General features: G+C 59.7%; 94 protein-coding genes and 3 pseudogenes (1 of these 97 running past the window's edge). 36 read left to right on the top strand and 61 right to left on the bottom strand.

Translation table 11 applies throughout. The annotated features are described in order from the left end of the window. The 4 genes from L904_RS06700 to L904_RS06685 form a co-directional block, all read right to left on the bottom strand. On the bottom strand, positions 1–227 hold the 5' end (the start) of the coding sequence (locus L904_RS06700; RefSeq protein WP_031233968.1) for a formate dehydrogenase subunit gamma. It extends 253 nt beyond the left edge of the window; the window shows 227 of its 480 coding nt (coding positions 1–227); the start codon lies at positions 225–227; its stop codon lies off the left edge, out of view. A gap of 104 nt (positions 228–331) precedes the next feature. Further along, a complete protein-coding gene (locus tag L904_RS06695; RefSeq protein WP_020810591.1) occupies positions 332–1,267 on the bottom strand; it encodes a LysR family transcriptional regulator in 936 nt (311 codons plus the stop codon). Between the two features lie 347 nt (positions 1,268–1,614). After that, a complete protein-coding gene (locus L904_RS06690; RefSeq protein ID WP_020810590.1) occupies positions 1,615–2,244 on the bottom strand; it encodes a flavin reductase family protein in 630 nt (209 codons plus the stop codon). Between the two features lie 325 nt (positions 2,245–2,569). Next, the gene (locus L904_RS06685) at positions 2,570–3,613 is read right to left on the bottom strand and encodes a porin (protein WP_020810589.1); all 1,044 of its coding nucleotides are present in this window, start codon (positions 3,611–3,613) and stop codon (positions 2,570–2,572) included. Between the two features lie 92 nt (positions 3,614–3,705). Between L904_RS06685 and L904_RS27610 the strand changes: the two genes are divergently transcribed. Further along, positions 3,706–4,092, top strand: a complete 387-nt coding sequence (locus L904_RS27610; protein WP_155246275.1) for a hypothetical protein — start codon at positions 3,706–3,708, stop codon at positions 4,090–4,092. Here the strand turns inward: L904_RS27610 and L904_RS06680 are convergent. The 6 genes from L904_RS06680 to L904_RS06655 all read right to left on the bottom strand — a co-directional run bounded on the left by L904_RS06680 (position 4,072) and on the right by L904_RS06655 (position 10,362). After that, the gene (locus tag L904_RS06680; protein WP_020810588.1) at positions 4,072–6,246 is read right to left on the bottom strand and encodes a bifunctional diguanylate cyclase/phosphodiesterase; all 2,175 of its coding nucleotides are present in this window, start codon (positions 6,244–6,246) and stop codon (positions 4,072–4,074) included. The two genes, L904_RS27610 and L904_RS06680, sit on opposite strands and share 21 nt — an antisense overlap. A 213-nt stretch (positions 6,247–6,459) precedes the next feature. Further along, positions 6,460–7,395 (bottom strand): 2-hydroxyacid dehydrogenase, encoded by a 936-nt coding sequence (locus tag L904_RS06675; RefSeq protein WP_020810587.1) that lies wholly within the window; start codon positions 7,393–7,395, stop codon positions 6,460–6,462. 23 nt (positions 7,396–7,418) lie between these two features. Continuing rightward, positions 7,419–8,150: an amino acid ABC transporter ATP-binding protein gene (locus tag L904_RS06670; RefSeq protein ID WP_003521699.1), complete on the bottom strand. Its 732-nt coding sequence runs from the start codon at positions 8,148–8,150 to the stop codon at positions 7,419–7,421. Next, the gene (locus tag L904_RS06665; RefSeq protein ID WP_003521700.1) at positions 8,131–8,790 is read right to left on the bottom strand and encodes an amino acid ABC transporter permease; all 660 of its coding nucleotides are present in this window, start codon (positions 8,788–8,790) and stop codon (positions 8,131–8,133) included. The genes L904_RS06670 and L904_RS06665 overlap by 20 nt, the downstream gene beginning before the upstream one ends. Beyond that, the gene (locus tag L904_RS06660) at positions 8,787–9,491 is read right to left on the bottom strand and encodes an amino acid ABC transporter permease (protein ID WP_003505665.1); all 705 of its coding nucleotides are present in this window, start codon (positions 9,489–9,491) and stop codon (positions 8,787–8,789) included. The genes L904_RS06665 and L904_RS06660 overlap by 4 nt, the downstream gene beginning before the upstream one ends. 67 nt (positions 9,492–9,558) lie before the next feature. After that, positions 9,559–10,362: a transporter substrate-binding domain-containing protein gene (locus tag L904_RS06655; protein ID WP_020811663.1), complete on the bottom strand. Its 804-nt coding sequence runs from the start codon at positions 10,360–10,362 to the stop codon at positions 9,559–9,561. A 294-nt stretch (positions 10,363–10,656) separates the two neighbouring features. Here L904_RS06655 and L904_RS06650 point away from each other — a divergent pair, with 294 nt between their 5' ends. After that, a complete protein-coding gene (locus L904_RS06650; RefSeq protein ID WP_003505663.1) occupies positions 10,657–10,977 on the top strand; it encodes a hypothetical protein in 321 nt (106 codons plus the stop codon). Positions 10,978–11,134: 157 nt separating this feature from the next. Then, positions 11,135–12,157 carry a LacI family DNA-binding transcriptional regulator gene (locus L904_RS06645; RefSeq protein ID WP_031234149.1) on the top strand — a complete coding sequence of 341 codons (1,023 nt, stop codon included), beginning with the start codon at positions 11,135–11,137 and terminating at the stop codon, positions 12,155–12,157. 203 nt (positions 12,158–12,360) lie between these two features. Here the strand turns inward: L904_RS06645 and L904_RS06640 are convergent, their stop codons facing one another. The 7 genes and pseudogenes from L904_RS06640 to L904_RS06610 form a co-directional block, all read right to left on the bottom strand. Beyond that, entirely contained in the window at positions 12,361–13,389 is a 1,029-nt protein-coding gene (locus L904_RS06640; RefSeq protein WP_020811661.1) for a proline racemase family protein, read from the bottom strand. Between the two features lie 10 nt (positions 13,390–13,399). Then, on the bottom strand, positions 13,400–15,109 hold the full coding sequence (locus tag L904_RS06635) for an aconitase X (RefSeq protein ID WP_059762578.1): 1,710 nt from the start codon (positions 15,107–15,109) through the stop codon (positions 13,400–13,402). A 12-nt stretch (positions 15,110–15,121) separates the two neighbouring features. Next, positions 15,122–16,363 (bottom strand): FAD-binding oxidoreductase, encoded by a 1,242-nt coding sequence (locus L904_RS06630; RefSeq protein ID WP_020811660.1) that lies wholly within the window; start codon positions 16,361–16,363, stop codon positions 15,122–15,124. Beyond that, a pseudogene (locus L904_RS06625) lies at positions 16,363–17,084 on the bottom strand (amino acid ABC transporter ATP-binding protein). Before L904_RS06625 ends, L904_RS06630 begins: the two are co-directional and overlap by 1 nt. After that, entirely contained in the window at positions 17,077–17,730 is a 654-nt protein-coding gene (locus L904_RS06620) for an amino acid ABC transporter permease (RefSeq protein ID WP_020811658.1), read from the bottom strand. Before L904_RS06620 ends, L904_RS06625 begins: the two are co-directional and overlap by 8 nt. Before the next feature lie 12 nt (positions 17,731–17,742). Then, a complete protein-coding gene (locus L904_RS06615; RefSeq protein WP_003521708.1) occupies positions 17,743–18,408 on the bottom strand; it encodes an amino acid ABC transporter permease in 666 nt (221 codons plus the stop codon). Between the two features lie 72 nt (positions 18,409–18,480). Beyond that, on the bottom strand, positions 18,481–19,287 hold the full coding sequence (locus L904_RS06610) for a transporter substrate-binding domain-containing protein (protein ID WP_020811657.1): 807 nt from the start codon (positions 19,285–19,287) through the stop codon (positions 18,481–18,483). A 438-nt stretch (positions 19,288–19,725) separates the two neighbouring features. Here L904_RS06610 and L904_RS06605 point away from each other — a divergent pair, with 438 nt between their 5' ends. After that, positions 19,726–20,763, top strand: coding sequence for an Ldh family oxidoreductase (locus L904_RS06605; RefSeq protein WP_020811656.1), 1,038 nt, complete (start codon positions 19,726–19,728; stop codon positions 20,761–20,763). A 289-nt stretch (positions 20,764–21,052) separates the two neighbouring features. Here L904_RS06605 and L904_RS06600 read toward each other — a convergent pair whose 3' ends face one another. The 3 genes from L904_RS06600 to ftsZ all read right to left on the bottom strand — a co-directional run bounded on the left by L904_RS06600 (position 21,053) and on the right by ftsZ (position 24,034). Beyond that, on the bottom strand, positions 21,053–22,018 hold the full coding sequence (locus tag L904_RS06600) for a dihydrodipicolinate synthase family protein (RefSeq protein ID WP_020811655.1): 966 nt from the start codon (positions 22,016–22,018) through the stop codon (positions 21,053–21,055). A 109-nt stretch (positions 22,019–22,127) separates the two neighbouring features. After that, complete coding sequence (locus L904_RS06595; RefSeq protein ID WP_031234148.1) at positions 22,128–22,826, bottom strand: GntR family transcriptional regulator; 699 nt, start codon at positions 22,824–22,826, stop codon at positions 22,128–22,130. 245 nt (positions 22,827–23,071) lie between these two features. Further along, positions 23,072–24,034: a cell division protein FtsZ gene (gene ftsZ, locus L904_RS06590; protein ID WP_003521714.1), complete on the bottom strand. Its 963-nt coding sequence runs from the start codon at positions 24,032–24,034 to the stop codon at positions 23,072–23,074. 476 nt (positions 24,035–24,510) lie between these two features. Between ftsZ and L904_RS06585 the strand changes: the two genes are divergently transcribed. Further along, complete coding sequence (locus tag L904_RS06585) at positions 24,511–24,954, top strand: response regulator (RefSeq protein WP_020811653.1); 444 nt, start codon at positions 24,511–24,513, stop codon at positions 24,952–24,954. A gap of 432 nt (positions 24,955–25,386) precedes the next feature. Here the strand turns inward: L904_RS06585 and L904_RS26780 are convergent, their stop codons facing one another. From L904_RS26780 to L904_RS06535, 11 genes are all read right to left on the bottom strand, one after another. Further along, complete coding sequence (locus tag L904_RS26780) at positions 25,387–25,533, bottom strand: DUF1127 domain-containing protein (RefSeq protein ID WP_003521716.1); 147 nt, start codon at positions 25,531–25,533, stop codon at positions 25,387–25,389. A gap of 218 nt (positions 25,534–25,751) precedes the next feature. Then, complete coding sequence (locus L904_RS06580; protein ID WP_020811652.1) at positions 25,752–26,354, bottom strand: hypothetical protein; 603 nt, start codon at positions 26,352–26,354, stop codon at positions 25,752–25,754. A 115-nt stretch (positions 26,355–26,469) separates the two neighbouring features. After that, positions 26,470–27,588, bottom strand: a complete 1,119-nt coding sequence (locus L904_RS06575) for an ABC transporter permease (protein ID WP_020811651.1) — start codon at positions 27,586–27,588, stop codon at positions 26,470–26,472. Then, positions 27,585–30,362 (bottom strand): ribosome-associated ATPase/putative transporter RbbA, encoded by a 2,778-nt coding sequence (rbbA, locus tag L904_RS06570; protein ID WP_031234147.1) that lies wholly within the window; start codon positions 30,360–30,362, stop codon positions 27,585–27,587. The genes L904_RS06575 and rbbA overlap by 4 nt, the downstream gene beginning before the upstream one ends. An 11-nt stretch (positions 30,363–30,373) precedes the next feature. After that, positions 30,374–31,438 (bottom strand): HlyD family secretion protein, encoded by a 1,065-nt coding sequence (locus L904_RS06565; RefSeq protein WP_020811649.1) that lies wholly within the window; start codon positions 31,436–31,438, stop codon positions 30,374–30,376. Positions 31,439–31,879: 441 nt separating this feature from the next. Beyond that, a complete protein-coding gene (locus tag L904_RS06560; RefSeq protein WP_020811647.1) occupies positions 31,880–33,253 on the bottom strand; it encodes an alpha-glucosidase/alpha-galactosidase in 1,374 nt (457 codons plus the stop codon). A 22-nt stretch (positions 33,254–33,275) separates the two neighbouring features. Next, positions 33,276–34,946, bottom strand: coding sequence for an ABC transporter ATP-binding protein (locus tag L904_RS06555; protein WP_020811646.1), 1,671 nt, complete (start codon positions 34,944–34,946; stop codon positions 33,276–33,278). 12 nt (positions 34,947–34,958) lie between these two features. Next, positions 34,959–36,095 carry an ABC transporter permease gene (locus tag L904_RS06550; protein WP_020811645.1) on the bottom strand — a complete coding sequence of 379 codons (1,137 nt, stop codon included), beginning with the start codon at positions 36,093–36,095 and terminating at the stop codon, positions 34,959–34,961. A 1-nt stretch (position 36,096) separates the two neighbouring features. Beyond that, positions 36,097–37,104 (bottom strand): ABC transporter permease, encoded by a 1,008-nt coding sequence (locus tag L904_RS06545; RefSeq protein WP_020811644.1) that lies wholly within the window; start codon positions 37,102–37,104, stop codon positions 36,097–36,099. Positions 37,105–37,191: 87 nt separating this feature from the next. After that, positions 37,192–39,279 carry an ABC transporter substrate-binding protein gene (locus tag L904_RS06540; protein ID WP_020811643.1) on the bottom strand — a complete coding sequence of 696 codons (2,088 nt, stop codon included), beginning with the start codon at positions 39,277–39,279 and terminating at the stop codon, positions 37,192–37,194. 108 nt (positions 39,280–39,387) lie between these two features. Beyond that, positions 39,388–40,854, bottom strand: a complete 1,467-nt coding sequence (locus L904_RS06535) for an alpha-glucosidase/alpha-galactosidase (protein ID WP_020811642.1) — start codon at positions 40,852–40,854, stop codon at positions 39,388–39,390. Positions 40,855–41,051: 197 nt separating this feature from the next. On the opposite strand from L904_RS06535, the gene L904_RS06530 reads away from it, so the two are divergent. After that, complete coding sequence (locus tag L904_RS06530) at positions 41,052–41,939, top strand: AraC family transcriptional regulator (RefSeq protein ID WP_020811641.1); 888 nt, start codon at positions 41,052–41,054, stop codon at positions 41,937–41,939. A 77-nt stretch (positions 41,940–42,016) separates the two neighbouring features. Then, complete coding sequence (locus L904_RS06525; RefSeq protein ID WP_020811640.1) at positions 42,017–42,484, top strand: hypothetical protein; 468 nt, start codon at positions 42,017–42,019, stop codon at positions 42,482–42,484. A 61-nt stretch (positions 42,485–42,545) separates the two neighbouring features. Here L904_RS06525 and betC read toward each other — a convergent pair whose 3' ends face one another. Together betC and L904_RS06515 are read right to left on the bottom strand one after the other, a co-directional pair. Continuing rightward, the gene (betC, locus tag L904_RS06520) at positions 42,546–44,060 is read right to left on the bottom strand and encodes a choline-sulfatase (RefSeq protein ID WP_020811639.1); all 1,515 of its coding nucleotides are present in this window, start codon (positions 44,058–44,060) and stop codon (positions 42,546–42,548) included. A 14-nt stretch (positions 44,061–44,074) separates the two neighbouring features. Then, positions 44,075–45,028 carry a choline ABC transporter substrate-binding protein gene (locus L904_RS06515; protein WP_020811638.1) on the bottom strand — a complete coding sequence of 318 codons (954 nt, stop codon included), beginning with the start codon at positions 45,026–45,028 and terminating at the stop codon, positions 44,075–44,077. A 94-nt stretch (positions 45,029–45,122) separates the two neighbouring features. On the opposite strand from L904_RS06515, the gene L904_RS06510 reads away from it, so the two are divergent. Then, complete coding sequence (locus L904_RS06510) at positions 45,123–46,019, top strand: LysR family transcriptional regulator (protein ID WP_020811637.1); 897 nt, start codon at positions 45,123–45,125, stop codon at positions 46,017–46,019. A 23-nt stretch (positions 46,020–46,042) separates the two neighbouring features. Here the strand turns inward: L904_RS06510 and L904_RS06505 are convergent, their stop codons facing one another. The 6 genes and pseudogenes from L904_RS06505 to L904_RS06480 form a co-directional block, all read right to left on the bottom strand. After that, positions 46,043–47,494, bottom strand: coding sequence for an aldehyde dehydrogenase (locus tag L904_RS06505; protein WP_035264280.1), 1,452 nt, complete (start codon positions 47,492–47,494; stop codon positions 46,043–46,045). Between the two features lie 16 nt (positions 47,495–47,510). Beyond that, the gene (locus L904_RS06500) at positions 47,511–48,233 is read right to left on the bottom strand and encodes an ABC transporter ATP-binding protein (protein ID WP_035264277.1); all 723 of its coding nucleotides are present in this window, start codon (positions 48,231–48,233) and stop codon (positions 47,511–47,513) included. Then, positions 48,226–48,954 (bottom strand): ABC transporter ATP-binding protein, encoded by a 729-nt coding sequence (locus L904_RS06495; RefSeq protein WP_020811622.1) that lies wholly within the window; start codon positions 48,952–48,954, stop codon positions 48,226–48,228. Before L904_RS06495 ends, L904_RS06500 begins: the two co-directional genes overlap by 8 nt. After that, a pseudogene (locus tag L904_RS06490) lies at positions 48,951–49,858 on the bottom strand (branched-chain amino acid ABC transporter permease). The gene L904_RS06495 and the pseudogene L904_RS06490 overlap by 4 nt, the downstream one beginning before the upstream one ends. Beyond that, positions 49,855–50,727, bottom strand: coding sequence for a branched-chain amino acid ABC transporter permease (locus L904_RS06485; protein WP_020811624.1), 873 nt, complete (start codon positions 50,725–50,727; stop codon positions 49,855–49,857). The pseudogene L904_RS06490 and the gene L904_RS06485 overlap by 4 nt, the downstream one beginning before the upstream one ends. A 70-nt stretch (positions 50,728–50,797) precedes the next feature. Then, positions 50,798–52,012: an amino acid ABC transporter substrate-binding protein gene (locus L904_RS06480; protein ID WP_035264274.1), complete on the bottom strand. Its 1,215-nt coding sequence runs from the start codon at positions 52,010–52,012 to the stop codon at positions 50,798–50,800. 134 nt (positions 52,013–52,146) lie between these two features. Here L904_RS06480 and L904_RS06475 point away from each other — a divergent pair, with 134 nt between their 5' ends. After that, positions 52,147–53,019, top strand: coding sequence for a helix-turn-helix transcriptional regulator (locus L904_RS06475; protein WP_035264272.1), 873 nt, complete (start codon positions 52,147–52,149; stop codon positions 53,017–53,019). A 19-nt stretch (positions 53,020–53,038) separates the two neighbouring features. On the opposite strand, the gene L904_RS06470 is transcribed toward L904_RS06475, so the two are convergent. The 6 genes from L904_RS06470 to L904_RS06445 all read right to left on the bottom strand — a co-directional run bounded on the left by L904_RS06470 (position 53,039) and on the right by L904_RS06445 (position 57,645). Then, complete coding sequence (locus tag L904_RS06470) at positions 53,039–53,338, bottom strand: HigA family addiction module antitoxin (protein WP_035264270.1); 300 nt, start codon at positions 53,336–53,338, stop codon at positions 53,039–53,041. 55 nt (positions 53,339–53,393) lie between these two features. After that, a complete protein-coding gene (locus L904_RS06465) occupies positions 53,394–53,675 on the bottom strand; it encodes a type II toxin-antitoxin system RelE/ParE family toxin (protein ID WP_035264269.1) in 282 nt (93 codons plus the stop codon). 61 nt (positions 53,676–53,736) lie between these two features. Then, positions 53,737–54,561 (bottom strand): ABC transporter ATP-binding protein, encoded by an 825-nt coding sequence (locus L904_RS06460; RefSeq protein WP_020809321.1) that lies wholly within the window; start codon positions 54,559–54,561, stop codon positions 53,737–53,739. Next, positions 54,558–55,598 carry an iron chelate uptake ABC transporter family permease subunit gene (locus tag L904_RS06455; RefSeq protein WP_020809320.1) on the bottom strand — a complete coding sequence of 347 codons (1,041 nt, stop codon included), beginning with the start codon at positions 55,596–55,598 and terminating at the stop codon, positions 54,558–54,560. The genes L904_RS06460 and L904_RS06455 overlap by 4 nt, the downstream gene beginning before the upstream one ends. Next, positions 55,595–56,632, bottom strand: coding sequence for a FecCD family ABC transporter permease (locus tag L904_RS06450; protein WP_371259434.1), 1,038 nt, complete (start codon positions 56,630–56,632; stop codon positions 55,595–55,597). Before L904_RS06450 ends, L904_RS06455 begins: the two co-directional genes overlap by 4 nt. Before the next feature lie 2 nt (positions 56,633–56,634). Continuing rightward, positions 56,635–57,645 (bottom strand): iron-siderophore ABC transporter substrate-binding protein, encoded by a 1,011-nt coding sequence (locus L904_RS06445; protein ID WP_020809318.1) that lies wholly within the window; start codon positions 57,643–57,645, stop codon positions 56,635–56,637. 221 nt (positions 57,646–57,866) lie between these two features. Here L904_RS06445 and L904_RS06440 point away from each other — a divergent pair, with 221 nt between their 5' ends. Then, positions 57,867–59,987, top strand: coding sequence for a TonB-dependent siderophore receptor (locus tag L904_RS06440; protein ID WP_020809317.1), 2,121 nt, complete (start codon positions 57,867–57,869; stop codon positions 59,985–59,987). Between the two features lie 194 nt (positions 59,988–60,181). On the opposite strand, the gene L904_RS06435 is transcribed toward L904_RS06440, so the two are convergent. Further along, positions 60,182–61,075, bottom strand: a complete 894-nt coding sequence (locus tag L904_RS06435; RefSeq protein WP_020809316.1) for an AraC family transcriptional regulator — start codon at positions 61,073–61,075, stop codon at positions 60,182–60,184. Positions 61,076–61,293: 218 nt separating this feature from the next. Between L904_RS06435 and L904_RS28060 the strand changes: the two genes are divergently transcribed. After that, a complete protein-coding gene (locus L904_RS28060) occupies positions 61,294–61,470 on the top strand; it encodes a hypothetical protein (protein WP_003521762.1) in 177 nt (58 codons plus the stop codon). Between the two features lie 106 nt (positions 61,471–61,576). Here the strand turns inward: L904_RS28060 and katG are convergent, their stop codons facing one another. Continuing rightward, the gene (gene katG, locus L904_RS06430) at positions 61,577–63,748 is read right to left on the bottom strand and encodes a catalase/peroxidase HPI (RefSeq protein WP_020809315.1); all 2,172 of its coding nucleotides are present in this window, start codon (positions 63,746–63,748) and stop codon (positions 61,577–61,579) included. 211 nt (positions 63,749–63,959) lie between these two features. Here katG and L904_RS06425 point away from each other — a divergent pair, with 211 nt between their 5' ends. The 7 genes from L904_RS06425 (at position 63,960) to L904_RS06395 (ending at position 70,570) form a co-directional block, all read left to right on the top strand. Beyond that, a complete protein-coding gene (locus L904_RS06425; RefSeq protein ID WP_020809314.1) occupies positions 63,960–64,865 on the top strand; it encodes a hydrogen peroxide-inducible genes activator in 906 nt (301 codons plus the stop codon). A 34-nt stretch (positions 64,866–64,899) separates the two neighbouring features. Next, on the top strand, positions 64,900–65,901 hold the full coding sequence (locus tag L904_RS06420; protein WP_020809313.1) for a LacI family DNA-binding transcriptional regulator: 1,002 nt from the start codon (positions 64,900–64,902) through the stop codon (positions 65,899–65,901). A gap of 171 nt (positions 65,902–66,072) precedes the next feature. Then, the gene (locus L904_RS06415) at positions 66,073–67,107 is read left to right on the top strand and encodes a sterol desaturase family protein (RefSeq protein WP_035264263.1); all 1,035 of its coding nucleotides are present in this window, start codon (positions 66,073–66,075) and stop codon (positions 67,105–67,107) included. Beyond that, positions 67,104–67,415 carry a MocE family 2Fe-2S type ferredoxin gene (locus L904_RS06410; RefSeq protein ID WP_020809312.1) on the top strand — a complete coding sequence of 104 codons (312 nt, stop codon included), beginning with the start codon at positions 67,104–67,106 and terminating at the stop codon, positions 67,413–67,415. The genes L904_RS06415 and L904_RS06410 overlap by 4 nt, the downstream gene beginning before the upstream one ends. Before the next feature lie 75 nt (positions 67,416–67,490). Beyond that, the gene (locus L904_RS06405; RefSeq protein WP_020809311.1) at positions 67,491–68,435 is read left to right on the top strand and encodes a substrate-binding domain-containing protein; all 945 of its coding nucleotides are present in this window, start codon (positions 67,491–67,493) and stop codon (positions 68,433–68,435) included. A 57-nt stretch (positions 68,436–68,492) separates the two neighbouring features. Continuing rightward, positions 68,493–69,698 (top strand): NAD(P)/FAD-dependent oxidoreductase, encoded by a 1,206-nt coding sequence (locus tag L904_RS06400; RefSeq protein ID WP_020809310.1) that lies wholly within the window; start codon positions 68,493–68,495, stop codon positions 69,696–69,698. Next, positions 69,698–70,570 (top strand): sugar phosphate isomerase/epimerase, encoded by an 873-nt coding sequence (locus tag L904_RS06395; RefSeq protein WP_020809309.1) that lies wholly within the window; start codon positions 69,698–69,700, stop codon positions 70,568–70,570. Before L904_RS06400 ends, L904_RS06395 begins: the two co-directional genes overlap by 1 nt. A 2-nt stretch (positions 70,571–70,572) precedes the next feature. Here L904_RS06395 and L904_RS06390 read toward each other — a convergent pair whose 3' ends face one another. The 3 genes from L904_RS06390 to L904_RS06380 form a co-directional block, all read right to left on the bottom strand. Further along, positions 70,573–71,451, bottom strand: a complete 879-nt coding sequence (locus L904_RS06390; protein WP_020809308.1) for a DUF3313 domain-containing protein — start codon at positions 71,449–71,451, stop codon at positions 70,573–70,575. A gap of 108 nt (positions 71,452–71,559) precedes the next feature. Beyond that, complete coding sequence (locus tag L904_RS06385) at positions 71,560–72,894, bottom strand: HAMP domain-containing sensor histidine kinase (RefSeq protein WP_020809307.1); 1,335 nt, start codon at positions 72,892–72,894, stop codon at positions 71,560–71,562. Then, entirely contained in the window at positions 72,891–73,565 is a 675-nt protein-coding gene (locus L904_RS06380; RefSeq protein WP_020809306.1) for a response regulator transcription factor, read from the bottom strand. The genes L904_RS06385 and L904_RS06380 overlap by 4 nt, the downstream gene beginning before the upstream one ends. A gap of 276 nt (positions 73,566–73,841) precedes the next feature. On the opposite strand from L904_RS06380, the gene L904_RS06375 reads away from it, so the two are divergent. After that, the gene (locus L904_RS06375) at positions 73,842–75,002 is read left to right on the top strand and encodes an efflux RND transporter periplasmic adaptor subunit (RefSeq protein ID WP_020809305.1); all 1,161 of its coding nucleotides are present in this window, start codon (positions 73,842–73,844) and stop codon (positions 75,000–75,002) included. 1 nt (position 75,003) lies between these two features. Beyond that, positions 75,004–78,150: an efflux RND transporter permease subunit gene (locus tag L904_RS06370; protein ID WP_020809304.1), complete on the top strand. Its 3,147-nt coding sequence runs from the start codon at positions 75,004–75,006 to the stop codon at positions 78,148–78,150. Between the two features lie 384 nt (positions 78,151–78,534). Here the strand turns inward: L904_RS06370 and L904_RS06365 are convergent, their stop codons facing one another. Beyond that, positions 78,535–79,059: an NUDIX hydrolase gene (locus L904_RS06365; protein WP_035261948.1), complete on the bottom strand. Its 525-nt coding sequence runs from the start codon at positions 79,057–79,059 to the stop codon at positions 78,535–78,537. 113 nt (positions 79,060–79,172) lie between these two features. On the opposite strand from L904_RS06365, the gene L904_RS06360 reads away from it, so the two are divergent. The 3 genes from L904_RS06360 (at position 79,173) to L904_RS06350 (ending at position 81,703) form a co-directional block, all read left to right on the top strand. Further along, complete coding sequence (locus L904_RS06360; protein WP_003521774.1) at positions 79,173–79,817, top strand: DUF47 domain-containing protein; 645 nt, start codon at positions 79,173–79,175, stop codon at positions 79,815–79,817. Further along, positions 79,817–80,821, top strand: a complete 1,005-nt coding sequence (locus L904_RS06355; RefSeq protein WP_020809302.1) for an inorganic phosphate transporter — start codon at positions 79,817–79,819, stop codon at positions 80,819–80,821. Before L904_RS06360 ends, L904_RS06355 begins: the two co-directional genes overlap by 1 nt. Positions 80,822–80,911: 90 nt before the next feature. Then, entirely contained in the window at positions 80,912–81,703 is a 792-nt protein-coding gene (locus L904_RS06350) for a Ku protein (RefSeq protein WP_031233565.1), read from the top strand. A 12-nt stretch (positions 81,704–81,715) separates the two neighbouring features. Here L904_RS06350 and ligD read toward each other — a convergent pair. From ligD to L904_RS06305, 9 genes and pseudogenes are all read right to left on the bottom strand, one after another. Then, positions 81,716–84,207: pseudogene (ligD, locus tag L904_RS06345) on the bottom strand (DNA ligase D). Positions 84,208–84,210: 3 nt separating this feature from the next. Beyond that, a complete protein-coding gene (locus tag L904_RS06340) occupies positions 84,211–85,044 on the bottom strand; it encodes a Ku protein (protein WP_020809299.1) in 834 nt (277 codons plus the stop codon). Continuing rightward, the gene (locus L904_RS06335; RefSeq protein WP_031233563.1) at positions 85,041–85,328 is read right to left on the bottom strand and encodes a hypothetical protein; all 288 of its coding nucleotides are present in this window, start codon (positions 85,326–85,328) and stop codon (positions 85,041–85,043) included. Before L904_RS06335 ends, L904_RS06340 begins: the two co-directional genes overlap by 4 nt. Before the next feature lie 43 nt (positions 85,329–85,371). Next, on the bottom strand, positions 85,372–86,265 hold the full coding sequence (locus tag L904_RS06330) for an SDR family oxidoreductase (protein ID WP_020809297.1): 894 nt from the start codon (positions 86,263–86,265) through the stop codon (positions 85,372–85,374). A gap of 184 nt (positions 86,266–86,449) precedes the next feature. Continuing rightward, positions 86,450–88,789, bottom strand: a complete 2,340-nt coding sequence (locus L904_RS06325) for an EAL domain-containing protein (protein ID WP_020809296.1) — start codon at positions 88,787–88,789, stop codon at positions 86,450–86,452. Between the two features lie 189 nt (positions 88,790–88,978). After that, positions 88,979–90,082, bottom strand: coding sequence for a hypothetical protein (locus L904_RS06320; protein WP_031233561.1), 1,104 nt, complete (start codon positions 90,080–90,082; stop codon positions 88,979–88,981). A 279-nt stretch (positions 90,083–90,361) separates the two neighbouring features. Beyond that, positions 90,362–91,900, bottom strand: a complete 1,539-nt coding sequence (locus L904_RS06315; protein WP_223215586.1) for an ABC transporter substrate-binding protein — start codon at positions 91,898–91,900, stop codon at positions 90,362–90,364. A gap of 127 nt (positions 91,901–92,027) precedes the next feature. After that, complete coding sequence (locus L904_RS06310) at positions 92,028–93,008, bottom strand: mannonate dehydratase (RefSeq protein WP_003521785.1); 981 nt, start codon at positions 93,006–93,008, stop codon at positions 92,028–92,030. 67 nt (positions 93,009–93,075) lie between these two features. Then, positions 93,076–93,789 (bottom strand): FadR/GntR family transcriptional regulator, encoded by a 714-nt coding sequence (locus L904_RS06305; RefSeq protein WP_003521787.1) that lies wholly within the window; start codon positions 93,787–93,789, stop codon positions 93,076–93,078. Positions 93,790–93,995: 206 nt separating this feature from the next. On the opposite strand from L904_RS06305, the gene L904_RS06300 reads away from it, so the two are divergent. From L904_RS06300 to L904_RS06280, 5 genes are all read left to right on the top strand, one after another. Further along, entirely contained in the window at positions 93,996–95,024 is a 1,029-nt protein-coding gene (locus tag L904_RS06300; protein WP_020809293.1) for an ABC transporter permease, read from the top strand. After that, the gene (locus L904_RS06295; RefSeq protein ID WP_020809292.1) at positions 95,021–95,920 is read left to right on the top strand and encodes an ABC transporter permease; all 900 of its coding nucleotides are present in this window, start codon (positions 95,021–95,023) and stop codon (positions 95,918–95,920) included. The genes L904_RS06300 and L904_RS06295 overlap by 4 nt, the downstream gene beginning before the upstream one ends. Further along, entirely contained in the window at positions 95,907–96,752 is an 846-nt protein-coding gene (locus L904_RS06290) for an ABC transporter ATP-binding protein (protein ID WP_020809291.1), read from the top strand. The genes L904_RS06295 and L904_RS06290 overlap by 14 nt, the downstream gene beginning before the upstream one ends. After that, the gene (locus L904_RS06285; RefSeq protein ID WP_020809290.1) at positions 96,749–97,486 is read left to right on the top strand and encodes an ABC transporter ATP-binding protein; all 738 of its coding nucleotides are present in this window, start codon (positions 96,749–96,751) and stop codon (positions 97,484–97,486) included. Before L904_RS06290 ends, L904_RS06285 begins: the two co-directional genes overlap by 4 nt. 325 nt (positions 97,487–97,811) lie before the next feature. Beyond that, a complete protein-coding gene (locus tag L904_RS06280) occupies positions 97,812–99,878 on the top strand; it encodes an ATP-dependent helicase (protein WP_035260468.1) in 2,067 nt (688 codons plus the stop codon). Between the two features lie 56 nt (positions 99,879–99,934). Here the strand turns inward: L904_RS06280 and L904_RS06275 are convergent, their stop codons facing one another. Continuing rightward, on the bottom strand, positions 99,935–102,106 hold the full coding sequence (locus L904_RS06275; RefSeq protein ID WP_020809162.1) for a TonB-dependent siderophore receptor: 2,172 nt from the start codon (positions 102,104–102,106) through the stop codon (positions 99,935–99,937). Between the two features lie 282 nt (positions 102,107–102,388). Here L904_RS06275 and L904_RS06270 point away from each other — a divergent pair, with 282 nt between their 5' ends. The 8 genes from L904_RS06270 to L904_RS06235 all read left to right on the top strand — a co-directional run bounded on the left by L904_RS06270 (position 102,389) and on the right by L904_RS06235 (position 114,790). Then, positions 102,389–103,201: an ABC transporter ATP-binding protein gene (locus tag L904_RS06270; protein ID WP_031233506.1), complete on the top strand. Its 813-nt coding sequence runs from the start codon at positions 102,389–102,391 to the stop codon at positions 103,199–103,201. Continuing rightward, positions 103,198–104,244 (top strand): iron ABC transporter permease, encoded by a 1,047-nt coding sequence (locus tag L904_RS06265; protein WP_020809160.1) that lies wholly within the window; start codon positions 103,198–103,200, stop codon positions 104,242–104,244. The genes L904_RS06270 and L904_RS06265 overlap by 4 nt, the downstream gene beginning before the upstream one ends. Further along, positions 104,241–105,281 (top strand): iron ABC transporter permease, encoded by a 1,041-nt coding sequence (locus L904_RS06260; protein ID WP_020809159.1) that lies wholly within the window; start codon positions 104,241–104,243, stop codon positions 105,279–105,281. The genes L904_RS06265 and L904_RS06260 overlap by 4 nt, the downstream gene beginning before the upstream one ends. Before the next feature lie 7 nt (positions 105,282–105,288). Further along, positions 105,289–106,251, top strand: a complete 963-nt coding sequence (locus L904_RS06255; protein ID WP_031233504.1) for an ABC transporter substrate-binding protein — start codon at positions 105,289–105,291, stop codon at positions 106,249–106,251. Between the two features lie 97 nt (positions 106,252–106,348). Continuing rightward, on the top strand, positions 106,349–107,245 hold the full coding sequence (locus tag L904_RS06250; protein ID WP_020809157.1) for a MurR/RpiR family transcriptional regulator: 897 nt from the start codon (positions 106,349–106,351) through the stop codon (positions 107,243–107,245). A gap of 165 nt (positions 107,246–107,410) precedes the next feature. Then, positions 107,411–108,481 carry a mannose-1-phosphate guanylyltransferase/mannose-6-phosphate isomerase gene (locus tag L904_RS06245; protein ID WP_020809156.1) on the top strand — a complete coding sequence of 357 codons (1,071 nt, stop codon included), beginning with the start codon at positions 107,411–107,413 and terminating at the stop codon, positions 108,479–108,481. A 190-nt stretch (positions 108,482–108,671) separates the two neighbouring features. Continuing rightward, positions 108,672–113,540: an FkbM family methyltransferase gene (locus L904_RS06240; protein WP_080657461.1), complete on the top strand. Its 4,869-nt coding sequence runs from the start codon at positions 108,672–108,674 to the stop codon at positions 113,538–113,540. An 11-nt stretch (positions 113,541–113,551) separates the two neighbouring features. Beyond that, complete coding sequence (locus tag L904_RS06235) at positions 113,552–114,790, top strand: class I SAM-dependent methyltransferase (RefSeq protein ID WP_031233500.1); 1,239 nt, start codon at positions 113,552–113,554, stop codon at positions 114,788–114,790. Positions 114,791–115,343: the final 553 nt, after the last annotated feature.

The raw sequence follows: 115,343 nt of genomic DNA, 5'->3' as shown, positions 1-115,343 counted from the left end.
GACGGATGATCGCGAAAATCAGGATAGAAGGTCACGACGCCATGAACCTCGGCGCGCGATATATTCAGCGCGGATGCAACGATCTGCTTGGCGCTTTCCGGTATGTAGCCGAATTCTTCCTGCACCGCGTGCAGAATGGGCAGCAATGGCCCCTCCAGGTGGAGAAGTTCGTCAATGATAGCGGAAACACGGGCCGCCTCATCTGCGGCAACCGCACGGATATTCATAAGCCAGTCCTCCCAAACCGACAGGGGCAGGTATGGCGAGCGGCACATGTTTCAGTGCCAGCGCAGCCCCTGCATGGTTCGGGAGAATGGCGAGGTCGGCCGGATCAGGTCAATAATGTGTTTTCGTCAACCGATAGGAAATTCCTATCAAAAACCATCGCCGCTGCGCGCTGGCGCGCCTCATGAAGAAGCGCGGAAACGAGCGGCGTGTGTGGTTCGCGATAGGTCGCGATCAACCCCACCAGATGCTCCGCATCCGGCTCGGTAATCGGTATCATTCTGATCTGTTTTGGAAAACCGAATGATTCCGCTATGTTGCGCGGCATTATTGAAGCCCATTGTCCGGTTCGGATATGCGAAAACAGCACAATCATGGAGTTGGACTCCAATGTCGGTTTTACCTCTACGCCCGCTTCGGCCATATGCTTGTTGATGATGCGGCGGTTCTGCATATCCGAAGTCAATAGGCATAACCTAAGACCTGAAACCTGCTTCCAGGTAACGCTTTCCTGATCGGCGAGCGGCGTTCCGGCTGCTGCAATCAGGTGATATCGCTCCGAATAAAGCGGCACCGTGGTCACTCGGCCAAGAGGTTCATTGTCGAGATAGCTGATTCCCGCATCGATCTCGAGGTTTTCGATCTGGCTCAGGACCTGAAGCGAGGTGCGTGACGTCACGGAAAAGGTCACGTCGGGATGCCGCGCCTGAAAGGATTCCGTCAATCGCGGCACCATCGCAAGCGCCGTCGGAATGACCGCAAGCCGGATGTGGCCCGCCAGACCCTTGCGCGCCGCCCGCATTTCCTCACGCATGGTGCGCGTATCGGCGACGATGCGACGCGCCCATTCGAGAACACGCTGGCCTTCCGGTGTCAGCCCCTGATAACGCGCCGCACGCACCACAAGAACGACACCAAGCTGGTCCTCCAGCTGCCGGATCGCGGCCGAGAGACTGGGTTGAGAAACGCCGCACTCCTCCGCCGCGCGGCCAAAATGCCCTGCGCGCGCCAATGCAATGAAAAATTCCAGCTTGTCGATCATGCGTCCTCCCGCGTCGCTCGCGACCCAGCGGATGGTGCGAGCAGGAGAACACTAGAACGAGGCGGGGAAGCCCGCAAATGGATGCCGTTGTTTTCCTGAAAACCGTGCGGGGTGGCAAGACTGGATTCCGTCAGGCACGGGCAGTCATGGCGTCGACGTTCGGTCATCCACTCCAACCGCACTGGACGCAGCTTTATCGCGGCATTGACCCACCCGTCGTTTCGCCTCCTGCCGCACAGTGCCGGGAAACGAAACCAATCGTCATCGCCGCCCCGATGCCCTGCCCTCTCATTCTCTCGAGTTTGCGGCGGCAGGCAAAAGGTATTCGGCGCTTCAGCCGAGAACCTTCACTCGCCATCCGGCTTGATGAAGTCGGTCATCGCGGGCGCCTTGAGGACGAACTGACGATCCGAGCTGATGTAATTATCGGCATGCAGGCGCGCGATCGGCTGATATCGGTCCGGATCGACATAACGCCCCTCCGCATCGAGGCAATCCTTGTGGACATGCATGTGCACCACTTCCCCCAGGACAAGGGTACGGCGCGGATAATCGATCAGGCGCTCCACACGGCATTCGAAGGCGCAGGGCGATTCCGCCGCAAAGCTCGCATCGATCTTGCTGCAGGGCGTGGCCGTCAATCCGGCAATCGAAAGTTCATCCACTTCGCTGTCGAAACCGAGGCCGCAGACGAGCATTTGTTCGGACAGAGCCATATCGACCATGTTGATGACGAATTCGCCGGTGCGACGAATATTGGCCATCGTATCCTTCTCCTCGCCCGTCACACGCGGCTGGATGCCGAGAACAACGATCGGCGGATCATGGGAGAAAACATTGAAAAAGCTCATCGGCGCGGCATTGTTGTGGCCAGCGGCCGAGCGCGTCGTGACAAGCGCTATCGGCCGTGGACCGATAAAATTGGTCAGCAAACGATAACGGCTCTGCGGCTCAAGCGCGGTAAAATCGAATTCCATGGGAGCACCCGGTTTATTGTATACAATAATATTTCATATTGCAGACAATTACTCAATCGCCCTGATCACGGGATAGCCGATTTTGCTGCATCACATTTGGGGAGCAAAGGAGGAGTAACAAGCCCGCACGCATTCTCCAACCAAATAGACGGAGCCGCCATCCACGCATCGACTATAAGCGCAAAAACTCCCCGGCCTGGAGGGGTCCGGGGAGTAAACCTGACATCATGTCAGAAACTTTGACTGGAGCTAGTTACTCACCCGTTCGGAAACGGGGTGGATCTGAGTTGTCTAACCCTACTATGCTTTTTGTTTTTAGGTTCTATTAGAACGAGCGCTGCAGGCGGAGGAAGCCGGTCCACTGCTCAGGACGATTGTCGATGTCCAGATAGTTCGCGGTGAGCTTCGTGGTGAGACCATCGGTGATCTTGTAGTCAACCGTCAGACCAGCCTTCCAGGCGTCGTTGTCGGAGAAGTTGTCCCAAGAAGTGAGACCATAGCCGCCATAGTACTGGAAGCCGGGGGTGATCTTCAGCTTGTCGGTTGCCTTGATAGCATATTCAGCAGCGACTGCCCACTCGGAGGCGTTGTAGTAAGCGTTTGCGCCAGAAGCCCAAACACCGGAGAGACCAAGCGTGCCGGGACCAACGCCAGCCGTTGCGATCAGACGAACCGAGCCATTTTCACGATCGGTGTCATAACCGCCGATAAGCTGAAGGGTAACGCTGTCGAACTTTGCACCGACGCCAGCAACGACACCGATGTTGTTGTCACGCTCGTTATACGAACCAACGGTGATGCCTTCGAGTTCGTCAACCGAGACACCTGCCCAGAAGGAGCCAGCGTCATAGGTGTAACGAATGGAGTTGAACAGGGCATTAGAGGAAAGATCATCCGTTTCGCCAGAGAGGCTATCGTCCCACCAGCTCAGGAACTTACCGACCTTCAGGCCGCCGAGTTCGATGAAAGCCTGATCGACGAAAACGCCGGAACCGAGGTTGCCACTCGTGCCGACAGTCGAGCTGCCAACGCCGGAGTCAGCGTTGCCACGCAGGCCGATGAAGCCGCGCAGAGCGCCGAGCTCGGTGTCGGTGCGGGTGTCGACTTCGAACTGAGCGCGCGTGAACGAATCCCAGTCAGAAGTGCCAGACGAATCACGGCCGAAATTGGTCTGGAAACGGACGTAACCCTGGAACTTCAGGCAGGTTTCGGTGCCGGGGATGTAGAAGAAGCCGGTGCCGAAAGCGTCGCAGACGCGAACATATTCCATGGGCTCGGGCTCGGCAGCGACGATAGCGTCAGCGGCCTGTGCGCCGGATACTGCTGCGAGAGCCGCAGCGGAGCCGATGAGAAGGCTCTTGATGTTCATTTGTAATCTCCAGTCAAAAATTTTTCAACGAATGCGCAAATTTGAGGGCTGGTCTTTTCCCTGCCGCCCGCCTCCCTGCGCTGATTCAGCAAATGACAGAAGTTGCCGCAGACTCGCAATTTAAATCGACGAAATACAAATACAGACAAAGTACACAATTTAATTTCGTAGTAAAATTACAACAATTTAATAGTTTAAAATATAATATTTCTTATTATTATTTCAAAATAATAGAATTTATTACTTTTAAATATTGTCTTCAATTACTAAATTATAAGACACCAAAACAACAAACGCTCCCGTCCCGTCCGGATCGGGAGGCGTCAGCACTCGCGGGCATGGGGAAGCAAAGTGGTTTTCGTCGAGAAAAAGGAAAGGACGCAGGCGGCAAAACGTCCGCCCGGCCTCTCAGGAAAGCCATATCTGGCAGCTCTGAAACAACCGGTCGTCCGGGCAGCCTATGGGCTGTTTTCGGGTAAACCAGTCGCGAATATCGTCGTCTTCGCCAGCATGTCTTCGATCGCCTCTGCCGGCACCGGGCGGCTGAAGTAGTAACCCTGACCGTAGGGGCAGCCGGCATCACGCAGAAATGTCGCCTGCTCGCCGGCTTCCACGCCTTCGGCAATAACATCGATGCCCAGAGACCCGGCAAGCTGGATCATGATCGAGACAATGGCGCTGTCCTTGGTCTTTTCCGGCAGATGGGTGAGGAACGAGCGGTCTATCTTCATGCAGGACAGCGGGAATGTCTTGAGCATGCCGAGGCAGGAATAACCGATACCGAAATCATCCAGCGCCAGGCTGACGCCCATCTGTTTGATGGCCCGCATGATCCGCACCGATGTTTCAACATCCTGAATGATAAGCGTCTCGGTGATTTCGATTTCCAGCAGGGACGGCGTAAGGCCGGTTTCCTTGAGCACCGACCTGATCTGCTGCACCAGCCCGCCCTGAAACTGCCGCGGAGAGATATTGACCGCCATTTTGACGGGCGACAGGCCGGCGGCGGCCCATGCCTGCGCCTGACGACAGGCCTTTTCGAGAATGCTTTCTCCGAGTTCGACGATCAGACCGGTTTCTTCTGCAAGCCCGATGAATTCCGCGGGACCGAGCAGACCTTCCGTGGGGTGCTGCCAGCGCACCAGCGCCTCCACGCCGCTGATCCGGCCGCTGAAAAGATCGACCTGCGGCTGGAAGTGCAGCACAAACTCGTCCCTCTTCACGGCTTTGCGCAGTTCCTCGATGCGGGTGAACTTCTTTCTCAGATCATCCGCCATATTCGGGGTGAAGGTGGCAATGCTGTCGCGCCCGGTATGTTTGGCTTCATACATGGCGAGATCGGCCGCCGCGACGATTTCCGCCGTGGTTTCCCCATGTTCCGGGAAAAAGGCCATGCCGATGCTGCATGTGACCTTGATATCGTAATTGCCGATACGCAATGGCTGCGAGACAGCGGCGCGGATGCGCTGCAGGCGGTTTTCGACATCGTCCCTGCGCTCTTCGAGAATGATGACGAACTCGTCGCCGCCCACCCTGAGAACGAGATCGTTCTTCCGGAGGCTTTTCGCAATGCGCTCGGCGGCTTTCGACAGCAACGCGTCGCCGATGCTGTGGCCGAGCGTATCGTTGATCTGCTTGAAATTGTCGAGATCGAGAAAACCGATACCGACCCTTCGGTTCGCCTTTGCCGCCGCCGCCAGTATTTCCGGCAGTCTCGTATCGAGGAAACGGCGGTTCGGCAGCCGGGTCAGCATGTCGTGATCCGCCAGGAAGGCGATATGCTCCGCCGCCCTTTTGCGATCGATCGCCAGCCCCGCCATACGCGCCGCAGCGCCGATAAATTCCACCAGCGCCGCATCCGGCTGGCGGCCGGCCAGCATGCACCAGACGAAACCATGCGCCTTGCCTTCGCTGGCGGGAATATCGAAACTGAAGGCCATGTGTTCTGCCGGATGGACAAGGCTCTCAGGATCGCTGACGCTGGAAACAAGTGCGACCAGCCCCTCCTGCTGCGCCAGTGCCGGCGAGGCGTAAACGGAAGGCTCCCCTTCCGCCGCATCGAACACCCGCACCGCGCAGGCCAGTCCGGTCGCGAGATTTTCGATGGCCTTGACGAACTCCTCGAGAAAATCCTCGATACGCGCCGCCGCGACGATCATTTCCAGAATATGCGCCTGCGCCTGAAGCAGTCTTTCCGAGGCCTTTTTCTGGGTTATATCCCGCGAGGCGCCGACCACGCCGATGATGTTGCCGGCCTTGTCCTTCAGCGGCACGCGCGACATCATGAGCCAGCGATCGATATCGCCGCGCATGGCGCGTTCCTCGTAACCGAGATCCGGTTCGCCGGTGCGCATCACCCGCGCCTCGGTATCGGGAATGCCGGCGCGCTGCGCCGCTTCACCGTTAATATCGTAGTCGGTGAGCCCGATCAGTTGCTCGACGGTGTCAAAGCCGTTTTCGGTGACGATGGCGCGATTGGCGAAAAGAAAGCGCCCTTCCAGATCCTTGGCATAGATAAAATCCGGCACGTGGTCGATCATCGCTTCCAGAAGCGCGTGCCGGTCGGAAGGATTGCTGTTTTCGCTCATGTCAGGAGTGGCGGATGGCGTGACATCGCGCTTTTTTCGCGACATCCGGTTCTGCACGGGTGTCTTCGGGCCTTTGGAACGCACCTCTCCGCCTCATCATTTTATAAGGAAGCAGAATAGTAGGATTATACGTATTATATAAATATGAACAACGACAGTAGATTGCCGGGAAACCAGCCTTTTGCAGCAACCTCCCTGAATCAAAACGGCGCAACCGAAGCTGCGCCGTCAAAACCACAGGCGGCAATTCGTTGACCGTCAAACCACCGGCGTCGGCAGTTCTTTGCCGGCAAAATGGGCATCGAGATTGGCGAGAACGAGATCAGCCATGGCGCGGCGCGTCTGGTGCGTGCCGCTGCCGACATGCGGAGCGAGCGTGACGTTGTCGAAAGCGAAAAGCGCTTCCGGCACACGCGGCTCATCCTCGAAGACATCCAGCGCCGCGCCACCGATCGTGCCGTCCGCAAGAGCTTCGACCAGCGCCTTTTCATCCACCAGCGAACCGCGCGCCACATTAACGAGCACGCCCTGCGGTCCAAGCGCCTTCAGCACATCCGCATTAACGATATGGCGCGTTTCGGCAGTAGCGGCGGCGGCGATGATCAGCACGTCGCAATTGGCGGCAAGCGCCTCGATGCTGTCATAATAATCATAGGCAACATCGCGGCGGTTTCTGGCGGTGTAGGAAATGCGCGCATCGAAACCTTCAAGCCGCTTTGCGATTGCCTGACCGATGCGGCCGAGGCCGAATATGCCGTAACGGCGGCCGGCCACGCGGGTGGAAAGCCCCATATCGCCTTTCAGCCATTGGCCGGTGCGCACATGCTGGTCGGCCTGCGGCAGCTTACGCGCCTGCGCCAGAACGAGGCCAAGCGCGAGGTCGGCGACATCGGCTGTCAGCACATCAGGCGTATTGGAGACGCGGAAACCGCGTCGCTTGGCTTCGGCCAGATCGACCTTGTCGAAACCGACGCCGTTGATGGCGACAATTTCAAGATTGGGAAGTGCGGCGCCGATATCCGCCGGCAGACCGATATGGCCGCCGGTGACGACGCCGCGGATGGAAGCACCCTTGTCAGCAAGGAACGCCGCCTTGTCAGCAGCCTCGAACAGGCGATGCACGGTGAAGCGCTCGGCGAGTTCGCCTTCCAGTGCCGGGATGAGCGGGCACAATTGCACGATTTCAGTGGTCATGGAGTTTCCTTTGCGCCGGTGAACTACTTCACATCGGCCTTGACGAATTGCCGGAGTTCCGGCGTTTGCGGGTTGGCGAAGAGTTCGGAAGAACGGCCCTGCTCCCAGATCTTGCCCTTGTGCATGAAGATGGTTTCGGTCGCCACGCGGCGCGCAAAGGCCATTTCATGGGTCACGAGGATCATGGTCATGCCGTCTTTGGCGAGGTTTTCCATGACGGTCAGCACTTCCTCGGTCAATTCAGGATCGAGCGCCGAGGTCACCTCGTCGAACAGCATCACCTTCGGCCGCATGGCGAGCGAACGGGCAATCGCCACGCGCTGCTGCTGGCCGCCAGAAAGCTGATCCGGATAGGAATCGAATTTCTCCGACAGGCCGACAAGTTGCAGAACCTCGCGGGCAATATCCTTCGTTTCCGATTTCGCCACATCCTTGACGATGCGCGGCGCGAGCATGATGTTTTCGCCGACGGTCAGATGCGGGAAAAGGTTATAGCTCTGGAACACGATGCCGACATCGGTGCGCAGCTTGCGCAGCGCCTTGGCATCTTCGCCAATCGCATGACCGGCGATTTCGATACGGCCGGAATTGATCTTCTCCAGCCCGTTCATGCAGCGCAGCAGCGTGCTCTTGCCCGAACCCGAGCGGCCGATGAGGGCGAAGACTTCACCGCGGCCGACCGTCAGCGACACGCCTTTGAGGACTTCCAGAGCGCCAAAGCTCTTGTGAACGTTTTCAACGATTACTTCCGGCATGAAGCCTCCTTTCCAGCCAACGCGAGAGCTGGGACAACGGGTAGCAGACGATGAAATAAAGCACGGCCACGGCGACGAAGACGCGGAACGGCTGGAACGTGGCATTGTTGATGAGCTGCCCCGCTCTCGCCAGTTCGACGAAACCGATGATCGATGCGATGGACGTATTCTTGACGACCTGAACGGCGAAACCGACGGTCGGCGGTAGCGAAATGCGGATCGCCTGCGGCAGGATGACGTAGCGATATTGCTGGGCGCGGGTCAGCGCCAGCGATTCCGACGCCTCCCATTGCTGCTTCGGCACCGCCTGGATGCAGCCGCGCCAGATTTCCGCGAGGTAACCCGATGTATAAATCGTCATCGAGGCGCCGGCGGCAAAGAGCGGCGGCAGTTCCAGCCCGGCAAGGCTGAGGCCGTAATAGGACAGGAACAGGATCATCAGCACCGGAATGCCCTGGATCACCTGGATATAGGTGCCGGCGGCAATGCGCAGCGCCTTGAAATTCGAGGTGCGGGCGAGCGCCACGAAGAAGCCGACAATGCCACCGCCTATAAGCGCAATGATCGTCAGAAGCACGGTCCATTGCAGGGCGGTCAGCAGGAAGCCGAATTCGTTCCAGCCGAAAGTTCGAAGAGTCATGACTGCACCTCCGGCATGGCGGTCATCGTCTTGCGGGCAACGCGACGGCCGAACAGCCACATGCCGACAAGGGCAAGGATGAGCCGCAGGCTGAGCGCCAGCGCAAGATAGATAAGCGTGACGACGATATAGACCTCGAAGGAGCGATAGGTCTGCGATTCCACGAAGGCTGCGGCAGCCGCAAGCTCATGGGTGGAAATGGCCGAACATATGCTCGATGCAAGCATCATCAGCACGAACTGGCTGCACAGCGAGGGATAGACCTTGGCGATGGCGGGCACGATGATGACGTGGCGATAGATCTGGTACTTGGTGAAGCCGAGCGCCTCGCCCGCCTCGATCTGCGACTTGTGCACCGCCTCGATGCCGGCGCGGATGATCTCGGTCGAATAGGCCGCGAGGTTGATTGTCATGCCGATCAGCGCCGCCGTATCCGCCCCTACCCTGAAGCCGAGGCCCGGCAGGCCGAAATAAACGATGAAAAGCTGCACGAGAAACGGCGTATTGCGGATGACTTCCACATAACCGTCCACGATGATGCGGACGATGCCGCCATTGATGGACCGCAGCGAGGCCAAAAGAATGCCGAAAGCGCAGCCGAGCACGATGGACAGGACCGACAGTTTGATCGTCAGCCATATGCCGTTCAGAATCTCATTCTGATACTGGGCGAGCGCGCCGAATTGGAATGTATAGGACATGCGTCACTCCGTTGACATTTCCCGGGCCCGCCGGAGTGTTTCCCGACGGGCGCGTTGAAAGGCTCAATCAGAAGCTTGGCAATTGCGGCAGCGGACGGCCGGTCCACTTGACCGAGATGCGGTCGAGATCGCCGGACATCTTCATGAGATAGATGGAGGTGTTCAGCCATTGGCGCAGCTCGAAATCCTCAAGCTTGGTCGCCATGGAGTTGCCCTGCTGGAAGAAGGTGAAACCAACCTGCAGACCGGCTTCCGGACGCTGCTTGATGATCGCCTCGCCAACCGTGGACGGCAGGGCCACGGCATCCACCTGACCGGCGAGCAAAGCCTGGGCGCTGGTGGAATCGTCTTCGTAAACGACGATTTCGAGACCTTCGACATTGGCCTTGCGCAGCGCGGTTTCCTGCGAGGAACCGCGATTGACCGAAACGCGCTTGCCCTTGAGGCTGTCGAGATTTTCGAACTTCTGGTCCTTGCCGGAAATGATGTCCATGTTGAAGGCGCTGTAGGGCTGCGTGAACATGACGGTCTTGGCGCGCTCGCCGGTCGGCGCAAGCGTAGCAACAAGGAAATCGACCTTACCGGTCTGAAGTGCGGGAATACGCGCAGGCGGTGTCAGCGGCACCAGTTCCACCGGCAGCGACAGGTAAGAACCAATGAGATTGGCGACATCCACGTCGTAACCGGAAGGATTGCCCTTCTCATCCACCATGCCCATCGGCGGCGCACCGGTCAGAACACCGATCTTGACCTTGCCGCGTGCCGTGATCTCGCTGATCGAGACGGCATGGGCGGACGTGGTTGCGGCAAGCGTTGCTGCTGCAACACCGACGGCAACGGTCATGTTCTTCAGAAATCTGGATATGCTCATGGTTTCTCCTCCAACCTTATAGTGGCTGCCCAAAATGGAACAGCGGCCTTGCGCAAACCGAAAAATGTTCTCGATAACATTTTAACGCGATTGACTAAAAACTCCTCCCAAGAAACCGCGAAAGCACAAAACCAGATGAATATCCTATGAAATTCAATGTTTTCGGCTGGTTATCGATTTTCCTCTGTTCGACACCGTTTCACGTTCTTGGCAGGATCAATAATGCATGTTATCGGTATCATTGCAAGTCCGATCTACAGAACTGTTTCGGTCGGCATTCATTCGGGAGGAAACATGTACACACGCTCGGCAATTTTCGAAGGCAGGATTCACCCCGGCCGGGAGGAGGAGTTTTTCCGCATCGTCGAGGAGAAATTGCTGCCGGTCTGGAAACGCATGCCGAATGCACAGGCGGTGCGGGTGATGCGCACCGAGCGCACGGACCCGGACGCCGCCTCGATCATCATGGTCCAGGAAATCGACTATCCGTCGATGGAGGCGGTGGAGGAAGCGTTGGTTTCCCCCGTCCGGCTGGAAGGCCGGGTGCTGACGGATGAGATGATGAGCATGTGCGACGGGCGTTTTTACCATCTGGTCTATAGCCGCGTCGCATAAATCCGGTGCACGCCGCATCGATCTGCAATCATACGGCGTGCTTTCCCTTGATATCTTCGTGTATGTCTTGTCCTGAACCGGTTCGAATTTAGGGAGACATGCTTTGGTGGAGCGCACGCCCTTGGCCGCAGCGTTAGTCACGTCAAAAAAAGCAACCATGAGCGATGTCTCGAAACTCGCGGGCGTCTCCAAGATGACCGTTTCGCGGGTGCTGGCCGATCCCGCGCTGGTGTCGGAAGAGACACGCCAGAAGGTGATGAAGGCCATCGAGAAGCTGGGCTATGTGCCGGACCGGATTGCCGGTTCGCTATCCTCCCGCCGCACCAATTTCATCACCGCCATCCTGCCGACGCTCACCAACTCCAACTTCGCCGATAGCGCACAGGGGCTTGCCAATGCGCTGCGCGCCGCCGACTACCAGTTGCTGATCGGCTATACGATGTACGATCTGCAGGAGGAGGAACGCGTCATCCGTACCATGATGGAGCGCCGCCCCGATGCCATCGTCGTCGCCGGCACGGTGCATACCAAGATGGCGAGCGAAGTTTTGATGCGCGCCGGTATTCCGATCGTGGAAATCTGGGATGTGCCGGAACACCCGATCGATCATGCGGTCGGTTTTTCCAACTACGAAGTGGGAAGAACCGCCGCCAAACATCTGATATCGCTTGGCTTCAAGCGAATCGGCGCGCTTGGCTCAAGGGCCGATGGCGATGTGAAGGACTGGCGCGGCGAAAGCCGCCTGCTCGGCTTTGGTGCGGCCCTGCGTGAAGCCGGCATTGCCGACGATCTCATCATCCGCGAAGGCAGCGCCCCCGTCTCCTATGACCACGGGGCAAAGACCCTCGGCTCGCTGCTGGCCAAGGCGCCAGATGTCGAGGCCATCTTCGCCGTGTCGGATATTTCCGCCGTCGGCGCGCTGATGGAATGTCATCGAAGGGGAATCAGTGTCCCTGACCGCATTTCCATCCTCGGCTTCGGCGACTTCGATATCGGCCGGCAATGTTATCCGGCGATTTCAACGATCCGCGTCGATGCCCAGATGATCGGCCGCAAAGCGGGCGAGTTGCTGCTTTCGATACTGGAGGCGGAAAAGGATGCCATTGTTCCCGAGGGTGCAAGGGTTGATGTCGGGTTCGAGCTGATCGTGCGGGAGACGACGAAGCGGCTGGGTGGGTGAGGCTCTAGCTAGAGCGGGCGCCACTTGTTTCTTCTCCCCAAGGGGGAGAAGTCCGCGGCAGCGGGATGAGGGGGCAAGCTCTCCGAAATCCGGCAACGTTGCCCCCTCATCTGACCCTTCTGGCCATCTTCTCCCCGACGGGGAGAAGAAAGACGCCGAACCAATGCAGCCCGATCTGGGCTATAGACCTTTAAAGGCCCAACTTACCGCGCACCCCACGTATCCGTCAGACGATATCCTTCCGGCCACGGATCGGACGGATCGAGCATGTGCTGATGGATCCCGGTGATCCAGCCGCGGCCGGAGATTTCCGGCAGGATGCCCGGACGATCGCCGACCTTGGTGGTTCCGAGAATACGGCCGGTGAAGGTGGAGCCGATCAGCGACACCGCCGTCAGGGTTTCGCCTTCCTTCATCTCGCCGCGCGCATGCAGCACCGCCATGCGGGCTGAAAGCGCCGTGCCCGTTGGCGAACGGTCCACCTTGCCCGGCTGGATGGCAACGGCCGCCCCTGCCCTGAGACCTTCGGCCGTGCGCTCCACCTTGCCGGCAAACAGGCAGAAGGAGAAATGTTTCCAGTCCGGGTTTTCCGGATGGTCGAAGCCCAAAGCCTTGTTGGCGGCATTGGTGATGCGCACGCCGAGGCGGGCAATCTCATGCGCCTCTTCCGGCTTCAGGCTAAAGCCCATCGCCTCGGCATCGACGATGACGAAGCTGTCGCCGCCATAGGCCGTGTCCACTTTCAGCGTACCGAGGCCTTCGACATCGAGTTCGACATCGAGTTTTGCGGCAAAGCTCGGCAGGTTCTGCACGAAAATGCGCTCGGCCTTGCCGTTGCGGCATTCGGCACGCACCTTCACCAGCCCGCCCGGCGCTTCCAGCAGCATATGGGTTTCCGGCTCCTGCATCGGCACGATGCCGCCATCGAGAAGCACGGTGGAAACGCAGATGGAGTTGGAACCGGACATGGGCGGCGTATCTTCCGGCTCCATGATGATGAAGGCTGCATCCGCATCCGGATGTTTCGGCGGCACCAGCAGGTTGACGTGACGGAACACGCCGCCGCGCGGCTCGTTGAGCACGAAATTGCGCAGCGTCTCATCGCGAGCGATGAAGCGGCTCTGCTCCCAGATCGTCTCGCCCGGCGGCGGCCTGACACCGCCGACGATCACATCCCCCACCTCGCCTTCCGCATGGGCGGAAATGACATGAACGGTCTTGATACTGCGCATTCAAAACTCCTTAGGAAAGCCATGAAGGAAGAAGGGATGGAGCACGGCCGGTCAGCGCGCTTTCAACGCAATCGGCAAGGCTGCCGAAGCGCACTGCGCGGCCGCTGAGGCCGGGTCCGTAATGGGCGTATTTGCCGGAATTCGTCATCAGGGCACGGGTCTTCGTCGGGAAAACCGGCTCGGAAATAGAGCACCAGCAAAGATCAGGCAGCACCTGCACGCCGCTGTCGCGCAGGTTTTGCAAAGTGCCGTCCTGCCCGGCCGCATCGATGACCTGCTGGCCGGCTGTGACGATGACGGCGACATCCGCGTGACGCCGGCGGCCGGCAAATTCAGCCGCAAGCGCGTGGCACTCCTCCAGCGAGGCATGCGGGCTGCCGATGGCGACAAGTTGCACCTCTTCCGGTCCTTCATTGAGAAGCGACCAGCCGGCGGCCATGTCGGAGGGCAAGACAGTGACGATATCGGCCGTTTGGAGAGGCGGAAGAGCGGCTTCCGGCGTTACGCCCTCTATATGAAGCATGGGCGCAGCGGAGGTGGTGCCGAAAGCGGCGCAGAGCGCCTTTAGATCATCCCGTGACGGCTTCGCAGGGCCAAGGCCGCGCAGCAGCGGAATGCAATCCGGCGCGGCCTTGCCCGCCAGATAACCGATGAGCGGCCAGAAGGCATCATCCACACCCTGCGGCAACGCCACATTGACGATGCGCTGAGGACGCCGATTTTCCTCCAGATAGACGCCGGCAAGCGGCGCCCTGCCCGTCAGCGCGATGCAGAGATCGAGAAAATCCGGATGTTTCGCCGTGCGCGCGCCAAGAACCGTATTGGCGAAGATCACCGCGTTCGATTCGGCCCAGGCGATCATGTCGCCGGCCTGCGGCGCGCTGTCGAGCAGGTAAGGCGAACAGGTGAAAGTCGGGCGACAGCCCATGCGCACATAGGCATCCGCCAGCCTTGCGGCCGGGTCGCCGAAATCCTCCGGCATGCCCTGCGCGCGCCAATGCGCCTTGTCCACCGAAATGGCGTTCATGGTCGTCGGCACCCGTACCTTCGCACCCATCTCCGCCATTTTTTCCGCGAAGGTGAGATTGGCGGGGCTGGCATAGATGCAACCGTCAATATGGCCCTGCGTGACATCGACAAGCGCCGATGCCCCCTGCTGGGCGGCCATGGCGACGGTGATGCGCATGGCCTGCTGCACGGCGATGCCATCGCGTCCTTCGAGCATGGCCCGGTCGTCATCCCTGAGATCGAGATGCGCCGTCGCCGGCGGCGTGATGAGAAGGGAAACGCCATCGGCCTCGATTGCCGTCTCATCGATACGGACATGAAGGGCTTTCGAGAACCGGGCGAAATTTTCCGCGTCGAGGCGCAGCACCGGCAAAGGCTTGCCGAACATTTCGGCGGCGATCAGCGCGCCCAGCGTCAGCACGTCCTCGGCCTCGCAGAAGACCAGCGCCGAGGGCGCACGGCCCGTCAGGATAAGATCGAGCAAGACGCCCGAACCGGTACAGGAGCCACGGCTGGTGGGCATGAACAGCGCGCCGCCGGTGAGACAGATGCCATGCAATGGGTGGTGCACGTCGATGACCCTGCCGGTGGCGGGATCGACCCCGCCCCAGAAACTCAGCGCTTCGGTCGTCGCAATCACGGGACCTTCGGCCGAACCGGCCAAAATGCTGCGGGCTTCAGGAACGGCTGTTGTCGAGAGGGAAGAAGACATCGGAAATCCCCGTCAGAAGCGTTGCGGCGAAAATGCCCTTGTATCGATGGCGGGTTTTTGCCCCGTCAGAAGATCGGCGACGATGCGGGCCGTGCCCGCCGATTGCGTCAACCCCAGATGCCCGTGGCCGAAAGCATAAACCACCCGCGCCGTGTGCCGTGCTTGCCCGATGGCCGGCAGGCTGTCCGGCAGCGAGGGGCGAAAGCCCATCCACTGCTTGCCGCCTTCGGTTTTCAGGCCCGGCAGGAAGGCTTTCGCCTTGGTCAGCAGCGCTTCGGAACGGGCGAAATTGGCCGGGAGCTCCAGCCCGCCCAATTCAACCGCGCCACCAACGCGGATGCCGGAGGAAAGCCGCGTGACGACGAAACCATGGCCGCCGAAGGTCACCTGCGTGCGCAGATCAAAGGCGCCAGACGGCAGGGTCGTATTATACCCCCGTTCGGTTTCCAGCGGAATTTTTTCCCCGAGCGAACGGGCGATGCGATGCGAAAAGGCGCCGGCTGCCAGCACCACCCTGGCGGCCTTGCGGGTGCGCCCATCATGGCTCACTACCTCGACGCCGTCTTCCAGCGGCCTGAGCGAAGCGATATCGAGGCATTCGATACGGCCGCCAATGGTGCGGAAATGGTCGGCCAGCGCCAGCGTATAAAGCTTGGGGTCGGCGATGGAATACCAGCCGGGCGTGAACGTGCCGCAGGTGAAACGCGGCGCGATGCCGGGCTGTATCTCAGCCATCTGTTCGGCATTGAGATGCCGGAACTCGATGCCGTGCCGCTCGCGCGCCTTCCAGCCGGGAAGCGAGGCTTCGAATTCCGCCTCGCTTTCATAGACCTGGAGGTTGCCCTCCTTGCGCAGCATGGCGATGGTATCGGTCTTTTTCAGGAACGGCTCCAGCTCGGCCTTCGCGAGATCCATCAGCGCGGTCTGGGCGGCGGTCGAATGTTCCACCTTCGAAGCGGCGCAGGCCCGCCAGAACCGGAAAATCCATGGCGCGATCTTCAGTGCATAGGAAGGCGGCACGCTGAGCGGACCGAGCGGATCGAGAAGCCACTTCGGCGCCTTCCATAGAATGCCTGGCGATGCCAGCGGCAGGATATCGGTGAAGGCGAAGGCACCGGCATTGCCGGCGGACGCGCCTGCCGCCGGTCCCTCGCGGTCGATGACCGTGACCGAGAGGCCACGTCCCTGCGCCGCAATTGCCGCCGAGAGGCCGACGACGCCGGCCCCGATGACGATGACATCATTGGCTGGCATTACCGCACGCTCGCCAGGAATTTCTGCGTTTCAGCGTGCTGCGGCGCGCCGAACAGCTGGTCCGGCGTGCCGATTTCCGCCATCACACCCTGATGGAAGAAGGCAACGCGGTTCGAGACATCACGCGCGAAGGCCATTTCATGGGTGACGCAGATCATCGTCATGCCCTCATCCGCCAGCATCTTCAGCGTATCGAGCACTTCGCCCACCAGCATCGGGTCGAGCGCCGAGGTGACTTCGTCGAACAGCATATATTCCGGCGACATGGCAAGCGCACGGGCAATCGCCATACGCTGCTGCTGACCACCCGACATGCGGTTCGGATAGACCTTCAGCTTTTCGGCAAGACCCACATGGGTCAGTTGCTTCACCGCGATTTCCTCGGCCTGCTCCTTGGAAATACCGAGCACCTTGCGCGGGGCGAGCATGACGTTTTCGAGCACCGTCAGATGCGGGAAAGCGTTCCATTGCTGGAAGACGATGCCGACCTTGCGGCGCAGCTTGTTGAGGTCCGTGGACTTCGCATGCACTTCCGTGCCGTCGATGACGATCTTGCCGCTATCGATCGGCTCCAGGCCGTTGATGCAGGTCAGCAACGTCGACTTGCCGGAACCGGAGCCGCCGATGATGGTGACCACCTCGCCCTTGTTGACGGTGAGGTTGATCCCTTTCAGAACCTCCAGCGGGCCGAAGGATTTGCGGAGTTTTCGATCTCAATCATTGGGGGACCACCGTCTTTCGAGATACCCGCCGAAACGGGCGATGGGGAAACTGATAAGGAAGTAGATGGCGCCGCAGATCATCAGGATCGTCAGCGGTTCCTGCAGGCGGGTGACGAGGATCTGCGAGGCGCGCAGAAGCTCGATGAGGCCGAGCCACAGCACTAGGGCCGAATCCTTCATGACACCGAGCGTGAGCCCGATCCATGCGGGCAGCGACACGCGGGTGGCGAGCGGCAGCACGATGTAGCGCATGTCCTGCGACCAGGTCATGCCCAGCGAACGGCAGGCGCGGCGCGTATTCGACGGCACGGCATCGATGCCGCCGCGCACGATCTCGGTGCAATAGGCCGCCGTATAAAGCGACAGCACCACGCAGGAGGTAGTGAATGGCGGCCAGCCGAGCTTGGCGATCGACTGGAAGGCGTTGCCGAGCACGAGCTGGATGAGCAGCGGCACGGAACGGAAAATATCCAGCACGAAGGTCAGCGGCAGCGACCAATAGGAGCCGAACTGGAAACGGATGATACCGAAGATGATCCCCATGATGGTGCCCGCCGTGACGGCGACGGCGGTGACGGCAAGCGTCATGCCGGCACCCTTGGCCAGGAAGGCGAGATCACTCCAGGTGAGAGCGGTTTCAAACATGGCTCACCTCTCTCAATAACGGAACAGACGCGCGGCCAGCAGACGGGCGGCGAGCGTGACGATCTTGGCGATCACGTAATAGATGACCGCGGCGAGCGCGAAGAATTCGAAGGTGCGGAACGAGCGCGCATTGAGCGCCTGCGTGACGCCGGCGAGATCCGTATTCATGCCGACCGTGACACCGAGCGAGGTCATGAGAATTGCCCAGACCATCTGGTTGGTGGCAGGCAGGAACGCAACGCGCAGCATCTGCGGCAGGATGATCAGCCGGAAGGTTTGCATCGAGGTCATGCCTAGCGAACGGCCCGAGCGCGTCTGCGTATCGGGAATGGCTTTCAGCGCGCCACGGAAATTTTCCGCGAGATAACCGGCATTGTTGAAGGCGATACCGACCAGAAGCGCGGTATAGGGGCTCAAATGAATGCCGAAATTGCCAAGGCCGAAATGGGCCATGTAAATCTGGAACAGCGCCGGCGTGTTGCGGGCGATTTCCACCCAGACGGCGGCGAAAGCGCCGAGAATGCGGTTGCCGGAAAGCCGGAACAGCGTCAGCACGATGGCGCAGGAAAGACCGATCACCATCGACAGAATGGCGATCTGCAGCGTCACCACCGCACCGTCCAGAAGCTGCGGCAGAGCCTTCAGCGCCTGATTCCAGTGGAATGTATAATTGAACATTAAGCGTCCCGCCTTTTCAGAAACGATCAACGGCGCGATCATCTTGACCGCGCCGTTTACGAAAAGTCCTGATCAGCGATAAACGCCGTTGACGGTGAGCGCAGGAACTTCGCCGCCAACCCATTTTTCATAGAGTTCGGCGTAACGGCCGGTGCGAACCTGCTGGTTGATGAAGAGGTTCAGGTAGTTGATGAAGCCGTATTCGTCACGGTTGGTGAAGAGCGCGACATAGTCAATGTCATAGGGCGCCTTGCCTACCACGGAGATGCCCGCGAACTTGCCGCCCTTGACGTTGGACTGCGCAACCGTCGAGGTGGAGACGGTGGCGTCGATCTGGCCCTGGCTGAGCGCGAGGAACACATCGGCCTGCGTCTGGTACGGACGGAATTCGCCGGTGCCCCATTCCTTGACCGTCTTTTCGAGCGCGATGGCTTCGAACGTGCCGGCAGTCGCGCCGACCGTCTTGCCCTTCATGTCCTCAAAGGACTTGATGCCCGACTTGTCGTTGGCGGTAACGGCCATTTCGAAAGCGAAGTAAGGCACGGTCATGCCGACCGTCTTGGCGCGCTCCAGCGTATCGGAGGTGGACGCAACGCCGACATCGACGCGGCCGGACATCAGCGCCGGAATGCGCTCGGGGAACGGCGTTTCGACGATTTCAGCCGTGACGCCGAGCGCCTTGGCAAGATCGTTGCAATAATCGACATCGAAGCCGATTGGGTTGTTGGCGTCATCACGCGCGCCCATGGGCGGGAAATCGAGCACGACGGCGCAACGCAGCGTGCCGGACGAAATGATGTCGTCAAGTTTGTCGGCCTTGGCCGGCGTAATAGCGAAAGTGGCGGCCAGGAGGCCGGCGACGATGACCGATTTTTTCATTCTTTATTTGCTCCCACAATTGGTCTGCCCTTGAAGGCGCGGTCACTATTTCCCTATGGCGGCGATAAATCAACATAAAAATACAACGAGTATACAAAAAGAATTTTTGCATGTGCGAACTGATGAGGTATCGCGGATGATTACGCATGCCAGCGCGGGGGAGCGACAAGATGGGCGAGACATCCAGAATCCCTCCTTCCTGTACTTGTCACAGGAATCTGGCCTGCCCAAATCTTTGGGCTAAAAAAGGCTTTCCGACGCGCAGACGCGCCGACCGGATTTTTGTAACAAGCAAAGGAATGACGGCTTAAGGTGTCTTCGTGTTTGAGAGGGTCACCTTCTGCTCGGACTGAGCTTCATCGAAAAGACACGTTGCAATACTCACGCCTTTGTATACTTTATGTATTCAAAATGTGCGAGCCCTATCGGAGGACTATGATGAGCGACACGACCACTTTGACCATTGAGGCACTTTTCCAGCGGGTCGAGTCGATTTTTTTGAGGGCCGGGGTGAATGATGTACAGTCGGGAGCGCTGGCGCGGGTCATTACTGCCGGTGAGCGGGACGCCTGCAAGTCCCACGGCATCTACCGTATCGAAGGCGCGCTCCGCACCGTCAAGGCGGGCAAGGTGAAGCCCGACGCCATACCTGAAGTGGCTGAAGACGACGGCACGGCCATCGTCAAGGTCAATGCCCGTGGCGGCTTCGCCAACCCCGCCTTCGAACTTGGTCTGCCGGTTCTGGTGGAGCGAGCGAAACGTGCGGGGATCGCTGCACTCGTCATCAATGACTGCACGCATTTCTCGGCGCTCTGGCCGGAAGTCGAGGGCCTTACCTCGAATGGTCTCGCCGGGCTGGTCATGTGCCCGAGCTATTCCACCGTTGCGCCCACCGGCGGAACCAAGCCTCTGCTTGGCACCAACCCCTTCGCCTTCGGCTGGCCGCGCAAGGACACCTCCCCTTATGTCTTTGATTTCGCGACCTCGGTTGCGGCCCGAGGTGAAATAGAACTACACCGGCGGGCCGGAAAGCCCCTGCCGGAAGGCTGGGCTCTGGATGCCGACGGCAAGCCGACGACTGACCCGGAAGCGGCCCTTGCCGGCTCCATGCTGCCCTTTGGCGGCCACAAGGGATCGGCCATCGGCACGATGATCGAGCTTCTCGCCGGCATCATGATCGGCGATCTCACCAGCCCCGAAGCGCTCGAATTTCTCGGCACCACCACGCTTGCCCCGACCCATGGCGAGTTGATCGTCGCTTTTTCGCCTGAGGCCTTCGCCAAGGGGCGCCCCGGCGATCCTTTCCAGCGCGCGGAAGTGCTGTTCGACGCCATCATCGGCCAGGGCGCCCGCCTGCCCTCGGGCCGCCGCTTCACTGCACGCGCGAAGTCCGAAAGCGAAGGCATTACCCTCACCGCCGCCGAAATGGCCGGGCTCGACCGGCTGTTGGAAAAGGGGCTGGACGCGGTTTCCTGACCGCGTTTGGATGTGGAAATAAAAAAAGCCCGCAATCGCGGGCTTTCTCATAACGACAGCGTCACTCAGCTTTCTTTGCGACTGCATAGCATAGCCGCTCCGTCACCCCGGACTAGATCCGGGGTCCAGCGCGATCAAGTCCTTGATCGCGGAAGACTCTTTCACGGCGCAGACGCGCCGTGGCTGGATGCCGGATCTAGTCCGGCATGACGGACGAGAGGCATCAAACCTCATCACATACAAAAAAGGCCCGCAGTTGCGGGCCTATTGTCTTCACGTCAGCGACTGCTCAGGCAGCCTTGCAGGCCTGAACCGCACCCGGCAGCTTGCTCCAGTCGGCATACCAGCTGTTGAACAGCTTGAACTGCGCCTCGACATAGCCGCGCTGGCTTTCGGTCAGGGCGTCGGTTTCGTTGAAGTGCAACGTGTATTCCTTGTCGCCCTTCAGCACCATCATGTGCTTGAAATAGAGAACCAGATCCGGGCCTTCATCGAAAGACGAGAGAACGGCGAGCGCCTGTTCCAGCTCCAGCGCGCGGGCGCGGGCATCTGCATCGCCCTTGGCGGCGGCCTGCGACAGCTTGCAGAGGTGAATGACTTCCTTCGGCAGAACATTGCCGATGCCGGTGATGGCACCGGTGGCGCCGCAATTGACGAAGCCATGGAAAACAGCCGTATCGACGCCGATCATCAGGGTCACCTCGTCATCGCGGCTGGTGATGTTTTCGGCAGCGTAACGCATATCGGCCGGGCCGCCGAATTCCTTGAAGCCGACGAGGTTCTTGTGCTCGGCGCGCAGCGCGAAAAAGAGATCGGCGCGGGTAGCGAAGCCGTAATAGGGGCTGTTGTAGATGACGGCCGGGATTTCCGGTGCGGCCGAGAGGATGGCCTTGAAGTGCGCCTTCTGGGCAGCGATGACCGAACCGCGCGACAGGACGCGCGGAATGACCATCAGGCCCTTGGCGCCAACCTTCTGGGCGTGAGCGGCATGGGCAACGGCAGATGCCGTGTTGACCGCGCCGGTGCCGACGATGACCGGAATGCCGGCTTTCACCAGGCGCTCCACGCCTTCCATGCGCTGCTCGTCCGTCAGGAGCGGCCAGTCGCCCATGGAGCCGCAATAAACGACGGCCGACATGCCATCGGCAATCAGTTCCTTGCCCTTGCGAACAAGCGCATCGAAATCAGGGGTGCGATCATCCTTGCAGGGGGTCATCAAGGCGGGAATCACGCCGGAAAAAATGCTGGCCGTCATTTCAAGCTCCTAAGGGACATGTTTTTCGGGAATGGACGCACCTCCGCGCCACCCTTTCGACAAGGACATTACAATCTTGTATTTTATTTGTCGACAAGAAATCGACAAGCTACAGATTTATTTCCAGACGCTCGTTTCGCACCAGCAGTTTCTGCACCTGCCGCACGATCTGCTCGGCGTGCTCACGGGCCAGTTTCTCGGAAAGAACGGTATCACGCGCAGCGATAGCCGCGATGATCTCATCATGATCGTCGACGAAACGCTTCGGCAAACGATCGTCATAGGACTGGTAATAAAGCCGGAGGATGCGTCGTCCCTCGTCCAGCAGCCGCTTGAACAGGCTGGTAAAATAGGGATTGCGCCCGGCCTCGGCGATGGAAAGATGCAGGGCGGCATTGGTGGAAATCATCGCCAGCGCATCCTGCTCCTCCACCGCAATGGCGAATTCCGCATTATGGGCGCGGATTCCGGCCAGATCCTCCGGACGGTGATATTGCGCGGCAAGCTGCGTCGTTACCCGATACATCAACACCAGCGCATCGAAATAGGTGTGCATGTTGAGGAAATCGATATTCGACACCATGGTCGAACGGTTCGGCAGCGTATCGATCAGCCCCTCGCCCGAAAGCCGCACCAGCGCCTCGCGGATCGGCGTGCGCGACATCTTGAACCTTTCGGCAAGTTGCACCTCATCGATGGGGCTGCCCGGCGGCAGAACCAGATCGAGAATCTCGTCGCGCAGCAGATCATAGACCATCTTCACGCCGGAGCCGCGCTTGCGCTCGGCAGAAGCAATTATATCCGTCATCATCAAATCCCTCTTGTCGACATAAAGAGTACTATTATATTTTTTCCCGATCAACGCCGCGCAGCACCGCAGCCTCTTCGAATGGCGGAATAATTGTTCAAAAACAACAAAAAGCCGTCGCGAAAATTGCCCGCGACGGCTTTTGATCGTTCAGTTTGTGGCGTGGACGCTGTTTATAGGGCATCGCCGACTAAGGAAGGCGATTTCCCTGGGAAGCGAAGAGTACGCCGCTCCTCAGGCAAGCCTCAGTTGCGCAGGCCGGTGGCGACGACCGAAATCTTGAAAGCGCCGTCCAGCGTCGGGTCGAAGGAAGCGCCCATCACCACATCGGTTTCTTCGCTGACTGCCTCGCGCACCAGCGTCATTGCCTCATCGATCTCGTAGAGCGTCAGATCGTTGCCGCCGGAGATGGAAACCAATGCGCCGCGTGCTTCCTTCAGCGACGGTTCGCCGAGCAGCGGGTTGGCAATGGCTGCGGCCGCCGCTTCCGAGGCGCGCTTTTCACCCTTGGCCTGCGCCGTGCCCATCAGCGCCCGGCCGCCATTCTTCATGACATAGCGCACATCGGCGAAATCGAGATTGACCAGGCCTTCGCGCAGAATGAGATCGGTGATGCAGCGCACGCCAAGAGACAGAACCTTGTCGGCCGTCTTCAGCGCATTTTCGAAGGTCGTGCCGGCATCGGCAATGCGCAGCAGGTTCTGGTTGGGGATGACGATGACGGTATCTGCCGTGTTGAGCAGGTTGGCGAAGCCATATTCGGCAGCCCGCATGCGGCGCGCGCCTTCGAAACTGAAGGGAAGCGTCACGACACCGACGGTCAGGATGTTTTTCGCCCGGCAGGCTTCGGCAATGACGGGTGCGGCGCCCGTGCCGGTGCCGCCGCCCATGCCGGCGGTGATGAAACACATGTCGTAGCCGCTCAGGTGATCCATGATCTCGTCGAGGGAATCGATCGCTGCCTGCCGGCCAACCTCGGGATCGGCGCCCGCGCCAAGCCCGCCGGTCAGTTCGGAGCTGAGCTGCACGAGCCGCGGCGCGTTGGTCTTCTTCAGCGCCTGCGCATCCGTATTGGCGGCGATGAAATCGACGCCGCCGATGCCCTCGGCAATCATGTTGTTGATCGCGTTGCCGCCACCGCCACCGACGCCGACGACGGCGATATTGGGCGTGTTGCGGGCAATGGTGGCGCGCGGAGACTGGGTCATCGTCTTATTCTCTTTCTAAACTCATAGGGTCCCGCGCCGTTCTTTGACTGCGGCACGCGAATGATCGGCAAGGTTCCAGCGCTTCCTCCCCGATGGGGAAAGAGGCTGTAACGCTTTGAATTTTCATGCCGGCCTTTCACCCCATAATGGCGAAAGAACGGTGTTCCAGGGGGCGAAAGATGCTCCACGGCGACGTTCTCCGACCCCTTCCCCGGATGAAAACCGAACCGAATCAACTGCTTCGCTCTTGTAAGGTGATAGCCGAAAAGGCACACCGTTTACACTCCATTCACTATGTTTATCTCACTTTGGAACGAGTTGCGCCGAGAAGTGTTTGCATGCCGACCGCGCTGGAGCGGCGGGAAATAAAACGGAACCGGTTCCCCCGCTCCGGGTTTAGTTGAAGCCCCGGATGATCGGCAACCGCGATACAGTTTTCAATCCGTTGCTCTGAAACACAGAATGGAGGCAGGCATATGTTGGCAGACGTCTTGCAAAACGAACCGGGTTTCCGCACGGAACAGCCGCGTGTGCTGATCGTGGAAGACGAATTCCTCATCGCCATGGATATAGAGGATTCCATTTTGCAGGCGGAAGAAGAGGCCGATGTCATCGGCATCGCCAACCGGCTGGAAGACGCCGTGGCGCTTGGCAGCCGCGCCGATATCGCCTTCGTCGACGTCAACCTTGCCGACGGACAGACCGGCCCGGAGATCGGACGGCGGCTTTCCGAAGATCATGGCGTGGTGGTGATCTTCATGACGGCAAACCCCGAAGTCGTCGTCAATCTCGGCATCGGCGCCGGCGTGATCGCCAAACCCGTGCCGCAGGATGCCGTGGAGCAGTGCCTCGCTTATGCCCTTGCCAAACGTGCAGGCGCCCACGCCGTGACGCCCATCGGCATGATGGCTTTCGACTGAGATATTTCCTGAAGACAAAGGCAAGTTCTGAAAACAAAAAAGCCTGCCGCGGGAGGAGGTGCGGCAGGCTTTTTGAAAAGATGAACAGCGATATGGGAGGAGGAAAACCGCTGTCCCCGGGGCAATCCTTTGGGAGGAGGAGTAGGATCACCCGCTTTACCAAAAGGATGTGGGAGGAGGTACATCCCTTTCGATGATTGGAAGATAGCATTTTTCTGCGCATTTGACAGGCATAAGCTTGCAGTACAGATATGCATTCATTGCATGGCGATATTCATCGCCTGAGGTCGAGAAAACCCCACCCTTCGGCTCGCACTTCGACATCGCCGGATTATCTGGCGGATATTCGCGGCAGAAGCATCCCCTATTCCCAAAACAAAAACGCCCGCTGAGCGGGCGTTTGGACATTCAAAATAGGCGATATCGCCTTGATTACCTGCCAACGGCGGCGCGGGCGACGCTGGTGATCTGGCTGCGATCGATACCGAGATCGTGCAGTTCACGGGTGCTCATACGGCCGAGTTCGTTGATGGTCTGACGATATTTGCGCCAGTTATTGAAGCTGCGTGCTACGTTCATGACATTACCCTTTCTGAGGTTTAGGTGACGTCAGTAACGTTTTCGTTCCGGCGTCCTTTGATGCCCCCTATATGCGCGTTTCGATGACGAATTAACAGGCAGAATAAGGCAATCCACCCATGCGCCAGACGCAAGGGTTCCCCATGACACTTTGCGACGAAAAAGAAACGTGACTAAAATTCAGACGGTTCGCCGGGCCTAGAACCGCCCCCCGCCGCTCAGAACTTGTAGCGGACGCCGAATACGTTGGCGTTTGTGGCGCCTTTCATATTGCCCAGTGTTTTGCCACCGCCGGAACGGTGGTGAAGACGCCAGAAGAATTCCGTCGAAGAATCCTCGCTGAAGGACACGTTGATTTCCGGTCCCAGATAAAACAGGACATTCGCGTTGCCGTTGTCCTTGATTTCCTGTTCCCGCTCGCGGCCACGCTGCGCATCCGTGACGAGGCTGAGGCCGGCGGTAAAGCTCGGCGTGATGAACAGCCGCTCTCCGAGCCTGATCTGCTCGTAACGTGCAACCGGACCCGCCCAGACTTCACCGGTAAAGCCCTTGCCAAATCTGGCGGCGACGCCGATTTCGCCGCCGAGTTTCACGTTACCGATGTGGTAGGGGTAGAACTGATAGCCGCCGCCCAGAATGGCATTGCGCTCATATTCCACCGGAATGAGGGCTGCACTTTTCAGCATGTCCTCTTTCGTCAGGACGCCGCCGAAACCGAATATCGCTTCGCTCGTCTCCGACGTCATATCTTCTGACGCAAGAGATGGCGTTGCCGCCAGTGCGATCATGGCTGCCAGTGACAGACGTGCTGCAATATTCATTTTGCTACTCCTGAACAAAGCCCGCTTACCCAGCCGTCCTCATAGGCATATTCACGGAAGGCGAACATACCGTTACCGAACACAATTAATTCAACTTGCGCGGAAATAGGCGGAATCAGCGCAGGAAACGTCTGAAACGGCGAAGCGCGAAAACGAAAAGCGCGGAGCCGATGGCCAGCAGCGCCAGCAATTGCGGCCAGACCACATCCAGCCCCGCCCCCCTGAAAAGCACCGATTGCGCCAGTATGACGAAATGGGTGTTGGGTGCGAGAAGCATGATGTACTTGATGATATCAGGCATGCTTTCACGCGGCGTCATGGCGCCGGAGAGCACCTGCAACGGCAGCAGGAACAGGATCAGCAGCATGCCGAATTGCGGCATGGAACCGGCCACCGTCGCAAGGAAGATGCCCATCGACGTCATGGCGAAGAGCTGCAACGCCGTTCCGAGCAGGAAGAGCAAGAGCGACCCTTCGATTGGAATGGCGAGCAGGCCCCTGACGACGACAAACAGCGAAAAAGCAGACGCCAGCAGCACGACAAGGCCCATGGACCAGACCTTGCTGAGCATGATTTCCAGCGGCGTGACCGGCATGACCAGCAGATGCTCGACCGTGCCATGCTCGCGCTCGCGAATGAGCGCCGCCCCCGTCAGCACGATCGACAGCATGGTGATGGCGGTGATGATGTTGTTGATCGACCCGAACCACGACTTGTCGAGCTCCGGGTTGAAACGGGAGCGTAGCGTCAGGTCCACCGGCACCGACGTCGCACCGCGATAGCGGTTGATATATTCCTGAACTTCGCTCGTTACGATGCTCTGCACATAACCGCCGCCGCTGAAAGCCTGGCTCATGCGGGTTGCGTCGATATTGAGCTGGATGGCCGGCTGTTGCCCGGCCATCACCCGGCGCTGGAAATCCGGCGGGATGTTGAGCGCGAAGGTATCAAGGCCCGCATCCATGCGCTTGTCCATTTCCGCAATGGAAATCTGCTTCGGCGGGGAGAAATAGGGCGGATAAAAAGCCGTGCTGATGCGGCCTGAAAGCGGCGACTGATCTTCGTCGACAATTGCGATGGCGGCATTGTTCAGCGTCTCCGGCAGCGCACTGGAGCCGGTGTAAATCTGCAGCGTGAAGGCGTAGACGATGAGCAGCAGCAACATGCCGTCACGCGCAAGGCCGCGCAGTTCCTTGATGCCGAGCTGGAAGATGTTGGACGAAAACAGCTTCATGACGCCTGTTTCCTCAAAAGTGCGGCGCCGGCGATGAGAAGCAGCGGAATGGCAATGAGAAGCGGCAGGAACGAGCCGGAGAGCCCGGCGAAATCCAGCCCCTTGGAGAAGGTGCCGCGCGAAATGGTCATGAAATAGGTGGCGGGATAAATGTTGCCGATAAAGGCGCCTGCCCCCTGTAGCGACGAAACGGGATCGATCATGCCCGAATATTGCGTTGCCGGAATGAGCGTCAGCAAAGCCGTGCCGAAGATCGCCGCGATCTGGCTCTTCATGAAGGACGACATGAGAAGGCCGATGGAGGTGGCGATGATGACGTAGAGCAGCGCTCCCGTCGCATAGGCGAGATAACTTCCGGTGAAGGGCACCTGAAAGATGAAGATGGCGAAGGCCGTCAGAAGCAGGAAATTGAGCATGCCCAGGGCGACATAAGGAAGCTGCTTGCCGATCAGGAACTCCAGCCGCGTGGTCGGCGTCACGTATAGATTGACGATGGAGCCGAGTTCCTTTTCCCTGACGACGCTGAGCGCCGCCAGCATGGCGGGAATGAGCATGAGCAGCAGCGGAATGACCGCCGGCACCATGGCGACAAGGCTCTTGACGTCCGGATTGTATCGATAGCGCGTTTCGATGCTGAAGCTGCTTTGCGTGGCCGCGCTGCCGTAAATCTCGGCGGCCTTGCGCGCCAGCCATGTCTGGTGCATGCCCTGCACGTAACCGCGCACGGTCTCTGCCCGCTGCGGCATGGCGCCGTCGATCCAGGCGCCAACCTCCACCGTCTTGCCGCGCAAGACATCGCGGCCGAAACCAGGGGGAATTTCAATGGCAAGGCTGAGTTCCCCGTCACGCATCCGCCGGTCCATATCGGCATAATCGCGGATCGGTTCCTTCTCGATGAAATAACGCGAGCCGGCAATGTCGAGCACGTAATCGCGGCTGATGGTGGAATCGTCACGGTCCAGCACCGCGAAGGTCAGGTCCTCGACATCGAGATTGATGCCGTATCCGATGACGAACATCAGGATGACACTACCGAGCACCGCCAGCGTGCCGCGAATGGGATCCCGCTGCAGTTCCAGCGCCTCGCGGCGGGTATAGCTGAACATGCGCCTGAAATCGAAAAACCGCTTACGACTGGGTGCAGCATGTTGCGTCGCCGGCACCTGCGCTGTCGCGACGGGCGCTGCCGCAGGCTCCGCCTTCTTGACGCCCGAAGCATCCTCGAGATAGGCGACGAAAGCCTCTTCGAGCGTTGCGGCATTTCGGCTCTTGGTAATCGCGTCAGGCGTATCGCTGATCAGTACCTTGCCGGCATGCATCAGCGAAATCCGGTCGCAGCGCTCCGCCTCGTTCATGAAATGGGTGGAGATGAAGATGGTGACATTGTCGTTGCGGGAGAGATCGGCAAGGATTTGCCAGAACCCGTCCCGCGCCACCGGGTCGACGCCGGAGGTCGGCTCGTCGAGGATGAGAATGTCGGGCGAATGGATCATCGCCACCGCCAGCGACAGCCTCTGCCGGATGCCGAGCGGCAGGTCATCCGGCAGTGTCTCCATGACCGCGCCGAGATCGAAACGCTCGGCCATTTCGGCGATACGCGGCTGAATGGTTTCTTCCGGCAGCTTGAACAGGCGGGCGTGAAGATCGAGGTTCTGCCGCACCGTCAGTTCGGAATAGAGCGAGAATGCCTGGCTCATGTAGCCGACGCGGTGACGGATCGCCATGTCGCTGGCATCCACCCTGTGCCCGAAAAGCTTCGCCTCGCCTTCGCTGGCGGCCAGAAGCCCCGTCAGCATTTTCATTGTGGTGGATTTTCCGCAACCGTTCGAGCCGAGAAAGCCGAAAATCTCGCCACGCGGAATCTTGAAGCTGACATTGTCGACGGCGGTGAAATCACCGAAGCGCATGCTGAGATGCGACGCCTCGATGGCATAATCGCCCTCACCCGCCACCTTGCGCGGCGCGATATGGACTTCGTGGTAGCCTTCGCGCTTTTCTTCGGGCAGGAGCGCGATAAAGGCGGCGTCGAGATTGGGTGCGGAGGTGCGCTTGAGAAGTTCGGCAGGCGAGCCGGTGGCGAGTATTTCGCCGCCATCCATCGCGACCAGCCAGTCGAAACCGGCGGCCTCTTCCATATAGGCCGTGGCAACGATAACGCTCATGCCCGGACGCCCGGCCCGGATGGAATCGATCAGTTCCCAGAATTGCCGCCGCGACAGCGGATCGACGCCCGTGGTCGGCTCATCGAGAATGAGCAGGTCGGGATCGTGGATCAGCGCGCAGCAGAGCCCCAGCTTCTGCTTCATGCCGCCGGAAAGTTTCATCGCGGGGCGGTCGGCGAAGGGCTCGAGGCCGGTACTTTTCAGCAGCTCGGCAATGCGCGTCTGCCGCTCCCTGCCGCCCTGCCCGAACAGCCGCCCGAAAAAATCGATATTCTCGAAGACAGACAGGGTGGGATAGAGGTTCTTGCCAAGACCCTGCGGCATATAGGCGATACGCGGGCAGGTATCCTCGCGGTGGCGCGGATCGGACATGTCGCCACCCAGAACCTCCACCTTGCCCTTCTGGATGGCGCGCGCGCCGGAGACGAGCGACAGGAGGCTGGATTTACCGACACCGTCGGGCCCGATAAGCCCGATCATCCGCCCGGACGGAATTTCAACCGATATGTCGGCCAGAGCGACCGTGCTGCCGAAGGCCAGCCGCACATCCGCCAGCCGCGCAACCGGCGCGTTCCTGTCGTTTTCACTGTTCATCGCGGAGGGTGTGCCCATGGCGGCCACCCTCACTTGACGAGGTTACGTTCGAGATTTTCCGGCCAGGCCGCCTGCGGATCAAGCCGGACATAGGCCATGCCGGGCAGGCCGGTTTTGACATACTGGATATATTTCTGCAGCAGCTCCTGCGGGATTTGCGCCCTCACCCGGAATGTCAGCTTCTGGCGTTCTTCTTCGGTTTCGACCGTTTTCGGTGTGAACTGCGCGACATCGGCGACGAAGGAAACCTTGGCTGGGATGGTATATTGCGGGGCGGCATCCAATATCAGGCGCACATCCGAGCCCATGGACGTGCGGCCAGCCTCGGCCGTCGGCAGGAAGAACGTCATATAGACATCGCCGAGATCGACCAGGTTCAGAACCCGTCCACCGGCGGAAAGCACCTCACCGGGCTGGGCGATCCGGTATTGCACGCGGCCATCGCGAGGCGATTTCAGCGTCGCATCGGCGATATCCGTCTCGATGCTTTCAATATCGGCCTGCGCGGCATCCACCGCCGCCTCGGCATCGACGATCTGCGCCTTGGCGGCGTTGATTGCGGCATCGGAGGCGGCAAGCGAAGCCTCGGCGGAAGCGAGCGTGGCGCGGGCGGACTGCTCGGCGGCTTCACTGTCATCGACGATCTGCTGCGAGACGGCGTTGCCGGTCAGCAGCTGTTTCGAGCGCGCATAGGTCTTGGAGGCGGAATCGAGCTGGGCCTTGCGCTGTTCCACCACTGCCAGCGCCGAGGTCTTCTCCGCCTCCCGCTGGGCGACGAGGCTGTGGGCCGTATCGATCGCTATTTTCGCGCGGCGAAACTGCGCTTCCGCCTGACGCTTCCTCGCCTCCAGTTGCGCCGTATCCATCTGGGCAAGCACCTGCCCGGCCTTCACGAAATCGCCTTCACGCACCATGATGTCCTGAAGGCGACCGGCGGTTTTCGTGGAAATGTCGATCTCGACGGCCTCGATCCGGCCGTTACTGGCCACAAATCCGGCGGGAAGTCCCTCACCCTTCAGCTTTGACCAGGAGAAATAGGCGACACCGGCAATAACCAGAATCACCAGACCAACGAGCAAGCCTTTTTTAGACATCCGTCTTCCCCATGAACCCTTCGAATTTCAACCCTAATACGATGAAACCGAAGAAGCCAGCCACCTTTGCGTTTAGTATTCGCACCCGACATTTCTCCTATTTAAGAGGGGATAGATCGGGTTCAGGTGATGTCTAGACGTCAAGGTGTTTTGTGGCCTTGACACAAGTCAAATGCTTTGAGGGTTTCGGACAGACGCCTAAACCGGATGATGATGGCAAACCTCGTGGGTTGCAAAGCCCTATGAAACGGCCTCGTTTGGCAAAACCGCATCATCCGCACCCCGTCACCCCGGACTGATCCGGGGTCCAGCGCGATCAAGTCCTTGATCGCGGAAGAGTCTTCTCACGACGCAGACGCGCCGTGGCTGGATGCCGGATCTAGTCCGGCATGACGGAGGAGATGGTCTGCACCTTCGTATTTTGTCGCAGCGACCGGCGCCTTACACCGCCCGCGCCCGCTTCACCTCCTCCTGCGTCCATTCCGGCAGCCAGTCGCGATGGGCCAGCAGCAGATCGTCCACCAGCGACCATATCTGGTCGAGATCCAGTTCCGCCGCCGTATGCGGGTCCATCATCGCCGCGTGGAAGATGTGCTCGCGGTTTTCGCTCATCAGCGCCCGCACCGTCAGTTCCTGCACATTGATGTTGGTGCGCATAAGGGCGGTGAGCTGCGGCGGTAATTCGCCGACAAAGGTGGGCTGCACGCCGTTATGATCGACAAGGCAGGGCACTTCCGCCGCGCAATCCGATGGCAACGAGGTGATGCAGCCATTGTTGCGCTGGTTGCCGTATATCACCGAGGGTTCGCCGGTCCAGACCGAGTTGATGATGGAGGAGGCATATTCCTTTGACTGCTTTACCTCGATCTTCTCGGCCGAACGATAGGCCGCCGCCTGCCCCTTCCAGCGTTCGATCTGCTCGATGCAGCGCTTCGGGTATTCATCGAGCGGGATACCGAATTTCTCGATCAAATCCTCGCGCCCTTCCTTGATGAAATAGGGCGTATATTCGGCGAAATGCTCGGAGCTTTCGGTGACGAAATAACCGAGCCGCGTCAGCATCTCGTAACGCACCTTGTTGGGGCAGCGCGGGTTCCATCCGGGTTTTGGCGCACGGCCTTCGCGGTAACCGCGCACGAGGTCGGGATAGAGGTTCTTGTAGCTTCCATCCGGCTGGCGGTGCTCGAACTCCAGGAAGAACGCCATGTGGTTGATGCCGGCGGAACGGTAGCGGATTTCCTCGTAAGGGATATCGAGATCGTGGGCGAGCTCCATGGCTGTGCCCTGCACCGAATGGCAAAGGCCGACCTGCCGGATCGTCGGATATTTCTCCGCAATCGCCCAGGTATTGATCGCCATGGGGTTCACATATTGCAGCATGATGGCGTTGGGGCAGACGGCCAGCATGTCCTCGCAAATCTTCCACAGATGCGGCACGGTGCGAAGGCCGCGCATGATGCCGCCGACGCCGAGCGTATCGGCAATGGTCTGGCGCAGGCCGTATTTACGCGGCACCTCGAAATCGGTGACCGTGCAGGGTTCATAGCCGCCGATCTGGAAGGCGACGACGACGAAATCGGCACCGGCAAGTGCCTTTTTCTGGTCCGTATAGGTCTCGGCCTTCGCCTTTGCGCCAAGCGTCGAAATCAGCTTGTTGACGACGATGGCGCTTTCTTCCAGCCTTTCACGGTTGATATCCATCAGCGCGATGGTGGCGCCTGAAAGCGCCGGACGCTGCAGCACGTCGCCGATGATGTTCTTCATGAACACCGTGGAGCCTGCGCCGATGAATGTGATCTTGGGATCTCTTGCCATGTCTACCTCCAGCATTGGGAATTCAAGCGATTTCGAAGGCGGCCCGTACAAGCCGCTGAGTATATTCGGTTTTTGGGTGAGTAAGAACGTCGTCGACAGGGCCTTCCTCGACGATCCTGCCGCTTTGCATGACGATGACGCGGTGGCAGAGTGCGCGCACCACCTTCAGGTCATGTGAGATGAACAGATAACTCAGGCCCCGCTCATCCTGCAGCTTGCGCAGTAGATCGATGATCTGCGCCTGCACGGAAAGATCGAGCGCCGAGGTCGGCTCGTCGAGAAGGATGAATTCCGGCTCCAGCGCCACGGCGCGCGCAATGGCGATGCGCTGCCGTTGGCCGCCGGAGAATTCATGCGGAAAACGCGAGAGGATATTGCCGGGCATGCCCGCCGCTTCCAGCGCGTCGCGCACCCGGTCCAGCCTTTCGGCCTTGGTTCGCCCGAGGCCGTTGACGACGAGACCTTCCTCGATGATCTGGCCGATGGTCATGCGCGGATTGAGCGAGGCGAAGGGATCTTGAAAGACGATCTGCATACGCGAACGCAAAGGCCGCATTTCGGCGCGGGAGCGGCCATCGACCCTCTCCCCGTCAAAGACCACCTCCCCGGCCACCGGTTCGTTCAGCCGCAGCAGGGATTGGCCGAAGGTCGTCTTGCCGGAACCGGATTCACCGACGAGCCCCAGCGTCTCGTGCCGATTGAGGGTAAGCCCCAGGCTATCGACGGCGATCAGTTCCTTCAGTTCGGGTTTAAACAGGCCGCCGTAACGCATCATGAAAGAGACCCGCACGCCGCTTGCGGTCAGGAGCACGCCGGAATTTTCCGGCAGCGGCTTTGCCGTGCCATGCGGTTCGGAGGCAAGCAGCTTTTTCGTATAGGGGTGCTGCGGCGCTTCGAAGAGCTTTTCCGTGGTGTTGTGCTCACGTATCTCGCCATGCTGCATGACATAAACATAATCGGAAAACTGCTTCACGATCGTCAGGTCATGGGTGATGAGAACCACGGCCATGCCGCGCTTCTTCTGAAGATCGCGGATGAGGTTGAGGATCTGCGCCTGCACCGTCACATCGAGCGCGGTGGTCGGCTCGTCGGCAATCAGCACATCCGGATCGTTGGAAAGCGCCATGGCGATCATCACACGCTGCCGCTGGCCGCCGGAAAGCTGGTGCGGATATTGCTTCAGCCGCGCTTCCGGTTCCGGTATCTGCACCTGCCGCAGAAGATCAAGCGCCCTCGCCTCGGCCTCCTTCCGACTGAGTTTCGAATGAACGCGGATCGCCTCGACGATCTGGCTGCCGATCGTATAGATCGGGTTCAATGAACTCATCGGCTCCTGAAAGATCATCGAGATGCGGTTGCCGCGCAGCGCACGCCGCTGACGGCTAGAAAACTTCAGAATGTCGTCGCCGTTGAAACGCACGGTCGCGGATTTCGCAACGGTCGCCCGCTTCGTCAAAAGTCCCATGATGGTGCGGGCCGTGACGGATTTTCCCGAACCGGATTCGCCAACGATGGCTATCGTCTCGCCCCGGTAAAGCTGGAAGGAGATGTCCTTCACCGCCTCCACCGTTCCGTGCTCCACCTTGAAGGTCACGGCAATGTTGCGCGCATCGATGATGGCGTCGTCGTTTCGGTCATCGGCATCGAAGCGGATGGCGGGCGCGTAAGTGTTATTTTGTGCAGCAGCAACCATATTACGCTCCTCTCAATAGGGATCGACGGCATCGCGCAGGCCATCGCCCAGCGCGTTGAAGGCGAAAACAGTGACCAGCACGAAACCAACAGGTGCGAGAATCCAGGGATAGGAACCTATGACGGAATAGGTCGCCGTATCCTGCAGCATCAGCCCCCAGGAGATGAGCGGCGGCTTCACCGCAAAGCCAAGGAAGCCGAGGAAGGATTCGAGCAGCACGACGCTTGGAATATGCAGCGTCACGGCGACGATCACATGGCTCATCACATTCGGCAGAATATGCTGGAAAATGATACGCCGGTCGGTGGCGCCAACGGCAATGGCGGCGCGCACATAATCGATACGCGCCAGCGCCAGCGTCTTGCCGCGCACCTCGCGTGACATCTGCGCCCAGCCGAGCGCCGACATGACGCCGACGACGAAGACGAGGAACACGGTAGTGGGTGCGGTTACCGGAATGAGCGAGGTCAGCGCGAGATAGAGCGGCAATTGCGGGAAGGCCAGTACTACCTCCACGAAACGCTGCACCCAGGCATCCAGCGGCCCGCCGAAATATCCTGATATCAACCCGACGCTGGTGCCGATGACGGTGACGATGGCGACGACGCTCAAGGCAATGGCAAGCGAGATGCGCGAGCCATAGATGGCGCGCGACAGCACGTCGCGTCCGAACTTGTCGGTGCCGAGAAAATGCACCGGCTGGCCGTCGGTCGAGCCGAAGAAGTGACGGCTCATCGGGATGAGGCCCAGCAGCCTGTATTCCGCACCTTTGACGAAGAAGCCGAGATGGACGGGATTGTCGTAATCCGGCCCGACGATGGGCTGGAAGGTGACCGGATCAAGCTCTTCCGTTTCGGCGATGGCATAGACGCGCGGTGCAAGGCTGAAATTGCCGTCCTTGTCGGTGAAGCGCACCACCTGCGGCGGCGAGAAGCTGCCATGGGTTTCGAGCGGGTTCATCGGCGCGAAGAAATCTGCAAAGATGGCGATCAGGATCAACAGCGCCACCAGCACCAGCCCGACCATGCCGGTGAAGGAGCGTCTGAGACGCCGCCAGACCAGCGCGAGATAGGTCTCGTTGCCATGGGCGGAACGGTCGGGTTTTGCTGCGGTGGCGGTTTCGGTCTTCATCTCGTCAAACGCCATCATCTCAGGCCCTCCCGAATTCGCGAACGCGCGGGTCAAGCATGGCAAGCAGCATATCGGCGATGATGTTGCCGACGATCAGCGTTGCAGCCAGCACCATCATGAAGGTCGCGGTGACATAGACGTCCCCCACCGCCATGGAGCCGACAATGGCCGGGCCGACGGTCGGCAACGCGAAGATGATCGCGGTTTCGATCTCGCCGCTCAACATGTAAGGCAGCACCACGCCCTGATACATGACGAGCGGGTGCACGGCGTTCGGAACCGCATGGCGCATGATGACGGCGCCTTCCGGAAGACCCTTGGCGCGCGCCGTCTCGACATATTGCGCATTTAGCGTATCGAGCAGATTGCCGCGCATCACCCGCATATTATAGGCCAGCCCACCGAAGACGGCGATGGCGACCACCGGCCAGACATGGCTGACGAGATCGACGAACTTGGCCCATGACCACGGCGCACCGCCATATTGCGGCGAAAAGAAGCTGCCGATCTCCGACACGTCGAAATGAAACACCATGAGATAGACGAGGATCAGCGCCATCAGGAAGCGCGGGATCGTCATGCCGAGGAAGGCAACGGTCGACAGAAGATTGTCGACCCAGGAATATTGCCGTGTGGCCGCCCAGATGCCGAAGGCGATACCGAGAACCGATGCAAAGATGTGGCAGACCAGCGCCAGCGCAATGGTGCGCGGCAGGCGTTCGCCAACCACATCGGCGACCGGCTTGTTGTAATAGAAGCTGTAGCCGAAATCGCCGCGGGTGACGATGCCGCCGATCCAGTTGAAATATTGAATGACGAGCGGCTTATCGAGGCCGTGCTCGATGCGATAAGCCTGAGCCTGCGCTTCCGCCTGTTCGAAGGACGCGCCGCCCTGGTTCATCAGCTGCGAGCGGATGTAGTCGGCATAATCGCCGGGCGGTGCCTGAATGATGGCGAAGGTTACCACGCTCAGGATCAACAATACCGGAATGGCGGATGCAACGCGTATCGTCAGAAATCTCAGCATCGAACGGTCTTCCTCGGTTTGGATGGGCCGTGTATCTCCGGCCGCGCTTCACGCGCGACCGGTACCGGGTTTTCTCCGGGAGGAGTTCTAGTTAATCGGTCCGCCCTCACCCGGCTTGCCGGGAAGCTGCTGCGGGAAGAGTTCGTATTTGCCCTGCTTATCCGCCGCGACCCAAAGGCGTTCGCGGATGATGGAGTCTTCAGCCCAGTTGAACATGAAGATCGGCGTGCCCTGCGGCACATTCGAGAACCGCTTGTTGACGATCAGCGCGCCGGGATATTCGGTGAGACCGATCGTATAGAGGTTCTGCGTATAGACCTTCTGATACTGCTTCATCAGTTCGGCCCGCTCTGCATTGTCCTGCGAGGAGATGAACTTGCGAACAAGATCGGCCATCTCCTTCTCGAACGGCATCAGATCGAGTTCCTTGCCTTCGGGCGAGCGATGGTTCCAGCTGGTGCGCGGGCCGACAGGGGCAAGCTGCTCGGTATTCTGCACCACGGATGAAAGCTCGGTGGAGTTGCGGCGCACCAGCCAGTCGAACTGCCCGCCATAATGAGCAGCATCGCGCTGGTTGGAATCGAGGCTGTTGATGACGACGCGAAGGCCGAGTTTAGCCATCTGGCCAACAAGACCTTCCGCGAGGCTCTTGTCCGTCGCGTAACCGTTATTGACGAGAAGGGTAATCTCGACATTGCGGCCACCCAGCGTTTCCTTCGGGAAATTCAGGAAACCATCGCCGTCCGTATCCTTGAGGCTTATCGAGGCGAGTGCGGCCTTGGCGGCCTCGAGTTTGAAGGGGTAATAGACCGTGGAGGCGCGGTCATAGAAGCTGGTGCCCGATGAAATGCCGCCCGGATAGATCGCCGTGAACGGCCCCTTCACCAGCGAGTCGCCGACTGCCTTGCGGTCGATGGCCGATGTGACGGCCTGACGGAAAACCTCGTTGCGGTTCAGTTCACGAATGGCCTGCCCGCGTTCATCCGGATTGCCCCAGCCATTAGCGGAGAAATTCATCTGCAGATTATAACCGATGAGCCGCGGCCCGAAGGCAAGACGGGCCGGCGCATTGGGATCGGCGGCGCGTTTAAGCGAGGCGACGAAATTCTCCGGCTGTTCGAGGTTGGAGAAATCGCCCGATCCTGCCACGGCCTGGACATCACGGTCGGCCCAGGTGGAAAGCTTGTAGTGCACCTCGTTGAGATAAGGCAGCTGCTGGCCCTTCTCATCCACCTTCCAGTAATAGGGATTGCGTCGCAGCACGATGATGTCATCAGGCCGATAAGCGACCGGCACCCATGCCCCCATGACCGGCATGTTCATATATTCCGGCGGGAAAGCGTTCTTGAACTGGTTATAGGTATTCTTGGAATATTTCGGATGCTGCGGTTTCAGGATATGCGACGGCCCGGGGCAGAAGCTCGGATAGGCCATGGTGTAGAGATATTGCTTGGGAAAAGCCGCCTTGAAGGTCCATTCGACGGTGTAATCATCGATCTTTTTAAGGGTCGTTCCCTCACCGAAAGCCTCGGGCGATGCGCCGCCGCCAAGCGGTGAAACATTGGGGTCGACGACCGCATCTTCCCAGTAGAACATCACGTCATCGGCATTGAAGGACTCGCCGTCCGACCATTTCGCGCCCTTGACGAGATGCATCGTCAGCTTGTGGCCATCCTCGGACCATTCCCAGCTTTTCGCCAGATTGGGCAGCGGCTCGGTATCCTTGGCATCCACCTGGAAGAGCGGTGCGGTGCGCGTCAGGCATTCGGAAAGGGCGATATCGATGCCGCCCCAGCCCTGGCTCTGGCCGGCAATATAGTTCCAGCCCTCGGGCCTGCCGCCGACCACATGGCGCATCGTATCGCCGTAAACGCCCATACCGTCGGGCATATTGCCGGTCTTGTAGACCAGCGGTTCTTCCGGCAGGCGCTCTTTCAAGGGCGGCAGCTTGCCGGTCTTTTCGAATTTCTCGCTGACCCAGTCAGGCTCGCTGTAGCTCGGCAGCGCCTTGAATTCGAGGATCGAATCGCGCGCCACATAGTTGATCTTGCCTTCGGCCGGAAATTGCGGCGGCTCCGGCGGCGTGGTGGTCTCGAAGGCATTCGCATTGAGTGCGATCATCGAAACACCGAGACCCAGTGCCGAGATGATACCGATCCTGCGTTGAAGTAACATCGTCATTCCTCCCAAATGGCAGCTCTTCGACCGCCCACCCTCTGTGATCGTTCTGGCCGTGGCGGCGAACTCCCTTCCGCCGCCCGGCCTGTTCCCATGCCTTTTCCTTCAAACAGCCTTTTTCAGCGCCGATTTTTCGGCCCGCAGTTCTTCGATGGAGCGCACATTGCGGCGGGCGGCACCGGCCCAGTCGCGGGTCTTGACCCTGGATTTCGCAAGCCGCTCCTTCGCCGCCGGCACGGCATCGGCATATTGCGGCAGCCAGCGCGCCTGCGCGACGACCATCTCGTCCACCATCTGCCAGACCTCCTCCGGTGTGGCGACGGCACCGACCAGCGGATCGTGCAGCACGGCAAGCTTCAAAAGATCGATATCGCCGCTCACCGCCGCATGCACGGACATGCGCTGCACGTTGATGGAGGCCATGCAGGTGGCTGCGCAGGCTTCCGGCAGGGTTATGCCTGAGACCATGTTGATGCCGAAACGGTCGACGAAACCGGGGGATTCGATGATGGCGTCCGCCGGCAGATTGGTGATGACGCCATTGTTCTTGACGTTGAAATGACCGCGATAGACACGCCCGGTTTCCAGCGCTTCCAGAATGTGGCTCGCATGTTCATTGGAGCGCTTGGCCGGATCGATGGGCTTGGCGGCCGAGGCGAGGAACTGCGGAAACTCGGTTTCGAACCAGTTGCGTGTTTCGGTGGAGTGGCGCAGATACCCCCCGGTTTCACCGTGGATCCAGTCGGACATGTCGATCCAGCGGGCAATCTCTTCCGGCCGCTTGCGATACCACGGCAGATATTCGGACAGATGGCCGTTGCTTTCCGTCGAATAGACGCCGAACCGCTTCAGCACGTCGATGCGCAGTTTCTCTTGCTGCGAGAAGACCGGATGCGCCTCAAAGGCCGCGACCAGCTCGTCCTTGCCGATCTTGCGACCGTTGAGCCTCAGATCGATGAACCATGTCTGGTGGTTGATGCCGGAGCAGATGTAATCCAGCTCGGACACGCTTTTCGCACCGAGAATTTCGGCGATCTGTTCGGCGCCGTGCTGAACGCCGTGGCAGAGACCGACCGTATCCACCTTGCCATATTCGATGGCCGCCCAGGTGTTCATCGCCATAGGGTTGGCGTAGTTCAGGAATTTCGCACCCGGTGCGGCGACTTCGCGGATATCCTTGCAGAAATCCAGAATGACGGGAATGTTGCGCTGACCGTAGAGAATGCCGCCGGCGCAGATCGTATCGCCCACGCACTGGTCGATGCCGTATTTCAGCGGAATGCGGATATCGTCCGCATAGGCTTCCAGCCCGCCGACCCGCACGCAGCTGATAATATATTTCGCGCCCTCCAGCGCCCGCCTGCGGTCGGTATCGGCCGTCACCTTGACGGGGAAACCATTGGCCTCGACGATCTTCTCGAGGATCGCCCTGATCATATCCAGATTGCGCTGGCTGATATCCGTCAGCGCGACTTCAATATCGCGAAACTCCGGCACACACAGGAGATCGGTGAACAGTTTTTTCGTGAAACCGACGCTGCCTGCGCCAATAATAGCGATTTTGAAACTCATAACGCCACCTCTGTTGCAAATCGAACGGGTGAAACGGGCCGCAGGATCGTAAAATGGCGTTGCAGAAAAATACCCGTAAGAATCCCGGAAAACCGGCCTTACTCCCAATTTTTCAGCAGCAATATCCCGCTGGCTGTCTCCTCGGATCGGGATTATGCGTATAATATCCGCGAGGACCAGAGAAGGATTATGCTTTCATGGGTAATTTTGTGCTGCAGGATTTGATCGATCAGGGACCCGGCATGCGAACAGTTTCGCTGCCGCGCGGCCGCCAGACGCTGCACACCATGCCGACCAGCAGCGGTTATGAAATCCGCCGCAGTGGCAATTACGACTGGGACGGGCGCAAACGCGGCCAGACGCCTTTTACCGTGCTGCAATATTGCATCGCCGGACAGGGCAACCTGCGTTACGAGAACCGCCACTATGTGGTGAGGCCGGGCGAAACCCTGCTGCTGCTCATACCGCACAATCACCGCTACTGGCTGGAAGAAGGCAAGGAGTGGAAATTCTTCTGGATTTCCATGAATGGCGAGGAAGCTCTGCGCATTCACCGCAATATCCTCTCCGTCACCGGCCCTATCCTCAAACTCCAGCCCGAGACCGTGGATCATCTTGCCGAATGCTGCTCGCGCCTCGTCAATGGCGCGGAAACGCCAGGTGCCGCCTCCGCCGTCGCTTATGAAGCGGCAATGACGCTTTATGACGATGTCTTCGGTTCTCATCCTTCTTTCGGCGGCGAATATCGCACCATGCAGCAGGTGCTGAGCTACATAGACAGCCATCTCGGCGAACGGCTTTCGGTCAGCGACCTTGCGGCGGTGGCAGGCTTGAGCCGCGCGCATTTTTCCCGCATCTTCGCGGCGAGCGAGGGCCTGTCGCCGGCGGAATTCGTGCTGCAGCGACGCCTGCGCCGGGCGGCGAAGCTTCTCACCTCGGCGGCCAACCTTCCCATCAAGGAGGTGTCGGTGCTGTGCGGTTTCGAGGATCCGAACTATTTCTCCAAGGTCTTTCGCAGGCTCTACGGCACCAATCCGAGCGAATTCCGCACCACCGGCATGTATGCGAGCGTGCGGCAGGGCTGAACGACGACACGACTTCGTTTTGACATGTTTCAGGCGATTAAGGATGGGCGTTACGCCCTATTTGGAGACCCGCCGAGGTGAAGAGCAAAATCCGGACGATCCTCGTCTTTCCGCTTCGGGCGATCATCGTTTTCGCCCTCATCCTCGACGGCATTTTCCGCCCGCTCTACCGGCCCGTCATCAGGGCCATATCCGGACTGACATTCATCAAGCGACTGGAAAGCCGGATCGCGCGATTGCCGCGTCTTGCCATTCTCTTTTGCCTTGCGGTGCCCTTCGCCATCGCCGAACCCATGAAGATCATCGGTCTCGTCCTCATTGCCCATGGCGCCGTCAAGGTGGGACTGGTTCTGACGGTCCTTGCCCATCTCGCGACATTCCTGATCGTCGAGCGTATTTATCACGCCGGCCGGGAAAAGCTCCTCACCTATCCCTGGCTCGCATGGATCATGCGCTATGTGCGTTTCGCGCGTTCATTCTACGATCGCTTCAAACTTGCGGCACTGAACTGGGTCAGGCTCCGGCTTTTCGCGTCGCTGCGATGAAAAGCACGTCGTTTCCAGTGGCGACGAACCTAAAAATGCGACGCGATAGGCCCTAACCGCTTCATTCCCCGCGCGGATACCGCTGGTTTTCCTCCAGCACGTTAAGGTCCATGTGGTTGCGCATATAGCGCTCGGAGGCTTTCTGCAAAGGCTGGTAATCCCACGGGTAATAAGCGCCGTTGCGCAACGCCTTGTAGACCACCCAGCGCCTTGCCTGGCTTTCCCGCACCGCCGCGTCGAAAACCGGGAGCTGCCATCGCCGGTCGATTTCAGCGGAAAGCGATGAGAGGACGGCGCTGAAAGCAGGGTCGCCGGCAAGGTTCGTGCGCTCATCAGGGTCCGCCTCGATATCATAAAGCAACGGCGGATCGGCCTCGCAGACCGACAGCTTGTAGCGCCCGTCGCGAAGGGCGACGAGCGGTGCTATCGAGCCTTCGGCGGCATATTCCATCGGCACCGGGCCGCGCTCGCCAGTTCCCGCTGCCAGCGCCGCCAGATCCTCGCCATCCGTCCAGCGTTTGAGCGAGGTGATATCGAGCCCCGCCAGACCGCAGAGCGTCGGCGTGACATCGAGTGTGGAGACTGGCGTGTCGATCAGGGCCGGCTGCCAGCCCGGCGCGGCCACCATCAAGGGCACGCGGGCGGAACCTTCGAAGAAACACATCTTGAACCACAGCCCGCGCTCGCCCAGCATGTCGCCATGGTCGGACAGGAAGAGAATGATCGTGTCCTCCTCCATCCGCGTCGCCTTCAGCACGTCGAGAATTTCGCCGATCTTTTCGTCAATATAGGAGATATTGGCAAAATAACCGCGCCGTGCCCGGCGTATCTGCTCCGGTGAAATATCGAAAGCTTCATGATCGCAGGCTTCCAGCAATCGTTTCGAATGCGGATCCTGCTCGTCGAAGGCAATCGCCGATGTCTGCGGATCAAGCTCGGGGCAGTCTTCGTAGAGGTCCCAGAATTTGCGCCGCGCCACATAGGGGTCGTGCGGATGGGTGAAGCTGACCGTCAGGCACCACGGCCGGTCGTCTAGACGACGCGACAGATCGTAGAGCTTGCGGGTGGCGTGATAGGCCACCTCGTCATCATATTCCATCTGGTTGGTGATTTCGGCAACGCCTGCGCCGGTGACCGAACCGAGATTGTGATACCACCAGTCGATCCGCTCACCCGGCCTGGTATAGTCGGGTGTCCAGCCGAAATCGGCGGGATAAATATCCGTCGTCAGGCGCTCCTCGAAGCCATGCAGCTGGTCCGGGCCGACGAAATGCATCTTTCCTGAAAGGCCGGTGTAATAACCCGCCGCCCGCAGGTGGTGCGCATAGGTCGGAATATCGGAAGCAAATTCGGCGGCATTATCGTAAACCCGCGTGCGGCTTGGCAATTGCCCGGACATGAAGGAGGCGCGAGCCGGTGCGCAGAGCGGGCTTGCCGTATAGGTGTTGGCGAAGCGGACAGACCGCTCCGCCAAGGCTTTCAGATGGGGTGCGTACAGAAAATCGGCCGGGCCATCGGGAAAAAACGTCCCGTTGAACTGGTCGGCCATCAGGATCAGGATATTGGGACGCGGCATTTCCACTTTCCGGCTTAGAGACCAAGCTTGCCTTTGACGGCGTCCGCACCCGGCTTGCCATCCAGCGTGGTGACACCCTGCAGCCAGCCATCCAGCGCCTGCGGATTAGCTTTCAGCCAAGCCGTTGCCGCCGCCTTGGAATCCTCACCACCGAGAATGGAGCCCATCAGGCTGTTTTCCATACCGATATCGAATTTCAGGTTCTTGAACAGCGTCGCCGCATTCGGGCATTGCTGCGGCCAGCCGGTGCGGGCGAGCGTATAGACTTCCGCGCCGCCGAAATTCGGACCGAAATAGGCGTCGCCGCCAGAGAGATAGGCGATATCGATCTTCTCATTCATCGGATGCGGCGCCCAGGCGAGGAAGACCACGGCCTTCTTGTCCCTGCCCGCCCGCTCCACCTGCGCCAGCATGGCCTGCTCGCCGGATTCGACGAGCTGCCAGCCCTTCAGGCCGAAATCATTGGCGTCGATGATCTTCTGGATATTCTGGTTGGCTGGCGCACCGGGCTCGATGCCGTAAATCTTGCTTTCAAATTCATCGGCATGTTTGGCGAGATCGGCGAAATCCTTGACGCCCTTTTCCGCCATGTAAGAAGGCACTGCCAGCGTAAACTTTGCGCCTTCAAGATTCTTCGTCATCACCTCGGCTGCCTTGGCGGCGTTCAGATCGTCCACGAAGGATTTCTGCGCCGGCATCCAGTTGCCGAGGAAAACGTCGATTTCGCCATTCTTCATCGCCTGATACCCGATCGGCACCGACAGCGTCTTGACGTCAGCCTCATAACCCAGCGCATCGAGCAAAACGGAAGCGACACCGTTGGTGGCAGTAATGTCGGTCCAGCCGGGATCGCTGAGACGGATCGTCTTGCAGGCCGCGTCATCGGCCGCCTGAAGCGGGGTGGAGAAGGCCGCCACGGACAGAAAGAGACCGGCGGCGATGCGATGCAGATGAGAAATGGTTTTCATTGCGGCTCCCCTTTTATCAATCCAGTTTATTGAACACCACGTTGCTTTTGCCTGTGAAGCGGGTATTTTTCGATGGTTGATATAAGGAATTTTAATGTCAGACAGGCCGCTCGATCTGGGATGGATGCGCATTTTCACCGAGGTTGCCCGCCGCGGCAGCCTGACGGCGGCGGCGGCATCCCTGCGTCTGACCCAGCCGGCCGTCAGCTATCAGATCCGCAGGCTGGAGGAGGAACTGGGTGTAACCCTCATCCGCCGTAAACATCGCGGTATCGAACTGACGACGGAAGGCCAGCGGCTGTTCGAGATCGTCTCGCGCAATGTCGACGCCATCGACCTTCTTGCGCAGCAGTTGCGCCGGACGGAGGAACGCCAGACCATCCGCCTGCACACGGACTATGCCTTCTCGTCCCTGTGGCTCATCCCGAGAATGCATGGTTTTCGCGTGCTCAATCCTGACATCAATATCCAGATCGTCGCAACGCAGGACCCGCTGGGCCAGGGCAAACACGATAGCGACGTGATGATAATTTTCGGAACGCGGCAGGAAGCGGGCGACGGTGCCGTGCTGCTCCTCTCGGAAAAGGTCACGCCGGTCTGCTCGCCTGCCCTGCTGGCCGGGACACCGGAACCCGCAACCGTTGCGGATTTTTCACGGCGGAAGCTCATCCACCTCGAAAATACCTCGCAGGCGCATTGGTTCGACTGGGCTGCCTATTTCAAGCATTTCGGCGTGCATCGCGGTGCCGAGCATGATGGCGGCGATATCAGCTTCAACAATTACACCATGGTGGTGCAGGCAACCATCGGCGAACAGGGTTTCGCGCTCGGCTGGGCGGGACTGGTCGATCCGTTGCTTGAGGCCGGCGTGCTGGTGACGGCAGGCCCAAGCCTCGATGCGCCGGGACGCGGCTACTGGCTGATGCGGCCGAAAAGCAGCGACAGTGCGGTAAGAAAACTCACCGGCTGGCTGATCGACGAGCGGCGATGACGCCGCCCGCCAGCGCTCTTGGTTCAGATCGGATAATGCAGCGGCCCGTCCTGCAGCGTGACCCAGCGTAGCTCAGTGAATTCCGCAATGCCCGCCGTGCCGCCGAAGCGGCCGTAACCGGAGGCCTTTACCCCGCCGAAGGGCATCTGCGCCTCATCGTGAACGGTGGGGCCGTTGATGTGGCATATGCCGCTTTCGATGCGGGCGGCAATGGCAAGCGCCCGTGCCTGATCCCTGCCGAAAATCGCGGCGGAAAGACCGAACTCGGTTTCGTTGGCGATGCTCACCGCCTCATCGATGCTGCCGGCCCTGATGATCGAAACGACAGGACCGAAGCTTTCCTCCGCATAAAGCCGCATGGCGGGAGTGACGCCATCGACGGCAATCGCATCGAGCATCGTGCCGTTGCCGCCGCCACCGGCAACCTGCCGAGCGCCCTTGGAGACAGCGTCATCCACCAACGACCGAATGCGGGATGTCGCCTCCGCACTGACCAGCGAGCCGAGCGGTGTTTTGCCTTCACGCGGATCGCCAGCAGTAAGGCTCGAAGCTTTCTTGGCGAAGGCCTCCACAAATGCATCGGCGACGCTGTCGAGCACGATGATGCGCTCCGTCGACATGCAGATCTGGCCCTGGTTCATATAAGCGCCGAAAGCGGCAGCCGCGACAGCCGCATCGATATCGGCGTCATCAAGCACGATGAACGGCGCCTTGCCGCCAAGCTCCAGCAAAGCGGGTTTCAGATAACGGCCGGCCGTTTCGGCAATCACCCGGCCAACGCGGGTCGAGCCGGTGAAATTCACGCGTCTGACGGCGGGGTGTGCGATAAGCGTATCGACGATCTTTGCCGCATCTTCGGGCGCATTGGAGACGGCGTTGAGCACGCCCTTGGGCAGACCCGCCGAAGCGACGGCTTCAATGATCAGCGCATGGGTGCGCGGGCACAGTTCCGAGGTCTTCATGACAACCGTATTGCCGCAGGCGAGCGGCGTGGCGATGGAGCGCACGCCGAGAATGACCGGCGCGTTCCACGGCGCGATGGACAGCACGACACCGGCGGGCTGGCGCAGCGCCATCGCCATGGTTCCGGGACGGTTGGAAGGGATGACCTCTCCCTTGATCTGGGTCGTCAGGCTTGCCGCCTCTACCAGCATGTCGCTTGCCAGTTTGACGTTGAAACCGGCCCAGGCATCGGTTGCGCCGATTTCTTCCTTCATCGCCTGGGTAATGTCAGGCCCGGCGGCGAGAAGCGCCTGCGCGGCAGCCAGAAGCAGGCGGCGGCGTTCACCGGGCGGCGTTGCCGACCAGACCGGGAAAGCGGCCGCCGCGGCATCGGCTGCCCGGGTGGCGTCCTCCACCGTTGCCGCCGCAGCACTCGTCGCCACATCGCCGGTGATGGGGTTGCTGCGTTCGAAACGCTTGCCGCTTGTGGCCGGGCAATGGTCGCCGCCGATGAAAAGATTGACTGTCTGCATGGTCTTCCTCCTGAATTCAGACAATGGCGGCGGTGGTGCCGCCAAGAAACGCCCGTTGCACGGCGGGATCGGCGGACAGGGCCTCAGCCGTGCCTGCCCCGACAATCCGCCCTGCTTCAAGCAAATATCCGCGATCGGCAAGTGAGAGGCTTTCGCGCACATTCTGCTCCACAATCAGAATGGAAAGGCCGCTCTTCTTGATCTCCGCCAGAGCGGCAAAAAGTTCCTGCGTAACGATGGGCGCAAGGCCAAGGCTCGGCTCGTCCAGCAGCAGATAATCGGGTGCCGACATCAGCGCCCGCCCGATGGCGACCATCTGCTGTTCGCCGCCGGACATGGTACCGGCAAGCTGCTGCCGCCGCTCCGCAAGGCGGGGAAACAGTGCGAAAATATGCTCTCGTGTCGCCTTTTCCGCTGAACGGGCATGGCGGGGATTGGCCCCAAGACGGAGATTGTCCTCCACCGTCAACGCCGCGAAAATTCCGCGCCCCTCCGGCACCAGCGCCACGCCCCGTTCCACGATCTGATGGGCGGGAACAGCGGCAAGCGACACGCCGTTGACGCGTACTTCGCCCGAGGCGGGAGCCACCATGCCACCGACCGCTTTCAGCAGTGAAGACTTGCCAGCACCATTGGCGCCGAGCAGCACCACCGTTTCGCCCTTGGCGACATTGAGCGATATGCCGTCAACCGCGAGATGTTTGCCGTAACGGATTGTCAGTGCATCTATTTCAAGCATGTGCCGCTCCCAGATAGGCGGAAATGACCTGCGGATCGTCAAGCACCGTTGCCGTCGGCCCGTCAGCGATCTTGCGACCGGCCGCCATGACCACGGAGCGCGGGCAAAGGGCGCGCACAGCGGCCATGATATGTTCCACCAGCAGGATCGTCGTACCCTCGGACGCCAGCCGCCGGATCAACGCTATTCCTTCCTGCAGTTCCGTGGGGTTGAGGCCCGCAAGCCATTCATCGAGAAGCAGAAGCTTCGGTTCGCCCGCCAGCGCACGCGCCAGTTCAAGGCGTTTCTGATCGATATAGGTGAGATCACCGGCCGGCATGGTTTCCCGCCCGGCAAGACCTGTTCTTTCGAGGCAGGCGCGCGCGACCTTCTCCGCCTCGGGGCGTGAAAGCCGCTGCGGGCCGAACATGGCCGATACGGCAACGTTTTCGAGCAGCGAAAGCGACGGCAAAAGCCGCACGAGCTGGAAGGTGCGCGCCACGCCGGCGCGCGCAATCACATCCGGCCGCCGGCCTGCAATCTCCTGCCCTTTGAGCCGGATAGACCCTTCAGTGGGCTTCAGTGACCCGGAGGCGAGGTTCAACAGCGTCGTCTTGCCGGAACCGTTTGGCCCGAGCAGCCCGACGACCTCGCCGGCCTCGATGGTAAGGCCAAGGCCATCCACCGCCTTCAGCCCGCCAAAGGTCTTGCGGATATCGGTGATTTCGAGAACGGCGCTCATGCGGCTTTCTCCTTTTTGCGCAACTTCTCTAGCGCCGCCAGCACGCCATCCGGCAACACAAAGACGATGAGGATGAATAGAGCGCCGAGGATGATGGAAAAATGGTTGGGGAAGTTCGCGCCCAGCCACTCGAACAGCAGGAATAGCGGCACCGCACCGAGAATGGGTCCCCAGCGGCGCGTGGCTCCGCCAAGCAGGGCCATGATGACGGTGAGGAACGATACCTGCGGATTAAACACGATGGCCGGCTCGATATAGACCCAGCGCGGGGCCTGAATGGCGCCGACCAGCGTGATGATCGTGGCGGAAAGCACGAAGAGCGTCAGCTTGGTGCGGGCCAGATTAATGCCCGCATGGGCGGCCACGACCTCGTCGTCACCGATTGCCTTCAATGCCAGTCCGAGCTTGCTACGGTCGATCAGGATTGCCAGCAGAAGGGTGATGACAGCCAGCGCCAGCAATTGCCAGAGTACGTGCTGCGGCTCCAGCGGCAGGAAGATGTAACGCCCGAGCGTGCCGGTCACATTCACCTCATACCAGGTGATGAGCTGGCGGATGAGTTCGGCAAGGCCAAAGGAAAAGATCACGAAATAAATGCCGGCGACGCGCAACGTGGACAGCCCGACGACAAGCGCCAGCGCCGCGCCGACAAGCGCCGCGCACAGCAGCACTAGCGGCCATGGCAAAACCTCGCTCAGCACCGCAACCGTATAGGCCCCGACACCGAAGAAGGCGACGGTAGCGAGCGAAATGTAACGCGTCGGGCCGGAAAACATCGCCCAGGCGGAGGCAAGCGTCGCATAACCGAGAAGGCCGATGATGACGCCGACGCCATAGGCATCGAAGAAGAAAGGGGAAAGCGCCAGCAGCGGGCTGTGGCAAGGCCGATGAGAAGCGGGATCATTTGCCCCTCCTTGCGAAGATGCCTTCCGGACGCCAGAGCAGCACCACGAGAAAGAGCAGATAGGTGGCGGCAAGCGTGAGGCCGGGATCGACATAAACAAGCACGAAGGTTTCCACGAGGCCGAGCAGCAGGCCGGCCACCAGCGCGCCGAGCAGATTGCCGACACCGCCCATGATGACGACAACAAGCGCCTTCATGGTGAAGACCACGCCATATGAGGCGGAAAAGGTCTGGTACATCGAAATCATCACCCCACCTGCCACGGCGAGTGCGCCACCAAGGGCAAAGCCGATCGAGGCCACACGGTTCACATCAATGCCAACCAGCGGCGCGGATTTGGGCGCAAGCGCCACCGCCCGCAGGTTGAGACCCCAGCGGCTGTGGGTAAGCGCCAGATAAAGCCCTCCGCCGATTGCGACCGACAGGCCGAAGGACAGGAGCCGATTCAGCGCCACCGTCGTGCCGAAGATGTCGACGCCATCGGATAGATAGGAATAGGAATGGTAGTTGCCGCCGAACGCCACGAGCATGATGCCCTGGATAACGAAGAGCAGCCCGAAGGTCGCCAGAATGGAATCGACTTCCAGACGGCCGGAGCCGCCCGAACGGCGCACCAGCGGCCGCATCATGACCCGGTAGATCACGAAAGACAGGGCGTAACCGAGCGGCACGATGATGAAGAGCGACCAGAGCGGCGACAGGCCATAGCTGGAAAACAGCACGAAGGTGATGAAGGCAGCCGCAATCAACACCTCGCCATAGGCAAGGTTCATGATGCGGGCAATGCCATATTGCAGCGAAAGTCCAAGCGCGATCAGCGCATAGGTCCCTCCCAGCATCAAGCCGAAGATGAGGGTGGATAAGAACAAGGGAATGTCTCCAGTATGGAAGATGGCCGAAGCCTTCCGGCCGGGGTTTACGGCCCCGGCCGGCAAAGGCTCACCAATGCGGCTTCGGAATGACCGGCTTGGCCGCGCCCGGGCGGTCTGCGGGCGCAATCGCCACGAAACGGTCACCCTGCCATTGCCCGGCCCACCAGAGCTGGCGAAGCTGGTTGTCTTCAAGCTTGACCGGGCCGATGACGGTGTCGAAGCTTCCCGTCGAAAGCTCATTTGCCACGGCCGCCTTGTCGAGGCCGACGCGCTGGATGGACTCGGCCAGCATTTCGAGGCTTGCATAGGTGATGGCGCTTGCCCAGCTGTCGGGCTTGGTGCCGATGAAGGCTTCGTGGCGCTTGAAATAATCCTCGATCTTGTCGCTGCTGCCATCGACGCCGCCGATGCTGATCACGCCCTCCTGCTTGCCATCGGAAACCTTCGGGAAGATCGGGAAAGCACCGCCGACGCCGACATAAAGCACCTTCGGGTTGAACTTCGCCGTTTGCGCCTGTTTCGTTACCGCAAAACTATCGGGCGGATACGAAAAGGCGATGAAGCTGTCCGCGCCGCTCGCCGCCGCCTCGTTCACCAGTGCGGCGAAATCGGAAGTGCCGACCGGATAGGTCTTGTCATAGGCAAGCGTAAAACCAGCTTCCTTCAGCGCCGGCCGCGCGGCCTTGATGAGATCGATGCCAAAACCGTCAGCCACGGAAATCACCGCGACCTTTTCGTTGATCTGGCCGGCCTCGCGTGCGGCTTTCAAAACGTCGGCGAGCGCATTCGCATAGTCATGACCACCGCCCAGCATCCAGAAGCTCTTTTTCCAGCGCGCCGCGAAATCGGGGGCCTTGTCGGTAACGCCGGTCACGGCCAGCTGTGGATAACCGAAACGGTCGTAAAGCGGCGCAACGGCCAGATTGAAGCCCGTGCCCCAAGGCGGCAGGATGAAATCGACCTTGTCCTGGCTCGCCAGACGCTCGGTGAACCGCACCGCATCCTCGGCCGAGGAGCGGTCGTCATACTCCACCACTTCCACCGGCAGGCGCTTGCCATCCGGCAGGGTCAGGCCACCGGCGTCGTTGACCTCTTTCACCCACAATTTGTAGTTCGGAATGGTGGTTATGCCAGCACCCGTGGCATTTGCACCGCTTTTCGAAACGGCATAACCGATCTTCACCGAGGTACGGTCCTGCGCAATGGCGTGACCGAAAGATACCGCCGACAAGGCAGCACCGGAGAGCAGGCAGAACAGCGTTCTGCGCTTCAGATTATTCATGATGTTCCTCCCAAAGCGCCTTATCGGGGTTGCCGTTCTCCTCAAGGCTTTCCCCTGCGCTGATCAAAGTTTAGCAATGACAGCCACATATAAAATGCACTAATGTAGCGCATTATTGTACTCTTGGAGGCCGTATGCCGCTGCATAGTCAGATTGCCGGCAATCGCGTGGAGATCACGGCGCGCACCCTCGCCTCGACGCTGCGCATATCTGAGTTCCGGCTGGAATCGGATAGTGCCCATCTGCTTCTCCTGTCGGCCGGGGAAGCGGAAATCATACAGGGCGAAAAGACGCTGCCTGTCCCAGCACCGGGGCTCGTCTGGCTGCCCATCGGCCCCGCCGGCCGCCTGCGGCTGACTGCCGGAAGCCGTGGATCGCTGCTGAGGACGAGCGAAATCGGGCTTGCCCATGCGATGCCCACCGGCACGAGCGCAAGCGCCGTGCGCAATATATTGCAGCGTGTTCTGACGCAGGCGCCGGCGGAGAAAGACCGGCAGGAACTTGCGGGTTATCTCGAGACCATCGCCAGCGAAAATGTCCGCGCGACAACCGGTTCGGACACGATCATCGCCAGCCTGCTCTCCGTCACCCTCATTCGCATCTGCCAGCACGCCATAGCCGATATTGCCGCGGCCGTCTCAACGCCCGGCAGCCTCACCGAGCGTTTCGTGCTGCTGGTCAGCCAGCACAAACGCGATCAATGGGGCGTGGAAGATTATGCAAGGCAACTCGGCGTCAACCGCGAACGTCTTGGATTTGCGGTGCGCAAGGCGACGGGGCTTTCGCCGCAGGCCTATATTCATCGGGAACTGTTGTCCGAAGCGCGTGACCTTCTTCTGAACTCATCGCTGCAAGTGGCTGAAATCGCATTCCGATTGGGATTTCAGGACCCCGGCTATTTTAATCGCTTCTTCACCCGCAACGAGGGCACGTCTCCCGGCCGGTTCAGGAGAACGGCAACGCGAATGCAGAACGTGCCACCGCCATCTTATGCGGCCTGGCCGTGACCTGACGGGCGGCTGAGAATTAGGCCGCTTCCAGTTCCTTGATATTGGCAAGGTCCGCTTCCAGCCTCGCAGCAGCCGCCTTAATGTCAAAGGCATTCTGCAAGTTCAGCCAATATTCCGGTGTGGTCTTGAAAAACTTTGCAAGGCGCAAGGCGGTGTCGGCGGTGATACCAAGTTTCTCTCCCGCAATCCGTTCTATGCGGGTGCGCGGAATATTGAGGTGCCTTGCAAGAGCGTAAGCCGACATGCCCAGCGGCTCAAGATAGAGTTCCCGCAGGATTTCGCCCGGATGGATCGGAGGCGATTTACTGATTGTCATGCTCGCTGGCCCTCCTTGGCCGATTTTTCATGAGCCTCTCCACGAGAATGCCAGACTAGTGATAGTCGGTTATTTCCACGCTTTCCGGCCCTGCTTCCGTCCAGACGAAGCAGATGCGCCACTGCTTGTTAATCCGGATCGAATACTGGCCCTCACGATCGCCGGACAGCTTTTCCAAACGATTGCCGGGCGGTGAGCGAAGGTCTCCTACCGTGGTCGCCGCATCCAGGATCGTGAGCAGCTGCTGGGCGCGGCGTACCAGATCGGCGGGAAAGCCCTTCTTCACAGATCCGTCGTCAATCGATGCGGTCAGCTTGTTTTTGAAAGAACGGATCATTGCTGGCCTCGTGATGTTGGTATCATAAACAGATACGCACAGAAGTCAACAGAACCGTATCTTAAAGAGATACGGCTTTTGCCGCCCCCGCCACCGTTCGATGCCGCCCGATCGGCAGCATCATCGGCTTGCCCGAGGTCGGATCTTCGATGACCCGGCTTTCGATGCCGAAGACGTGGCGGACATTCTCCTCCGTCAATACGTCCTCCGGCGTGCCGAAGACATGCAGCTTCCCGTCCCTCATGGCGACGAGATGATCGGCATAACGGGCTGCGAGATTGAGATCGTGCAGCACCATGACGATGGTGGTCTCCCGGGCGTGGTTGAGATCGGTCAGAAGATCCAGCACCTCGACCTGGTGGCTAATATCGAGGAAGGTGGTCGGTTCATCCAGCAGCAATATGTCTGTCTGCTGAGCGAGCGCCATGGCGATCCAGACGCGTTGCCGCTGGCCGCCGGAAAGCTCGTCCACCGGCCGCTCGGCCAGTTCCACCGTATCGGTTGCGACAAGGGCTGCGGCGACGGCCTCGTCGTCCTGTCGCGACCAGCGGGCGAACAGGCCGTGATGCGGGTGCCGGCCACGGCTGACGAGATCGGCAACCACAATGCCCTCCGGCGCTATCGGCGATTGCGGCAAAAGGCCCATGCGCCGTGCGAGGTCGCGTGAGGGAAGACGATGGATCGATTTTCCATCGAGCAGAACCTGACCGGCGCGCGGCGCAATGAGCCGCGACATGCTGCGCAGCAGGGTGGACTTGCCGCAGGCATTGGCGCCGACGATGACGGTGATCTTCCCGCGCGGAACGGTGAGATCCAGCCCGTCGATGATGAGGTTTTCGCCATAGCCGGCCGACAGGCCGTTCACGGAAAGGGAGTGACCGGTCATAACGAGCCTCCGCTGCGGTTGACCCGCACGATAAGGTAAATCAGATAGGGTGCACCGAGCGCGCCGGTAACGACGCCGACCGGGTAACGGCCCGGCAACAGGAACTGGCCGCAATAATCGCCAACCAGCACCAGCGCCGCCCCAACCAGCGCCGCAGGAAGGAGCAGCGAGCCGTTGCTGCCGACGATACGCGCCGCAATCGGCCCGGAGAGGAATGCGACAAACGCGATAGGCCCCGAGACCGCCGTTGCAAAGGCGATCATGCCAACGGCGGCGATGATGACGATGATGCGCGTTCGCCCCACCCGCACACCAAGCGCTGCGGCAGCGTCGTCACCCAGTCTCAACGCTTCCAGATCACGCGCACGGCTGAGAAGCAGGCCGCCGGACAGGATGAGGGCGATGAGGAGCGGCAGCAGTTGCGCAATTTTTGCACCATTGACGCTGCCGGTCAGCCAGCGCATCGCCTCCTGCAACGTCCATGCCGGCGCAACGGAGAGGATATAGGCGATGAAGCTTTCCAGCATGGCTGAAACGCCGATGCCGACGAGGATCAGCCGCGTTCCGGCCACGCCGTTGCGGAAGGACAGGAGATAGACGAGAAGTGCAACGCCAAGACCGGCCACGACGGCGAAGACCGAGACAAGCGGCCCGTTCATCTGCAGGACGACGATGGCGAAAACGGCTGCCGCGCTCGCCCCGGAACTGATGCCGATAATGTCAGGGCTGGCGAGCGGGTTGCGCAGCATGATCTGGAAGGCGACGCCGCCAAGCCCGAAGCTCAGGCCTGCCAGAATCGACAGCAGCGCGCGCGGCAGGCGCAACTGCCCGACGGTGAAGGTTACCCCGGCAATGTCCTCCCCCAACAGAACGCGAATGACATCGCCGGGCGGCGTGAAGGACTGCCCGAGCATCAGCGTTGTTGCGAAAGCGGCAATCAGGAGCGCCGACAGGGCGGCGATGACAAGGCGACGCCGGCGCTGACGGGCATGGCGATTGAAGACGAGATTGTCGATGACGGGAGCGTATATGGTCACAATTCACGCACCCTCTGGCGCCTGACAATCCAGATGAAGAAAGGCGCGCCGACAAGGGCGGTGACAATGCCGACATCGAGTTCGGACGGCCGCGCCACGATGCGCCCGACAATATCGCCGGCAAGCAGCAGACATGCCCCGCCGAGCGCCGAGAACGGCAGCAGCCAGCGATTGTCCACACCGACGAGCAGACGGCAGAGATGCGGCACCACCAGCCCGACAAAACCGATCGGCCCGCAAATGGCGGTGGCCGCACCGCAGAGCAGGATGGCGCCGCAGGAGGCCACGGCTCGGGCGACCGCAACATTCTCGCCAAGCCCGGCGGCGAGTTCATCTCCAAGCGCCAGAGAATTCAGCTTGCGCGCCGAAAGCAGGCTGACGATGAAGCCGGTGGCCAGAAAGGGCAGCACGGTCTCGATTCGCTCGAAAGTCGCCCCGCCGACGCCGCCGATCTGCCAGGAGCGGATGCCGCCGGCAATATCGCTGCGCGGCAGAACGACGGCGATGACGAGTGAGGAAAAGGCGACGGAGGTGGCGGCGCCCGCAAGTGCGAGTTTCAGCGGGGTCGCCCCGCCTCGCCCGAGCGAGCCGACAACATAAACGAAAACCGCTGATACCCCCGCCCCGGCAATTGCGACCATGATGAAGGCCTGAGCCGAGGCGATGCCGAACCAGACGATGCCGATGACGACGGCGAGCGACGCCCCCATGTTCACACCGAGAATGCCGGGATCGGCAAGCGGATTGCGCGTGACACCCTGCATGATGGCCCCGGCCAGCCCGAGTGCGGCGCCGGAGAGCAGGGCAAGCAGCGTGCGCGGCAAACGCACGGCAACCGCCGCCTCGGCAACCGTCTCGACGCGGCCGCTGAGCCCGCCAACAATATCCGCAAAAGAGACGTCACGCGTGCCGATGGCGACGGACAGCGCACAGAGCAGCGAGAGAAGCGCCAGCACCGCGCCGAGCCAAGCCGTTCGCACGCGGTTGGAGCGTCCGGCGAGCAGCACGGCCGTCGCTTTGCCGGATCCAGACATCGTCACTGCGATGTCCCGGAGGATTTGTCGGCAGCCTTTGCCAGAAGATCGGCATAGTCCTTCAACACCCACGAAATCGACAGCGGCGTGGGATTGGAGGCGGTGCCGAGCGGGTCGCGGCCCAGCATGACGATGGCATTGTTGGCAACGGCCGGCATGCGGGCGAGAAGCGGATCGGCGCGCATGGCGTTCAGCAGCGGCTCACTGCCATAGGTCACGACGATATCGACATCGTCGAAGGCATCCACACGTTCAGCGCTCACGCCGGCGGCGAATTGCCCCGGCTTCGTGGCTTCCACGACGCTTTTCGGCGAGGCAAGTCCAAGATCGGTGAAGAACTTCACCCTGGTGTCATTGGCCGTATAGAAATTGACGACGCTGAGATTGGTGGCGTCGAGATGGGTGACGAACATGGCTGATTTGCCCTTCAACTGCGGGTGGCCGGCAACGACCTGCGCGATCTCACCCTCGATGCGTTTGATGAGCTCCTCACCTTCCGCAACCATGCCAAGGCCGGCGCTGTTCAGCCGGATCATTTCGCGCCAGTCCGTCGCCCAGGGAGAAACGGGATAGGCAACGACAGGGGCGATCTGGCTCAGCGTATCGTAGTCGGACTGGCTGAGGCCTGAATAGGCGGCAAGGATGACATCCGGCTGCGTCGCCGCCACGGCCTCGAAATCGATGCCGTCGCCCTCGTCGAACAGCACAGGCTTTGCCGGTTCGAGTTCGGTAAGCCGCTTCGCCACCCATGGCAGCAGGCCGTCGCCATCATCATCGCCGAAATTGGCCGCCGCAAAACCGACGGGCACTATGCCGAGCGCCAGCGGCACCTCATGGTTGGCCCAAGCGACAGTCGCGACCCGCTGCGGTTTCTTCGCAATCGTGGTCGTGCCGAAAGCATGTTTGATGACGACGGGATAGCTGGTCGTCTCCTCCGCCGAGGCCATATTCGGCGCGATCAGCGACAGGAAAAGCACAAATACCGGCAGGACGCAGCGAAACGGGCGAAGCATTGGCGAGCTCTCAAAAGTTCAAAAGTGGACTTGAACTCTCAGCTTCAATTGCCTCCGTCAAGCCCAGGCAAGAAATGCCGTCGCAACAGCGGTGAAATTTCCGGGGTTTTGTACAAAACCGCAAAAAGTTACAATACCGGACAAACTTTCTCAAGTTATTGGGCGCTTCGAGAGTGGGCCGTGGAAGCGGCGATCGGGGCATCAACTTCTGGAACATACGAATGAATATCGAAACCGAAGGCAGACACCGCAAAACCGCGCGACGTCGTTATCAGGATGCGGCGCTGCTTGCCTGCACGGCGCTTGTCGCCACCCTGCCCGGCCCCTTGCTGGCGCAGGAGGCTGCCACCACGAACAGCAGCACGGTTCTGGAACGGATCACCATCGAAAGCGGTGACAATGACCAGAAGTCCATCGTCGCCAACCGCACGACGAGTGGCAGCAAGATGGCGACCGATATTCTCGACACACCGGCCTCGGTCTCCGTCATCACCGCCAAGGAAATGCAGCAGCGCGGCGTGCAGAGCGTGGAAGAAGCGCTGCAATATACCGCCGGTGTAACCACGGATTTTTACGGCTCCGACGACCGGTTCGACTATTTCAAGATTCGCGGTTTCGACGCTTATACCTATCGCGACGGGTTGACGCTTGGCCGTCCCTTCGGCGCGCTGCGCGAGGAAACCTATGCCTATGAGCGTGTTGAAGTGCTGAAGGGCGGCAATTCCACCACCTTTGGCGTCTCAGATCCCGGCGGCTCGGTGAATTACTCCACCAAGGTGCCGAAACGCACCCGTTTCGGTGAAGCCTATGTCACCGGCGGCTCCTATGGCCGCGCCGAAACCGGCTTCGATTTCGGGGACAACATCACCAGCGACGACACGCTGTCCTATCGCCTGACCGGCAAGCTCAGAAATGCCGATGCGGAATATGACTATTCCCGCGACGACGAGAAATTCTTCATGGGCGGCCTGACATGGCGTCCCACGGACGTCACCAGCCTTACCGTAGTTTACGATCATCTCAACAAGGATGGCGTTCCGGGCGGCGGCGGCCATCCCGTCGGCTCGCATTTCGACCGGAGCCGTTTCTTCGGCGAACCGGACTACAATTATCGCGGCACAAACCGCAATTCGCTGAGCGTGATGTTCGACCACGATTTCGGCTCCGGCCTGACGCTGAGTTCCAACGCCCGCTACAGCAAGGCGAATACGGACTTCGGTTATGCTTACATCTCGTCCACGCCGACCAACGGTTCGACAATCGCCAACCGGTCCTATTTCGGCAACGACACCGAGACCGAAAACTTCCTGGTCGACACGCGCCTGCAATACGATACGCGGTTTGAAAATGTCGAAAGCCGCAGCCTCGTCGGCGTCTTCTACAATGACTACACCTCCGGCAGCAAAAACTACTTCGGCGCTGCGCCGAGCATCAACTGGATGAACCCGGTCTATACCGGCGCACCCGCTTCAGTGCCGCTCTATGCCGACTCCCTGACGGACCAGAAGACCAAGGCGATCTATCTCCAGCAGGACTTCACCTTCTTCGACAGGCTGATCGTCAGCGCCGGCCTGCGCAACGACTGGATCGACACCGAGCAGACCAACCGCCTGCGCGGCACCTCAGCGAGCGGCGACATCAGCGAACTGACCAAGCGTATCGGCGTGTCCTACAAGGTCACCAATGAAATCGCGCCCTATATCAGCTACGCCGAATCGGTGGTGCCCGCATCGGGGCTCACCGTTGAACCGGAGCGCGGCGAACAGATCGAAGTCGGCGTGAAATATCGTCCGGACGCTTTCCCGGCCCTGTTCACCGCGTCGATCTACGATCTGAAGAAGAGCAACATCACCGTCACCAGCCCGATCACCAGCCTGCCGACGACCATCGGCGAGGTGCGTGTGCGCGGTCTCGATCTCGAAGCCAAGGCGGAAGTCACCGACAATCTCAGCCTGACGGCCGCCTATTCCTATCTCGACGCGGAAATCACTGAAAACGGCACCGGCGGTAACGTTGGCAACCGGCCGCAATTCGTGCCCGAGCATCAGGCCTCGCTGTGGGTCAACTACACGCTTGCGGGCAACGACCATTTCGGTGACATGACCTTCGGTCTCGGCGGTCGCTATACGGGCGCTTATTATTTCGACAATGCCAACAAGGTCGAAACCGGAAGCAGCGTGACAGTGGATGCGGCGTTCAGCTACAAGATTCAGGAAACCGCCTCGCTGGACGTCAATGTTTCCAACATCTTTAACGAAAAACACGTCTCTTATGGCGGGTTCGGCGCTGACTTTTACAATCCCGGCCGGGCGTTTTCCGTAACTTTGCGAAAGACATGGTGAAAATCGATATTAGCAATATTTTTCAATATATTGAATAATTTCCCTAATGCACCACGTCATCCTCGGGCTCGTCCCGAGGATCTAACCACGCCTCATCAAGTCTGAAGGTCGCAGATCCTCGGGACAAGCCCCATGATGAGGAAAGGTGAGGTTTGCGGCCTCACCAAAACACTGCGCATCGACCTCACCCAGCCTCAAAGCAGCCGGTGCAGCCGTCGCCAGGCGGCTGGTGTGTTGCCCACGGACTGGCGGAAAGCCTTGGTCAGATGGGCCTGATCGGAAAAGCCGAGCTGGGCGGCGATATCGGCCACCGTCAGATCGCCTTCCAGCAGAAGTTTCTGGGCGGCATTGATGCGCCGCTCCAATTGCCATTGCAGCGGCGTCTTGCCGGTGGTCTGGCGAAATACGGTGGCGAACCAGCTTTCCGAAAGCCCGACAATATCGGCCATTTCGGCAACCGTCATGCGGTCGTCGCCACGCTTTTCGACCTGGGCAAGAAGCTTGTTCAACTGCGCCTGCGTCAGCCTGCCATTGACCTGCTCCGGCGAAGGGCCGGGAATATCCAGCAGGCCGGCAACGATGCTGCCGACGAGGCTTTCCGCATAGACCGCATGTTTCGAGGGTTCAGCCAGCTCATCGACCAGCAGGCCGGCAAGGGTTTCCACCGAGCCGATATCCTGTATCTCGACCGGACGGCGCAGCGCCGTCATCGCCGCCGAACTGCCGACAGAGGGCGACAGAAAACGCAACAGGCGATCCTTGTGAATATGCAGATTGAGATGCGAGAACCGATGCGTGGCGCTGCTGCTTGTCCACATCGGCACGCCAGCCGGCACATAAACCGCCCGTGTCATCGGCCGCGAATGGTTGGTGAACTCGCCATTGCGGTTGGACATGCTGATGCGCGAGGAAACATCGTTGAAAAAGATCATGATGCGCGGATCGGCGGCCAGATAATAACCCTTCGCTCCCATCTGGCTTTCCGCTTCCCAGAACGCACTGACCAGCCCGTCGAACTGGCGCCATTTCACCGGCGCAGTAACGCTGATCCCTTCCGTGTGCCAGGTCATGGAATGCCAGAAACTCAATGCGGGTACCGTCCGGTTGTCGGGTCTGGGGTGAGCGTATGGAAAGACGGGCGCACCACGCCAGTCATCGCGCTCTGCCCCAATAACATGACTTATCAATTCATGTTAATAGCAAAGATCGTTATAAAGAGAAACATTCGCTGACGCGACGGCTCTGGAACCTCTGAGCGAAACGTCCGTTGAACTCCTGACAGGAACGCAACACGGGAGATTCATCAATGGACAGCAAAAAGGAACCGGGCAACTTCGCCGACAAGAAACGGGAAGAAAAGGGCCGAGGCGTTATCGTGGCCGGGCCGGATGCGCACGAAAACGAAAAAAGCGGCAAAGCTCCCTCGGCAAAGGCGGAAAAATCTTCATCGGGCAAACCGGTTGCGGCTTCTGACCGGCGATAGCATGCCGGATCGAGCGGTGGCTGATGCGTCCTTGCCAACCCAGATAGAAAAAACACCTCCCCGATCGCTCAGGGAGGTGTATCATCATTAAACAGTCGGCCTTTGCTTACAGAAGGTCGAAACGGTCGGCGTTCATCACCTTCGTCCAGGCGGCGACGAAATCACGCACGAATTTCTCCCTGCTGTCGTCCTGCGCATAAACTTCCGCATAGGCGCGCAGGATGGAGTTCGAACCGATGACGAGATCCACGCGGGTCGCCGTGTACTTGGCGGCTCCAGTCTTGCGGTCACGAATCTCATAGAGATTGTTGCCGGTCGGAACCCAGGAATAGGCCATGTCCGTCAGCGTCGTGAAGAAGTCCGTCGTCAGCGCGCCGGGCTTGTCGGTAAACACGCCATGCGCCGTACCGGCATAATTGGCGCCGATGACGCGCAGACCGCCGATGAGGACGGTGAGTTCCGGCGCGGTCAGGCCGAGAAGCTGCGCGCGGTCCAGAAGCAGTTCTTCGGGGCTGACGACATAGTCCTTCTTGACCCAGTTGCGGAAACCATCCGCCAGCGGCTCAAGCGGGGCAAAGCTGTCGGCATCCGTCTGCTCGGCGGAAGCATCGCCACGGCCGGCCGCGAAAGGCACGGCAATGTCGAAGCCGGCCGCTTTCGCCGCCTGCTCCACACCGTAATTGCCGGCCAGAACGATCACATCCGCGATGCTTGCGCCGGTGTCACGGGCAATCGGTTCCAGAACCGAGAGCACACGGGACAGACGGGCGGGCTCATTGCCTTCCCAGTCCTTCTGCGGTGCAAGGCGGATGCGCGCGCCATTGGCGCCGCCGCGCTTGTCAGAACCGCGGAAGGTGCGGGCGCTGTCCCAGGCGGTCGAGACCAGATCGGCAACGGAAAGACCGGAAGCCGCGATCTTCGCCTTGACGGCGGCGACGTCGTAGCTTGTGGAGCCTGCGGGGATGGGATCCTGCCAGATCAGGTCTTCCGCCGGAACGTCCGGGCCGAAATAACGGGACTTCGGCCCCATGTCGCGGTGGGTCAACTTGAACCATGCACGGGCGAAGACCTCGGAGAAATGGTCCTGATCGTCCTTGAACTTCAGCGAAATCTCGCGGTAGATCGGGTCGACCTTCAGGGCCATGTCGGCATCAGTCATCATCGGAATGGTGCGGATCGAGGCATCCTCGACGTCGACAGGCTTGTCTTCCTCGGCGATGGTGATCGGCGCCCATTGTGATGCACCGGCGGGGCTGTGGGTCAAAGTCCACTCATGCTTGAACAGCATATCGAAGAACCCATTGTCCCACTTGGTCGGCTCGCTCGTCCACGCGCCCTCGATGCCGGATACCACCGTGTCGCGACCGATGCCGCGGCCCTTGGTATTGATCCAGCCGAGACCCTGAAATTCCGGACCTGCGGCTTCCGGATCGGGGCTGAGGTTGGCGGCGCTGCCATTGCCATGCGACTTGCCGATGGTATGGCCGCCGGCGGTCAGCGCCACGGTTTCCTCGTCATCCATGCCCATGCGGGCAAAGGTTTCGCGCATCTGCGCCGCCGTCGCCAGCGGATCGGACTTGCCGTTCACGCCTTCCGGGTTGACGTAGATGAGGCCCATCTGCACGGCGGCGAGCGGGTTTTCCAGCGTCGCGGGCTTGGTCACGTCGCCGTAACGGCCGTCGCTCGGCGCCAGCCATTCCTTTTCGTCACCCCAATAGGTGTCCTTTTCCGGAGCCCAAATATCTTCGCGGCCGAAAGCAAAGCCGAAGGTCTTCAGACCGGCGACGTCATAGGCAATGGTGCCGGCGAGCGCGATTAGGTCTGCCCAGGAAATCTTGTTGCCGTATTTCTTCTTGATCGGCCACAGGAGGCGGCGGCCCTTGTCGGTGTTGACGTTGTCCGGCCAGGAATTGAGCGGCGCAAAACGCTGGTTGCCGGTGTTTGCGCCACCGCGACCGTCAGTCACACGGTAGGAACCCGCCGCATGCCAGGTCACGCGCGCCATCATGCCCACATAGCTGCCCCAGTCCGCCGGCCACCAGTCCTGGCTGTCGGTCATCAGCGCGCGCAGATCGGCCTTCAATGCTTCGACGTCGAGCGTCTTCAGGGCTTCACGATAGTTGAAGGAGGTGCCGAGCGGATTGGTCTTGGTGTCGTGCTGGTGCAGGATGTCGAGGTTCAGCGCATTCGGCCACCATTCGGTTACCGATTTACCCGAGGCCGTATTGCCTCCATGCATGACAGGACACTTGCCAGCCGGTTTTGAAGTTGCGTCCATTTCGCCCTCCGATGGGTTTAACAATTAAACGAAATAATTAATTCGACATGTGCGGCGTTGAGAGCCAGAGCCAGCGGCAGGTCATGGGAAAACCGTGCAGCGACGCTGGTAACCTCTCACAGCTACAGCTTCTTTCTGTCATGAAGATGACTAACAGCCGGGTTCCATAATTTCCAATTGTATATTCTAAAGGCTGCGATATGCTGAGCTTATGATTTCGCTCTCCATGAAACATCTCCGTTATTTCGACGCTCTGGCCAAGATCGGCCACTTCGGTCGGGCGGCGGAGGCGTGCGCGATTTCCCAACCTGCACTATCTTTGCAGATCCGGGAACTGGAGGAATTGATCGGTGCGCCGCTCGTCGAACGCGGCAGCCGCCAGATCAGGCTGACCGCGCTTGGCGAGGAATTTGCGGAACGCACCCGGGCCATCCTGCGTTCGGTGGACGAGTTGCAGGATCTGGCGCGTGCGGGGCACGGCCCTCTCAGCGGTCGCCTGCGCATCGGTGTCATTCCCACCGTCGCGCCCTATCTTTTGCCGCAGGTGATCAAGACGCTGACCCGGCATTATCCCGGACTCGAAGCACGCCCGCGCGAGGCGGTGACACAGAAGCTCATCGAAGACCTTCTCGAAGCCCGGCTCGACATGGCGATCGTCGCCCTGCCCGTCTCGGAACCGGCGCTGGAGGAGGTTCCGCTGTTTTCGGAGGAATTCATTCTGGTGCGGCCGATGGAGGATGCGGGCATGCCGGTGCCAAGCGCCGACAAGCTGGGCGAAATGCGCCTGCTGCTGCTTGAAGAAGGCCATTGCTTCCGCAACCAGGCGCTTTCCTTCTGCAGCACGACCAATGCGCCGCCGCGCGTGCTGATGGAAGGCTCCTCGCTCTCCACCCTCGTGCAGATGGTCGGCGCCGGCATCGGCGTCACACTCATTCCGCAGATGGCCGTCGATATGGAGACACGGCAATCCACCGTCTCTGTGTTCCGGCTGGCGGAACCGCGCCCGTCGCGCACCATCGGCATCGTGTGGCGCAAGAGCAATCCGCTCTCGGCGCAGTTCAGCCATATCGCCGAAATCGTCCGCGAATGCGGCCTTCAGAAACTCGGCCTGCCTTGAAGACGACAGACACATCAATATCAGGAAAGCGAATGTGAGCAGGCCGAATTACCGCGATATCGCCCGCCTCGCAGGCGTTGGAACCGCCACGGTCGAGCGGGTGCTAAACGGGCGCGGCGGCGTTCGTGCCGAACTCGTGGAAAAGGTCGTTCTTGCCGCACGCACACTGGATTATCCGCGCACCCTGCCGGAGACCCACCGAGGCCTCTTGCGCATAGAAGTGCTGATGGTACGCCCGGACACCACCTTTTACCGGCGGCTTTCCAAGGCCTTCGAAAGAATTGCGGCAACGCTCGACCCTCTCGTCGTTGTCCACCGCAGCTTCGCCGAAGAGATGAAGCCGGACGAGCTGGCGAGCCGCATCACCGCCGCCGCAGAGGCGCGCGCGGGCCTTATCCTCGCCAGTCCGAGCAGCCCGGCGGTTAGCGCCGCCGTCGAGGCGGCGGTGGCGCGCGGCGTGCCGGTCGTGCATGTCGTCACGCGCGCTTCGGCGGAAAAGGGCGAATTCATCGGCATCGACAATGGCGCGGCGGGACGGACGGCGGCGCATTTCATCACCCGCATGGCGCGCCAGCCCGGCCCGGTCATCGCGCTCTGCCATCCGATCTATCAGGTCCACCGCGACCGTATCGGCGGCTTTTCCGATTACTTCCGAGATCATCCCAGTGAACATCGCTTCGAATGGCTGGGCTTTACCCGCGACGACGAATATTACGGCGCCGAGGCCCTGCGCATGGCGCTCGATCTCTATCCCGACATGGCCGGACTCTATAATGCCGGCGGCGCGAATGCCGCCCTGATCGACGTTCTTCGCCGGCATCCGCGCGGCAGCGAGATATTCTTCGTCGGCCATGAATTGACCGATTATACCCGCAAGGCGCTGAATGACGGCATCATGGATATCGTGCTTGATCAGGCCCCCGAGGCGCAGGCCCGCCGGGCGCTGGATCTCGTCCTTCGCCGGATCGGTCTCACCGATATTGAGCCCGATAACGCGCCCATTCGCTTCGTCACCATCACCGCCGAAAGCCTTTGATCTGATTTGATCAAGGAAGGCTTCGGCGTTCACCGCCCGCCCTGCTAATTTCTCTTCAGGGAGGAAAGCCGCAGAGCGCGAGAGTGCCGGCGGCCATGGCGTGTAAACGCCCTTCTTCATCGTGAAAACTTGCGCGGGCGCATCGGGAGCGATCGTCCGAAGGAGAGCGCTATGGACGATCTGAAATATGGAACGCGTAACAAGCGCGGCGACTGGGCGCCCCACCAGCCGGTGGAAACAGCACCGCTCTTTGCCTTTCCGCCGCGCTTCGTGGCGGTGCTGAAGTGGCTCCCGCATTATTTTTTTCCGTGGAATGCGATCTTCGCGCTTTCTGCAGTCGGCTACTGGGCCTTTGTCATTCCGCCCGACGAAACCATGGCCACGCTTGGCTTCGGCTGGATCGCCTGGCTTTATGCGGTCAATGCGGTCTGCGTCTTTCTCTTCTACGGCGGTTTCGAACTCCATCTCTATATTCTGAAGCGGCAGGAAAACCGCTTCAAATATAACGGCAAATTTCCCGCCGAACAGAAGAGCAATGCCTTCTGGTTCGAGAGCCAGAACCTCGACAACATCCTGCGCACCTTCCTTTCCGGCGTGACGATCTGGACCGCCATCGAAGTGGCGATGTTGTGGGCCTATGCCAATGGTTATGCGCCATGGCTCAGCTTTGCCGAAAATCCATGGACGCTCGCAGCCGTGGCGCTCGTTGTGCCGATCATCCACGAATTTCACTTCTTCTGCATTCACCGGCTCATCCACACGCCGCTGCTTTATAAATGGGTGCATTCCGTCCACCACAATTCGGTGAACCCGTCGCCCTGGTCGTCGCTATCCATGCATCCGGTCGAGCATCTGCTTTATTTCGGCACCGCCTTTTATCACCTGGTCCTGCCGTCCAACCCGGTCCTCATGCTTTACCAGCTGCATTATGCGGGTTTCGGCGCGATCCCCGGCCATGTCGGCTTCGACAAGGTTGAGATCGGCGAGGACAAGCTGGTCGATAGCCATGCCTATGCGCATTACCTCCACCACAAATATTTCGAGGTGAATTACGGCGACGCCCTCATCCCGCTCGATAGGTGGTTCGGCACCTGGCACGACGGCTCGGCCGAGGGAGAAGCCCGCATGCAGGAACGCTATCGCAAACGCAAAGAAAAACTCGCGGCCCGCAAGACGCGCAACACCATCGGGGAGGCAGCCGAATGAACTGGGTTTCAGCCTGCAAACTGGAAGACATCGAACAGGAAGGCGCGATCCGCTTCGACCACGCCGGACGCACCTATGCGATCTACCGCGGTCCGGATGACAGCGTTTATTGCACAGCCGGCCTCTGCACCCATGAGGCCATCCATCTCGCCGAAGGGCTGGTGATGGATTTCGAGGTGGAATGTCCCAAGCATTCCGGCGCCTTCGATTATCGCACCGGCGAGGCGCTGCGGCTGCCCGCCTGCGAAAACCTGAAGACCTATCCGGCGCAGGTGGTGGACGGCGAAGTACGCATCACCATCGGCTAGGCCGGGCTTTCGAGCAGGCCCGAAAGGGCCTCCGGAATGCACCCGGGCGGCCCGGCGCCCCAAGGGAGGACAAACATGAAATCCATCTGTACCATGGCCGCTCTGGCGGTCCTTTTCGCCGGCACGGCATCGGCCGAGACCATCGGCGTTTCAATGCAGAGCTTCGACAATAATTTCCAGACCCTGCTGCGCGAAGGGCTTGGCGCCCGGGCATCGGAGATCGACGGCGTCAAGATCCAGGTCGAGGACGCGCAGGCCGATATTTCCAAGCAGCTCAACCAGGTCAATAATTTCATCGCCGCAAACGTCGACGCGATCATCGTGACGCTGGCAGACACCTCGGCCGCACCCGGCATCAGCGATGCCGCAGCCAAAGCGGGCATTCCGCTGGTCTACCTCAATCTCGAACCGGACAATGTCGCCAAACTGCCGGAAAAGCAGGCCTATGTCGGCTCACGGGAAACCGATGCGGGGCGGCTGGCCGGCGAAGCGGCCTGTTCGCTGCTCAAGGAGAAGGGAAAGGCCGCCGACGCGCAGGCCTATATATTGATGGGCGATCTTGCCCATCAGGCCTCGCGCGACCGGACCTCGTCCTTCAAGCAGGCGCTCAAATCCGGCGACTGCAGGGCCGTCACCATCGCCGACGAGCAATCGGCCGCATGGACACGGACAACCGCGATGGACATGACGACAAACTGGATCACCGCCGGCCGACCGATCGACGTCGTCTTCGCCAATAATGACGAGATGGCGATCGGCGCGGTTCAGGCGCTGAAGGCGGCCAGCGTTTCGATGGACGATGTGATCGTCATCGGCATCGACGCCACGCCGGACGGTCTCGCCTCCATGGCCGCTGACGATCTCGACGCCACGGTGTTCCAGAACGCCAAGGGGCAATCGACAAGCGCGCTCGATGCCGCCGTCGCCCTGATACGCGGCACGCCGGTCGACAAACAGGTCATGGTTCCGTTCGAACTGGTGACGCGGAAGAACATGACCGACTACGCCAGCCGAAACTGATCCTCCCCCAGCCGGTGCCCCCTGAAAAGCGCGCCGGTCCCTTCTCACGGAGATACCATGGACGCAATCGTCATCATCGGCGCCGGCGAGGCGGGCACACGTGCCGCCTTTGCGCTGCGCGAAGCGGGCTTTGCAGGCAACGTCACGCTGGTCGGCACGGAGCCGCACCCACCCTATGAACGGCCCCCGCTCTCCAAACCGCTCGAAGGGGCGGTGCGGATGAAACCCATCTGCGGCGACGGAGCACTGGAGGCTGCCCGCATCTCCTATCGTCAGGGCGTATCGGCGACCCGGATCGATGTGAAAGACCGCCTTGTGACGCTTGATGACGGGCGGGCGCTCGGCTATGACAGGCTGCTGCTTGCAACCGGGGCACATCCGCGAAAATTAACATGCCCCGGCGCGGGGCTGGCGCTGGATTTCCGCACCCACGCGGATGCGCAGGCGATTTTCTCCCGCACAAATAGCGGCGCCCGGATTGCGATCATCGGCGGCGGGCTGATCGGAATGGAACTTGCGGCGGTTCTGCGCGGCAAGGGGCTTGCGGTCAACATTATCGATGCCGCAACACGGCCGCTCGGCCGTGCGGTTCCCCCGCGTTTTGCCGAAAGGATACACAAGCGCCATCTCGAAGAGGGCGTGAATTTCCATCTGGGAAAGGGCGTTTCGGAAATCACGCCGGAAGCAGTTTTGCTTACCGAAGGCGCGCGCGTACCGGCCGATATAGTCGTCTCCGCCATCGGCGTCCTGCCCAATGTCGCATTGGCGCAAACGGCTGGGCTTGCGATCGGAAACGGCATTCTGACCGATGCTTTCCTGCGCACCAGCGATCCCCATATCTTCGCGGCGGGCGATTGCGCGGCCGTCTCGCAAGCCGCCGGCGGACATATCCGGTTTGAAAGCTGGCGCAATGCCCGCAGCCAGGCAGAGGTCGCAGCGCATAACATTCTTGGCGCAAACGAGGCCTTCGCCGCCCTGCCCTGGTTCTGGTCGGATCAATATGATCTCGGCCTTCAGGTCGCGGGCCTGCCGCAGCCGGAGCATCAGAGCGTCACCCGACCGCTGGGCGAGGGCGAACTGGAATTCTACCTTCAGGACGGCCGCCTTGTCGCCGCCGCCGGGCTGGGCGTCGGCAACAGCGTCGCCAGGGACATAAAACTGGCCGAGATGCTGATCGCCGCCGGCATCAATCCCGACCCGTCGGCTCTTGCCGACCCCGGCGTCAATCTCAAATCATTGCTGAAAAGCGCACGGGCGGCCTGATGCAGAAGCTGCTCGTCTTTCAATCGCTGTGGGCCATGGAAAGGCTCTCCGGCGATAGCCATGAACCCAGCCTTGAGGAAAACATAGCCCGGATCGCCGCAGCCGGTTTCGATGGCGTCAGCGCGCATTATACCGACCGTGCGGATGTGCAGCGTCTCAATAGGGCGATCCGTGGCACGGGCCTTCGGATCGAAGGTGTCTGCTTTCCGCGCAGTATCGAGGATCTGCGCCACACGTTGGCGCTGGCGCAGGAGTTTCCCGTCAGCCATATCGATCTGCAGGCGGATATCCGTCCGCGCCGGGTGGAAGATTGTCTGCCGCTTCTCGACGGCTGGATGCGGCTTGCCGAAGAGGCGGGCGTTCCCGTCTTCATCGAAACCCATCGCAACCGGATGACCAGCGATCTCCTGTTCACGCTCGACCTTCTGGAACGGCGGCCCGAACTGCCGCTGCTGGCCGATCTGTCCCACTATCTCGTTGCCCGCGAATTCGCCTTTCCAGTCGAAGATGAAAGCCAGCGGCAGATCCGCCGCATCCTTCGCAATGCGCAGGCCTTTCACGGACGGATCGGCTCCTGCGAGCAAATCCAGATCGAGATTTCCTTCGCCCATCACCGCCCATGGGTCGATCTGTTTCTGAACTGGTGGGACTATGGATTCCGCCACTGGCGATCGCTTGCGCCCGATAATGGTGAGCTGGTCTTCACCTGTGAACTCGGCCCCAGCCCCTATGCCATCACCGGCCGGGACGGCAGCGATTCCACCGACAGATGGATGGAATCGCTGCAACTCAAGACGATGGCGCAGACGCTATGGGCGCAAACCGCTCATTCTGCGAGCGGGATCGCGACCGTCTCCGATCTCAACCGCTGATCTTATCGCGACGCGGCCTTTGCGGATCTGTCGGTCCATTCGGGTGGCGCACCGAACTTGTCGGCCACCATGCCCTGCAGGCCGCGCGAGCGGCCATAGGCATCGCATTCGACATATTTCGGTTTTCCGCCCAGGGCGGACCGGATTCGATGGCCGGAGGGGATAGAGAGGTTCAGCCCGTCGGAGACCTTGCCTGTCACCAGAATGCGCGAGAAGTAGTTGGAGAAATCGGCGGCTAGCTCGTAGGCATCTCCGATTTCCGAGACGCGGGCGTTGCCCGTGATGGAATTCGCTCCCTTGGACCAGACGGCCGCAGCGCGCTGGACGCCGGTGCTGTCCACCGCCTCCGCCTCGACGGCGAGGCCGCCAAGCCCGAATGGAAGACGCGGCACGCTGACCGGCAGGACGAAGCCGCTGCCGAGCGTCACGGCCGTCGATACCCCGGCCATGGTCTTATCGGTCGGCACCAGATCGGTGATGACCGTGCGCACCGTCATGTCCGCCGGCTGGCCCAGCGCGGCAATCCGGTATTTATCGCTGAGCGCCACGCAGATGGCGCGATCCAGCGCATTCGAAACAAGGACACGGTCCTTTTCCGATGTGACCCGTGACGAGGCCGCAAAGGAGAAGGTGGTCGGCACGATGGCGACGGTCTTGACCCCGGCCAGTCCGTTAGCGTCCACGAAGGTGCGCGATTTGGTGAACTTGCCCTTGACCGGGCTGAGTTGCGCATAGGAGGTCAGCGTACCGCCTTCCTTGAGCGGCACGGACGTGCAGCCGGACATGATGATGGCAAAGGGCAAGGTGGCGAAGGCGACGCCGCGACCGCGGGAGGCCCTGTCGCCGGAAGCCCTGGCAAACAGACTGCACTGTTGTTTCACTGCACGTACTCCAGTTGGCATGGTTGATCCTGTGCCCCACACGGTACGACAGTGAAAATTGCGGCAACATTACAATTGCCCGCCCCTGAAAGCGCGCGCAACGCAGGATCAGAAACGCAACCGGAAGGTGCTTCCGAAGGCGCTGCTGTCCAGAAAGATTCGCCCGTTATGGTTGGCGACGATCTGCTTGACGAGGCTGAGGCCAAGGCCGGCCCCGGTGCTGCGCGGTGTAACGCGATAAAAGGGCTCGAAAATCCGCTCCCGCTGATCTTCGGCTATCCCCTGTCCCTCATCGGAAACCGCGATCTCGCCACTGGCGAGAATCGAGACGTGGATCATCCCCCTGTTTCCGCCATGGTCGATGGCGTTGCGCACGATGTTACTGATGGCGCGCGGCAAGGTGAACGGGTTGCCCAGTATTTCATAGCGCGCGACCTGCGTTTCGAAGGAGATATCGTAGCCCGCCGCAAGCGCGAGCGGGGCCAGATCGGCAACGACAGTGCGCGCCGTCTCGACGAGGTCCAGCGTTTCGCGCCGGTCGTTCACCTGATCGTTTCTTTCGAAGGCGAGAAGCTGTTCCGTGGTTTCCCCAAGCCGCGCGACATCCTCCATCAGGCGTTGCTGCTCGGGCCCGGGCAGGCCCTCTATTCGGGTCTGCATGATCGCAATCGGCGTTCTCAGCTCATGTGCCGCATCGATGAGAAAACGCTGCCGCGCCCGAAACTGCTCTTCAAGCCGTTCGAGGATGCCGTTGAAGGCAAGGATCAGGGGCACCACCTCCCGCGGCACATCCTCGACCGGAAGCTTCGAGCCCGGCCGGCGCGGGTCGATCTCGGGAGCCTTTTTGACGACGGAATTGAGGCCGGCAAGCGCCTCGCGCACGATGCGGGGAACCGAGAAGAACACGGCAGGCAAGATGACAGCCAGGAGGGGAACGTAAATCTTGTAGGTTCCGGCAAGGAGCGCCAAAAACTGCCCCCTCATATGCGTGGTTCCGCCGAACATGACCCTGACGGAACCCCACTTCGTCTCCATGCTTTCAACCAGGGCGACCTCGGAGACGCCCTTTCCGCCGCGAATATCGGCATCCGTCAGCAAATGCAGATACGGCGACAATTCCTCATAAACGGCAGGCACGGCGCCATAGCTCGCCACCCGCCCGTCCAGCGTGGAAGCCACGAACCAGAGCGTTGAGTTCTCCGCCTTCAGGGCCTGCAATGCCGGGCCATTGGTAACGACCAATCCTTTTTGCGGATCGAGCGAAAGCGACTCATCGAGTGTTGCCGACAGATCGTCCCAGAGCGCAATATTGGGCGAAAGCATCGTCATGCCGTAAAAGCAGAGGCCGATGATGACCACGGCAATCATGGCGGAGACGACGACGCTGAGCTGCCAGCTCAGTTTCCACCACAAGGACGAGTTGGAGGTGCCCTGCGCTTTCATGCCTCTTCCTTCAACAGATAACCGATGCCGCGAATATTATGGACGCCAACGCCTGCGGAGGCATCGAGCAGGCGTTTTCGCAGCCGCGATATATGCGCGTCGAGCGCATTGGACTGGATCTCTTCCTCGTAATTGTAGACGGCCGCCTCAAGCGTGGAACGCAGCACGGATTTGCCCTTGCGCTTTGCCAGCGCAACGAGAATCGCAAGCTCGCGCCTTGGCAGATCGAAGGGAGCGGAATTGATCGTGACGCTCAGATGGAGCGGATCGATAACGATGCGGCCGGCTGTGATTTCGGCCGGCGCAAGATTTGCCGGCCGTCTCAGAACCGCACGCACCCGCGCCAGCAGCTCACCGACGAGAAACGGCTTGCCGAGATAGTCGTCGGCGCCGCCATCCAGTCCGGCGATGCGGTCTTCCGGTTCGTTCAATGCCGTCAACAGTATGATCGGCGTGTCAATGCCGGCGTGGCGCAGCTGCGGAATGAAGGCAAGTCCCTCCCCGTCCGGCAGGCGGCGATCAAGCAGAATGGCGTCATAGACATGCTGGCGCGTCAGTTCCATCGCATCGCCGAGCCACATCGTATGGTCGATGACGATGCCCTGCCTGCCGAGCGTCGCCGTCAGCGCATCCGCCATTGCCTTTTCGTCTTCGATCAACAGAAGTCTCATGCGTCACCGTCCCTTCGCATTCCCTTGTCTGCCAGAAAGGTTGCGGCAGTATTGCGGCAAAGAAGACGCCGGAGCATTTCCAACCCGGTGCATAACGGTTTCCCCTCCGAAAAGGCATGAAATCAGGGCGATGGAACATCAGACCCTGCCGTTTAAGCAGCTGCGTTCGCAAGGGTAATGCTGCTGCAATTATGGACACCTATCCAGATGCCATACGCCTCAAGAGAGGCAATGTAACCGCCTGAGCGGCGGTACCGGTATGGAAAGGATTTCAGCATGTGGGTGAAGAGAACCATCAAGGCGGGGATCGCGCTTGCAGGTTGCGTTCTCGTTGTCACCGCTCTCGATCCGGCGCGCGGCAGTGTCGATGCGAATGAGCGTGTCAAAGGCATCGTGAACGGGCTCGTCGAGACTGCCGCGATGAGCCCGGCAGGCACTCCGTTCGAACTGACGGCGACCGAAACGGCGAAGATCGGCACGCGCCCGATGGTGGAGCGGCTTGGCATCAGCGGCGAACTTCAGCCCATCACCCGTGTGGTGATCCGCGCCCGTGAAGCCGGCAAGATCGTCGAGATGAATGTCCGCGACGGAGACGCGGTGCAGGCGGGCGAGCTGCTCGTGCGTTTCGAAACCGACGAGCTGCAATCGACGCTTTTGCTGCGGCAGAGCGACCGGGATGCGGCCGAGGCCGAGCTGATGCTGGCAATGCAGGCCCTGACGAGAACCGAACAACTTGCCCTGAAAAACATCGCTTCGGCAGAACAGCTCGACAAGGCGAAAAGCGATGTGGCGGTGAAGACGGCAAGGCTCCAGAGCCTTTCGGCGCAGACGGATATTGCCCGTCTCGCCCTTCGCAATGCCGAAATCCGTGCGCCCTTCGGCGGAACCGTCACCCGGCGGCTGGCCGAGACGGGATCGCGCGTCGGTGCGGATGGCGAGCTTCTCACGCTGGTCGATACCAGCGTGCTGGAGGCGAAGGTTCTTGTCGCCACGCGCGATGTTCCGCGCGTCGCCCTCGGCCAGACGGCGGAACTGGAGATTGACGGCCTTGGCGGCCAGATCGTCAAAGCCACGGTCGACCGCATCAGCCCGGTTGCCGAAGACGGCACCCGCTTCGTCGCGGTCTATCTGCGGCTTGCCAATCGTGACGGCCGGCTGTGGGGCGGAATGTTCGCCAGCGGATCGATCCTGCTGCGCGAGAAAAACGATGCGCTCGTCGTTCCCGCGATCGCGCTGCGCAAGGATGAGACCGGTTACCATGTGCTCAAGGTGCAGGACGGCCATCTTCGCCGCCAGACAGTCACGGTGGGAGCGCGCTGGAACGGCGGCAACCTGATCGAGATTGCCGCGGGGTTGAAGGATGGCGAGACCATCCTGACCGCGCCGCTTCCGCAATTGCGGCCCGATATGGCCGTCACCGTCGATAAGGCAGGCTGACATGTTCTTGACCCGCATATCCGTTACCCACCCCGTTTTCGCCACCATGATGATGGTGGCGCTTCTGGTTATGGGCGCCTTCTCCCTGCAACGGCTTGGGCTGGACCAATATCCCAATGTCGACGTTCCCGTGGTGGTGGTCGTCACCTCTTATCCCGGCGCGACGCCGGAGACGGTGGAAACCGAGGTGACACGCCCGGTCGAGGATGCGCTGAACGCCATTGGCGGTCTCGATGAGGTCACCTCCACCTCTTATGAGGGGCGCTCCGTCGTCGTCGCGAAATTCAAGCTCGAGGTCCGCAGTTCAGCCGCCGCGCAGGAGGTGCGCGACAAGATCGCCGCCATCGAGGCGAATTTTCCGGAAGACGCCAAAAAGCCCGTCATATCGAGGTTCGACCCCGCCGCCGAGCCGGTTCTGTCGGTGGCGATCAGTTCGACATCGCTCGATGTGCCCGCTCTCACCAGCCTTGCCGATCAGAAGGTGGTGCGGCAGCTGACGACCGTTGCCGGCGTCGGCCAGGCAACGCTGGTCGGCGCGCGCAAACGGCAGATCGATGTGACAATCGACGAGACGCGCATGCGCGCCCTGGGGATCGGCATCAACGAGGTGGTGAATGCGCTGCGCACCGGCAACAGCAACAGCCCGGCCGGAAGCGTCGTCGATCCCGTCTCCGAACGCACGATCCAGGTGCAGGGGCGTATCGAGGAGCCGCAGGCGCTGCTGGATATGGTCGTGGCAAGGCGCGGCGGCGCGGCCATTGCGCTTCGCGATGTCGCCACGCTTTCCGAAGGAGCGGCCGATGCCGAAAACCGCGCCCTCTATAATGGCCAGACGGCACTGGCGATCGACATCGTCAAGGTTCAGGACGCCAATACGGTTCAGGTCGCGACGGATGTGAGGAAGCGCCTCGATGCGCTCAATGCCGAGCTTGCCTCGCAGAAACTGCAATTGCGCGTCGTCACGGATTCATCGATACCGATCCGCGAATCCGTCAGTCAGGTACAGACGACGCTGATAGAAGGTGCGGCGCTCGCCGTCGCCATCGTCTTCCTGTTTCTAAACTCCTGGCGCAGCACGGTTATTACCGGGCTGACATTGCCAATCGCAATCATCGGCACGCTCGCGGTGATCCATTTCCTCGGCTTCACGCTCAATACGCTCAGCCTGCTGGCGCTGACGCTTTCCATCGGCATTCTGGTGGATGACGCCATCGTGGTGCGCGAAAACATCACCCGCCATCTTCACATGGGTAAATCGCATCTGCGTGCGGCCCTCGACGGCACCAACGAAATCGGGCTTGCGGTAATCGCAACAACGGCGACAATCGTGGCAGTCTTCCTGCCGGTCGCCTTCATGGACGGCATTGTCGGCCGGTTCTTCTACGAATTCGGCGTCACCGTTTCCGCCGCCGTCCTGATCTCGCTCTTCGTCGCCTTCACGCTCGACCCGATGCTGTCCAGCGTCTGGTACGATCCCGACGCCCAGCCCGATGCGAAGCGCGGGCCGGTGGGCCGCTTGATCGCCCGTTTCGACCGCGGCTTCGAATGGATGGCCGGGCAATATCGCCGTGCCATCGGCTGGACCCTGCGGCATCGGCTCGTCACCCTGCTAGTCACGTCGGGCATCTTTATCGGCAGCCTGTTCATGGTGCCGCTGGTCGGCACGGAATTTGTTCCGAATGCCGATGAGGGCCGCTTCCAGGTCAATATTACCGCGCCGGTCGGCTCCTCGCTGGACTATACGACAACGAAGGTGCGGCAGGTGGAAAAGGCCCTGAAGGAATTTCCGGAAGTCGAGACGCTTTATTCCACCGTCAATACCGGCGGCGCCGCCGGCAAGCATCGGGCCGCCATATTGGTGGGGCTGGTGCCGCTCGACATGCGGAGCCGGACTCCACTCTCCCTTGCCGAACCGGTTCGCAAACGCCTGTCAGCCATACCGGGCATAGAGGTCACGATCCTGCAGAATGGCCTTGGCGGCGGCGAAAGCCCGGTGCAGCTCAGTATCCTCGGCGACGACCGGGCGGTCCTCGAAAAAATCGCCACCGGTCTGGTCGAAGACATGAAGAAAATCCCCGGACTCGTGGATGTGACCTCCAGCGCCAGGGATGTGACTTCCATTCTTTCGGTCCGCCTGAAGCCTGCGGCGGCGAGCGATCTCGGCATTGCCCGCTCCGATCTTGCCGCAGCGCTTTCCCCCCTCATCGGCGGCGAGGATGTGTCGAAATGGACGGATGCGGACGGCAACAGCTACGATATCGTCATCCGCCTGCCCGTCGAGCGGCGGTCCGATGCTGCAGGTCTCGGTGAATTGATGATCGCAACCGGCCGCACGGCCGCGAACGGCGCGCCGCTGATGGTGCGTCTCGATCAGGTTGCAGATATCGGCATCATGCCGGCCCCCGCCGAAATCCGCCGTATCGACAATCGCCGCGAAATACTGGTTTCGGCCAATATCGCCGGCCGCACGCTTGGCGAGGTGACGGAGACGTTGCAGGGCCTGACCGCCGGTCTTGACCTGCCGAACGGCTATCGCATCCGCTTCGGCGGTGACGCCGAAACCATGCAGGAGACCATCGGCCACATGGCCACGGCGCTTACCATGGCCGTCATCTTCATCTACATCGTGCTCGCCTCGCAATTCGGCAGTTTCATGCAACCGCTCGCCATCATGGCGTCCCTGCCGCTTTCGCTTGTCGGCGTCCTCATCGGGCTGATGGTGGCCGGCAGCACGATCAACATGTTCTCGCTGATCGGCTTCATCATGCTGATGGGCCTCGTGACCAAGAACGGCATCCTTCTGGTCGATTTCGCCAATCGCGAGCGGCGGCGTGGGCTTTCGCTGAACGAGGCTCTGGAAAACGCCGGCGTCATCCGCTTCCGCCCGATCATCATGACGACGCTCGCGATGATCTTCGGCATGATCCCGCTCGGTCTCGCCGTCGGCGGCGGTGGCGCGCAGCGTGCGCCGATGGCCCATGCGGTGGTTGGCGGCCTCATCAGTTCCACGCTGCTGACCCTGATCGTGGTGCCGACCATCCTGTCCTATATAGACAGCATCGTCAGGCGTTTTACCCGCCTGTTGCCGAAAGCGCCGGACGAGGCGGCGGGAACGGCCATGCAGGACCGACCGGCGGCCGCGGCCTAGAGCATTTCCCGTGACGAAGGGTTCCACAGTACACGACGCAACGGTTTCCTGTGCCGTTGCACGCCCACCTCCGTCATTCCGGCCTTGAGCCGGAATCCAGCCGACGCGTGTCTACGCGGCGAGAAACTCCCTTCAGCCCAAGGACTTGGGCTGGCTGGATTCCGGCTCAAGGCCGGAATGACGGAGGTGGGAAACATCGCGCACCACCGCAAACACCGCGATTGCCGTATCAGATTACCTTTCTGTCGTGTACTGTGGCAAGGATTTACGGGAAATGCTCTAACCATTTGTTTTCACGAATTTTCCCGACGTAAAAGCGATTCCGCTTTACGGGAAATGCTCCAGGGCCATCCGTCGGCCTCGCATTCAGGGTCGCTCGCTGCCCTAACGCTTCTTTTTGCCCTTTGGGCGAAAATCGACAAGAAGCGACTTCAGTTCGATATCGCGAACGCGCCTTGCCGCCTCATCCGGGCGCACCCATTCCAGCAGGCGTTCCCCGCGTTCCTTGAAACTGGTTTCCGCCTCTGTCACCTCTATCTGGAACACATCGACCATGCAGGGTACGACATCGCCATTGTCGAGCATCTTGAGATAGGTATAGCGGCCAACCGCATTCTTTTTCACCCGGCCCCGCACGCCGGCCTCCTCCCACGCCTCGATTGCCGCCGCCTCGTGCGGCTTCTTGCGTTTCATCGGCCAGCCGCGCGGAATGATCCAGCGTCCGCTGGTACGGGACGTTACGAGGAGGATTTCGACATCCTCGCCATTGCCGGCATAACGGAAACAGAGCGCGGCATATTGCTGCCGGAAAGCGCCTGTGAAGAGCTTTTCCGGAACCGCAGCAAGCTGCTGGAGCAATGTCAGTGCACGAGCCGGGCGGGTTTTCCGGCTTTTCTTGGTGGGTTTCATATCCGTTGATAGTGCTGATTTTCCGGGTTGCATCAATGCCCCGCGTGCATTTATGACAGTTTTATGACAATCACCCCACACAACTAATAAAGCGCCATTGAGGGCCAATTCGCATGATGAGTATTTTTCGCAAGCTGATGCCGCGCGAGGACCGTTTCTTCGACATGTTCAGCAAACATTCCGAAACCGTCATCAAAGCGGCCGAGGCCCTTGACCAACTATTGAGCGGCATCGACGTCGAGAAGAACTGCGACCTCATCGTCGCCCTTGAACACCAGGCGGACGACATCACCCGCGAGGTGCTGCTCGCCGTCAGGCGCAGCTTCATCACCCCCTTCGACCGCGGCGACATAAAGGATCTCATCCAGTCGATGGATGACGCCATCGACATGATGCACAAGACCGTCAAGACCATCCGTCTTTTCGAGCAAACGGAATTCGATCCGCTCATGAAGGAAATGGGCCATGAGATCGTGCGCGCAGCCGGCCTCATCGCGGAAGCCATTCCGCTTCTCAACAAGGTCGGCACGAATGCGCATCGCCTGTCATCCATCGCCGAAGAGGTGACCCGCGTTGAAGGCCGCTCCGACGAACTTCACGATCTGGGTCTCAAGGACCTCTTCCGCCGCCACGGCGCAAGCGGCAATGCCATGGCCTATATGATCGGCAGCGAGATCTACGGCGAACTCGAAAAGGTCGTCGACCGCTTCGAGGATGTGGCCAACGAGATCAGCGGCATCGTTATCGAGAACGTCTGATGGATGTCGCACTTGCCCTGCCGCTGCTAATCGGCCTTATCGCCATCGCGCTGTTCTTCGATTTTCTGAATGGTCTGCACGATGCCGCCAATTCCATCGCCACCATCGTCTCCACCCGTGTGCTGCGCCCGCAATATGCGGTCGCCTGGGCGGCCTTCTTCAACTTCATCGCCTTCCTGTTCTTCGGCCTGCATGTGGCCGAAACGCTCGGCACCGGCATCATCGATCCGGCCATCGTATCGCCGCAGGTGATCTTCGCGGCGCTGATCGGCGCCATCGTCTGGAACATCGTCACCTGGATTTTCGGCATTCCCTCCAGCTCGTCGCACGCGCTGATCGGCGGGCTCGTCGGTGCTGGATTTGCGAAGGTGGGTTTCAATTCCGTCGTCTGGTCGGGCCTGCTGAAAACCGTGGGCGCCATCTTCATGTCGCCGGCCATCGGCTTCTTCCTCGCCCTGCTTCTGGTGCTCACCGTCTCCTGGCTGTTCGTGCGGCAGACGCCCTTTGCCGTAGACCGCACCTTCCGCGTGATGCAATTCATCTCCGCCTCGCTTTATTCGCTGGGACACGGCGGCAACGACGCGCAGAAGACCATGGGCATCATTGCCGTGCTGCTCTTCAGCCAGGGACATCTGGGCGAGAGCTTCTACGTGCCCTTCTGGGTGGTGATTTCCTGCCAGTCGGCCATGGCGCTCGGCACGCTGTTCGGCGGCTGGCGCATCGTCCATACGATGGGATCGAAAATCACCCGGCTCAATCCGATGCAGGGTTTCTGCGCCGAAACCGGCGGTGCGCTGACGCTGTTCGGTGCGACATGGCTCGGCATTCCGGTCTCGACCACCCACACGATCACCGGCGCCATCGTCGGTGTCGGCGCTGCCCGCCGCGTCTCGGCGGTGCGCTGGGGCCTTGCCGGCAACATCGTCATCGCCTGGATCGTGACCATGCCGGCGGCTGCGCTGATCTCCGCCGCGGTTTACGGGCTGACGTCGCTGTTCGGCTGACAGCTCCATCCCTGCCCCGATTTGCCGCTCCTCCCGGAACAAAAGCCACCCCGTGGCTGTTGTTCCGGGGGACCAATGCGGATCGCGGACATGGCACGACAGGTTTTCTGGAAGGGTTATCTCAAGCTGTCGCTGGTGACGGCCTCCGTCTCGCTGACGCCCGCGACGACGGAAGGCAACAAATACACCTTCCACATCCTCAATCGCAAAACCGGCAATCGCGTCGAAAGCCGTTATGTCGACAGCATTACCCACCGACCGGTCGCTGCCAAAAACCAGGTAAAAGGTTTTCCCCGCGCCGAGGACGATTACGTTCTGCTGGAGGATGACGAGATCGATGCGGTGGCGCTGGAAAGCACCCGCACCATCGATATCAAGACCTTTGTGCCAAAAGGATCGATTGACTGGATCTGGTACGACCGTCCGCATTTTCTGCGCCCGGAAGACAAGATCGGCACCGAAGCCTTCAGCGTCATTCGCGAAGCCATGAAGGTGAACGATGTTTTCGGCATCGCGCGTCTGGTGATCTACCGTCGTGAAAGGGCTGTGCTCCTCGAACCGTCGGGGAAAGGCATCATCCTGTGGACGCTGCATTATGGCGAAGAGGTGCGCGAAAGCATCGACGCGCTGGAGCCGAAGATGAAAATCGACCGGCCGCTGCTGGACGCCATGGAAAAACGCATCGGCAAACAGGTGACGGGTTGGAAGCCGGCTTTGGTGCAGGACCCCATTCAGAAGAAGATCAAGTTCCTGCTTAAGACCAAGGGCGACGAGGTCTCCTCCTCGAAAAAGAAAACCGGCACGAAGGCCCGCACCGGCGGCAATGTCATCAACATCATGGACGCCCTGAAGAAAAGCCTTGCTTCCGAAAAGAGAAGCTGAGGCTCGATGCCTTCAGCGGGCCTTTTTCGGAAGCGGCTCGGCAGCAGCAAAAAATCCATCCCACGGGTCTTTTTTCAGCGCGGAAAGACGCGCACCGATATTGTTGACGGTGAAATGGGCCGGGCCGATCTCGGCAGTGAGTTCCGACCATTCGAGCGGTGCTGAAACGGCGGCTCCCGGCCGGGCACGGGTCGAATAGGCCGCAACCGCCGTATTGCCCCTGCCATTGCGCAGATAGTCGATGAAAATGCGGCCCTGCCGTTTCGCCTTTGTGGCGACGGAGAGATATTTCTCCGGCTCGGCCTTCGACATATCTGCCGCCATGGCCTTGGTGAAGGCCTTGACCGGAGCCCAGCCCGCCTGCGGCTTCAAGGGCGCGACAACATGCAGGCCCTTGCCGCCAGAGGTCTTGACGAAAGCGGCAAGCCCGGCTTCCTCGAAACGCCGCTTCAGCTCCAGCGCCGCTTCGATCACCTCTTCCCACGCCACATCCTCGCCGGGGTCGATATCCATGGTGATCATGTCCGGCTTTTCCCAATTGGCAGTGGTCGCGCCCCATGGGTGGATTTCGAGCGCGGCGGATTGCACGAGCGCCATCAGGCCATCGAAATCGGTGATGTGGATCAGTGGTTCACCGCCCTTGTCCTTGGGATCCTTGATTTGCTCGACGGCCTTGTTGATGCCGCGCCAGGCGTGTTTCTGGAAGAATCGCTGCCCCTCTATGCCCTCCGGGCAGCGCAACAATGCCAGCGGCCGGTTAACGACAAAGGGCGCCATGTGCCGCCAGACCTGCGCATAATAGTCGGCAAGCCCCTCCTTCGTCACGCCGTCCTCCGGCCAATAAAGCCGGTCCGGATGGGTGAACTTGATCTTCGATTGCGCGCCTGGATATCAGACACGGCCTTCTCCTCGCGTTCGATTTCTGCTGCGGGCTTGTCTTCGCGCAACCCCCGGAAGGAGGCGTGACGCAGATTGCCATCTCCAGACCATGCACGAAACTCCACTTCCGCCACCAGTTCCGGCCTGACGAAATGAAGATCGCGGCGGGCACGCGCGGTGAGTTTCTCACCGAACGGGCTTTCCTTGCGCTCAAGCGGCTTCAGGCGGCCAAGCAGCATCTCCGCCACTTCACCCGTATAACCTGTCCCGACACGGCCGACATGGCGCAGCTTGCCATTTTCATAAACGCAAAGCGCCAGCGATCCGATGGCATGGTCGGATGTGGAAGAGACGGTATACCCCCCGATGACGAATTCCTGTCGCATCGAGCATTTGGATTTTACCCATTCGCCCTTGCGGCCCGAAACATATTTGCTGTTCCTGACTTTGGAAATGACACCCTCGAGGCTGAGCCGACAGGCATGGTCCAGAACAAGCGCGCCGCTTTCCTCAAAATGCTGGCTGTAACGGAGATGGGGGTCACCCGCCGGCAGCAACTTTTCGAGCAGCGCCTTTCGCTCGCTCAGTGCCGCACCGCGCAGATCGCTGCCATCGAGGTAAAGAAGGTCGAAGGCATAGAATACGAAGCGGTCGCTGCGCCCTTCGCTCAGATCCTGCTGCAAGGCAGAGAAATCGGAGGCGCCGTTATCCCGTTCGACGACGATTTCGCCATCGATCAACACCGTTTCCACCGGCAGCGCCCTGAGCGCTCCTGTCACGGCCCGGCCGAATTTCTCCGTCCAGTCCAGCCCGCTGCGGGTCAGCAGTTGAATTTTGCCCCGATCGACCCGCGCCTGCAGACGATAGCCGTCGAATTTGATTTCATGCAGCCAGCGAGAACCATCGGGCGGTTTCGGCTTGAGCGTGGCGAGCGCCGGCGGCACGAAAGATGGCATGGCCAGTTTGCGTGCGCCTTTTGGCAGCGCATGCGTCTGTTTCTTGCCCGACGTCGAAGCGGCGGCCTTTTTCGATACCGGCTTGGAATTCCAGGTATCCTTCGGTTTGGCTGCAACTTCCTCGACACTGCGCCCGGTCTTTACGGATTCCGGCCGTTCTTCGAGAATATCCGCGCCGCCCTTATGCCTCGCCTCCTCGTCATCGCCCTTGATAAGCAGCCAGTTCTCCCGGCTTTCTCCGGGCTTTCCGTGCATGCGTACCAGATGCCATCGGCCTTTGAGCTTTTCGCCGTCCAGTTCGAATTCCAGATGGCCTTTGCGATAACCTTTCCGGGCGTCGCCGATCGGATGCCAGGTGCCGCGATCCCAGACGATCACTGTGCCGCCGCCATATTGTCCTTTCGGGATGACGCCCTCGAAATCGCCATAGCTGAGCGGATGGTCCTCGACATGCACGGCAAGCCGCTTGTCCTCAGGATCGAGGCTAGGCCCGCGCGTCACCGCCCAGCTTTTCAGCACACCGTCCATTTCCAGCCGAAAATCATAATGCAGACGGCGGGCATCGTGTTTCTGTATCACGAAGCTAGAGCCCTGCTGTTCGGCCGTCGTCCCTTTGGGCTCCGGCGTCTTGTCGAAACTGCGCTTGGCGTTATAGGTCTGCAATCCCATGGATCAGCTCGCTTTCCGCGGTGCCTTCCGGCCCGCTGCCGTCGCCCTTTTTCTGCCGCCCGCTTCGGCCCCCGCGCTGCGACGCAGGGCCTCCTTGAGATCAATGATATTGTCTTCCTTGCGCGGCGGCGGCTTGGCGATTTCCCGGCCTTCGATCTTGGCTTTCACCAGTTCTGCGAGTGCGTCATTATACCGATCGCTATAGTCTGCCGGGTCAAATGTGCCCGCACGCTTTTCGATGATGTGACCGGCCAGCTCCAGCATTTCCTCATCGAACTCGATATCGGGGATCGACTTGAAGACGGATGTCTGCGAACGGACCTCGTAGCTAAAATTCAGCGTCGTAGCGACGAGAGCCTTACCGCTCGGACGGATCAGCAGGACACGGTTGCGGCGGAAAAGCACCGCTTCGCCGAGAGCTGCGACATTCTCGTCGTCCATTGCCCTGGCAAGAAGCGTCAGCGCCTCTTCGCCGTCCTCCCCGCTCGGCGCGAGATAATAGGACTTGTCGAAATAAAGCTTGTCGATCTCGTCACAGGGCAGGAAGCGCCTGATGCGGATGGCCTTGTCGCTTTCCGGCATCAGCTTCGCAATCTCGTCTCCCTCGATGACGATATGGTCGCCATTGTCGAGTTCGTATCCCTTGACCTGATCTTCGCGAAGAACCGCCTCGCCGGTGTTGCTGTCGACATATTGCCGCTCGACGCGGTGGCCGGTCTTGCGGTTGACGATATTGAAGGAGATTTTCTCCGCCGAGGTCAGTGCGGAATAAAGGCCGACTTCGCAGTTGAAATCGGCAAACGCCAGATGGCCTCTCCAGCTCGCTCTCCGGTTCATGTCCGTCGTCCCTCGTCATCGCTGCGGGAGGACATGTCTCCGCGTCGGCCCTTGGCCAGAATGCGCTCGATGGCGGGCACATCCGCCTCCGCCAGAACCGGCACCGGGTCGGACGCCATGGCTTCCAGCACCTCCGGCGACAGCCCGCCATTGCGGATAACCCATTCCATGGCCTCACGGGTCTGACGCTCCGCTTTCAACTGCGCATAAAGCGCCAGTATCAGCCGGTCGCGAACATCGAAGCTCTTCAAACTTCTGTCGGAACGTTCTGCCTGCCGTTTCATCTCGAAATCCTCAAAGGCCCATCCGGCATTGGCGGACATCGCCTCAGGCAATGCCCCTGCCGCCGGTCACGCCATAAACCTCGCCATTGATGAAGCTCGCATCCTGCGATGCCAGCAGCACATAGACGGGCGCCAGTTCCACCGGCTGTCCCGGGCGGCCGAAATCGCTGTCCTTGCCGAAATTCTTCACCTTCTCGTCCGGCTGGCCGCCGCTCGGCTGAAGAACCGTCCAGAACGGGCCGGGAGCGACGGAATTGGCGCGCACACCCTTTTCGATAAGCTGCTTTGCAAGCGCTTTCGTATAGGCGACGATACCGGCTTTGGTGGTGGCGTAGTCCAGCAGGATTGCGGAGGGCTCATAGGCCTGTATCGACGCCGTGGTAATTACCGACGACCCCGGCTTGAGGTGAGGAACCGCCGCCTGCGCAATCCAGTGCAGCGCATAAAGATTGGTCTTCATGGTGCGGTCGAAATCGTCGGTCGACAGTTCTTCTATATCGTCGCGATATTGCTGCCTTGCCGCGTTGATGACCAGAATATCCAGCCCATCGAGATCACCGGCCGCTTTCTCGACCAGTTCGCAGCACCAGGCCTCGTCGGTAATATCGCCGGGCAGCGCGACCGCCACGCGGCCTTCCGCCTCAATGAGCGCCACGACTTCCTCCGCGTCGGATTCTTCTTCCGGAAGATAGGAGATCGCCACATCCGCGCCTTCCCTTGCAAAAGCGATGGCGACCGCACGGCCAATGCCTGAATCGCCGCCGGTTATCAGCGCCTTGCGCCCTGCTAGCTTGCCGGTGCCGCGATAGGTCTTTTCACCATGGTCCGGGAAAGGCGTCATATTCGTCACCAGACCTGGCATTTCCTGGGTTGGGGTCGAAAAAGGCGGGCGCGGATACTGGCTGCGCGGGTCCTGTGGCTCGAGGCGGTCTGTCATCGCGGTCTCTCCCATAGATAGATGTCCATCCGTGGCGCATTCGCTGACACAGCAGGCATATCGCCCGGTCGGGCTGACAGCGGCATGGACGCGCCACACGCTAACCTAACGATCTGCCTTGGCTCTCGTTCCATCGGAGATGGGAAAGGAGGGCGACGACACCATTGTGCCGCCGCATCTCTTATCAAACGGAATGTTTCTTCCGTGTGGTGGCGCTGACGACCTGAGCGGGCGCGACATCCGGTTTGCCGAAGAGATAACCCTGCGCCTGCGCGCAGCCCTCGTCGACCACCATGCGGTATTGCGCATCCGTTTCAATTCCCTCCGCCGTCACCGGCAGATCGAGGCTGCGGCCGAGGCCGATCACCGCGCGCACGATGGCGCGGGCATTGTCATCGTCGCTCATGGCGGCGATGAAGCTGCGGTCGATCTTGATCTTGTCGAAGGGGAAGCTCTGCAGGTTGCTGAGCGAGGAATAACCGGTGCCGAAATCGTCCATGACGATGGCGACGCCGAGCGCCTTCAACTGGTTGAGGATGATCAATGTCGCCCTTCGGTCTTTCAGAAGCGCGGCTTCGGTGATTTCCAGTTCCAGCCGGTTGGGCGAAAGTCCGGTCTGCATCAGCACGGTGCAGACGACATGACCGAGATTGGCCAGCGAAAACTGCAATGGCGAAACGTTCACCGCGATCTTCAGGTGCGGTGCCCAGCCGGCCGCCTGACGGCAGGCCTCGCGCAGCACCCATTCGCCGAGCGAGATGATGATACCGCTCTCTTCGGCAATCGGAATAAAAACATCCGGCGGCACCACGCCCCGTGTCGGGTGCTGCCAGCGAACCAGCGCCTCGTAACCCACGACCTGGCCGCATTCGACTGACAGCACCGGCTGATAATTCAACAGCAACTCGTTGCGATTGATGGCAAGCCGCAGATCCGTTTCGAGCTGGCGGCGTTCGCGCGCCTCCTGATCCATCACCGGGTCGTAGAAGGCCAATATGCCGCGCCCGCCCATCTTGGCGCGGTAGAGCGCCAGATCGGCGGCGTGCATGATGCTTTCATCGTCCTTCCCGTCCCGCGGGAAGACGGCGATGCCGATGCTGACGCCAACGGAGGTCGGATCGTTGGCAACATTCATCTTCAGCGCAAACATGCCAAGGATCGTCTCAGCCAGCAGGCGCGCCTCTTCCGCCCTTGTATGCCGGGTAGTCAGGATGACGAATTCATCGCCGCCGAGACGGGCGACCACATCGCCTGCCCTTGCGCATTCATCGAGAATGGCGGCGACCTTTTTCAGGACGCGATCCCCCTCGGCATGGCCGAATATGTCGTTGACCGCCTTGAACCGGTCGAGGTCGAGCGCCAGCAGCGCGAATTCGTCCTCCTCGTCGCAATGCTCGATCTGCTGGTGAAGACGGGTTTGAAACATGGTGCGGTTGGAAAGGCCCGTCAGGACGTCGTGGCGGGCGAGATATTCGATTTCCCGCTGCGCTTCGCGCTTTTCCGTCAGGTCGCGAATGGCCATCACCTCGCAGGGGCGGCCGCGATATTCGATCGTTCGTACGCCGAGTTCGAATATCTGCGCCTGCCCGGCGCGCTCGTGCACCGCCTCCACCGGTGCATGGCGCGGCAGATAGACGGGTTGTCCGTCGATGGCCTTGAAGAGATCGTCGGGGTTTTGTCCGACCAGCGACGCTTCTTCCCGGCCCAGAAGGCCGGCAAAACGGGTGTTAAGCTCCACGATCCGCCCATCGCGAACGACGGCGAGACCATCGAGCGTCGCATCCACAAGACCCTTGAGATCGACAAGGTAACGATCCACAAGAGCAGCGGCGGCGGTGGTGGACAGGATCAGGAACGTGACGCCGGAAATGGCGCAGATCATGATCAGCCGGGCGACATTGTCGGGATCAGGCCCCGATACGGACGGATCCGGCGAAAGCACCGTGGCCGACATGGCCGTGAAATGCAGCGCGCAGATCGCGAAAATCGCCGATCCAGCCGGCGCGGCGATGCGCTGCCAGGAGCCGAGGCGGCGAAAAAGGAAAAAGGCGAGGAGAAAAAACGCCCAGGCAACCGCAAAACCACCCAGCACCGGCCCCCACCGATAGCTGATCGTGGCGGCGACATCCATTCCCGCCATGCCGACGAAATGCATGACAGCAACCGACAGCGTGACCAGCGTGCCGGCGATCGCAGGGCTGTAAGCGGCCTGCGAACGGCTGGTGAGCGCCAGCCAGAAACCGAAAACTGCAAGAACCGCCGAAAACGCCGTGAAGGCGAAATCATAACCGATCGGGACCGCGCCCTTATAGGCGAGCATGGCGACGAAATGCGTGGCCCAGACGCTGAGCCCTCCGGCAAAGGCGGCAACCAGCACCCAATAGGGCTTGCGGCCAGCCGGACTTTCCTCCGCGCGCAATAAAAGATGAAAAAAAGCAAACATGCCAAGCAGGCAGATAACAGCCGCAAGAAGCACGACCGCCCGGTCGTGTTGTACGACAACGCATTCCAGAACCGTGAACATGACGCACTCTCCCAGCCTCTGAAGAACCGCTCACGGTGGCACTATGGGAGTGGTTTATTTATAAATCTCTAATGCAACTATTGATAAATGGAACGATCTGTCCTGCAACGTACAGAAAGGAACGGGCCGCACGCGGCAGCCCGTAAGCTTTTTCGCACGCGGCCCGACCGGAACTATAGGAAAAGCCGTTTATTTCCAGCTTCGATAATCGGCTGCGGTGCATCCGAAAGGCGCCGGGCCATCGGAGAAACGCTCCTGCAGACGGGCGCATCCCCACTCGTTAATTGCTGCGGGCATCATGTTGTTGAGGTCCATGCCGGGCGAGTTGAACTGCGACGGGGCGCTGGTGACGTACCACAGCCAGTAACCGATAACCGCGACGACGATGACGGCCACGATGGCAACGAAAGTCCCCAGTCTGCGCAGGAGGCTCGGCCCTTTCGCACTCGTCGCACCCGGAGCCGAGGCGCCCTCCGGTGTCTGGTTCGCAAGCATCGGGGCAAGCGATGCGAGAGCCTCCGCCCTTTCCTGCTCCGATAGCTCGATCCGCTCCAGCCGGTCGTCGAGCAGAACCGGCAGCGCGGTGTTGCCGTGCCAGACTGCCAGCGCAACATCGTGTTTTCCGTTATGGCCAACGACGACCGGGATTCGCCCCCTCTCCAGATGGGTGAAGGACTGCCGCTTGGTCTTGTCTTCTCTGACCGTATCGGCATAGGTGACGAAGAGACGGCTGCGTTTTTCGGCAACCGCCGTCAGCGCCACCGGAATGACGGTCAACGGTGCGGGCTTGCGCAGCTGCAGGCGAACCCGCAGGACACGGATAAGCGTGAACAGCATCGCCAAACTGCCGAAACCGAGCAGGGCAACGAACACGCCGAGCGTGATGATGCGGTTCCAGAGCATGTCGAGGCCCAGCGAAATCGTAGCGAGTTCCGGGTTCTTCGCGGAGATGACCAGTCCGGTTTCATAATCGCCGGAATGGAAATCGACGAACATGACCTCGACATCCTTCTTGTAGCTCACGCCCGCATGGTCATAGGAAAGATCCGCCTCACAGGTCGTGAAGATCGCCTTGCGCGTCTTGCAGCTACCGCTGATATCGCCGTTTTCAATCTCCAGCGGATCTTTGCTGATCTGATAGTCGCGCAATATGCCCGGACCTTCGGCGACGAGCATGACGGCCGTGATGACCAGAAGCACCGGAATGGAAAAATAATAGGCTGCCGGCACTGAAATGACGCCACGTTTGAGGCTCAGCGGCCGAGACGGAAGTTTTATCTGTGCAAGGTTCATGGTCATCAACGCATTCTTCGGGAGGTGGGTGAGCGGAGTTCACGACTCTCGCCCGATGGAAGGAATAGTCATCGGTCGGTCTAAACCGATGAAGTCCTTGAGAAAACCCCCTGAAATTACTGGATGGCGTGCGACAGCCACCTGCTGCGACTAGTTTCCTGTCCGCGAAGAGCCGGAGGAGCGTCATGGAGGACGCTTTCAGGGGTACGGACCTAACCGCCGATAAAAAAACGGGCGGTAAAACCGCCCGTCGCAGGTTCCAAAAACTATAGTTCGCCCTTAGTCCTTCGTGACCTTTTCCAGCCGGGTCGTCTGGCTGGGATGGCCCACATAATCCTTCACGCGCGCATTCAGCACGATCGGCTCGAACCTCTCGAACATCGGCAGCACCGCCGGCTTCTGGGCGACGAACATTTCCTGCATCTGGGTGTAGATTTCTCCGCGCTTCTTGGCGTCCGGCTCCAGCGAAGCCTTTGCCGTGAGCGCCGTCAGTTCCGGAATGTCCCAGGCCGAGCGCCAGACGAAATTGCCGGCGTTGTTGGCGGCCAGCGAATTGTCGGGGTTGCTGGAGAATTGCTCCATGGAGCCCAGCACATTCGGCATATAGGCGCCGGTCTGCGGAATGAGCAGATCGAAATCCCGCGCACGGTGGGCGGCGATCACGTCCGAACCGTTACCCTGCTGGATATTGACCTTGATGCCGATCTGGCTGAGCGATGCCTGGATCGCGGTGGCAAGGTCGATGCGCGGCGTTTGCGCGATCGTCTTCAGATTAAGCGTGAAGCCGTTCTCATAACCGGCCTCCTTGAGGAGCGCCTTTGCCTTCTCCACATCGAGCTTCCAGTCCGGGCTCGGAATGGCGTATTCGAAGTTTTCCGGCACCGGCACCGTGCGCGCCCGGCCATAGGGGCCCATGATAGTCTTTTCCATGCCCTTGTAGTCGATGCCATAGGCAATCGCTTCGCGGACCTTGGGGTTGGACAAAGGTTCCTTGCCGGCATTCATGGACAGGACGTAAAAGCCGCCCGTCGGCACGCGCTGGATCTGGAAGCCTTCCTTGTTGTTGAAGGTTGCAAGGTCGGCAGCCGTCAGCGCACTGGCGATGTCGATATCGCCACGCTCCAGCATCAGGCGCTCCACCTGGCTTTCCGGCACATGCCGCACGATGACGCGGCGCATTTTCGGGCTACCGGCCACATAATTCTTGTTGGCCTCGAGAATAATGATTTCATTCGGTGACCAGCGATTGAGCGTAAAGGGACCGGAACCGGCGGAATTGGTTCTCAGCCAGCCATTGCCCCAGTCGCCACTGCTTTCATGCGACTTGAGCTCCTTGCTGTCGACGACGCTGGCGATGACCATGGCCAGACGGTAAAGGAGCAGCTCGGACGTGGTTTCGCCGGAAAGATCGATGCGTACCGTTTTTTCATCCGGCGCGCTCACCAGCTTGTCGACATTATCGGCGTTATAACCAACGCGCTTGAGGTTGGCTGCGGCCGCCTGGTTCATCTTCAACAGCCGGCTGAGCGAATAGACGACATCTGCCGAGGTTACCGGATTGCCCGAGGCGAAATTGGCCTCGCGAAGATGGAAGGTGATGCCTTTGTCATCTATCTCCCAGCGCTCGGCAAGCTGCGGTGAAACCTTGCCCGAACCATCGACCGAAATCAGACGGTCATAGAGGTTGGACATGATTTCGTTGGCTTTTCCTTCGGTGGCCTGATGCGGATCAAGCGACAGCACCTGAGCCAGTGAGGTTCCGATGACAAGCTGGTCATTCGGTGTTTTGGCCACGGCCGGCGCTGCCTGCACCAGCATGGCGCCCAGGGCCGTGGTGAATGCGAGACGGATCAATGATTTTCTCATACCTGCTCCTCCTACAGATCGGTAATTCACGTTTGGGAAAAAAGCCCGCGACGCAGCGGGGCGTCGCGGGCCAGAACGGTCAAAGATGTTTGTTATCAAGCGCTTCTATCAAGGCGGCGATGTAGCCGTAGCAGAAGGCGAAAGCGACACCGACGGCATCGCGCCCGGCAATCGTCGGCACATGGTCTGGCATGATCATGTAGCGATAACCGAGTTCGTGATAGAGTTTCAGCGAACGCACCATGTCCATGTCGCCCTCATCGGGGAACGTCTCCATGAAGGAGAGTTTGCCGCCGCTGATATTGCGGAAATGGACGTTGAAGATCTTGTCGCGGCTGCCGAACCACCTGATGATGTCGTCGATTTCTTCACGCGGATTATCGAGCATCTCGCCGATCGACCCCTGGCAGAAATTCAGGCCATGATAGGGGCTCTCGCGCATCTGCACGAATTTCTTCAGCCCCTCGACCGTGCCGAGAACGCGGGTGACGCCCCTGTAGCCCGGCGGCGTATAGGGATCATGCGGATGACATGCCAGGCGCACGCGGTTGCTTTCGGCCACCGGTACCACACGCTCGAGGAAATAGTCGATGCGTTCCCAGTTCTCGTCTTCGGAAAGAACGCCAGCGAGACCCGGCGCTGCATCATGGTCCGCCTTGTCCCAGCGCCAGGCTTCATTGAGCGAGCCGCCGCGGCCGCGCTCCATTTCTGTGCGCGGAATGCCGATGAGGTTGAGATTGTATTTCGCAGCAGGGATTCCGGCCCTGGCGATATTCTCTATCATCGTGCAGACGGCATCGATCTGCCGGTCGCGATCAGGGCCGGCAAGCAGGATATCGGGATACGAAGCCTGTTCGATGGGCCGCGACGGCAGCGGCAATTGCACCATGTCGAGAACGAGGCCAAAGCTTTCGACCTTGTCACGGTGGCGCTCAAAGTCCTCGAAAGTCCAGCTCGCGGGCTTTCCGGGCGGATCCGCGTTGATATTTTTGACGCCGAGCTGCGCCCAAACCTTAAAATCCTCGTCATCGCGCGCAGCAACCTGGGTGCCGACATACATCGATTCTCTCCTCTCTCCATGCAAGTCATCATATGACATCGCATGAAATAAGATGAGTGTCGAGATGCTATTGCGCTTCTGACAGCAACCTGTATCGGCGCTGGCTCGCAAGCATATGTTCGCGCATGGCTTTTCGTGCCGCTTCCGGATCCTGTTCGACGATGGCGCGCAGAATTGCCTCGTGCTCGGCCTGCACTTTGCGAAGATAATTCGCATCACCGGTTTCCGGCAGCGTCGGGAACTGCCCGCGCGGTATGGAGCGCGAACCGAACTGACGCAGAGCCTCCAGATAGAAGCGGTTATTCGTGGCGATCGCGATGGCCGTGTGAAACTCGTAATCGGCATCGACGGTGGTTTCACGCGCATCGATGGCGCGGGCCATTTTCCGATGCGCCGCAGAGATTGCGGCCTCCTGCTGGGCGGTGCGGCGATAAGCGGCGATTGCCGCTGCCTCCCCTTCCGTTGCAAGCCGGAACTCCAGCATTTCCAGCGTTTCCGCGATGGTTCCGACTTCGGATTGCGTCAGTTTCACGCCGGCCCACTCACTGGCATTGCTGACAAAAACCCCCTTGCCCTGGATGGGAACGACATAGCCGGCGGAACGCAAATCCGCGATCGCCTCGCGAACCACGGTGCGGCTCACGCCGTAGCTGCGCTCAAGCTCCGGTTCGGTGGGAAGTTGATCACCGTTTTTCAGTTTTCCACTGCGAATTTCTGCGCTGAGATTATCGATGATCTGTTGTGCCCGCCTCTCCCGCGGCCTCGCTTTGTCGCCCATCATGCCACTCTTCCCTCTTGCAGAATACGAATCCCTTCGCTACTCATATGATGACACGGCCGCACATCATATGTTTTCATGTTAGCTCAGGGAGGAGTTGGGATGAAGTACCATCAAGAGTTTTTGCAAAGGAGAATTGCGCGTCTGCGGCGAGCAGTGCGCAAAGGCTCCACTGCCGACAGCGTTCTCACAGGGAAGTACGGCCAGCAATGACGGAAATCTCACTGCGCGGGCTTGGACATCGTTTTCTGCAACTGATCGTCAGCCTCTTCATCCTGCTCTGCATCACCTTCATCATCGGCCGGGTCATGCCGAGCGATCCGGTCGGGGCAATCGTCGGCGAACTTGCCGATCCCAAGGCCTATGAGGCCATGCGAGCGCGGCTGGGGCTCGACCTGCCGCTTTACCAGCAATTCTTCATCTATCTGCGCGGCCTGCTGCATGGCGATTTCGGCATTGCGATCCTGACCGGAAACCCCGTTACCCGCGATCTGGCGCAGGCTTTCCCCGCCACCTTCGAACTCGCCACGCTGGCGATCATCATCTCGACGGTCATCGGCGTCCCACTCGGTCTCGCCGCCGCCCTCTTCCGCGACACCTTCATCGACAAATTCGCGCGCGTGTTTGCGCTGGTAGGCCATTCGATACCGGTCTTCTGGTTCGGCATCGTCGGGCTGGTGATTTTCTACGCGAACCTCAACCTTGTCGCGGGGCCCGGCCGGGTCGACGTCTTCTACGAAGGCCTCGTGGAGCCGAAGACGGGATTGATGCTCGTCGACACCCTCCTTGCGGGCGAGACGGAAATCTTCTGGAATGCGCTTGGACACATCATCCTACCGGCGATCATCCTCGCCTATATGGCCATGGCCTATATTACCCGCATGACGAGGGCCTTCACCCTCGAACAGCTCAGCCAGGATTATGTCATCGCGGCGCGGGCCAAGGGTGTCAGCCCCGCGCGCACCATCACCCGCCATGTGCTGCCCAACATCGCCGTGCAGCTCATCACCGTTCTGGCGATCTCCTATGGCAACCTGCTGGAAGGCGCCGTGGTCACGGAGATCGTCTTCTCCTGGCCAGGCATCGGCCAATATATGACGAATGCACTGCTCATCGGCGACATGAATGCGATTCTGGCCGCCACAATCGTCATCGGCTTCATTTTCATGTTGCTCAACTTCCTCGCCGATCTGGCCTACACCACGCTCGATCCCCGTACACGGGAGGCCGCACGATGACCGATATCGCGCACAACAATACCGTTGATCGTCCCAGCGCCCTGTCGCGCATCTCGACCACCACCGCGCGGACACTTCGGAAGCTCGCGGACGAACCGCTTGGAATGTTCGGCTTTGCCATTCTGGCCATTCTGGTTCTGGTCGCCATTTTCGCACCGCTCATTGCGCCTTACGATCCTGCGCGCCAGGCGCTCGAAAACGCGCTTCAACCACCCAGCTGGACACATCTGGCCGGAACCGACGAATTCGGCCGCGATATTTTCAGCCGGCTCGTATACGGCACCCGCATCACCATCCAGACGGTACTGTCGGTCTCGGTCATCGTCGGTCCTATCGGCCTTGCTATTGGCGTGATGGCCGGTTTCTTCGGCGGACGAACCGACGCGATCCTGATGCGCGCGACCGATATCGTCCTGTCCTTCCCCTCGCTCGTGCTGGCGCTTGCCTTTGCGGCCGCCATGGGCGCCGGCCTCGGCACGGCGATCATTGCGATCTCGCTGACGGCCTGGCCGCCGATTGCGCGTCTTGCCCGGGCGGAAGCGCTTGTCGTGCGCAATACCGATTACGTCGCCGCCGCCCGTCTCTATGGCGCCTCGCCGCTGCGCATCCTGTTTCTGTACATTGCGCCGATGTGCATCCCCTCGGTCATCGTTCGCCTGACGCTGAACATGGCGGGCATCATCCTGACGGCCGCTTCACTCGGCTTCCTTGGTCTCGGAGCCCAGCCGCCGCTGCCGGAATGGGGCGCGATGATCTCCAGCGGCCGCAAGTTCATGCTCGACTACTGGTGGGTCGCCGTCATGCCCGGTATCGCCATCCTGCTGACGAGCCTTGCCTTCAACATCGCCGGCGATACGCTGCGCGACCTTCTGGATCCGCGTCATGCCCGTTCCTGATAGCTCCCCCATCCTTTCGGTCCGCGACCTCAATGTCCGTTTCGGCCGCAACACCATTCCAGCCGTGTCCAATGTCAATTTCGATGTCGGGCGCGAAAGGGTCGGCATCGTCGGTGAGTCCGGCTCGGGAAAATCCACCACCGGCCGGGCCGCCATGCGGCTCCTGCCGAAAAGCGCCACGGTGACGGCGGAGCGGATGGATTTCCTGTCCGAGCCGCTGCTCGAAAAATCCGAGCGGCAGATGGGCGCAATCCGCGGCAGCGACATGGCGCTTATCATGCAGGACCCGCGTTATTCGCTGAACCCGGTGCTGCCCATCGGAAAGCAGGTGGCGGAGGCCGCCGAACTGCATCTGGCGCTGACCGGAAAGGCAGCGAGAGGTGCAGCACGGGACATGTTGCTGCGCGTGCGCATCAACGATCCCGACCGCGTGATGGCGCTTTATCCGCACCAGATATCGGGCGGCATGGGACAGCGCGTGATGATCGCCATGATGCTGCTCGCAAAGCCCAAGCTGGTCATTGCCGACGAACCGACCTCGGCCCTCGATGTCAGCGTCCGCAAGGATGTGCTTTTGCTTCTGGACGAGATGGTGCGGGAGAATAATTCCGGCCTGATCCTCATCAGCCATGACATCCGCATGGTCGCGGCCTTCTGCGAACGCGTGCTGGTCATGTATGGAGGGCGCGTCGTGGAAACGCTGACGAAGCTGGAGGATGCGCAACATCCCTATACGCGGGGCCTGATCGCGGCGATGCCCGATCCCCGCAATCCGGTGCGGCGTCTCAAGGTGCTGGACCGTCAGGCCATCGATGCGGAGGTGATGCGATGATCACGGTAGACAAGCTCGACGTCGTCTATGGCGCGAAGGAAAACCGCAATCACGTCGTGCGCGGCGTCAGCCTCACGGTCAACAGGGGTGAAACGCTCGGCATCGTCGGCGAAAGCGGCTGCGGCAAGTCGACCTTGCTGCGGTCGCTGGCGGGGCTGGAGGCCGGCTGGACCGGCTCCATCAGCTTCAACGGCAAACCGGTGGGCAAGACCCGCAGTCGCGACGAACTGAAACTGGCGCAGATGGTGTTTCAAGACCCCTACGGTTCGCTGCACCCGCGCCACCGCATCGGCCGGGCGCTCGCCGAACCGATCCGCGCCATGGGACTTGGCGATGGCTGGTCGAAAGTGCCTGCCGCCCTGCAACAGGTTGGCCTGCCCGCACATTTCGCCGAGCGCTTCCCGCATGAACTTTCCGGTGGCCAGCGCCAACGCGTGGCAATCGCCCGCGCGCTGATCCTCGAACCGCCGATCCTGCTGCTCGACGAGCCGACATCCGCGCTCGACGTCTCCATTCAGGCGGAAATCCTGAACCTGCTTGCCGACCAGCGCGAAGAACGCGACCTCACCTTCGTTCTCGTCAGCCACGACCTCGCGGTCATCGCCCATATGTGCGACCGGGTGCTGGTCATGCAGAACGGCGATTTTGTCGATGAGCTGACCAAGGCCGACCTTGAAGCAGGCGTTACCCATTCGGCCTATTCAGGCGAGCTGTTCGAAAGCAGTTTCCTGTAACGATCACCGCCCGACGGCAACACCGGGCGGCCCATCCACGGCCGCCCCGCCTTCTCCCGTGGCGCAATTTCGGGGATTTCGCCTGCCCGGCAGCGGCCAATCGCAGGCAGGGGACGGGCGACCTTTTGGGCCGACAAATCTCACCACCGACTGCGCGCAAACCATCGGAACAATGCGTTCAGCATTTGTTCTGGATTGCTGTTTGAGTCTTTGCTAATCATTGCGACGACAGGGCAGACAATGGCCGGACATTCCGACGACTGCCATCTCTGAACAAGAAGGTTCTCACCCGTGAGGACAGGCAGGTTATCTAAGGATTGCTGGCATGGCGGTTGCCTATCTGGAAAAGCTCAACGAACAGCAGCGCAGGGCGGTGGAGCATGGCGTTGGGCTGGCAGACGGGCACACGGCTGGGCCGCTGCTGATCATCGCCGGGGCCGGTTCGGGCAAGACCAATACGCTCGCCCACCGTGTTGCGCATCTGATTGTGAATGGCGCCGATCCCCGCCGCATCCTGCTGATGACGTTTTCCAGACGTGCCGCCACGGAAATGTCGCGACGGGTCGAGCGTATCTGCAAACACGTTATCGGGGCGAATTCGGCAATCATGACAGACGCGTTGGCCTGGTCCGGCACGTTTCACGGCATCGGCGCGCGCCTGTTGCGCATCTATGCCGAGCAGATCGGGCTCAACATCGATTTCACCATCCACGACCGCGAGGATAGCGCCGACCTGATGAACCTCGCACGGCATGAGCTGGGCTTTTCCAAAAGCGAAAGCCGCTTTCCAACGAAGGGTACGTGTCTTGCGATCTATTCGCGCGTGGTGAATTCCCAGACGCCGCTCAAGGAGATATTGCGCCAGCATTATCCCTGGGTCGCCAACTGGGAGAGTGAACTGAAAGAGCTGTTCGCAGCCTATGTGGAGGCCAAGCAGGTCCAGAACGTGCTCGATTACGACGATCTTCTGCTCTACTGGGCCCAGATGGTGAGCGATCCCGTCCTTGCTGATGATATCGGCAACCGCTTCGACCATGTGATGGTCGACGAATATCAGGATACCAACCGGCTACAGGCCTCGGTGCTGATGGCGCTCAAACCCGGTGGCCGCGGGTTGACCGTGGTAGGTGACGATGCGCAATCGATCTATTCCTTCCGGGCAGCGACGGTGCGAAACATCCTCGATTTTCCGGCGTCCTTCAGCCCTGCTGCCGACATCATCACGCTTGACCGCAACTATCGCTCGACGCAGCCGATCCTTGCGGCCGCCAACGGCGTCATCGATCTGGCGCGCGAGCGGTTCACCAAGAACCTCTGGACCGAGCGGCAGTCGCTGGAGCGCCCGAAACTCGTGACGGTGAAGGACGAGACCGAACAGGCGAATTTCATCATCGACCAAATCCTCGCCAACCGCGAAACCGGCATGACGCTGAAACAGCAGGCCGTGCTGTTCCGCACCTCCAGCCATAGCGGCCCGCTCGAGGTGGAACTGACCCGCCGCAACATCCCCTTCGTCAAGTTTGGCGGTCTGAAATTCCTGGACAGCGCCCATGTGAAGGACATGCTGGCCGTGCTGCGCTTCGCGCAGAACCCACGCGACCGCGTCGCCGGTTTTCGGCTGCTGCAGATGCTGCCCGGCATCGGACCGAAGAAGGCCGGCAATATTCTCGATGCGATTGCGACAGACCCCGAGCCGCTGCTTGCCCTTGCCGAAATTCCGCCGCCGCCGAAGACCGGCGACGACTGGACAACCTTCACGCAAATGCTGGTGGGCCTGCGACAGGCGCCGAACGACTGGCCGGGCCAGATCGGGCAGGCGCGGCTGTGGTACGAACCGCATCTGGAACGCATCCATGAGGATGCGGACACCCGCAAGGCCGATTTGCTCCAGCTCGAGCAGATCGCCGGCGGCTACCCCTCACGCGAGCGCTTTCTGACCGAGCTGACGCTCGATCCGCCGGACGCCACCAGCGATCAGGCCGGCGTGCCGCTGCTTGACGAGGATTATCTCAGCCTCTCCACCATCCATTCGGCAAAAGGCCAGGAATGGCGTTCCGTCTTCATCCTGAATGTGGTCGACGGCTGCATTCCCTCCGATCTCGGGGTCGGCACCACGCAGGAACTGGAGGAAGAACGCCGGCTGCTTTATGTCGCCATGACGCGCGCCAAGGACAGTCTGTCGCTGATCACGCCGCAACGTTTCTTCACCGGCGGGCAGAGCCAGCAGGGCGACCGGCATGTCTACGCCGCAAGAACCCGCTTCATCCCGGCGACATTGCTGCAATTCTTCGAAACGGCAACCTGGCCACTGGTATCGGCTGCCGCTTCGGAGCGCAGCGCGCAGCAGATCCGCATCGATGTGGGTGCGCGGATGCGGGCCATGTGGAAATAAAGAGCGGGGCGTTCACCCCGCTCTCATTCGCGATTATTTTCCGGTCGACGCCGTTGTCAGAATTTCACACTGGCCGTAAGGCTGACGTTGAAGGGCTCACCCACGGCATTGGCATAGCTGGTGGAGCCGATGGACGAGGTGTAATAGGTCTTGTCGAAAATGTTCTTCAGATTGAGCTGCAGCGTCACCGGCTTTTCGAACTGAAGCGTGTAGGTGGCGAAGGCGTCGAAGACCGCATAGCCCGGCAGATTATAGGAATTGTCGTTGATGCCGGCGCGCTCACCCACCGCCCGCACACCGCCGCCGATGCGCAGCGTATTGCCGTTCGGACCGACCTCGCCGACATCATAGGCAAGGAAGAGCGAGCCGGTGTGGCGCGCCACATTCGGCAGGCGCTTGCCGGCATAGGTGGGATCTTCGAGCACGAGCGCATCCGTATAGGCATAGCTTGCGATGAGATCGAGATCGTCGGTCAGGCTGCCGGCAATATCGACCTCCACACCGCGCGAACGGACGAGGCCGGCGGCCTTCACCGTGGAGACGCCGCCGACATCTTCCGAATAGGCGACATTGCGCTTGCGGGCGTTGAACAGGGCGATATTGGCGTTGAGGCCGGCGAAGAGGTCGAATTTAGCGCCGACTTCGTAGGAAATGCCCTCTTCCGGATCGAGCCCGCCATAATTGGCGCCGATGGAGGATTGCGGGCGGAAGGTTTTGGCCACATTGGCATAAAGCGAGGCATTCGGTGTGAGCTTGTAGACGAGGCCGGCATTGGGAATGAGCTCGCCGCCATCCTTCTCGGTATTGACGACGAAGGGACGGCCCTTGCCGGCATAGATGTCGTAATATTGATAACGCAAACCACCGACTGCGATCCACTGATCGTTAAGATGCAGGGCGTCCTGCATATAGATCGAGGCGGTGGAAAGCTCTTCCGTCTGGTCGCTGTCGACCGCTCTCACCGTAGTGCAGACCGGCAGGCGGCCATAGACGGGATTGTTGACGTTGAAATTCGTGGAATTCGCGCATCGCAGCATGTCGGTGCGCAGGGTATCGCTGTAATCGTAGGACGCACCGAACAGAAGGTCGTTGCGCAGTCCGCCGATTTCAGCCTCGCCGGTCAGATCCGCCCGCACCGCGTGATTGTAGATCGTCGAATATTGCGTCGCATCGGCCCGTCGCGTCACCTGCCCGGTGCGGGAATTGTAGCCCATCACGCGCGCCTGATTGTCCGAATATTCGTTGCGGCTATAGGCGTAATTCAGCGACAGCTTCCAGTCATCGGAGAGTTGGCGGTCTATGGCGATGCTCGCCAGATCGGATTTGCCGTCGGTGATGTTGTAGGCTTCATCGAGACGGAGGCGGCGGCTGACATTGATCGCCTTGCCGGTCGCCGGATCGAAGATCGTGCCGCGATCGAACGGCACGCTGTAGTCCTCATGCATGTAGGAAACCGTAATATCGGTGTCCTCGCCGCTCCATTTCAGCGAAGGCGCGATCAGCCAGTTCTTCTTCTCACCGAAATTACGCCAGTAATCGCTGTTTTCCCCCTCGCCGATCAGGCGATAGGAAAAATCCGTACCCGCAATCGGGCCGGTCACATCGAAACCACCTGATGTACCGTACTTGCCCGCCCCATAGGCGGAAAAGCGCGAATAGGCCTCCGCAGTGAACGTGTCTTCCGGCTTCTTCGTCACGACATTCACCATGCCGCCGGGATCGAGGATACCATAAAGCGTGGAGGCAGGTCCCTTCAGAACTTCCACCCGCTCGACCGTATCGTTGAAGGAATGCGGCAGCGCCGTCTTCAACCCGTTGACGAGAATGGAGCCGTCGCGATTGTCGCCGAAACCGCGGCGGATGACGGCATCCTGCGTACCGCCGAGCGTATTTGCCTGGGTGACGCCGCTGACATTGGCCAGCGCTTCATCCAACGAGCGCGCCTGCTGATCGCGCAGCACCTCAGCCGTCACCACATTGACCGATTGCGGGATATCGAGGAGCGGCGTTTCGGTCCGTGTCGCCGTGCCCGTCGTCACTGGCTGATAACCGCGCGCGCCTTTTTTGACATCGGCATTGACGGTTATGGTTTCGAGCACCGTCGTTCCATCAGCATTTTTCTTCGGCGTAGCACTCTCCTGCGCGAAAGCAGGCAGGGCGACCCCGGCCAGAAGAAACGCCAGCAGCGCCCGCGAGCGCGCCCCAATGATCATCGAACCGTCATGCATCTGTCTTGTCCCCGGCTGTCCCAAATCGTCATCGCGACGATGCACCGCTCTTTCAATTGATGAATGTAGTAGTCAACTTTATTTCCGCCTCAGCGCGGCAAAACTTCGGCACAGAAAGGGTGCATTCGCGCTTTCTGGCGTGTCATTTCAGCCCATGACAGCCGCTTTTTGTTCAAATCGACCGGCAAAAACCGCTTTTTCGAACGCTGTATACTTGACTACTACAGTCATCAATAATTCTGGTGGCAACGCATTTAAACGGTGACGAATTTGAACGACGGCATGAGACCCATAAGCACGGATAGAGGCCTTGCGGCGCAGGCAATCGAGCTTGCCTATGGCGACACGCCGGTGCTTGCGGATATGTCCATCGATGTCGCACCGAACCGCTTCACCGTTCTGCTTGGCCCGAACGGCTCCGGAAAATCCACGCTTCTCAGCGCGCTTGCCCGCCTGCACCGGCCCGCGCGGGGCCATATTCTTCTCAACGGCAGCGATATCTTCCGCCACCCGACCAAGGAGGTGGCGAAAAAGCTCGGCATGCTGGCGCAGCAGAACCATACGCCGGAAGGGCTTTCGGTTTTCGATCTCGTCTCCCGCGGCCGTTACCCGCATCAGGGATTTCTGAAGCAATGGAGCGAGGAAGACGCCCGCGCAGTGGAAGAGGCGCTTTCGGTGACGGGAATGTCCGAGCTGGCGGAAAGAGCAGTCGACAGCCTTTCCGGCGGCCAACGCCAGCGCGCCTGGATCGCCATGGCGCTGGCCCAGCAAACGGATATAATTCTTCTCGACGAGCCTACGACCTTTCTCGATCTGCATCACCAGATAGAGGTGCTGGACATGCTGGCCGGCCTCGTAGCGCGCCACAACCGCACGATCGTGGCGGTGCTGCATGACATCAATCTTGCCCTGCAATATGCCGATCACCTGATTTTCCTGAAGGACGGGCGGCTGCGGCACCGGCTGGAAACGGCAGCGGCGTGCGATGCCGGCATCATTGCCGATGTCTTCGACATGGCAGTTGCCCAGCTCACGCATCCGGTGACAGCACGGCCGGTATTTCTTCCCCTGCCCGGACGGGCCGGCGCGGCATGAACCTTAACGGCACCAGCAGCGGAAGCACCCTTGCCCTTAGAGAGCGAGCCTATGGCCGCACACTTGCGGCAGCGCTTCTCCTGCTGCTCACCATGCTGCTTCTGGTGCTGGCGCATATAGCCACCGGCCCGCGCCCCATTGCGCCGCACGTTCTGCAAGACCTGATATTCGCTTATGACGCCCGCAATTTCGACCAGCAGGTTTTGATGCGCCTGCGCCTGCCGCGTTTGCTGGCTGCGATGCAGGCCGGGGCCTGCCTTGGAACAGCGGGGCTTCTGCTGCAAACCCTGCTTCGAAATCCGCTCGGCGAGCCGCATATTCTGGGGTTGAATGCCGGGGCAAGCCTTGCCGTCGTTCTGGCGACAGTGATGCCGCTCGGGCTGATCGCAACGCCGCTGTTCCGCCCATTGCTGGCGGCGACGGGTGCGGGCATCAGCTTCTCGCTCGTGCTTCTCCTTGCTTCCGCCGGGCGGCAGGGGCTGACACCGGCAAAACTCGTCTTTTGCGGCATTGCGCTTTCCACGCTTGCCGGAACCCTCACCTCCGCCATCCTCATTCTCAATGAAGAAACATTGCAGCAGATGCGTTTCTGGCTGGTGGGCGATACGGCCGGCGTTTCGATCACAACCATCGCCGCCGCCCTGCCCGCGGCCGCGATCGCGCTTATCCTCGCTTTCGCCGTCGCTCCCCGGCTCGATCTTCTGGGGCTGGGCGAGAGCGCTGCCGCAGCGCTCGGTGTGCCGGTCCGTTCGACGCGGATTCTGGCGCTTGTCTCCATATCGCTGTTCTGCGGCGCGGCCATCGCCGTCGTCGGTCCCATCGGCTTCGTCGGTCTGGTGGTGCCGCCGCTCGTCGCGCGCCTGAAAACGGGTCGGCTTCTGCTTGCCATACCCATCGCTGCACTCGGCGGAGCGGTTCTCCTGATCGCCGCCGATCTCGCCGCCCGCCTCATTCTCCTGCCGAAAGAACTGCCCACGGGCGCGATGACCGGCCTTGTCGGCGCGCCGGTCTTTCTATGGCTGGTGCGCAGGGTGCTGAAATGAACCGTTACCGGATTCTCCGACTGGGGCGTTTTTCCGTCCGCGTCATGCCGTCGCGGCTCACCATTCTGCTGGCGCTTTTCCTCTGCCTCCTGCTTGTCGCCCTGTGGTCGCTCACCGCCGGCAGCCAGCATATCCCCGCCTCGGCCCTGTGGTCGCTTGTCACCGCAACCAACACCGATCCCGCCATGATCGACGCACTCGTGGTTCTCGACTTCCGGCTCTCGCGCCTGGCGCTTGCAATGTTGGCCGGCGCAATGCTCGGCATTGCCGGCGCCATCATGCAGACCACGACCCGCAACGGCCTTGCCGATCCCGGCCTGCTCGGCGTGCGCGAAGGCGCATCCCTTGCCGTGCTGGGTTGCCTGTTCCTGCTGCCGTCCCTGCCGGTCATGTTGCGCCCCGTCGCGGGCATTGGCGGCGGCATGGCAAGTGCCGCAATCGTTCTGACGCTCTCCGGCGCAACCTCGCGCCTACGCTTCGTGCTGACCGGCATCGGCTTTTCATGGTTTTTATCAGCTTTGCTTCTTATCCTCATGGCATCGCTCGATATTCGCAATTTGCAGACGGCGATGATCTGGATGGCTGGCAACCTGCAGGGCGCAAGCTGGACAGCGGTTTCAATCCTCTCCGTCATCCTCGTCATCGCCTTTGGCCTTCTTCTCATGACGGCGCGCGCCGCCGCCGTGCAGGCGCTCGGCGAGCATGCGGCAACAGCGCTTGGCGTCCATAGCCGCCTCCTTTCGGTGCTTCATGTCACGCTTGCCGTCACCCTCACCGCATCCTGCGTTTCCTTCACCGGCAGCATCGGTTTTGTCGGTCTGATCGGTCCGCATATCGCCCGGCTTCTTTTGCCCGGCGGCTCCTATCCGGGGCTTGTCATGGGTGCAGGCCTCACAGGCGCAACACTGATCGCAGCGTCAGACACCATCGCCCGAACCGCCTTTTCACCGCTGGAGCTGCCGACCGGCCTCGTTCTTTCCGCCGTCGGCGCACCCACGCTCCTTGCCCTTCTCTGGTTTCACCGGCATCGCCTATAGGTCCCCCATGCGCAAAACACTTTTCGCCCTTCTTCCGGCAGCCACCCTTCTTCTCAGCACAGCCACGGCCCAGGCCGAAGAGACCAGCCGAAGCTTTACCGACGACCTCGGTCGCAGCGTTTCCATTCCGGCAAAGCCGAAGCGCATCGTGACGCTCCACGATATAGACCTCACCATTCCGCTGATCGAACTGGGCGTGACGCCGGTGGGCAGCCACGGCCGCATGGGAGCGGACGGCAAACCCTATCTGCGCTCCAGCGCCATTCTGACCGGCGTTGATTTCGACAATAGCGACATCGCCTATATCGGCTCCATCAATGCCGATCTGGAGGCGATTATCGCCCTCAAGCCCGATCTCATCCTGACCGAACCGGATCGCCCCACCCCCGTTGAAAAACTGGCGCAGATCGCCCCCACCGTCGCCATCGACAATACCAAAGACGGCGCGCCACATATTTACAAGGTGCTGGCCGAACTGACCGGCACGCAGGAGCGCCTTGCCGTGCTGAACAGGCGCTATCGCGCGCAGATCGAAGCACTGAAGGCGTCGGTCGATACCGGCAGCACCACCGTTTCAGTGTTCCAGCCGCTCAACGGCAAGATCAGCGTCTACCATACCTATCGGGCGCTCGGGCGCGTGCTGCGGGACGCGGGGTTTCGTTTCCCCGCCATCATCGACGCCATTCCGGAAGGCGACCGTATCGAAATCAGCGCCGAACGCCTGCCGGAACTCGATGCCGATATCATCTTCGATCCCTATCGCTCCGATACCGGCGCTTCGCCGCAGGCGGAAATCGACATGATGGGAACCGTGATGCCGGGCTTCTGCAATTTTCTTGAGGCCTGCCGCAACGGTCGGTACATCCTCCTGCCGCGCGAGGAAGCGATTTCCAACTCCTATGCCGCGCTCAGCCTCATGGTCTCCGCCGTCCAGTCCCATTTGACGGTGCGGCCAACGCACGAAAAGTGACGGCAACGACCACTACGGACAAAAGCTCTTGCCTCCCGGCTTGGCACGCTGCTAATTCGTGAAGAAGAGTAGAAAACTCAGCTTCACGGAAGAATTCATGCCGGCTGGCGAAACGCATACATCAAGGCTTCGGCGCACCGACCGTTTCGGAGAGCAGCTGCGCAAGCGCCGCGACCGCCTGTCGCCGGGCCTGCTTGCGGTTGCCGAATATATTGACGGCCACCGCCATGCCGTTCTCGCCAAATCGGCGCTGGAAATCGGCTTCGAGACCAATACCTCCGATGCGACCGTCATCCGCGCCATACAGGCGCTCGGCTTCCAGGGGCTGGTCGATCTCAAGGAAACGCTTGAGGCCTATCTGGGCATGACGGATTCGCCCGTCGAAAAAATGGCGGCGACGACAAAATCCATATCCGGCAACTGCGATGCAGCGATAGATTTCGTGCTCGACAATCAGAAAAACACGCTGGAGATGCTTTCAAGCGCAGAAAACCGCGAAGCCATGGCGGCGGCCGTGCGGCTCCTCTCGCAAGCGCGCGGCATCGGCGTGCTCGGCATCGGCGCCTCCGGCATCATCGCCACCTATGCGGCAAGGCTGTTCCAACGCTCGGGCGTCCATTCCTATACGCTCAACGCCACCGGCATCGCGCTTGCAGAGCAGTTGCTCGAGCTTGAAAACGGCCACGTCCTCATCATGCTCCTGCACGGCCGCGCCCACCGCGAAGCCCAGACCGCCATAGCCGAGGCAGGCCGCCTCGACATCCCGATCATCATGCTGCTCGGCCAGGAAGACAGTGTGCTTAAAAAACACGCCAACGCCAGCCTCTTCCTGCCCCGCGCCAAAAACGAAGGCGTGGCGCTCCACGCCCCCACCTTCATCGCCATGGAAACCATGGCCCTTGCCCTCTCCGCCGCCTGCCCCGAGCGCAGCCTTGAGACGCTGGAGCGGCTGGTGGAGTTGAGAACCTCGATCAGGCCGCATAAGCGGACCTAAACCTCCTTCGATCGGCGACATCGGGAAACCAACGTTTGAGGTTCCGGCAGTTGCGTCAAAAGCGCAAACGCGCATATCTATCTACCGAACTCGGATAAAAGTGGGGATAGCCCCAATGACAACAAAGCGCTGCGATGTGCTACCACCAATAAATCGAGAGCATATATGAAAGATAAGGTTGTTCCTATTCTTCTCGCCGGTGGCGTTGGGTCTCGCCTTTGGCCGGTGTCCAGAGACAATCTACCTAAGCAATTCCAGCCCCTCGCGGGATCAGTTTCAACGTACCAAGAAACGTTGAAACTAGTGGCCGATGCGAACATTTATCGCTCGCCCGTTATCGTTACCAACGAGCGCCTGGGAACGCTGGCAAAAACTCAAGCGGAAGCAGTTGAGCAACAGGTCAGTATTGTGCTCGAGCCTGCGCAAAGAGACAGCGCCGCAGCGGTCGCAGTCGCAGCACTCGTAGTCGAGGAGCACGCACCTGGTTCAATCGTGCTTGTGCTAGCAACAGATCACATCATCTGGGACGAAGAAAGATTCTCCGATTGTGTCGTGTCCGGCATTGACGCGGCAAGATCAGGAAAAATCGTGGTCTTCGGACTTGAGCCAGCTGAACCGCGGACAAACTACGCCTACATCAAACCCGGACAATCCCTCGAGGGATTTGCAGACGTTGCGAGCGTCGAGGCCTTCGTTGAAAAACCCAACGCCGAACTCGCCCTAGACTACATGCGGAAGGGCTTTTTGTGGAATTCCGGCAACTACTTGTTCAGGACAGACATAATTATATCCGAATTTGGCAAATATGCTCCGGACATTCTAACGTCATCTAGAAATTCATTGCAAAAATCAAAATATGTTGGTGAATTCATTCAAATTGACAAAGTACAATTCGAGTCATCCCCAAAAAAATCACTGGATATTGCTTTAATAGAGCATTCAAATGCCGTCGCTGTGGTTACCGGCAGATTTCGTTGGTCGGATATAGGATCCTGGGACACAATTTGGACAGCACTACCCAAAGACGAAAACGGAAATGTAGTGATGGGAACCGCGACAGTCTATGACTCGGCAGGATGCCTCATACATTCACATGGAGTACACACCTCTATAATAGGTCTCGAGAACATAATCACGATTTCAACGCCAGACGAGATATTGGTGGTAGCCAAGGATAGAGCTCAAGACGTCAAACAGCTTGTGGACAAATTGAAGGAAAAATCACCGATTAAATAGCAGATGCATCCAAACGCATCAAAGCATGTTATGGCGGTTTTTTCTATATGGGGAATATCGCTCCGTGTGCCTGAGTTTTTAAAGGGAAAAGAACAGGCGCAAATTTTCTGCCCGTAGGGACCGAGTTCGTCTGTTCCCCTACGCCTGTCAGTGTGGAGTAGAATGACGTGACGTCTAGAAGGAGTGGTTAGTGCTGATATCTTATGCGCAGAACGGTGAAGATATTCTACTGTGGAGAGCATTGAATCAAATTGCCGTAGGCTTCTATGTCGACGTCGGAGCAAACGATCCGGAAGAAGATTCCGTTACCAAGCTTTTTTATGACAAGGGCTGGCGAGGAATCAATATCGAGCCCTCCTCCGAGGTTTTTAGCCGTTTGAATGCAGCTCGACCACGCGATATCAACCTACAATGTCTTGTCGGCGCGGAAGATAGTGAGCAGACGTTTTATGAAACGACGACAAGGGGATGGGGAACTTCTGCTAGTGACGTGGGAGAAGAATATGTCGGCCAGGGTTTGGCAAAGCGAGTTACACTGCAACAAAGATCACTAAATTCTATACTTTCAGATTACTGGGATCGCGAAATTCACTTTTTAAAAATAGACGTGGAAGGGGCCGAGGGCGAGGTTTTGCGGGGCCTCGACTTGCGACGTTTCAAACCCTGGATACTCGTTGTAGAAGCCCTGGACCCCATCTCTCATCTTTCCAGAACCGAGGGATGGGAAGAAAACGTTCTTTCTCACGGGTATAAGAAAGTTTTCTTCGACGGGCTCAACAATTATTATTTGCACGAAACTCATTGCGATCTGGAGCAGTTTCTTTCGACGCCAGCGAATGTTCTGGACAACTACCAGATAAACTCTCTATCCAAATTGGTTTTCCAATCCCAATCACACGATGACGAAATCAGAAGCCTAACTTCACGTCTGGACGCAGGCATCATCGAAAACTCTCGATTAACCGCAGAAAATTCTCGGCTAACCGAAAAGGCCGATCAACTAAACGCGTTGATTTCCAGCCATAGAACTGATTTCTCCAGCGACCTGCGGGAAAAAACTGTCCGCCTTAAAATAGCGATCCCCGACACCGAGGGAGAGGACGACACAAAGCTTTACGTCACCGTGCATAGAGAATATGGCATCGTTGGTGTCGAGCCGATCAAATTCAAGCTTCGCGATATCTGGCCGCGATCGGTTAAACGTGCGGTTCATGCGACATGGGATCCCTTGCGAGATTCCATTCGCCAAGGGAAAATCATTCCCAGCCGCAAAATCTGGCCAGCACCTTTCAAAAGCGCTTTTCACGCAACTTGGGACCCAGCGAGAGATTTTATTCGTTACGGACGATACAATCGCGTTCTAGTCTCAAGCCGTAAAATCTGGCCACGACCGGTCAAACATGCGTTTCATGCAACATGGGATCCAATAAGAGATTTCGTGCGTGATGGGCAATTGGACGAAATACTCGTTACCAGCCGTAAAATTTGGCCTCGACCAATCAAGCGCGCCTTCCATGCTGCCTGGGATCCGATAAAAAAACATCTGAGAAAACCGGCCGTAGAAAAGACAGTGGCGGTGGCACCTATGCGCCGCTCGAAGACTTTCAAATCGATAACCCAAAGAAATGAAGCCGTCATTTTTCTATTTGTAGGCCATACGGTAAACTGCAACACCAATACTGGCGTTCAGCGTGTTGTGCGTGGGTTGGCGTCCGGCCTTATTCGAGCAGGAAAAACCGTTCGGTTCATCAAGTGGGATGAAGCGACCGCTCGATGCGTCCTCATCAATCGGCAAGAACGAGAAACCCTCACGCTTTGGGAAGGCCCACCGATCACACCCTCTGAAGAAACATTCTATGAAAGAGACAACCAGACGATCGTCCTCTTGAATGAAACAGAGTTTCAGCAAGGATGGTTGATCATACCTGAAGTGTTGCATTTGCACACTGATGAGGACTTGGCGCTTAACATCACGTTCTGGGCGCATCGCAACAACCTTAAGGTCGGTTCGATCTTCTACGATGCGATACCGTTGAAAAGTCCGGAATGGGCACACATTGCGCCGGCGCATCAACGATATATGTCTCACTTGCGCCTGTCCGACGCCGTTTGGCCTATCTCCAACTGGTCAGGAACCGATCTTCTTGCGTTCTGGAAAACCTATGACAAGGCAGACGCCGGCACGCTTCCAGTGTGTGAACCACTGGCTTTGCCGGGGTCGTCTTCGAGCCACGTCCGGGTATCGGACCGATCGCCCTCGGATGAACCGTTGATCGCGTGCATCGGTACGATTGAACCCAGAAAAAACCAGCTTGCCCTGGTCGAAGCTTTTCGGACCTACAAACAACAGAACCCGGAAAGTCCCTGGAGACTTGTCCTCGTCGGTAATCTCCATCCTCTATGCGCCCCGCAAATTAACGCGGCTGTGAAGGACGGAATTATTGAGCACCATGGCCATGTATCGGAACACGCTCTTTCGGAACTTTACTCCAAATGCGCATTCACGGTGTTCCCCTCGAAAGAGGAAGGTTTTGGCCTGCCTATTCTGGAAAGCCTCTGGTATGGCAAGCCCTGTATATGCGCTAATTTCGGCGCAATGGCTGAAGTAGCACAGGGAGGAGGTTGTGTAACCATCGACGTTACCAGCCCGAAGAAGATAGGCGGTGCCCTTAAGAAGCTTATTGAAAATCAGGAGCTTCGGCAAAAACTCATAGATGAGGCTGTCAGCCGGGAAATTTCCAACTGGGACCAATACGCAGCGAGTATTCTGAAAAACATAGCGCGCTTTGCTGTTCCGTGGGCCCAAAGAGGCAAGGTGTTTTTCTGGGTCGACTCAACAGTTTCATTCCCCAAAAACACCGGAATACAACGCGTTACACGACAGCTTGCGCGTGCTCTTTGTGAAAATGGGGCCGATGTCGTACCGGTAAAATGGGATGTCACAGCCAGAAAATTCATACCGGCAAATGCTGACGACCTGACGCATCTGGCTGAGTGGAGCGGCCCCAAAGTCAGTGACTGGGGAGAATGGGAAGAGCCGCAGGAAGTGGGATACGGCTGGTTCATCATGCCCGAATTGCCGCTAAACTTCTCGCCCGACGATCAGATGACTATTCTAAAAACCGCGCAAAACGGCGGATTGAAAGCAGCCGCAGTTTTTTATGACGCAATCCCGTGGAAAATGGCCGAGTTCTATCCGGAGCACTATGCCGAGGCTCATGCCGCATACATGAGGGTATTGGCAGCATATGACGCTGTTCTCCCGATTTCGAATCATAGCGCGCAGGATTTGCTATCGTTTCTGGGGGCAGACATGGAGCGCCCATCCGGGATAGATTTCAGAGTGCGGCCCATACTGCTGCCAAATGAGTTCCCGGAAACGCCGCGTATGGAACAGGTTGCGCGGCCGCAAACCTCCACAGATGGAAGCCTAACCATTTTGAGCGTGGGAACCATCGAACCGCGGAAAAACCATCTCAAACTTGTTGAAGCCTTTAAATTGGCTCGAACGCATGCCCCCTGCCCCCTCCGGCTTGTTATAGTTGGACGTGAGGATACGAGCACCTATGGTGACGAATTTAGGGAAGCGATCAATGGTCAAACGGATATCGTCTGGGAGCAGGATACCAACGATCAAAAGCTGCACCAACTTTTGCTCGAGTGTGACTTTACAGTGTATCCTTCGATTGAAGAAGGCTACGGTCTTCCCATTGTTGAAAGCCTTTGGCTCGGGAAGCCCTGCATATGTGCCAATTCCGGCGCAATGGCTGAGGTGGCCAATGCAGGATGCTTGACAGTAGATGTCAGCGACGCGCGGAAAATTGCCGACGCAATCGTCAAAATGTGTGCCCCTGAGACGAGGGACAGGCTTGCAACCGAAGCAATCACTTCACCGGTCACGAGCTGGAGAGATTATGCATTCAATGTAACAAAACAACTCGCTGACATATGCGTACCTCCGTCCCTGGCCGAAGCCTCTGATGCACGCGAAATTTCGAAGCGGACCAGCGCTATGCTTTTGAAACCGCGCCCCAAGCTTTCGATTTGCATAAGCACATATAACAGGGCGGAATGGCTGGCGGTCAACCTCAAGAACTGGGCACGGCTCTACCCCGAGCCTCTGAAGGGTGTGGAATTCTTTGTCTGCGACAACACCTCAACCGATCACACACCCGAAGTGGTGCAGCCCTATTTGTCTCGGCCCGACTTTACCTATCGCCGCAACCCCGAAAATGTGGGCATGCTCGGGAATCTTCGCGTTACGGCAAACCACGCCAATGGTGAATACATCTGGATTCTCGGCGACGACGATCTGATATATCCCGATGCCGTGGAGCGAGTTCTTGCGGCAATTGATAAAGAGCCAGATATCGGGCTCGTCTATCTGAATTATGCCTATACGCATCTCGAAGACGCACGGAAAATTACAGATTTTGAGGAGTTTTTCCAAAATTCGACGCCAATTGTGCCGCCAGAGGATGACAGGATCGGACTGATCAAGGATATTTGTACGCGTAATGAAAATTTCTTTACCGCCATTTACACCTTGGTTTTCCGACGGGATCACGCAATCAATGCGTACTCGCAAAACACCGATGGCAGACCATTCTCAACCATGTTGACAGCTATTCCGACCACTTATTATGTCCTGAATCACATGATGGATACAAAAGGTGTTTGGCTAGGAAAGCCGGTACTCGTCGTCAATCTCAACGTTTCGTGGATGAAATATGCGCCCCTATGGATTCTCGAGCGTATCCCAGAAGTTTATGAAGTAGCGGAATGGCGAGGCGCGGATAGCGGTGAGATGGATCGCTGGCGCATCCATACTCTTCCAGGAGCAAAAAACTTTTTTGCAGAAATCCTCACGAATGACCCACTTGACAACGGGGAATATTTCGATCCAGAGCGTTTTGTTAGGCGTTTCAAGCACTTACAAGAATTCAAACAGATGCGTGCCGAATTGGTTGAAACCTATACAACCGCATCTTTCAACAATGTGCCGTGTGCATCCAAGCCCATTTCCACGGTATTTGCACACAATATCAGAAATGCATGAAGGAGCTTAGAATGACAGCGTATAGCGAAATCGATAAATGCCGAGTGGGGGGACAAAAGGATTTAGTATCCGTATTAAGTCTCGGCGAACAAGCTCTGACAGGCGTTTTTCCGGCAACGAAAGAAGAAGAAGTAACAAAAGGTCCGTTGGAGCTGGTATGGAGCCCTTCCAGCGGTTTGCTTCAATTAAAGCATTCCTACGACTCCTCGGAGATGTATGGTGACAACTATGGTTATCGTTCGGGCCTGAACCAATCGATGGTAGACCATCTGGGTGCGAAGGTCGCCTATCTTGAGCGTCTCGCATCGCCGGCACCCGGTGAGGTAATCCTCGATATCGGCAGCAATGACTGTACAACGTTAAAAGCCTATTCAACGCCTGGTCTAAAGCGTTTCGGCATTGATCCAACTGCCGGCAAGTTTGCGTCTTTCTATCCGGAGGAAATCCGCTTTGTTCCGGAGTTTTTTAGCGCTCAGGCTTATAAGACACTGACGGATCGTCCGGCTAAGATTATCACTTCCATCGCAATGTTTTATGATCTGGAAGATCCGATAAAGTTCGCTCGGGAGATCGAACAGGTTCTGGCAGACGATGGGATATGGCATTTCGAACAAAGCTATATGCCATCGATGCTGCGCTTGAATTCTTACGACACCATCTGCCACGAGCACATTGAATATTACTCTCTCCAGGTTGTTGAAAAGATTCTTTCGGCTGCCGGCCTTCGCGTCATTGACGTTGTCATGAACAGCGTGAACGGTGGCAGTTTCGCCGTGACGGCTAGCAAGATTTCCAATAAGTCGCTGAAACGAAATGATGCGGTTATCAACTGGCTTCTTGAACAAGAAGACAAGATGGGCCTATCCACACCGCGTCCTTATCGCGATTTTGAGGAGCGAGTTTTCCGCCATCGCGATGATTTAAGTCGCCTTATTCGTAGCCTGGTCGCCGATGGAAAAACGGTATTGGGATACGGCGCTTCCACAAAAGGAAATGTGGTACTTCAGTTCTGCGGCCTTACTTCCAAGGAAATTCCGGCAATTGCGGAAGTAAATAAAGAGAAATTTGGCAAATTTACGCCGGGCACACATATACCGATCATTTCCGAAGCAGAGGCAAGAGCAATGAAGCCAGACTACTTCCTCGTTCTACCTTGGCATTTCAAAGACAGTATTCTTCGTCGCGAGAAGCAGTATCTAACCGACGGCGGAAAGTTTATTTTCCCATTCCCCGAGGTTGAAATTATATAAGGCAAACTATTCCTTCGGGTTACCATCAAAATCTTCCCTTCTTGTAGAGAAGGGAAGATTTAACTAGGTTCTGTTGACAAAGTTAGCAGTGATAATGCGATAAGATCGCTCCTAACGGAGGATTCGATGTCCGGACCTGATCGAGAAATACGACTTCGACTTAGTTTGCAGCGCGCCTTACTCGGGGCCATATCGTCGACGCTCGCCGCCGTTACGTGCGGCTGGAGCGGTAACAAGATCGTCCTGGAGTTCTTGATCGATCACGATTTCAGCGATGATGACCGCGAACGCATGGAGATAGTCGCATCGGAGGTCATCTCGGATTTTGGTTATGAAACAATAATGACTGTCTTCACGTCTCCACCATCGGATGGACCGAAGGTTCCGGTTGATAGGCGATGGTGGGCTTACAGGCGATTTGAGCCATTGCTGGGCTAAAGGCGTTGTGTGAAGTGCGGCAGCCAGATTTTTGCGGCGGCCAGCGAAAGGAACGCTTCGAAGGAAGTTCGGGTCTTGTCGTAACGGTGACCTGCCACTGAGAATTTCCTCCAGA

Origin of the sequence: Agrobacterium sp. LY4, from assembly GCF_001526585.1 — a bacterium.
Taxonomy (GTDB): Bacteria; Pseudomonadota; Alphaproteobacteria; order Rhizobiales; family Rhizobiaceae; genus Agrobacterium; species Agrobacterium leguminum.
The sequence above is the reverse complement of the archived record's forward strand: the minus strand, read 5'-3'. Positions and strand labels throughout refer to the sequence as shown.

Bases quoted from the DNA above. Each gene is read 5' to 3' on its own strand.
- L904_RS06695 (WP_020810591.1), bottom strand. From the start codon at position 1,267: ATGATCGACAAGCTGGAATTTTTCATTGCATTGGCGCGCGCAGGGCAT.
- L904_RS06690 (WP_020810590.1), bottom strand. From the start codon at position 2,244: ATGGAATTCGATTTTACCGCGCTTGAGCCGCAGAGCCGTTATCGTTTG.
- L904_RS06685 (WP_020810589.1), bottom strand. From the start codon at position 3,613: ATGAACATCAAGAGCCTTCTCATCGGCTCCGCTGCGGCTCTCGCAGCA.
- L904_RS27610 (WP_155246275.1), top strand. From the start codon at position 3,706: ATGACAGAAGTTGCCGCAGACTCGCAATTTAAATCGACGAAATACAAA.
- L904_RS06680 (WP_020810588.1), bottom strand. From the start codon at position 6,246: ATGTCGCGAAAAAAGCGCGATGTCACGCCATCCGCCACTCCTGACATG.
- L904_RS06675 (WP_020810587.1), bottom strand. From the start codon at position 7,395: ATGACCACTGAAATCGTGCAATTGTGCCCGCTCATCCCGGCACTGGAA.
- L904_RS06670 (WP_003521699.1), bottom strand. From the start codon at position 8,150: ATGCCGGAAGTAATCGTTGAAAACGTTCACAAGAGCTTTGGCGCTCTG.
- L904_RS06665 (WP_003521700.1), bottom strand. From the start codon at position 8,790: ATGACTCTTCGAACTTTCGGCTGGAACGAATTCGGCTTCCTGCTGACC.
- L904_RS06660 (WP_003505665.1), bottom strand. From the start codon at position 9,491: ATGTCCTATACATTCCAATTCGGCGCGCTCGCCCAGTATCAGAATGAG.
- L904_RS06655 (WP_020811663.1), bottom strand. From the start codon at position 10,362: ATGAGCATATCCAGATTTCTGAAGAACATGACCGTTGCCGTCGGTGTT.
- L904_RS06650 (WP_003505663.1), top strand. From the start codon at position 10,657: ATGTACACACGCTCGGCAATTTTCGAAGGCAGGATTCACCCCGGCCGG.
- L904_RS06645 (WP_031234149.1), top strand. From the start codon at position 11,135: ATGAGCGATGTCTCGAAACTCGCGGGCGTCTCCAAGATGACCGTTTCG.
- L904_RS06640 (WP_020811661.1), bottom strand. From the start codon at position 13,389: ATGCGCAGTATCAAGACCGTTCATGTCATTTCCGCCCATGCGGAAGGC.
- L904_RS06635 (WP_059762578.1), bottom strand. From the start codon at position 15,109: ATGTCTTCTTCCCTCTCGACAACAGCCGTTCCTGAAGCCCGCAGCATT.
- L904_RS06630 (WP_020811660.1), bottom strand. From the start codon at position 16,363: ATGCCAGCCAATGATGTCATCGTCATCGGGGCCGGCGTCGTCGGCCTC.
- L904_RS06620 (WP_020811658.1), bottom strand. From the start codon at position 17,730: ATGTTTGAAACCGCTCTCACCTGGAGTGATCTCGCCTTCCTGGCCAAG.
- L904_RS06615 (WP_003521708.1), bottom strand. From the start codon at position 18,408: ATGTTCAATTATACATTCCACTGGAATCAGGCGCTGAAGGCTCTGCCG.
- L904_RS06610 (WP_020811657.1), bottom strand. From the start codon at position 19,287: ATGAAAAAATCGGTCATCGTCGCCGGCCTCCTGGCCGCCACTTTCGCT.
- L904_RS06605 (WP_020811656.1), top strand. From the start codon at position 19,726: ATGAGCGACACGACCACTTTGACCATTGAGGCACTTTTCCAGCGGGTC.
- L904_RS06600 (WP_020811655.1), bottom strand. From the start codon at position 22,018: ATGACGGCCAGCATTTTTTCCGGCGTGATTCCCGCCTTGATGACCCCC.
- L904_RS06595 (WP_031234148.1), bottom strand. From the start codon at position 22,826: ATGACGGATATAATTGCTTCTGCCGAGCGCAAGCGCGGCTCCGGCGTG.
- ftsZ (WP_003521714.1), bottom strand. From the start codon at position 24,034: ATGACCCAGTCTCCGCGCGCCACCATTGCCCGCAACACGCCCAATATC.
- L904_RS06585 (WP_020811653.1), top strand. From the start codon at position 24,511: ATGTTGGCAGACGTCTTGCAAAACGAACCGGGTTTCCGCACGGAACAG.
- L904_RS26780 (WP_003521716.1), bottom strand. From the start codon at position 25,533: ATGAACGTAGCACGCAGCTTCAATAACTGGCGCAAATATCGTCAGACC.
- L904_RS06580 (WP_020811652.1), bottom strand. From the start codon at position 26,354: ATGAATATTGCAGCACGTCTGTCACTGGCAGCCATGATCGCACTGGCG.
- L904_RS06575 (WP_020811651.1), bottom strand. From the start codon at position 27,588: ATGAAGCTGTTTTCGTCCAACATCTTCCAGCTCGGCATCAAGGAACTG.
- rbbA (WP_031234147.1), bottom strand. From the start codon at position 30,362: ATGGGCACACCCTCCGCGATGAACAGTGAAAACGACAGGAACGCGCCG.
- L904_RS06565 (WP_020811649.1), bottom strand. From the start codon at position 31,438: ATGTCTAAAAAAGGCTTGCTCGTTGGTCTGGTGATTCTGGTTATTGCC.
- L904_RS06560 (WP_020811647.1), bottom strand. From the start codon at position 33,253: ATGGCAAGAGATCCCAAGATCACATTCATCGGCGCAGGCTCCACGGTG.
- L904_RS06555 (WP_020811646.1), bottom strand. From the start codon at position 34,946: ATGGTTGCTGCTGCACAAAATAACACTTACGCGCCCGCCATCCGCTTC.
- L904_RS06550 (WP_020811645.1), bottom strand. From the start codon at position 36,095: ATGATGGCGTTTGACGAGATGAAGACCGAAACCGCCACCGCAGCAAAA.
- L904_RS06545 (WP_020811644.1), bottom strand. From the start codon at position 37,104: ATGCTGAGATTTCTGACGATACGCGTTGCATCCGCCATTCCGGTATTG.
- L904_RS06540 (WP_020811643.1), bottom strand. From the start codon at position 39,279: ATGTTACTTCAACGCAGGATCGGTATCATCTCGGCACTGGGTCTCGGT.
- L904_RS06535 (WP_020811642.1), bottom strand. From the start codon at position 40,854: ATGAGTTTCAAAATCGCTATTATTGGCGCAGGCAGCGTCGGTTTCACG.
- L904_RS06530 (WP_020811641.1), top strand. From the start codon at position 41,052: ATGGGTAATTTTGTGCTGCAGGATTTGATCGATCAGGGACCCGGCATG.
- betC (WP_020811639.1), bottom strand. From the start codon at position 44,060: ATGCCGCGTCCCAATATCCTGATCCTGATGGCCGACCAGTTCAACGGG.
- L904_RS06515 (WP_020811638.1), bottom strand. From the start codon at position 45,028: ATGAAAACCATTTCTCATCTGCATCGCATCGCCGCCGGTCTCTTTCTG.
- L904_RS06510 (WP_020811637.1), top strand. From the start codon at position 45,123: ATGTCAGACAGGCCGCTCGATCTGGGATGGATGCGCATTTTCACCGAG.
- L904_RS06505 (WP_035264280.1), bottom strand. From the start codon at position 47,494: ATGCAGACAGTCAATCTTTTCATCGGCGGCGACCATTGCCCGGCCACA.
- L904_RS06500 (WP_035264277.1), bottom strand. From the start codon at position 48,233: ATGCTTGAAATAGATGCACTGACAATCCGTTACGGCAAACATCTCGCG.
- L904_RS06495 (WP_020811622.1), bottom strand. From the start codon at position 48,954: ATGAGCGCCGTTCTCGAAATCACCGATATCCGCAAGACCTTTGGCGGG.
- L904_RS06480 (WP_035264274.1), bottom strand. From the start codon at position 52,012: ATGAATAATCTGAAGCGCAGAACGCTGTTCTGCCTGCTCTCCGGTGCT.
- L904_RS06475 (WP_035264272.1), top strand. From the start codon at position 52,147: ATGCCGCTGCATAGTCAGATTGCCGGCAATCGCGTGGAGATCACGGCG.
- L904_RS06470 (WP_035264270.1), bottom strand. From the start codon at position 53,338: ATGACAATCAGTAAATCGCCTCCGATCCATCCGGGCGAAATCCTGCGG.
- L904_RS06465 (WP_035264269.1), bottom strand. From the start codon at position 53,675: ATGATCCGTTCTTTCAAAAACAAGCTGACCGCATCGATTGACGACGGA.
- L904_RS06460 (WP_020809321.1), bottom strand. From the start codon at position 54,561: ATGACCGGTCACTCCCTTTCCGTGAACGGCCTGTCGGCCGGCTATGGC.
- L904_RS06450 (WP_371259434.1), bottom strand. From the start codon at position 56,632: ATGTCTGGATCCGGCAAAGCGACGGCCGTGCTGCTCGCCGGACGCTCC.
- L904_RS06445 (WP_020809318.1), bottom strand. From the start codon at position 57,645: ATGCTTCGCCCGTTTCGCTGCGTCCTGCCGGTATTTGTGCTTTTCCTG.
- L904_RS06440 (WP_020809317.1), top strand. From the start codon at position 57,867: ATGAATATCGAAACCGAAGGCAGACACCGCAAAACCGCGCGACGTCGT.
- L904_RS28060 (WP_003521762.1), top strand. From the start codon at position 61,294: ATGGACAGCAAAAAGGAACCGGGCAACTTCGCCGACAAGAAACGGGAA.
- katG (WP_020809315.1), bottom strand. From the start codon at position 63,748: ATGGACGCAACTTCAAAACCGGCTGGCAAGTGTCCTGTCATGCATGGA.
- L904_RS06425 (WP_020809314.1), top strand. From the start codon at position 63,960: ATGATTTCGCTCTCCATGAAACATCTCCGTTATTTCGACGCTCTGGCC.
- L904_RS06415 (WP_035264263.1), top strand. From the start codon at position 66,073: ATGGACGATCTGAAATATGGAACGCGTAACAAGCGCGGCGACTGGGCG.
- L904_RS06410 (WP_020809312.1), top strand. From the start codon at position 67,104: ATGAACTGGGTTTCAGCCTGCAAACTGGAAGACATCGAACAGGAAGGC.
- L904_RS06405 (WP_020809311.1), top strand. From the start codon at position 67,491: ATGAAATCCATCTGTACCATGGCCGCTCTGGCGGTCCTTTTCGCCGGC.
- L904_RS06400 (WP_020809310.1), top strand. From the start codon at position 68,493: ATGGACGCAATCGTCATCATCGGCGCCGGCGAGGCGGGCACACGTGCC.
- L904_RS06395 (WP_020809309.1), top strand. From the start codon at position 69,698: ATGCAGAAGCTGCTCGTCTTTCAATCGCTGTGGGCCATGGAAAGGCTC.
- L904_RS06385 (WP_020809307.1), bottom strand. From the start codon at position 72,894: ATGAAAGCGCAGGGCACCTCCAACTCGTCCTTGTGGTGGAAACTGAGC.
- L904_RS06380 (WP_020809306.1), bottom strand. From the start codon at position 73,565: ATGAGACTTCTGTTGATCGAAGACGAAAAGGCAATGGCGGATGCGCTG.
- L904_RS06375 (WP_020809305.1), top strand. From the start codon at position 73,842: ATGTGGGTGAAGAGAACCATCAAGGCGGGGATCGCGCTTGCAGGTTGC.
- L904_RS06370 (WP_020809304.1), top strand. From the start codon at position 75,004: ATGTTCTTGACCCGCATATCCGTTACCCACCCCGTTTTCGCCACCATG.
- L904_RS06365 (WP_035261948.1), bottom strand. From the start codon at position 79,059: ATGAAACCCACCAAGAAAAGCCGGAAAACCCGCCCGGCTCGTGCACTG.
- L904_RS06360 (WP_003521774.1), top strand. From the start codon at position 79,173: ATGATGAGTATTTTTCGCAAGCTGATGCCGCGCGAGGACCGTTTCTTC.
- L904_RS06355 (WP_020809302.1), top strand. From the start codon at position 79,817: ATGGATGTCGCACTTGCCCTGCCGCTGCTAATCGGCCTTATCGCCATC.
- L904_RS06350 (WP_031233565.1), top strand. From the start codon at position 80,912: ATGGCACGACAGGTTTTCTGGAAGGGTTATCTCAAGCTGTCGCTGGTG.
- L904_RS06340 (WP_020809299.1), bottom strand. From the start codon at position 85,044: ATGAACCGGAGAGCGAGCTGGAGAGGCCATCTGGCGTTTGCCGATTTC.
- L904_RS06335 (WP_031233563.1), bottom strand. From the start codon at position 85,328: ATGAAACGGCAGGCAGAACGTTCCGACAGAAGTTTGAAGAGCTTCGAT.
- L904_RS06330 (WP_020809297.1), bottom strand. From the start codon at position 86,265: ATGACAGACCGCCTCGAGCCACAGGACCCGCGCAGCCAGTATCCGCGC.
- L904_RS06325 (WP_020809296.1), bottom strand. From the start codon at position 88,789: ATGTTCACGGTTCTGGAATGCGTTGTCGTACAACACGACCGGGCGGTC.
- L904_RS06320 (WP_031233561.1), bottom strand. From the start codon at position 90,082: ATGAACCTTGCACAGATAAAACTTCCGTCTCGGCCGCTGAGCCTCAAA.
- L904_RS06315 (WP_223215586.1), bottom strand. From the start codon at position 91,900: ATGCTGGTGCAGGCAGCGCCGGCCGTGGCCAAAACACCGAATGACCAG.
- L904_RS06310 (WP_003521785.1), bottom strand. From the start codon at position 93,008: ATGTATGTCGGCACCCAGGTTGCTGCGCGCGATGACGAGGATTTTAAG.
- L904_RS06305 (WP_003521787.1), bottom strand. From the start codon at position 93,789: ATGATGGGCGACAAAGCGAGGCCGCGGGAGAGGCGGGCACAACAGATC.
- L904_RS06300 (WP_020809293.1), top strand. From the start codon at position 93,996: ATGACGGAAATCTCACTGCGCGGGCTTGGACATCGTTTTCTGCAACTG.
- L904_RS06295 (WP_020809292.1), top strand. From the start codon at position 95,021: ATGACCGATATCGCGCACAACAATACCGTTGATCGTCCCAGCGCCCTG.
- L904_RS06290 (WP_020809291.1), top strand. From the start codon at position 95,907: ATGCCCGTTCCTGATAGCTCCCCCATCCTTTCGGTCCGCGACCTCAAT.
- L904_RS06285 (WP_020809290.1), top strand. From the start codon at position 96,749: ATGATCACGGTAGACAAGCTCGACGTCGTCTATGGCGCGAAGGAAAAC.
- L904_RS06280 (WP_035260468.1), top strand. From the start codon at position 97,812: ATGGCGGTTGCCTATCTGGAAAAGCTCAACGAACAGCAGCGCAGGGCG.
- L904_RS06275 (WP_020809162.1), bottom strand. From the start codon at position 102,106: ATGCATGACGGTTCGATGATCATTGGGGCGCGCTCGCGGGCGCTGCTG.
- L904_RS06270 (WP_031233506.1), top strand. From the start codon at position 102,389: ATGAGACCCATAAGCACGGATAGAGGCCTTGCGGCGCAGGCAATCGAG.
- L904_RS06265 (WP_020809160.1), top strand. From the start codon at position 103,198: ATGAACCTTAACGGCACCAGCAGCGGAAGCACCCTTGCCCTTAGAGAG.
- L904_RS06260 (WP_020809159.1), top strand. From the start codon at position 104,241: ATGAACCGTTACCGGATTCTCCGACTGGGGCGTTTTTCCGTCCGCGTC.
- L904_RS06255 (WP_031233504.1), top strand. From the start codon at position 105,289: ATGCGCAAAACACTTTTCGCCCTTCTTCCGGCAGCCACCCTTCTTCTC.
- L904_RS06250 (WP_020809157.1), top strand. From the start codon at position 106,349: ATGCCGGCTGGCGAAACGCATACATCAAGGCTTCGGCGCACCGACCGT.
- L904_RS06245 (WP_020809156.1), top strand. From the start codon at position 107,411: ATGAAAGATAAGGTTGTTCCTATTCTTCTCGCCGGTGGCGTTGGGTCT.
- L904_RS06235 (WP_031233500.1), top strand. From the start codon at position 113,552: ATGACAGCGTATAGCGAAATCGATAAATGCCGAGTGGGGGGACAAAAG.